The 87,272-nt window shown below is 55.1% G+C and carries 83 protein-coding genes (1 of these 83 running past the window's edge); 32 read left to right on the top strand and 51 right to left on the bottom strand.

Going from position 1 to position 87,272, the window contains the following annotated elements; all coding sequences use genetic code 11:
* Both cobA and AB1598_02995 read left to right on the top strand, forming a co-directional pair.
* Positions 1–134, top strand: the 3' portion of a protein-coding gene (cobA, locus tag AB1598_02990) for a uroporphyrinogen-III C-methyltransferase (protein MEW6143964.1). 1,444 nt of this gene lie to the left of the window's left edge; 134 of the gene's 1,578 nt are visible here — the last part of the coding sequence; its start codon lies off the left edge, out of view; its stop codon occupies positions 132–134.
* Positions 135–202: 68 nt separating this feature from the next.
* Positions 203–925: a 16S rRNA (uracil(1498)-N(3))-methyltransferase gene (locus AB1598_02995; GenBank protein MEW6143965.1), complete on the top strand. Its 723-nt coding sequence runs from the start codon at positions 203–205 to the stop codon at positions 923–925.
* Here the strand turns inward: AB1598_02995 and AB1598_03000 are convergent, their stop codons facing one another.
* From AB1598_03000 to AB1598_03050, 11 genes are all read right to left on the bottom strand, one after another.
* Positions 926–2,389: a carboxypeptidase regulatory-like domain-containing protein gene (locus AB1598_03000; protein MEW6143966.1), complete on the bottom strand. Its 1,464-nt coding sequence runs from the start codon at positions 2,387–2,389 to the stop codon at positions 926–928.
* On the bottom strand, positions 2,373–2,912 hold the full coding sequence (locus tag AB1598_03005) for a zinc ribbon domain-containing protein (protein MEW6143967.1): 540 nt from the start codon (positions 2,910–2,912) through the stop codon (positions 2,373–2,375). Before AB1598_03005 ends, AB1598_03000 begins: the two co-directional genes overlap by 17 nt.
* Positions 2,913–2,952: 40 nt before the next feature.
* Positions 2,953–4,962 (bottom strand): heme lyase CcmF/NrfE family subunit, encoded by a 2,010-nt coding sequence (locus AB1598_03010; protein ID MEW6143968.1) that lies wholly within the window; start codon positions 4,960–4,962, stop codon positions 2,953–2,955.
* Entirely contained in the window at positions 4,962–5,396 is a 435-nt protein-coding gene (locus AB1598_03015; GenBank protein ID MEW6143969.1) for a cytochrome c maturation protein CcmE, read from the bottom strand. The genes AB1598_03010 and AB1598_03015 overlap by 1 nt, the downstream gene beginning before the upstream one ends.
* A gap of 50 nt (positions 5,397–5,446) precedes the next feature.
* Complete coding sequence (locus AB1598_03020) at positions 5,447–6,106, bottom strand: hypothetical protein (GenBank protein ID MEW6143970.1); 660 nt, start codon at positions 6,104–6,106, stop codon at positions 5,447–5,449.
* Between the two features lie 174 nt (positions 6,107–6,280).
* Positions 6,281–6,949, bottom strand: coding sequence for a DUF4203 domain-containing protein (locus AB1598_03025; protein MEW6143971.1), 669 nt, complete (start codon positions 6,947–6,949; stop codon positions 6,281–6,283).
* Between the two features lie 139 nt (positions 6,950–7,088).
* Positions 7,089–7,748 (bottom strand): cytochrome c biogenesis protein, encoded by a 660-nt coding sequence (locus tag AB1598_03030; protein ID MEW6143972.1) that lies wholly within the window; start codon positions 7,746–7,748, stop codon positions 7,089–7,091.
* Positions 7,749–7,768: 20 nt separating this feature from the next.
* Positions 7,769–8,440, bottom strand: coding sequence for a heme exporter protein CcmB (locus AB1598_03035; protein ID MEW6143973.1), 672 nt, complete (start codon positions 8,438–8,440; stop codon positions 7,769–7,771).
* 242 nt (positions 8,441–8,682) lie between these two features.
* Positions 8,683–9,414 carry an ABC transporter ATP-binding protein gene (locus tag AB1598_03040; protein ID MEW6143974.1) on the bottom strand — a complete coding sequence of 244 codons (732 nt, stop codon included), beginning with the start codon at positions 9,412–9,414 and terminating at the stop codon, positions 8,683–8,685.
* A gap of 86 nt (positions 9,415–9,500) precedes the next feature.
* Positions 9,501–10,529, bottom strand: coding sequence for an NAD-dependent epimerase/dehydratase family protein (locus tag AB1598_03045; GenBank protein ID MEW6143975.1), 1,029 nt, complete (start codon positions 10,527–10,529; stop codon positions 9,501–9,503).
* Positions 10,530–11,083: 554 nt separating this feature from the next.
* Entirely contained in the window at positions 11,084–11,302 is a 219-nt protein-coding gene (locus AB1598_03050) for a hypothetical protein (GenBank protein ID MEW6143976.1), read from the bottom strand.
* Positions 11,303–11,622: 320 nt separating this feature from the next.
* Here AB1598_03050 and AB1598_03055 point away from each other — a divergent pair, with 320 nt between their 5' ends.
* The gene (locus tag AB1598_03055; protein MEW6143977.1) at positions 11,623–12,174 is read left to right on the top strand and encodes an arginine decarboxylase, pyruvoyl-dependent; all 552 of its coding nucleotides are present in this window, start codon (positions 11,623–11,625) and stop codon (positions 12,172–12,174) included.
* A gap of 88 nt (positions 12,175–12,262) precedes the next feature.
* On the opposite strand, the gene rfbC is transcribed toward AB1598_03055, so the two are convergent.
* The 12 genes from rfbC to AB1598_03115 all read right to left on the bottom strand — a co-directional run bounded on the left by rfbC (position 12,263) and on the right by AB1598_03115 (position 28,074).
* Entirely contained in the window at positions 12,263–12,820 is a 558-nt protein-coding gene (rfbC, locus tag AB1598_03060; protein MEW6143978.1) for a dTDP-4-dehydrorhamnose 3,5-epimerase, read from the bottom strand.
* A 609-nt stretch (positions 12,821–13,429) separates the two neighbouring features.
* Positions 13,430–14,701 (bottom strand): DNA recombination protein RmuC, encoded by a 1,272-nt coding sequence (locus tag AB1598_03065; GenBank protein ID MEW6143979.1) that lies wholly within the window; start codon positions 14,699–14,701, stop codon positions 13,430–13,432.
* A gap of 65 nt (positions 14,702–14,766) precedes the next feature.
* The gene (gene recN, locus AB1598_03070; GenBank protein ID MEW6143980.1) at positions 14,767–16,422 is read right to left on the bottom strand and encodes a DNA repair protein RecN; all 1,656 of its coding nucleotides are present in this window, start codon (positions 16,420–16,422) and stop codon (positions 14,767–14,769) included.
* Between the two features lie 5 nt (positions 16,423–16,427).
* Positions 16,428–17,768, bottom strand: coding sequence for a sigma-70 family RNA polymerase sigma factor (locus tag AB1598_03075; protein ID MEW6143981.1), 1,341 nt, complete (start codon positions 17,766–17,768; stop codon positions 16,428–16,430).
* A 28-nt stretch (positions 17,769–17,796) separates the two neighbouring features.
* Positions 17,797–19,026, bottom strand: a complete 1,230-nt coding sequence (locus tag AB1598_03080) for a glutamate-5-semialdehyde dehydrogenase (protein ID MEW6143982.1) — start codon at positions 19,024–19,026, stop codon at positions 17,797–17,799.
* Positions 19,027–19,267: 241 nt separating this feature from the next.
* On the bottom strand, positions 19,268–20,215 hold the full coding sequence (locus AB1598_03085; GenBank protein MEW6143983.1) for a UDP-glucuronic acid decarboxylase family protein: 948 nt from the start codon (positions 20,213–20,215) through the stop codon (positions 19,268–19,270).
* Between the two features lie 44 nt (positions 20,216–20,259).
* Positions 20,260–20,862: an adenylyl-sulfate kinase gene (gene cysC / locus AB1598_03090; protein MEW6143984.1), complete on the bottom strand. Its 603-nt coding sequence runs from the start codon at positions 20,860–20,862 to the stop codon at positions 20,260–20,262.
* 700 nt (positions 20,863–21,562) lie between these two features.
* On the bottom strand, positions 21,563–22,588 hold the full coding sequence (locus tag AB1598_03095; protein MEW6143985.1) for a GDP-mannose 4,6-dehydratase: 1,026 nt from the start codon (positions 22,586–22,588) through the stop codon (positions 21,563–21,565).
* A 768-nt stretch (positions 22,589–23,356) separates the two neighbouring features.
* Complete coding sequence (locus AB1598_03100; protein ID MEW6143986.1) at positions 23,357–23,536, bottom strand: DUF5989 family protein; 180 nt, start codon at positions 23,534–23,536, stop codon at positions 23,357–23,359.
* A gap of 69 nt (positions 23,537–23,605) precedes the next feature.
* The gene (locus AB1598_03105; protein ID MEW6143987.1) at positions 23,606–25,393 is read right to left on the bottom strand and encodes a carbamoyltransferase; all 1,788 of its coding nucleotides are present in this window, start codon (positions 25,391–25,393) and stop codon (positions 23,606–23,608) included.
* 39 nt (positions 25,394–25,432) lie between these two features.
* Positions 25,433–25,708, bottom strand: a complete 276-nt coding sequence (locus AB1598_03110; protein MEW6143988.1) for a hypothetical protein — start codon at positions 25,706–25,708, stop codon at positions 25,433–25,435.
* 176 nt (positions 25,709–25,884) lie between these two features.
* Positions 25,885–28,074 (bottom strand): DnaJ domain-containing protein, encoded by a 2,190-nt coding sequence (locus AB1598_03115; protein MEW6143989.1) that lies wholly within the window; start codon positions 28,072–28,074, stop codon positions 25,885–25,887.
* A gap of 561 nt (positions 28,075–28,635) precedes the next feature.
* On the opposite strand from AB1598_03115, the gene ndk reads away from it, so the two are divergent.
* Both ndk and AB1598_03125 read left to right on the top strand, forming a co-directional pair.
* A complete protein-coding gene (ndk, locus tag AB1598_03120; protein ID MEW6143990.1) occupies positions 28,636–29,061 on the top strand; it encodes a nucleoside-diphosphate kinase in 426 nt (141 codons plus the stop codon).
* Positions 29,062–29,461: 400 nt separating this feature from the next.
* Positions 29,462–29,836: a hypothetical protein gene (locus AB1598_03125; protein MEW6143991.1), complete on the top strand. Its 375-nt coding sequence runs from the start codon at positions 29,462–29,464 to the stop codon at positions 29,834–29,836.
* 114 nt (positions 29,837–29,950) lie between these two features.
* Here the strand turns inward: AB1598_03125 and lipB are convergent, their stop codons facing one another.
* On the bottom strand, positions 29,951–30,625 hold the full coding sequence (gene lipB / locus AB1598_03130; GenBank protein MEW6143992.1) for a lipoyl(octanoyl) transferase LipB: 675 nt from the start codon (positions 30,623–30,625) through the stop codon (positions 29,951–29,953).
* A 133-nt stretch (positions 30,626–30,758) separates the two neighbouring features.
* On the opposite strand from lipB, the gene holA reads away from it, so the two are divergent.
* Complete coding sequence (holA, locus tag AB1598_03135) at positions 30,759–31,763, top strand: DNA polymerase III subunit delta (GenBank protein MEW6143993.1); 1,005 nt, start codon at positions 30,759–30,761, stop codon at positions 31,761–31,763.
* 7 nt (positions 31,764–31,770) lie between these two features.
* Here the strand turns inward: holA and rpsT are convergent, their stop codons facing one another.
* A complete protein-coding gene (gene rpsT, locus AB1598_03140) occupies positions 31,771–32,061 on the bottom strand; it encodes a 30S ribosomal protein S20 (protein ID MEW6143994.1) in 291 nt (96 codons plus the stop codon).
* A gap of 147 nt (positions 32,062–32,208) precedes the next feature.
* Between rpsT and fsa the strand changes: the two genes are divergently transcribed.
* A complete protein-coding gene (gene fsa / locus AB1598_03145) occupies positions 32,209–32,856 on the top strand; it encodes a fructose-6-phosphate aldolase (GenBank protein ID MEW6143995.1) in 648 nt (215 codons plus the stop codon).
* 530 nt (positions 32,857–33,386) lie between these two features.
* On the opposite strand, the gene AB1598_03150 is transcribed toward fsa, so the two are convergent.
* The 7 genes from AB1598_03150 to AB1598_03180 form a co-directional block, all read right to left on the bottom strand.
* The gene (locus AB1598_03150; GenBank protein MEW6143996.1) at positions 33,387–34,151 is read right to left on the bottom strand and encodes a TlyA family RNA methyltransferase; all 765 of its coding nucleotides are present in this window, start codon (positions 34,149–34,151) and stop codon (positions 33,387–33,389) included.
* On the bottom strand, positions 34,151–35,047 hold the full coding sequence (locus tag AB1598_03155; protein ID MEW6143997.1) for a polyprenyl synthetase family protein: 897 nt from the start codon (positions 35,045–35,047) through the stop codon (positions 34,151–34,153). The genes AB1598_03150 and AB1598_03155 overlap by 1 nt, the downstream gene beginning before the upstream one ends.
* Before the next feature lie 6 nt (positions 35,048–35,053).
* Positions 35,054–35,281, bottom strand: a complete 228-nt coding sequence (gene xseB / locus AB1598_03160; protein ID MEW6143998.1) for an exodeoxyribonuclease VII small subunit — start codon at positions 35,279–35,281, stop codon at positions 35,054–35,056.
* A 101-nt stretch (positions 35,282–35,382) separates the two neighbouring features.
* Positions 35,383–36,777 (bottom strand): DUF1254 domain-containing protein, encoded by a 1,395-nt coding sequence (locus tag AB1598_03165; protein MEW6143999.1) that lies wholly within the window; start codon positions 36,775–36,777, stop codon positions 35,383–35,385.
* A gap of 287 nt (positions 36,778–37,064) precedes the next feature.
* Positions 37,065–38,021: a glycosyltransferase gene (locus AB1598_03170; protein ID MEW6144000.1), complete on the bottom strand. Its 957-nt coding sequence runs from the start codon at positions 38,019–38,021 to the stop codon at positions 37,065–37,067.
* A gap of 67 nt (positions 38,022–38,088) precedes the next feature.
* Positions 38,089–38,958 carry a glycosyltransferase gene (locus AB1598_03175; protein MEW6144001.1) on the bottom strand — a complete coding sequence of 290 codons (870 nt, stop codon included), beginning with the start codon at positions 38,956–38,958 and terminating at the stop codon, positions 38,089–38,091.
* 331 nt (positions 38,959–39,289) lie between these two features.
* Entirely contained in the window at positions 39,290–39,568 is a 279-nt protein-coding gene (locus tag AB1598_03180; protein MEW6144002.1) for a hypothetical protein, read from the bottom strand.
* Between the two features lie 587 nt (positions 39,569–40,155).
* On the opposite strand from AB1598_03180, the gene AB1598_03185 reads away from it, so the two are divergent.
* The gene (locus AB1598_03185; GenBank protein MEW6144003.1) at positions 40,156–41,868 is read left to right on the top strand and encodes an ABC-ATPase domain-containing protein; all 1,713 of its coding nucleotides are present in this window, start codon (positions 40,156–40,158) and stop codon (positions 41,866–41,868) included.
* Positions 41,869–42,295: 427 nt separating this feature from the next.
* On the opposite strand, the gene AB1598_03190 is transcribed toward AB1598_03185, so the two are convergent.
* Together AB1598_03190 and AB1598_03195 are read right to left on the bottom strand one after the other, a co-directional pair.
* Positions 42,296–43,234 carry an LLM class flavin-dependent oxidoreductase gene (locus AB1598_03190; protein MEW6144004.1) on the bottom strand — a complete coding sequence of 313 codons (939 nt, stop codon included), beginning with the start codon at positions 43,232–43,234 and terminating at the stop codon, positions 42,296–42,298.
* A 98-nt stretch (positions 43,235–43,332) separates the two neighbouring features.
* Positions 43,333–44,229, bottom strand: coding sequence for a radical SAM protein (locus AB1598_03195; GenBank protein ID MEW6144005.1), 897 nt, complete (start codon positions 44,227–44,229; stop codon positions 43,333–43,335).
* 239 nt (positions 44,230–44,468) lie between these two features.
* On the opposite strand from AB1598_03195, the gene AB1598_03200 reads away from it, so the two are divergent.
* From AB1598_03200 to AB1598_03220, 5 genes are all read left to right on the top strand, one after another.
* Positions 44,469–45,476, top strand: a complete 1,008-nt coding sequence (locus AB1598_03200) for a glycosyltransferase (protein ID MEW6144006.1) — start codon at positions 44,469–44,471, stop codon at positions 45,474–45,476.
* Positions 45,477–45,551: 75 nt separating this feature from the next.
* On the top strand, positions 45,552–47,360 hold the full coding sequence (locus AB1598_03205; GenBank protein ID MEW6144007.1) for a Na/Pi cotransporter family protein: 1,809 nt from the start codon (positions 45,552–45,554) through the stop codon (positions 47,358–47,360).
* A 147-nt stretch (positions 47,361–47,507) separates the two neighbouring features.
* Entirely contained in the window at positions 47,508–48,524 is a 1,017-nt protein-coding gene (locus AB1598_03210) for a glycosyltransferase family 2 protein (GenBank protein ID MEW6144008.1), read from the top strand.
* A 163-nt stretch (positions 48,525–48,687) separates the two neighbouring features.
* A complete protein-coding gene (locus AB1598_03215) occupies positions 48,688–49,620 on the top strand; it encodes a universal stress protein (GenBank protein ID MEW6144009.1) in 933 nt (310 codons plus the stop codon).
* Between the two features lie 72 nt (positions 49,621–49,692).
* Positions 49,693–49,845 (top strand): hypothetical protein, encoded by a 153-nt coding sequence (locus AB1598_03220; protein MEW6144010.1) that lies wholly within the window; start codon positions 49,693–49,695, stop codon positions 49,843–49,845.
* Positions 49,846–49,849: 4 nt separating this feature from the next.
* On the opposite strand, the gene AB1598_03225 is transcribed toward AB1598_03220, so the two are convergent.
* Positions 49,850–50,350, bottom strand: coding sequence for a hypothetical protein (locus tag AB1598_03225; GenBank protein MEW6144011.1), 501 nt, complete (start codon positions 50,348–50,350; stop codon positions 49,850–49,852).
* A 218-nt stretch (positions 50,351–50,568) separates the two neighbouring features.
* On the opposite strand from AB1598_03225, the gene AB1598_03230 reads away from it, so the two are divergent.
* The 4 genes from AB1598_03230 to hflX all read left to right on the top strand — a co-directional run bounded on the left by AB1598_03230 (position 50,569) and on the right by hflX (position 56,260).
* Positions 50,569–50,775 (top strand): hypothetical protein, encoded by a 207-nt coding sequence (locus AB1598_03230; GenBank protein MEW6144012.1) that lies wholly within the window; start codon positions 50,569–50,571, stop codon positions 50,773–50,775.
* Between the two features lie 303 nt (positions 50,776–51,078).
* Positions 51,079–53,028 (top strand): hypothetical protein, encoded by a 1,950-nt coding sequence (locus AB1598_03235; protein ID MEW6144013.1) that lies wholly within the window; start codon positions 51,079–51,081, stop codon positions 53,026–53,028.
* A gap of 133 nt (positions 53,029–53,161) precedes the next feature.
* Positions 53,162–53,992 carry a class I SAM-dependent methyltransferase gene (locus AB1598_03240; protein ID MEW6144014.1) on the top strand — a complete coding sequence of 277 codons (831 nt, stop codon included), beginning with the start codon at positions 53,162–53,164 and terminating at the stop codon, positions 53,990–53,992.
* 771 nt (positions 53,993–54,763) lie between these two features.
* The gene (gene hflX, locus AB1598_03245; GenBank protein MEW6144015.1) at positions 54,764–56,260 is read left to right on the top strand and encodes a GTPase HflX; all 1,497 of its coding nucleotides are present in this window, start codon (positions 54,764–54,766) and stop codon (positions 56,258–56,260) included.
* A gap of 66 nt (positions 56,261–56,326) precedes the next feature.
* Here hflX and AB1598_03250 read toward each other — a convergent pair whose 3' ends face one another.
* From AB1598_03250 to AB1598_03270, 5 genes are all read right to left on the bottom strand, one after another.
* Positions 56,327–57,241 carry a MaoC/PaaZ C-terminal domain-containing protein gene (locus AB1598_03250; protein MEW6144016.1) on the bottom strand — a complete coding sequence of 305 codons (915 nt, stop codon included), beginning with the start codon at positions 57,239–57,241 and terminating at the stop codon, positions 56,327–56,329.
* A gap of 1,140 nt (positions 57,242–58,381) precedes the next feature.
* Positions 58,382–59,374, bottom strand: a complete 993-nt coding sequence (locus AB1598_03255) for an MlaD family protein (GenBank protein ID MEW6144017.1) — start codon at positions 59,372–59,374, stop codon at positions 58,382–58,384.
* On the bottom strand, positions 59,371–60,210 hold the full coding sequence (locus AB1598_03260; GenBank protein ID MEW6144018.1) for an ATP-binding cassette domain-containing protein: 840 nt from the start codon (positions 60,208–60,210) through the stop codon (positions 59,371–59,373). The genes AB1598_03255 and AB1598_03260 overlap by 4 nt, the downstream gene beginning before the upstream one ends.
* Before the next feature lie 4 nt (positions 60,211–60,214).
* Positions 60,215–60,982 carry an ABC transporter permease gene (locus tag AB1598_03265; GenBank protein ID MEW6144019.1) on the bottom strand — a complete coding sequence of 256 codons (768 nt, stop codon included), beginning with the start codon at positions 60,980–60,982 and terminating at the stop codon, positions 60,215–60,217.
* A gap of 5 nt (positions 60,983–60,987) precedes the next feature.
* The gene (locus AB1598_03270; protein MEW6144020.1) at positions 60,988–62,481 is read right to left on the bottom strand and encodes a hypothetical protein; all 1,494 of its coding nucleotides are present in this window, start codon (positions 62,479–62,481) and stop codon (positions 60,988–60,990) included.
* 509 nt (positions 62,482–62,990) lie between these two features.
* Here AB1598_03270 and AB1598_03275 point away from each other — a divergent pair.
* Positions 62,991–64,187: a serine hydrolase domain-containing protein gene (locus AB1598_03275; GenBank protein ID MEW6144021.1), complete on the top strand. Its 1,197-nt coding sequence runs from the start codon at positions 62,991–62,993 to the stop codon at positions 64,185–64,187.
* A gap of 444 nt (positions 64,188–64,631) precedes the next feature.
* On the opposite strand, the gene alr is transcribed toward AB1598_03275, so the two are convergent.
* Positions 64,632–65,717, bottom strand: coding sequence for an alanine racemase (gene alr / locus AB1598_03280; GenBank protein ID MEW6144022.1), 1,086 nt, complete (start codon positions 65,715–65,717; stop codon positions 64,632–64,634).
* Between the two features lie 259 nt (positions 65,718–65,976).
* Between alr and AB1598_03285 the strand changes: the two genes are divergently transcribed.
* Positions 65,977–66,417 carry a hypothetical protein gene (locus AB1598_03285; GenBank protein ID MEW6144023.1) on the top strand — a complete coding sequence of 147 codons (441 nt, stop codon included), beginning with the start codon at positions 65,977–65,979 and terminating at the stop codon, positions 66,415–66,417.
* Between the two features lie 196 nt (positions 66,418–66,613).
* On the opposite strand, the gene AB1598_03290 is transcribed toward AB1598_03285, so the two are convergent.
* Both AB1598_03290 and AB1598_03295 read right to left on the bottom strand, forming a co-directional pair.
* Positions 66,614–66,856 carry a type II toxin-antitoxin system HicA family toxin gene (locus tag AB1598_03290; protein ID MEW6144024.1) on the bottom strand — a complete coding sequence of 81 codons (243 nt, stop codon included), beginning with the start codon at positions 66,854–66,856 and terminating at the stop codon, positions 66,614–66,616.
* A gap of 342 nt (positions 66,857–67,198) precedes the next feature.
* Positions 67,199–67,444 (bottom strand): hypothetical protein, encoded by a 246-nt coding sequence (locus AB1598_03295; protein ID MEW6144025.1) that lies wholly within the window; start codon positions 67,442–67,444, stop codon positions 67,199–67,201.
* A 401-nt stretch (positions 67,445–67,845) separates the two neighbouring features.
* On the opposite strand from AB1598_03295, the gene AB1598_03300 reads away from it, so the two are divergent.
* Positions 67,846–68,526, top strand: a complete 681-nt coding sequence (locus AB1598_03300; protein MEW6144026.1) for an IPTL-CTERM sorting domain-containing protein — start codon at positions 67,846–67,848, stop codon at positions 68,524–68,526.
* Positions 68,527–69,386: 860 nt separating this feature from the next.
* Here AB1598_03300 and AB1598_03305 read toward each other — a convergent pair.
* The gene (locus AB1598_03305) at positions 69,387–70,799 is read right to left on the bottom strand and encodes a DnaB-like helicase N-terminal domain-containing protein (protein ID MEW6144027.1); all 1,413 of its coding nucleotides are present in this window, start codon (positions 70,797–70,799) and stop codon (positions 69,387–69,389) included.
* Positions 70,800–71,314: 515 nt separating this feature from the next.
* Between AB1598_03305 and AB1598_03310 the strand changes: the two genes are divergently transcribed.
* The 8 genes from AB1598_03310 (at position 71,315) to AB1598_03345 (ending at position 78,898) form a co-directional block, all read left to right on the top strand.
* Positions 71,315–71,857, top strand: coding sequence for an IPTL-CTERM sorting domain-containing protein (locus tag AB1598_03310; GenBank protein MEW6144028.1), 543 nt, complete (start codon positions 71,315–71,317; stop codon positions 71,855–71,857).
* A 449-nt stretch (positions 71,858–72,306) separates the two neighbouring features.
* Complete coding sequence (locus AB1598_03315; protein ID MEW6144029.1) at positions 72,307–72,798, top strand: hypothetical protein; 492 nt, start codon at positions 72,307–72,309, stop codon at positions 72,796–72,798.
* A 36-nt stretch (positions 72,799–72,834) separates the two neighbouring features.
* Positions 72,835–73,119 carry a hypothetical protein gene (locus tag AB1598_03320; GenBank protein MEW6144030.1) on the top strand — a complete coding sequence of 95 codons (285 nt, stop codon included), beginning with the start codon at positions 72,835–72,837 and terminating at the stop codon, positions 73,117–73,119.
* A 381-nt stretch (positions 73,120–73,500) separates the two neighbouring features.
* Positions 73,501–74,757 carry a Glu/Leu/Phe/Val dehydrogenase gene (locus AB1598_03325; GenBank protein ID MEW6144031.1) on the top strand — a complete coding sequence of 419 codons (1,257 nt, stop codon included), beginning with the start codon at positions 73,501–73,503 and terminating at the stop codon, positions 74,755–74,757.
* Positions 74,758–75,024: 267 nt separating this feature from the next.
* Positions 75,025–76,098, top strand: a complete 1,074-nt coding sequence (locus AB1598_03330) for a Gfo/Idh/MocA family oxidoreductase (GenBank protein ID MEW6144032.1) — start codon at positions 75,025–75,027, stop codon at positions 76,096–76,098.
* 85 nt (positions 76,099–76,183) lie between these two features.
* Positions 76,184–77,116, top strand: coding sequence for a glycosyltransferase (locus AB1598_03335; GenBank protein MEW6144033.1), 933 nt, complete (start codon positions 76,184–76,186; stop codon positions 77,114–77,116).
* A 94-nt stretch (positions 77,117–77,210) separates the two neighbouring features.
* The gene (locus tag AB1598_03340; protein MEW6144034.1) at positions 77,211–78,140 is read left to right on the top strand and encodes an ABC transporter ATP-binding protein; all 930 of its coding nucleotides are present in this window, start codon (positions 77,211–77,213) and stop codon (positions 78,138–78,140) included.
* The gene (locus tag AB1598_03345) at positions 78,137–78,898 is read left to right on the top strand and encodes an ABC transporter permease (GenBank protein ID MEW6144035.1); all 762 of its coding nucleotides are present in this window, start codon (positions 78,137–78,139) and stop codon (positions 78,896–78,898) included. The genes AB1598_03340 and AB1598_03345 overlap by 4 nt, the downstream gene beginning before the upstream one ends.
* Before the next feature lie 297 nt (positions 78,899–79,195).
* Here the strand turns inward: AB1598_03345 and AB1598_03350 are convergent, their stop codons facing one another.
* Complete coding sequence (locus tag AB1598_03350) at positions 79,196–79,726, bottom strand: carboxymuconolactone decarboxylase family protein (GenBank protein MEW6144036.1); 531 nt, start codon at positions 79,724–79,726, stop codon at positions 79,196–79,198.
* A 287-nt stretch (positions 79,727–80,013) separates the two neighbouring features.
* Here AB1598_03350 and AB1598_03355 point away from each other — a divergent pair, with 287 nt between their 5' ends.
* The 3 genes from AB1598_03355 (at position 80,014) to AB1598_03365 (ending at position 81,416) form a co-directional block, all read left to right on the top strand.
* Positions 80,014–80,433: a hypothetical protein gene (locus AB1598_03355; protein ID MEW6144037.1), complete on the top strand. Its 420-nt coding sequence runs from the start codon at positions 80,014–80,016 to the stop codon at positions 80,431–80,433.
* 250 nt (positions 80,434–80,683) lie between these two features.
* The gene (locus AB1598_03360; protein MEW6144038.1) at positions 80,684–80,992 is read left to right on the top strand and encodes a hypothetical protein; all 309 of its coding nucleotides are present in this window, start codon (positions 80,684–80,686) and stop codon (positions 80,990–80,992) included.
* A gap of 115 nt (positions 80,993–81,107) precedes the next feature.
* A complete protein-coding gene (locus tag AB1598_03365; GenBank protein ID MEW6144039.1) occupies positions 81,108–81,416 on the top strand; it encodes a hypothetical protein in 309 nt (102 codons plus the stop codon).
* Positions 81,417–81,486: 70 nt separating this feature from the next.
* Here AB1598_03365 and ppk2 read toward each other — a convergent pair whose 3' ends face one another.
* The 6 genes from ppk2 to AB1598_03395 all read right to left on the bottom strand — a co-directional run bounded on the left by ppk2 (position 81,487) and on the right by AB1598_03395 (position 86,072).
* Positions 81,487–82,347, bottom strand: a complete 861-nt coding sequence (ppk2, locus tag AB1598_03370) for a polyphosphate kinase 2 (GenBank protein MEW6144040.1) — start codon at positions 82,345–82,347, stop codon at positions 81,487–81,489.
* 51 nt (positions 82,348–82,398) lie between these two features.
* Positions 82,399–83,418, bottom strand: coding sequence for an alpha/beta hydrolase-fold protein (locus AB1598_03375; GenBank protein MEW6144041.1), 1,020 nt, complete (start codon positions 83,416–83,418; stop codon positions 82,399–82,401).
* Positions 83,419–83,505: 87 nt separating this feature from the next.
* Positions 83,506–84,225 carry an MBL fold metallo-hydrolase gene (locus tag AB1598_03380; protein ID MEW6144042.1) on the bottom strand — a complete coding sequence of 240 codons (720 nt, stop codon included), beginning with the start codon at positions 84,223–84,225 and terminating at the stop codon, positions 83,506–83,508.
* A 133-nt stretch (positions 84,226–84,358) separates the two neighbouring features.
* Positions 84,359–84,991, bottom strand: coding sequence for a hypothetical protein (locus tag AB1598_03385; GenBank protein MEW6144043.1), 633 nt, complete (start codon positions 84,989–84,991; stop codon positions 84,359–84,361).
* 15 nt (positions 84,992–85,006) lie between these two features.
* Positions 85,007–85,306: an RNA-binding protein gene (locus AB1598_03390; GenBank protein ID MEW6144044.1), complete on the bottom strand. Its 300-nt coding sequence runs from the start codon at positions 85,304–85,306 to the stop codon at positions 85,007–85,009.
* A gap of 229 nt (positions 85,307–85,535) precedes the next feature.
* The gene (locus tag AB1598_03395) at positions 85,536–86,072 is read right to left on the bottom strand and encodes a hypothetical protein (GenBank protein ID MEW6144045.1); all 537 of its coding nucleotides are present in this window, start codon (positions 86,070–86,072) and stop codon (positions 85,536–85,538) included.
* Between the two features lie 260 nt (positions 86,073–86,332).
* Between AB1598_03395 and AB1598_03400 the strand changes: the two genes are divergently transcribed.
* Positions 86,333–86,758: a CBS domain-containing protein gene (locus tag AB1598_03400; GenBank protein ID MEW6144046.1), complete on the top strand. Its 426-nt coding sequence runs from the start codon at positions 86,333–86,335 to the stop codon at positions 86,756–86,758.
* Positions 86,759–87,272: the final 514 nt, after the last annotated feature.

Genomic DNA, 87,272 nt, shown 5'->3' on the forward strand with positions numbered 1-87,272 from the left:
CCCTCGCGTGCATAGGGCCCATTACAGCGAAGACACTCAATGACGCGGGCTTCAAGGCTCAGATAACACCGGTGGAGTATACGGTCGAAAAACTCGCCCTCGCGATCGCGGATTATTTCGGGAAGAGAAAATGAACCGTGGACGAGCATGAGGCTCGCGAACCCGCGACCCATGTAAATACATCCCTTATTCGGAACTGACGATGCCGAGATTTCCCGTGGACGAAAAAAACATAGAAGGCGGCAAAGCGACGATAAGCGGGGCCGACTACAGGCACATAGTGAAAGTGCTCCGCATGAAGGAGGGCGACGCGATTACGCTCTTCGACGTGAACGCCCTGGAATACGTGGGAAGGATCTCGCATGTGGGATCGAAAGAGATCGTGGTCGATATCGTCTCGTCGCGCAAGGTTGAAACGGATTCGCCGCTGCGCATAACTCTCATGCAAGGACTCCCCAAGGGGGACAAGATGGATTACATCGTGGAGAAGGCAACTGAGCTGGGCGTGCACGCGATAGTGCCCGTAATTACGGAGAGGTCGCAGGTCAGGTCTGCCGGCAAGAAAAAGAGATGGGAAAGGATCGCTGTTGAGGCGTCAAAGCAGTGCGGCAGGACAAAGCCCCCGGCCATAGAAAATACTTTAAATTTTAAAGAGGCTATAAAATATAGTATAAATAACGACTTAGCCATAATACTGCATGTCGGGAGTCAGGTTTCTTTGAAAGATTTTCTAAATAACACTTTACAACATCCCAAGAATATTATAGTATTGATTGGACCGGAAGGTGGATTTTCGGAAAATGAAGTCCTCCTTGCTAGTGAAATGGGTTTTACCTCCCTGGGTCTGGGTCCCAGGACTCTTAGAACGGAAACCGCAGGTCTTGCGGTCCTTTCTATAATCCAGTTTCATCATGGAGACTTGTGATCAAAATCGCAGTCTCCGTGTAACTTCCACAAGCTCGGCCTTCCTCGACTCCCTGATTTCCCTGTACGTGCCTTCGTCCACGCGCCCCGCCTCGTAGGCGTCGTCGAGCGCGGCGATCTCCTTTATGAGCGCGCTGCGCCTCTCCATGAGCGACTCTCTCTTCCCGTTCTTTTTCTCTTCCGCTGTGCCCGGGCCCTTTCCCCTCGCGAGCGATGAGTAGAGTATCCCTCCTCCTACCGCGAGCACGAGCACCCCTATGCCCGCATACAAGATATATTCCTTCCACGCGGCCGGGTTCACGAACCTTATCGTGATATTGTGTCCGGGAGAGAGGTTCTCGCCTGACCACCTTAAGAAATCTTCGTTCTCGATTTTGACTGTGTCCCCTCCGCTGAGCCCTTCGACAGTGACCTGCTCGTTCGACTTGGAGACCAGGAGGAGGAACTTTGCCGTCGGATATTCAATTGTCTTCTCCACGGACCCTCCGCTTGAGCCCAGGGGAAGCGTATATGCAAATACAACTCTTTTGGGGCCGGGAAGCACGCTTGCGGTGTCGGAGAAACCGGTCTCCGTCCTGACAATGCCTTCGGGGGCGAGCCCGTGAATGAAATTGAGATTGGCCGCGCCGGGGGGCACGCTGAACCTGAGCGTCTCCTTCTTGCCGTCGGCCGCTTGGGCGCTCCCCACGTACATCTTGTCGCCCTTATTCTCGAAGGCCGAGAGGTCGGCTATGGACAGCCCGCCCTCGACCGCCTGCACTATCATGTGCGCCTCGGCTATCGATATGTTAGAGGCGCTGTCCGTAGGCTCGTAGACAGGGAGATCGAGCGACTTGGTATCTTCATCGGGATAAAATACCATCTTGTCCGTCGAGTACTCGGCGCCCTCGTATTCGACGGTCACCATATAGCTCCTGTCCCAGGGGAGCGACGCGAACGAAAACGCGCCGTCACCTGATGTTTCAGATTCCGTGCTGCCTGTTTCCTTATCGCCCATGAATGAAGTGAGCTTCACTTTGACGCCCGGGACTGCGTTGTTGTTCGTCTTGTCGAATACCCTGCCCCCGATAGTCCCGCCCTGCCCCGTGTCGGGTTTTACCTTCACCGCAAGCAGGTAGTCGGCGATAGCCTGAGCGGCCATTGGGTGTATGTCTGTTGGCGGCATCGGCGGATAGCCCTCGTTTACGGGCATCTTGCCTGTAGCCTGATAGACCTTCTGCGGGTTCTCGATCCACGTTATCAGCTCGTCACGCGAATACCTGCCGCCCACGCCTTCGAGGTCGGGCCCCACGAACCTCCCCCTTCCGATCGTATGGCACCTCACGCAGCGGTTTTCTATAAACTGTTCTTTTCCCATCGTGTCCATATCGTGCGGGTTCTCCTGGCTCCGCGCGTACGAGCCGGGAAAGAAGATTTGCGCGAGCAGATACGCGAGCACTACTAATGCGCTAAAGCGGCCTTGCATTTCGGGTCTCCGTCGTCTGATTGAGCCTTGCGCCGCACTTGGAGCAGTAGAGGTCTTCCGCTCCCGCGCCGCTCCCGCACTTCGTGCAGAACCTTTCCGCGGCGTCGCTCCATGAAGCCTCCCTCGCGCGCAGTATCTCCTTCTCGATCTCGAGGTCGTCGTAGGGAGAGAGGAACTTGTTCCTTTCCGCCCGTATCTCCCTCTCTATGTCGTCGTATTCTTCCCCGGGGACGGCTACGCCTATCGAGTCGATCTCCTTCAGGATCGAAGCGGCTTCGGCCCTGTACTTCCCGTGGAGCTCCTCGAAGTCCTCCCGCGACAATTTCCCGAGCCCGTGATCGAACTCTATGTCCTTTATCGCCGTGAGAAGCGAGTCCTTCCTCGAATCGAGTTCTTTCACCCTCTCCGCCCGGGGGTCCGGGAAATACTCCTCGCCTTCCGCCTTCCGGCTCCTTAAAAAAAACGGCGCTGATATGAAAATAGCCGCGAGCAGGGCTATGGCTAATGCCAGTATGGTTTCCAAATTTATCCCTTTATTCACCGCGCTGAAAAGCTCAAGAGAATTATTGCACCCTGGCGGTGCTGTCGCCGCCGTGAAGAGTGTACCTGACGAATACCTCTTCGCGCTCCTTGCGCCCGCCCGGCCACATGGTCACTATTGCGCCTGCGAGGAGCACCACCCCGCCCGCCCATATCCAGCTCACCATCGGGTTCACCATGACGCGTATCGTCGCCGTCCCGTCCTGTCCGTAGCTCATCAGTATCACGTAGAGGTCGTCCGCGAAGGTCGATCTCAGGGCGACTTCCGTCTCCTGGTTTATCTCGCGGTTCCCCTCGTATTTGTATACGTTCTTTTCGGGCGAGACAGTCCCTATGGGCTTTCCGTTCTTGTAACCGTCCAGATTCGCAACTGTTGCGTTCTTTGCGGCGTTCGTGTACTGCTCGAGGCCCCGGTACGTGAGCGTATAGGCGCCCAGCTCGACCGATTGCCCCTCAGTCAGGGTCGCCTGCCGCTCGGTCACGAACACGGAGGACGACGTGATCCCTATCACTATCAGCACGACTCCTATGTGCACTATGTATCCGCCGTACCTCCTCTTGTTCCTCGAGACCAGGCGCACGAAGGCGAGCGCGGGGTTCTCGCCCCTCCCGCTCCTCACCGATACTCCGCGGAAGAACTCCGTGAACACGGTGGCCGCGACGAATGCGCACAGCGCATAAGAAAAGAGCGCGTAAACGTCCCTCACCCCTAGAGCGAAGAGGGCGCACGCCGTGACCGCTCCTATGATCACGGGGACGAGGAAATTCTTCATGAGGTTTTCTCTGGACGCCTTCCTCCACGAGATAAGCGGGCCCACGCCCATGAGGAATATGAGTACGAGCGCAATCGGCACGTTCACCCTGTTGAAATAGGGCGAGCCAACGAGGATCTTGTTGCCCGTTAAGGCTTCGGACATTATAGGGAATATCGTCCCGAGGAACACTGCGAACGCCGCGCCCAGGAAAAGCAGGTTATTGAATATGAAGGCGCTCTCCCTTGACAGTATCGAGTCGAACCTGTTCTCGGATTCGAGGTCCCTTATCCTGTAGAGGAACATCGCGAACGAGAAGAGAAGTATGAATGCGATGAAGCCTAAAAAGAGCGGGCCGATGTCGCTCTGCGCGAACGAGTGGACGGACGATATCACGCCCGACCTCGTAATGAACGTGCCGAATATAGCGAGGAAGAACGTGAGTATGATGAGGGCCATGTTCCATTTCTTGAGCATGCCCTTCTTCTCCTGGATCATGACCGAGTGGACGAATGCCGTCGCGGCGAGCCACGGCATGAACGCGGCGTTCTCGACCGGGTCCCACGCCCAGTACCCTCCCCATCCGAGCTCGAGGTACGCCCATCTCGCGCCGAGCAAGAGCCCCAGGCTCAGGAAAGTCCAGGCGAAGAGCGTCCATTTCCGCGAGTACTTTATCCACTCGTCCCCCAATTGCCCGCTCAGGAGCGCCCCCATGCCGAACGCGAATGGCACGCTCACTCCGACGTAGCCCAGGTAGAGGGTGACCGGGTGTATGGCCATGTATGCGTTCTGGAGTATGGGGTTGAGCCCCCTCCCCTCGGCGGGCGTTACCGGGAGCGTTTCGAACGGGTTCTCGACGAAACCTATTATGTATGTGAAAAAGACGGATATCGCCGCTAGCACCGCCACGACGTAAGGCATGAGGAGCCTCGACCTCCTGCGCGTATCGAGGACGACGAGCGCGGAGTATATAGAGAGTATGAGCGCCCAGAGCAGCAGCGACCCCGCCTGGCCCGCCCAGAGGGACGTTATCCTGTATATGACGGGGAGGTCGGTGCTCGTGTTGAGCGCTACGTATTTAAGGCTGAAATCGAGGTTTATGAGGGCATGAAGGAGGGCAGCAGTGGCGATTACCAGAAGAAAGCATATTGCTAGAATACCGTTCCGTGCGCTCCTTACGAAATCGCTCTTCCCCGTCCTCGCGCCGTAAACCGACGCAATGACGACGTAGATCGATATGGCGAACGCGAGGATTACGGATACCTTGCCGGTCTCGACCATCAGTAGGCGTTTACCCCTTTGCCCTCGGCCCCGGATTCGTACAACGCTTCCGTGGACTCGTATTTGGTCGGGCACTTGGCGAGGAGCACGTCGGCTACGAAGACGTTGTCTCTCGTGTATTCTCCTTCGACCACGGCCTCGACGTCGTCCTTGAATATGTCGGGCACGATCCCCGAATATGCGACGTCTATGTCGCCGCCCCCGTCCGTGATGCTGAACCTGAGAGACCCGTCGTCCCCGTGCTTTATCGAGCCCGGCACGACGTGGCCCGATACCCTTACCCTCTCTCCGTAAACGGAGGGGACCCTGCCCTTGAGCTCCTTTACGGTGAGGTAGTAGACCATCGTGTCCTTCACGCCGCCGTATACGAGGTAGCTCACGGCAAGCGCTATGACCGCGATCGCGATTATGAACTTTAATTTTCCCTTCAGCATTCCCTCACCCTTTCAGGGACGTGCGCAGCGAAGATTGTACGATCCGGGGCCTACGTCCCCTTTCCGAGCGCCGCGAGCTCGCCCCTGAGCCTCCTCTGTTTCCCGAGCAGGTAATAAATATATATAATGAGCACTATCCAGACAACCGCGTGTCCCCAGAAGAGGTAGTCGAGCCTGAGCGGCTGCGAGACGAGCATAACGTCGTCTATCCAGACCTTCCCCCTGCCGTCGACGACGAGCGAGAGCGTCACGCTTTCAGGCGCGTCGCCTTTATCCGAATAAATAACGGTCTCGGCCGGCGTCCACCCTGTCGTCCCCGTGGGCGGCACTGCGGGGCCCCGGGAAACTATGTCCTCGCCGCCCGGATACCGGAGCTTCATCTCGAGGTATGCGATGCCTCTCGACTCCCCTTCTCCGGTCAGTCCCTCGGTCCTCAGCATCGCTTTATACGCAGCGCGGGCATGCTCGAGCCCCGAGCCGTCGAGTGTGTAGAGCGCGACCTCGACCGGCGAGCCCGCGTCGACCAGGAGAGAGCCGTTCCCGTCGCTCGTCACGCTCCTGTCAATGACGGCGTTACTGAGTGCGCTGAATTCCCCCGCGTCCGAGACGGGGAATTTCTTGACGTTCATCTCCTTCTCCGCGGAGTCGTAGCATGATGCGGCGGCGAACGAGAACGCAATCATCAGTATCGGAAAAATTCTTTTTATCACGGCGTTTCGGACCTGCTCTCCCTGCTTAAAAGATACCCGCAGAGCGGACACATTGAAAATACAATTCCCCGGCCCTCTAGGCAGCGCGCTTCGTTAGTTAGCAATCCTAATTTTCACGGATGGAAGATACACGGTCAATGACTAATTTTAGTATTAAGTGCCGAACTATAAACGCTATTTAGGTTCGCCACCGCCCGTTTCCTCCGGGGTTTTATCCTCTCCCGGAGCTTCCTCCTGCTCAGGTGCCGCCTCCTCCTTCCTCGGCTCCGTCATGAGCTGGACTACGAGACCGAACACGCCCAGGCCGAACCATATTATAGCCATCCTGTATAGCTGGTCCTCGCCCAGCGTATCGAGGAACCCCGGATCGAGAGGGTCGAAGTTCCTGGATATCAGGTAAGCGACGCCCGTTACGGCAGCGTAAGCCCCTCCGAAGGCCGTGGCTATAATTATCATCGGCTTCTGAAGCACCGCCGCGAGTATGCCGCCCACGAGTGCAGATGCTATGAGCACCACGTGAATCGTATCCGTGTTCAGGATGCCGAACACGTAAGAGGCCGTCATGAACCCGAGCGCGGCCCCTATTGCGAACACGCCCACGATGTAGAGCGTGTACATTATGAACGCCCCGGCTATGCCGCCCGCTATTCCCGCTATTATGGAGACTATCTCGCTTCCGTCCGTGAGCTCGTACCCGAGGCTTCCGAAAATGACGGCCCCCGCTATAAAGCCGAGCACTCCGAGCAGGAACCTTAAAATCCTGTAGCCGAAGAAGCACTCAATCAGGCCTATGGCCGCTGCCGCCATGATGTAGTAATCGTACATTTCACCGTGGAGTTCCATAGACGTTCACCCGGGCGTGAAACGAGCCGCCGTCATGAGCAATTATCACATTACAAAAGCAAGTTACGGAACGATATTAACGTAATATTTCAGCAGACATAACCGCCCGGAAACGGCCGGGCGGAATGGAATCCGCCACTCAGCCTTCCCGGGTCTTGAGCACGAGGAGCTCGTCGCTCATGCGCTCGAGGTCTATCCTTTCGAGCAGGAGCAGTATGAATAAAAGTGAGCAGGCCGCGAGGTTGATGAGGAGCGCGTGCATCATCTCGGGGGCTATGCCGCCCCCGCCGGGGCCGAACACGACCGGCGATATGCCCCTCATGACCCTCACGGAAGCGTAGACGAGCGGGAGGTCCAGGAAAGCGATAATGCCGAACACCGCTGCGAACTTGGCCCTCTTCGTATCGCTCCCCGCAGCCGATCTCAACACGAGATAAACGATGTAGAGAATCCAGAGTATGAACGTCGTCGTAAGCTGCGGGTCCCATGTCCACCACGTGCCCCAGACGGGTTTTGCCCATACGGCTCCCGTGAGTATCGTGATCGTGAGGAAGAGGACTCCTATCTCGGCCGAGGAATATGCCAGTATGTCCCACTTCCTCGTACCCTTCCAGAGATACATGATGCTCGATACGAATACCAGTATGAACGCGACGGTCGCGACCCATACGGTCCCCATGTGTATGTAGAAAATCCTCTGTATGTGGCCCATCTTGGGCTCGGTCGGGGCGTAAACGAACGCCGCGTAGAGGGACGCCGTCATGCCGATGAACGTGAGTACCGCAAGTGCTTTTCTCATTCCGTGTTACCGTCGCCCGCTCAGGATTCCTCGATCACGTATTCGAACACGACCGCGCACGCGGCCAGAAAGATTATATCGAATGCGATTAGGAGTTGTAAAGCCGAGGTCCCTTCCGAAAAAGGCTTGCCCGCGAGCACTATCCCCGAGAGCTTCACCGCGCTCACTATGAGCGGGATTATGATGGGGAAGAGGAGTATGGGGAGGAGCACCTCGCGGAGCCTCGTGTTCACGGCCATGGCGGAGAAGAGCGTGCCCACGGCGACGAATCCCAGAGAGCCCAGGAAAACGACCGGAATGAGAGGCAGCATGGTTGAAAGGAGTCCCAGGTTGAAGAAGATGACGAACATCGGGACTATTATCATCCCGACTATGAATACGAAGATAGTGTTGCTCGCCATCTTTCCGAAATAGATGAGGCTCCTGTCCGTAGGGGTGAGGAGGAGGCCGAGCACCGCATTCCCCTCTTTCTCGAGCGCGAAGGAGCGGGAAAGGCCCAGGACGCCCGCGAACGAGAATGTTATCCAGAGCATGGCGGGGACGGCTTGCCTCACGATCTCGGCTGAGAAACCGAACGCGAAGCTGAATGTGACCGTTACGAGGAGCGAGAACGTGAGCATGGACGTGATCAGCTCCTTCGTCCTCAGCTCCGTGATTATGTCCTTCCTGATTATCGCCCAGACCTTTTTCAAGACCGGAAACCCCGTTCCAAGCTAATTAACGATCTATATCTGTAATCATCAGGGTGTAATAGAAACAATATTTCATGCTTTGACTTACCATATCGGAAGCACCCGGCGAATAACCGGAAATCATACCCGGACGCCGCTTTATGTCGTATATAGTATATTATAAAGTATGTCATGTAATTACCTGTACATTCATACTATTTAATAGAGCAAGTGCATGATACACTACTCCGCATCCGGGCATTTCAGGCGTCATCGACCTTCGAGAGATAGAGCCTCCTGAACTCCTCCCTGTCTATCCCGTCCGCCTCGCTTTCGTACACCATCCGCCCGCCGGCGAGTATGCCGACGCGGTCGCTCCTGTCGAGCCCTTCCTCTATATTGTGCGTGGTCATGAGGATAGTCCTGCCGTCCGATTTGAGGAGTGACAGCATTTCGCCGAAGACCCTGGACCCGTGCTGGTCGAGCCCCGTGTATGGCTCGTCCAGGAGAAGGATAGCGGGGTCGTGGACTATGGCCCTCGCTACGGCGAGCCGCTGCTTCATCCCCCTGCTGAACGTCCTCACGAGGTCGTGCATCCGCCTGCCGAGTCCGACGCGGTTTATCACTTCCCTGGACCTCATCTCGACGTCGCGGACGCCGTACATCGTCCCGAAGAACCTGATGTTCTCAAAGGCGCTCAGGTTCTCGTATAAAAACGGGTCGTGCGAAAGCACCCCCGTCACGCCCCTCACGCCGTCGGGGTTCTTCACGGCGTCGCGTCCCGCTACGGTCAGCTTGCCGGACGTAGGCTTGGCGAGAGTCGAGAGTATCTTGACGAACGTCGTTTTCCCCGCGCCGTTCGGGCCGAAGAGCGTATAGAACTCCCCCTTTTTTATGCTCAGGTCCACTCCGCGGAGCGCTTCCATGCCGCCGAAGGATTTGGTTATCCCCTCGGCCTTTATATCGTAACCCTTATCTGTGAGCGAGTCCCGCATGTCAGAGGCGTGAAGAAAACTACATCAATCGGGGGATTCTTTCAATCGGGAGGGAGGGCGGCAAGTGTCTGGGCTTCCCCGCGCCGCTATTTCAAGAGCGCGTCCGTTCCGCCTAAGAGTTTCACCCAGTCCTCCATCTCCCTCATGCCCTCGTCCATGTCGACGGTGGGCTTATACCCTAGCTCCCGCTTCGCCTTCTCTATAGAGTAGCTCCTGCTCCCCGCGAGCGCCGCGACGGCGAACCTCGTGAGCACGGGGGGCCTCTTAGACTTCTTCGCCTTGTATATGAACTCCATGAGCGCAGCGACGGCGTATGCGAGCTTATACGGAATCGAGAACCCCGGCTCCCAGTTTATGCCGGCCGCATTCAGCTGCTTCCGGAGAAATTCCATGTATCCGATCTTGACCCCGTCGTTGATGAAGTAGATGTTCCCCGGGGCTTTATCGTTCCCGGCTGCGAGGAGCATCGCGCGGGCAAGGTTATCGACGTGACAGGGGGTGACGGTCCGCTCCCCGCTCCCCATCGGGTGGAGTATCCCCTTCCTGGCGGCCGCGGCTATACGAGGGAGTATCACCGTGTCCCCCGCTCCCCAGACGTTAGACGGTCTCACCACCACGGTCTCGAGACCCTTCCCCCCGTAGAACCCGAGAACAAGACGCTCGGCGTCGGCCTTCGACTCGTTGTAATAGTCGTTGTACCTCTCCCTGTAAGGGTATGTCTCGTCTATGTCGATGAGGTTGTGGACGCTCCAGAAGTCGGACTTCCAGACGACCGTCGAAGAGCTCATGTGGACGAACCTCTTGACTCCCGCTTTAAGCGACGCTTCGAGGAGCGTCTTCGTCGCCTCTACATTATATTTTCGGAACTCCTCCCTCTCCCCCCAGTCGGAGACGAGCGCGGCCAGGTGGAATACTGCGTCCCCGTCCTCGGGGAGCCTCTTCAAGCTGTCCGGGTCTCCCAGGTCGCCGTGGCAGAGTTCTGCGCCGAGCTCCTTCAGCATCTTGACGTCGCTCGTATCCCTCACGAGGCACTTTACCCTGTGCCCGTTGGCCACGAGCTCTTCGACGAGCCTGCCCCCAATGAAACCCGTGCCGCCTGTCACAACAGCATTCATATGGATCGTCCTTTCCGGCGAATTTATCTTGTGGGACTAATATACTTCCAAATGGAGCCCCGAGTCAAAGTACCGCACCTTCGTCACGCTTGTCACGGAGTTTTGTATCCTGCACCCTGTATCCCGTCCGCAGCAGCAGCTTCAACCCGCGACAACCTATCATTTCCCTCCCCCTCATAGGAGGGGGGAGGGTCAGGGTGGGGGTGTACCTTGGTTTAATGAATCACACTAAGCCTGATCATCCTGCCGCGCCGACGTGGCCCTTTGATCCCCTGAAACTTTCGCGCAGGAGGACGCCGAAGCCGGAAGGAGTCGCGGCAATCTCATTTTTTCATCATTCATCCCGCATCCTGCATATCGCAACCCTTCCGTAGGAGCGGCTTCCAGCCGCGAATCTTTTCATTCCCTCCTTTCGTAAAAGAAGCCGGGAGAGATTTTACGGGAATGTCTAGGTATTAGCTCCTAAATCATATTCCAGAAAAAAAAGAGCCGCATTAACGCAGGAAACGCACTGCGCCAATGCGGCAGGCATGGGGTGTCGGATCTTTTTTTCGTTATTGAGGGCTTACGAGCCAGTTCTCCATCCAGGCCTTCGTCTTCTCGGCGAGCTCCCTGGACGAGGTAGTCGCAACCCTGCTCTCGTTCAGAAATACTCCCCAGTACGTAATGGGAGCGTGCGACCTCTGTATATGGAGGTTTCTGTCTGAACCCACGGCTTCAGGCGTGCAATCACATGACGGATCGAACGTATAAGGTACTATCTTTATGTCCATGAACCTCTACCTCCTTATTAAATTTGCAACGCTACTTCCAGTCATTACTGCATTCATTATACACTACATAATATAATATATGCAAGTAGCATGCCAAAAATTAAAATAATTACCAAGCGTGTGATTTCAAGGGCTTACGCCGGAATAATCTTCAGGTGTTTAAAATCATACAGTAACACTGGCGCAAATATCGTCACACCGGGCCTGAAATGCAGGCAGCCGGACGGATTCGCCCGGTATCATTGACTAATTCCGCAAGTGTTTGACAAGTCCCTACTTATAGTAGAAAATTCTCCACTTATTCCACGGAGGTAAGCAAATTGCTTCTACCAAAAAAGGCTTTCATCACCAAGGGCGTAGGCAGGCACAAAGAGAAGCTCACGAGCTTTGAAATGGCTCTCAGGGACGCAGGGATAGCGGCGTATAACCTCGTGAAGGTATCCAGCATATTCCCTCCCAACTGCAAGCTGATAACGCGCACGAACGGCCTAAAGTACCTGAGCCCCGGTCAGATAGTTCACGTCGTCATGAGCGAGAACGCGACCAACGAGCCTAACAGGCTCGTCGCCGCGGCTACCGGAATAGCGATACCGAAAGACCCCGACCGCCACGGCTATATCTCCGAGCACCACAGCTTCGGGCAGAACGACACGATAGCGGGGGAATACGCGGAAGACCTTGCCGCATACATGCTTGCGACCACGATCGGGGCCCCGTTTGACCCCGACAAGTCCTATGACGAGCAGAAGGACATCTGGAAGATAAGCGGACACACTGTGAAGACCATGAACAACACACAGACGGCCGTCGGAGACAAGAGCGGGCTCTGGACTACGGTGATCGCAGCGGTCGTATTCGCGGCCTACCAGTAATCTTACCTCTGCAATCCATATCAAGCGGGACTTAGGATATACGCGCCTCCCTTATAGCGCGCTCCCCGCACCGTTCCGCCGGCTTCTCTCAATAGGCAGGCAGAAGAGAGGGGGGTATCTCAAGGAGTCTCGGGTTTTTCCCGTCTTTTTCCGAAAGTTTCGGGTCCTTCAAGGGCCAGTCGATGTCGAGGTCGGGGTCCGACCATAGAATCCCGTAGTCGTCCCCCGCTTCGTAATAGCGCGTGCATTTATATATGACGTCGGCGGAATCGCTCAGCACGCAGAACCCGTGCGCGAACCCCTCCGGGATATAGAGCTGGCGGTTGTTGTGCGGAGAAAGATATACGCCCGTCCACTTGCCGAAATAAGGCGACCCGACCCTTATATCCACGGCAACGTCGTATATCTCCCCGGTCACGGCCATCACCAGTTTCCCGAGCGGCTCCTTCAGCTGGTAGTATATGCCCCGGAGCACGTTCTTAGCGGAATGCGAGTGGTTGTCCTGGACGAAGGTCATGCCGAGCCCCGAAGATACGTATTCGTCGAGGCGGTAGAGGTCCTTGTAGAAGCCGCGCGCGTCCGAATGCATCCCGGACTCTATCATCATCACGCCGGGGAGCTCCGTCTCTTTTATGGTCAGGGGCATATGAAATTATACACCAGGCAAACCTTCTCGAAGTGTGCGGCTTTAGCAAACCCTGGAAACCTAAAGCCCGTTGCTCATCTTGGCATAGCATAACAGAACCGGGAAAGATGATTTTTTCTTCCGACATGCACAGAATCGGCAGCGGGTGAGCACTCACAGGCATAAGACCTCCAGCTCTTACTCCGCTCAACCCCCGTTCGTCCTGAGCTCGTCGAAGGACGGTGTCTTTCCGACATTACAGAATTGGCGTAAAGAAAATCAGCTGTTAACGCGTCAAAATGTTTTTCGGGACGATTCCGAGCAAGTGAGGAATCGGACGCCCTATCTTATCAGCAACAATGTAGATTAGTCCAGGCACGTCAAATCTTCATCGTCCCTTATGCGGGTTGAATTAAAACATTTTAGCGTTAACTTGGGATTTTTAGCCAATTCTGTTCTGTCGAATGATTTTTGCTTCTTTTCATCAAGGAAAAGAAGGATAAAAATAGTTTTGCTCCTCAGGTATTCCGAACCCTTCAGCGTGAACAGGGCAAACATCGGTGCGGCTTTGCCTCAACTTTCATCCACTCCCCCTGCATCATCTTTTGTCCCCGAATCAGACGCGTGCCGCTACCTTCTCTCAAGCTCCTGTTTCTCATCACCGGCAACGCCGGTCTCATCGCCATTGTTCTCCGCAACATCGGAAATGTCCGCAATCGGCACGCTCTCCCGGCTCCTCAGCTGCTCGATCCTCCTCAACGCCGTCTCGACCTTGTTCGTCCTCGTCGTGGTCAGGTTCTCGTACTCGCTCTGCACGTCGGCTATCCTCTTGCCGAGCTTATCGAACGAGCCGACATAGCTCTCCCACTGCTTGTTGAACGCGCCGTAAAGGGACAGTATGTCGTTGGTCGTCCTTTGGAGGTTGAAATTATCGACCGCCTGCCTGATAACCGCGAGCACCGCGTAAAGGGTTATGGGCGAGCAGAGTATCACCTTCGTCCTGAGCGCCTCGTCCATGACGAGGCCGTCGTGCTCCTGTATGAACGAATATATCTGCTCGTTCGGGATGAACACTATCACGTAATCGATCGTATTCTCCTCCGGGTTGATGTAGTCCCTGCAAGTGACCTCCTTTATCCTGACCCTCACGTCTTTAAGGAACTGGTTCTTGTACGCGGTTTTTTCGCCGTCCGCCTCTGCTTCGAGGAACCTCAGATAGTTGTCGAGGGGGAACTTCACGTCCATGTTCACCTTGAGCCCCTGAGGAAGTATGAAGGTGTAATCGGGCCTCGTCGGGCCGGAATCGAGCATCCTCTGCTTGTGATAGTTGATGCCGTCCTTGAATCCGATGAACGCGAGGATGTCCTCGGCCATCCTCTCCCCCCACTGTCCTCGCTGCTTCGTGCTCGCTAACGCCTCCCTGAGCTTGTTCGTCGTGCCCTGGAGCTCGGCCGTCCTCTCGGCCGCGAACTTCAGCTGCGCCGCGAGCTCGCCGTATTTCTGCTCCCTGTCCTTCTCGAACCCGGCCACCTGGCTCTGCACCCTCGTCAGCTCCTCCTTGATCGCCGTGAGCGTCTGATCGATGAGCACTTTCTTGTTCTCGAGCTCCTTGCCCCCGAGCTCCGTCTGCCTGGAAAGGGACTCTTTCGCGAGCTTCAGGAACTCCTCGGTATTCCTCGAAAGCGCGTGATAAGACAGGTCACCGAACGATTCCTTTATACCGCTGATTATGGTGTTGAGATCCTGAAGCTTTTGAGTTTCAGTCTCGGACATAAGCTCGAGCGCTATGTCTTTGACCCTCCCCCTGATGATAAGGTTGATCAGTATGATGATGACGGCTCCGGCCAGGAGCCCCAGTCCGAAAACCGAAATATATTCGCGTGTCAGATAGCTCTCTATCAATACTCACTCCACGTATCAAAATCCCTCACGAAACCCCCATTTAGGCAGCCGGCCGCGTACTGCGGTCAAGCACCGAGCATCTCCCTCGCCGCTTCGATCGTCTTCTCTGTGATATCGATGCCTCCTATCATGCGCGCGAGCTCTTGAACCCTTTCCTCTTTTCCGAGGCTTTTAATACGGACCTGCGTCTTCTTGTCCTCAAGCGTCTTCGTCACGAGGAGGTGCGTGTCTGCGAACTTCGCCACCTGCGGCAGGTGCGTGATGCATATCACCTGGCACGACCTGGAGAGGTTCTTTATCTTCTTTCCCACGGTCTCCGCCACAGCGCCCCCTATGCCCGAATCGGCCTCGTCGAATATTATCACGGAGCCCCCCTCCTCCTTCGATATCAGCTCCTTCAGGACCAGCATGATGCGGGAGAGCTCCCCTCCCGAGGCCACCCTCGCGAGTGGCTTCGGCGCTTCGTCCGGGTTTGCCGAGAAAAGGAACGAGACGTCGTCCTTACCGTCGGAGGATATTTCCTTCTCCGCGATAACGACCTCGAACCGGGCGCCCTTTATCCCGACTTCCTTAAGCTCCTTCTCGAGAGACCTAGAGAGCTTCTTCGCGGATTCTTTTCTTAGAGCGGAAAGCTTGTCGGCCCCGGCGCGCATCTCGCTCTCTATCCTCAGGGACTCCTCGCCCAACCTCTCGAACTCACCTTCATAGCCTGCGATGTTGCGGAGCTCCCTCCCTATTTCCTCCCTCTTCCTGAGTATCGCTTCTATGGAATCGCCGAATTTTCTTTTCAGATCTTTTATCTCCTGAAGCCTCTCCTCTATCACCTCGAGCCTGCCGCTCTCGAAGCTTAGACCCGAAGCGTAATCCCGGAGCGCGAAAGCCGCGTCCTTGAGTTGTAAAGCCGAGTTCTCTATCGACTCCCCGGCCTCCCTGAGCAGCGGGTCTATCCCGGCCGCTTCCCTGACGTCGGACGAGAGCCTGCTGAGCGAGCCCAGGAGCGACGGCTCGCTTTCGTAAAGGGCCTCGTACGCTCCCCGCGCGGCCGAAAGGAGGCGCTCGCTATTGAGGAGCCTCTTCTTCTCCTCCTCGAGCTCGCTGTCCTCTCCTTCCCTTAGAAGCGCGTCGTCTATCTCCGAGCGCTGGAACTTGAGAAAGTCCTCCCTTTCGAAGAGGCTCTTCTGCTCGGCCTTGAGTCTTTCTATTTCTCTATTGATGTCCCTGAAGCGCGCGTGTATCCCGCGCTGCTCGTCCGCGAGGACCCCGTGTCCCCCGAATTCGTCGAGCACCCTTATGTGGTTTTCGGATTTGAGCAGGCTCTGGTGCTCGTGCTGGCTGAATATGTCTATTATCCCTTCGGAGGCCCGCTCGAGGATCGGGAGCGTCGCTATGCCCCCGTTCAAGAAGGCCCTGCTCCTCCCCTTCCTGTATATGATACGCTTTATGAGGAGCTCCCCGCCCGAAACGTCGAAACCGAGGGACTCGAGCCTCTCTTTGACCGCCGGTTTATCGGATATGTCGAAGAGCGCCTCGAGGTGCGCCTCTTCTCTCCCCGTCTTTACGTACTCCGGGGACACCCTGTCTCCCAGCATAACGTTTACGGCGTCTATTATTACGGACTTTCCCGCCCCGGTCTCTCCCGTGATGATGTTGAGGCCGGGACCGAACGATACGGCTATTTCGTCGATGACGGTAAAATTTCTCAGGTTGAGTCCGAGGAGCATCGGCTCTACTCTATGAAGCTTTTAAGAATCGCTCCCACGTCGGAATCCTCGAGCTTTTCGAGCGCCCTCTTTTCTATCTGCCTTATGCGCTCGCGGGTGAGCCTGAAGTGCTTCCCTATCTCGTCGAGCGTGAATGTGGTTTCGAACCCTATTCCGAACCTCATTTTCAGTATCTGCTCCTCGCGGGGTGTGAGCGTGGAAAGGGCGTCTTTTATCTTGGACGTGAGCGTGGCCTTTGCGACCGCGTAATCAGGCGATCCCGAAACGTCGTCCTGTATGAAGTCCAGCAGCGTAGTCTTCTCGCCGTCGAGAACGGGCGAGTCGAGCTGCACCACTTCCTTTGTCGCTTCGAGCACCCTCTTCACGCCTTCGACCGAGATGCCCGTCTTCCTCGATATCTCCTCGGGGAGCGGTTTTCTTCCCATCTCCTTGTTCATCGCGGAGCTTATCCTGTGCACCTTGGTCGCCTGCTCGAGCACGTACACGGGGACCCTGATCGTCCTCGTCTGGTCGAGAAGCGAGCGGGATATCGCCTGGTGTATCCACCACGACGCGTATGTCGAGAACTTGTAGCCCTTCGTGTGGTCGAACCTCTCGACCGCCCTCATTAGCCCTACGTTGCCTTCCTGTATGAGGTCGGGGAGCGGCAGCCCCCTGCTCATATACCTCTTCGCTATGCTCACGACGAGCCTCAGGTTCGCCTTTATGAAGCGCTCCTTGAACCTCCTCGCGCGCATCATGTAGACTTTCGAGAGAAGCGTCGAACGCCTTATGCTCTTCTTCGCGGCCTCTCTGTCCAATTTTCTGAGGGCCGTTTTCAGCCTTTTCGCTGTCTTGAGCCGCCTCGCTATGTGGCTGCGCTTGAGCCCTTCTACTTCCGAGATCGTATTTTCGAGCGCTTTGCCGAGCCGCTTCTGAAAGACGCTCTCGAGGAGCGACCTCATCTCGGCCGCCTTCGCTTCGCACCGCTTTATCTTCGCCGATACCTCTATCTCTTCCTTCGGCGTGAGTAGCGGCTCCATCCCCATCTCCTTAAAATAAACTTGAAGGAGCCTGAATTCCTCGTCAGGGGTAAACTGCTTCCCTCCCTCCTCGGACTCGTCCTCGGGGTTCTCGTCCTTAATGTCTATCTCCGTTTCCGAGAGCTCTACCAGCACCTTTTCGTCTATCTCTATAAGGAACTCTTCCTCCTGAGGCACGCTCTCAAGCTCCTCCCTGAAATTATCGTAGTCGGAGCCGGTGAAATTCTCTTTCTTCTTTTCTTTCTTCTTGGCAATCGACCCGCTTCTCGATGTCTTGCGTTCGGACGCAGGAAGGGTTTTGCTTTTCAGTCTTGCTTTTCTCACTTTCCATCCTCCTCTGATTTAGATGGCACTACTCTCTAATCTGCCCTTCTCCGAAGACGACGAACTTCGTCGTCGTCAGCTCGAGCGCGCCCATGGGGCCGAACGCGTGGAGCTTCGACGTGCTTATGCCGATCTCCGCGCCGAGCCCGAGCTCATAGCCGTCGCTGAAACGCGTGGACGCGTTCACCAGGACGGTCGATGAATTTACGCCGTTTATAAACTTTTGCGAATTCGTGTAATTTTCAGTGATTATGGACTCCGTGTGCATTGAGCCGTATTTCTCTATATGGCCGATCGCCTCGTCGATATTATCCACCACCTTCACGCTCAGTATAAGGTCGAGGTATTCCTCGTGCCAGTCGGCCTCCTGGGCCTTCTTTATTCCGGGCAGTATCTTCCTCGTCCTCTCGCAGCCCCTCAGCTCGACGCCTTCGTCTTCCATCTTCTTCGCGACGGACGGCAGGAATTTCTTCGCAATCTTTTCGTGCACGAGCATCGTCTCCATCGCGTTGCATACGCCCGGCCTCTGCACCTTGGCGTTCACGCATATCCTCCCGGCCATATCGAGGTCGGCGCTTTCGTCGACGAAGATATGGCATACGCCCTTGTAGTGCTTGAGCACCGGAATCCTCGAGTTCTCGGCGACGAACCTGATGAGCCCCTCGCCACCCCTCGGTATTATAAGATCGATGTATTCCTCGAGCTTGAGCATCTCGAGTACGGCTTCCCTGTCGGTGACGGGTATTACCTGCACCGCGTCCTCGGGCAGGCCGGCCGCGCTCAAGGATTCCCTCAGCACCTCCCCGATCGCTATATTCGACCTGAGCGTCTCGGACCCTCCCCTTAGAATGACCGCGTTCCCCGATTTGACCGAGAGACCGGCCGCGTCGGCCGTTACGTTGGGCCTCGATTCGTATATTATCCCGATCACGCCGAGCGGTATCCTCATCTTTCCCACGAGGAGCCCGTTGGGTCGCTTCCACATACGGACTATCTCCCCGACGGGATCTTCCAGGGCCGATACCTGGACAAGCCCGTCGGCAATTTTGCCGAGGCGGTCTTCGGTGAGCCTGAGACGGTCTATCATGGCCTCAGGGAGACCCTTCGCGCGGGCCTCTTCCACGTCCTTTTTATTCTCCCCGATTATGTACCCGGCGCGCTCCGTCATGCCCCTGGCCATACGGAGGAGCGCGTCGTTCTTGGGGGCTGTGCCGGCCTTGGCTAGTACTAGCGAAGCCCTCCTGGCCCTTTCTGCCATCTCCCCGGCGAGCTTCGATAATTGAGTGTGCTTTAACTTGTTTTTCGCTTTTATATCAGACATTTAGATAAATCAACAGTCCTAGGATCGGTATTTAAATGATAATACAACCGCTTGCAAAAAGTCAAGACTATTTTTGTCAGCATGAGGTGAAAACCGTCAATCGGCTCGGTTGTGACGGGACCGTCCGTATAAATCCGCCGGGTGAAGTCGCAGCCTGGCTGCGCTTCCGTAAGCGTCGTTACGTCCCGGGGCCGAGGCGCGACCTGAAATAATCGATCGTCCTCTCGAGCCCTGATTCTATATTGATCTCCGGATTCCAGCCGAGCGCGCTGCGCGCGAGCGATATGTCGGGCTTTCTTCTCCGGGGGTCGTCTTCCGGAAGGTCGCTGAAGACGACCTTCGACGGCGAGCCGGTTATCTCGACGATCTTTCGTGCGAGCCCGAGTATTGTCACTTCGTCCGGGTTCCCGGCGTTCACGGGGCCCGTGAACCCGTCAGGGCTCCCCATCATCCTTATTATCGCTTCCACCGTATCGTCCACGTAGCAGAACGACCTCGTGTGAGAGCCGTCGCCGTATACCGTTATGTCCTCGCCTCGGAGGGCCTGTATGATGAAGTTGCTCACGACCCTCCCGTCGTTAGGGTGCATTCTCGGGCCGTAGGTATTGAATATCCTGAGGACCTTTATCTGAATCCCGTGCTGGCGGTGGTAATCGAAAAAGAGTGTCTCCGCGCACCTCTTCCCCTCGTCGTAGCAGGCGCGGGGGCCTATGGGGTTCACGTTGCCCCAGTAGGATTCCTTCTGGGGGTGCTCGACGGGGTCTCCGTAGACCTCGCTCGTGGACGCCTGGAATATCTTGACCTTGAGCCTCTTCGCGAGGCCGAGCATGTTTATCGAACCCGAGACGTTCACTTTGGTCGTCTGCACAGGGTCGAACTGGTAATGCACGGGGGACGCGGGGCAGGCGAGGTTGTATATCTCATCGACCTCTACATAGAGCGGGAAGCAGATATCGTGCCTCAGCACCTCGAAATAGGGGTTCCGGAGGAGGTGCTTGATATTCTCTCTCGACCCCGTGAAGAAGTTATCGACGCACACGACCTCGTTCCCCTCCGCGAGCAGCCTTTCCGAGAGGTGGGACCCTATGAACCCCGCCCCGCCGGTTACGAGGATTCTTTTCCTCATTCCGCACCGTCCTTAACTGCGAGCATGCAACGCCGCCTGCCCGGCTAATTCGAATTCAGCACATGCCTGCCGGAGAGGTAGCCGAGTATCTGCTCGGCGCCCTCGGCGAGGCTCACCTTGTCGGTCTCTATGGTTATCTCGGGGTTTAGCGGCTCCTCATATGGGTCGTCGATCCCGGTGAACCCTTTTATAACGCCCTCTCTCGCCTTCTTGTAGAGCCCCTTGACGTCCCTCTGCTCGCATACCTCGAGAGGGGCCTTCACGTATATCTCGACGAACTCGCCGTCTTCGACGAGCGCCCTCACGGCGTCCCTGTCCCTCCTGTAGGGGCTGACGAACGCCGAAAGCACTATGCATCCTGCGTTTACGAAGAGCTTCGACACCTCCCCTATGCGCCTTATGTTCTCGGCCCTGTCGCCTTCCGAGAACCCCAGGTCCTTGCAAAGCCCCATCCTTACGTTGTCTCCGTCCAGTATGAACGTCCTCACGCCCGTTGAGATAAGCTTCTTCTCGACCTCGTTCGCGAGAGTGGATTTACCGGCGCTCGGGAGCCCCGTGAACCATAGTATCACGGAGCCGTGCCCGTTCAGCTTCCGCCTGTCCTCCTTCGTTATCTCGTGGTTGTGAGGTATAACAAATCTCTGCATTAAAGCCTCCTCTTTACCTCTCGGTAAGTATTCTCTGTAACAGATGAATTTTCGGACAAGAGTTTATGTGAAAATACGAAAAGGTCAAAATTTATCTATATCTCATGCACAGCCTTTCCTCATCTCTTCCGCTTAAACCGGCAACGAAACCCAACCCGTTCGTCCTGAGGCGCAGAATCTGCGCTCATATATAATTGCTCCGTCACTCCGGAGCTTTCGCCAAATAACGGAGCAAGGACAATATCGATCTGCGAGCCTGTCCTGAGCGAAGTCGAAGGACGGTGTCTTTCCGACATTCACAAACGATTTCGAGCAACAATTCCGAGCTAGCGAGAAATTGGTCACTCTTGGCTGAAGGCACGAACGTATTATCCAACATGCCAACGCTACTGAAGACAAATTAGAGGAATCGGTCGCTCTCTCCTACAAGCAACATTGCAATTTTCTCGCCTCCGATATTTTCTACCGGTAAATCCGGCGGCACACAATGTGCGCTCAAATATGATCCTTCCGTGCCATCTAAGCTCAATCCAAATTTGTTCGCCCTATCCTTTATTTCCCTTCCCCCTTTGAGGGGGGAAGGTTGGGATGGGGGTGACATTTTTCTGTAAGAGCGGCTTCCAGCCGCGATAACCGTCCTGTTCTTCCTGCATGCGGCATACTCAACGCATTACCCGACCTTCACACCCCTGACTGCCTCTTACTCGGTCTCCCACCAGACCTCCGGGAAACTCTCCCTGATCGCCCTGTCCCCCTCCCCCGGCGGCTCGAGTCCGAGCGCCCTCATGTCGGCGTCGACCATGATCCTCACGAGCTCCCTGAACCTTATCCGGGGCTCCCAGCCGAGCTCGTTTTTCGCCTTAGTATAGTCCGCCCGGAACCCCCTCGAGTCGGTAGGCCTGAAAAACCTGGGGTCTATCCTCACGTGCTCCTCCCAGTCGAGTCCCGCGTACGAGAACGCCTCCTCGACGAACTCGCCCACGGTGTGCGACTCGCCTGTGCCTATAACGTAGTCCCCAGGGGTGCCGTTCTCGAGTATCTTCCACATCATCTCAACGTACTCGGGCGCGTAGCCCCAGTCCCTCTCCGGCCTGAGGTCCCCGAGAATGAGATATTTCTGTTCGCAAGCCCTGATACGGGCGACCGCGCTCGTTATCTTCCTCGAAACGAATATCTCCCCCTTCCGGGGCGATTCGTGGTTGAACAGGATGCCGCTTGAGGCGAAGAGGCCGTGCGCCTCCCTGTAGTTCACAGCAGAGAGGTGGGACATAAGCTTGGCGCACGCGTAGGGGCTGTGCGGACGGAACGGGGAAGACTCGTTCTGGGGAGGTGGAGTAGAGCCGAAAATCTCGCCCGACGAGGACTGGCAGAACCTGCACCCGGCGCCGCTCTGCTTTATCGATTCCAGCACAGTGAGGGAGCTGAGCCCTGTGATGTCTCCTGAGAATTCGTGCATATCGTACTTCAGGGAAATCCTGCCGCGCGACTCGAAGTGATAGACCTCGTCCGGGCATATATCCTGGATGAGCCTGGTAAGCTGTTCAGGATCGGACGTGTCGCAGGGGTGGTGCCTGACCGGGGTCCCGCGTCCCTCCCGGTCTCCGTATCCGCCGTGCCTGCTCGAACCGTTTACAATGGCGTGCACCTCGTACCCGATCGACCGGAGAAATTCGGCCATATAAGACCCGTCCTGTCCCGCCGCACCGCTGATCAACGCTTTCTTCATATCTTCACGTTCCCGGTAAAGCTCCGCGCGCGGTTGTCCCGCATCCTCCCTCCGCCGCATATGACTGTAGCGGAGTAAATAATAACCCCTATTGTGTCGTCTGATTTAATGCGACCGACAGTTTCCCCTTTCCCTAATTCTATACCCTTATTCGCCGACCTGTATACTCAATCGAATAAGAATAATAAATCAGGCGAAGCAGTAAATAATAAATAATTTACAGCCGGAAATCTCCGGGACAGCATGAAATGAACGGGGTATTTATTTTTCCCGACATGCACAGAATCCGGCGGCGGGAGAGCACCCGCCGGCATACGATCCTATTCACCGACCCTGCTCGACCAAACCCGTTCGCACTGAGCGTGTCGAAGTGCGTAAATTCCGCAAGGATTCTGTGCGGGTGAGAACCCGCAGGCACACGATGCATAACCTCAGCTACCGCTCAATTTCTACGATTGTAATATTTACGCCTGTGGTTGCTTAACAATCATAAAACACACTATGTGTGTGCTTCTTTTCATCAAGGAAAAGAAGATAATATTTTATGTTTTTTTATGTATTCCAAGTCCTTAAGAAAGCTCAAAGAAGACAACGATCCGGAGCAGCCGCAACTTTCATCACATCCCCTGTGTCACAACTCCTGCCCCCGACTACTTGCCATGTACAGAAGTGTGTAAACGGACCCGGCAGGACGAAGCCGGCACGACACGCGCCGAGAGGAGGAAAGCCGGACCCCGCGCCCGTAAGCTTACGGGCGCGGGCCTGCTCCTAAAATAGCGTGTATATGAACGGAGCCACCGCCGAGCTCTGGGCGAATATGATAAGGAATGCAAACAGGATCAATATGATAATCATAGGCGTGATCCACCACCATTTGTTCTGTATGAAAAACTGGAGAAGCTCCCCCACTATCCCCATCCTGTCGGTCAAGCCCTTTAGGAACGACATATGAATATTCCCTCCGAAATGCCGGATAATTTAATCTCTATTCTATATGATCCGGCGAAGCCGCGCCAATCAGGGCAGCTTGTCCTTGTCGACGACGTAATTCCCGAGCACGAGCATGTCCATGCCGCTCTTGCTGAACGAATTGAATGCCTCCCCGGGAGTGTTCACTATCGGCTCGCCCTTGAGATTGAACGACGTGTTAAGCACGACGGGCACTCCGGTCGCCTGACCGAACGCCTCTATGAGCCCGTAATATTTCGGATTCAATTCCTTCCTCACGGTCTGTAGTCTCCCCGTCCCGTCCACGTGCGTTATCGCCGGCAGCACGTCGCGCTTGTTCTCATGGACGTCCGTCACGTAGAGCATGAAGCGGGCCGGGTAGTGCTTCTCCGGATGGTCGAGAGCGAAATAATCCCCCGCCCTTTCGACGAGCACGGAAGGAGCGAACGGTCGGAAGGGCTCCCTGAACTTTATCTTCACGTTCACTATGTCCTTCATGTCGGCCCTCCGGGGGTCTGCCAGTATGCTCCTGTTCCCGAGAGCGCGCGGCCCCCATTCGAACCTCCCCTGGTGCCATCCTATGACCTTCCCCTGAGTGAGCCCGTCTACGACGCGCGCTATGAGCTTCTCGTCGTCCTCGATCTTCTCGTAGGGGATGTTGTTCTCCTTGAGAAAATCCTCGGATACCGAAGCGCTGTGCTCCTCGCCCCAGTACGCGTGCTCCATGACGAACTTCCTGGGCTGACCGAGGAGCGCGTGGTATCCGTAGAGCGCGGCCCCCACTGCGCCGCCGCCGTCGCCTGCCGCGGGCTGTATGTATATCTCGTCGAACGGGGTGTCCGACAGTATCTTCCTGTTGGCGACGCTGTTGAGCGCGACCCCGCCCGCCATGCAGAGCTTGGGGAGGCCCGTCTCCCTGTAAGCGTACTTCGCCATCTTGAGCATTATCTGCTCGGTCACGACCTGTATGCTCGCTGCGATGTCGGCGTAGTACTGGTTCTGCGCACCGAGCTCGTCGTAATTGGAAGGCTTATCCCCGAAGTACGACGGATATCCCGTCGCCGGCGTAAAGAAGTGCGCCTTCTGGTCTCTGGGAGTACCGAAAAGTTTCTCGAATTTACTGTTGAAAGTTTTTTCCGAGGAGTAATGGAACGAGAAGTAGTCCATATCGAGCTCGAACCCGCCGTTCTCGTCCACGTGTACGAGCTCGTAGACCTTGTCCACGTGATTCGGCCTGCCGAAGGGAGCCATTCCCATGACCTTGTACTCCCCTTCGTTCACCTCGAAGCCGAGGAACGCCGTGAACGCGCTGTAGAGGAGCCCGAGCGAATGTGGGAACCTTATCTCTTTTATAAGCCTTATGTCGGTCCCCTTGCCGACCCCCAGAGCGGCCGTAGTCCATTCCCCGACGCCGTCCACCGTCAGAACCGCCGCCTCCTCGAAAGGAGAGCAGTAGAACGCGCTCGCGGCGTGGGATAAATGGTGCTCGCTGAAGAGGACTTTCGACGCCGGCACGCCGAGCTTCTTGAGCAGCAGGTGCTTTACCCAGAGCTTGTCTCCGAGCCACGTGACCATTGCCTCCCTGAAGAGCTTCATCGAGCGGGGGAACGTCTGCATAGAGCAGAGGAGCAGCCTCTCGAACTTGATGAACGGCTTCTCGAAGAACATCACGTAGTCGATGTCGCCCGTCTCTATGCCGCCTGTCCTCAGGCAGAAATCTATCGCGTTCTCGGGGAACTCGAAGTCGTGCTTTATGCGGCTGAACCTCTCTTCCTCGGCCGCCGCTACGAGAACGCCGTCCTTTATGAGCGCGGCCGCCGCATCGTGAAAGTAACATGAGATTCCAAGTATGTTCATAAAAGCTCCGTTTCGCGAATAACGCCGGAATACCGCACGTTAAAACTGCCTCACCGCCCTCTCCATAGGAGAAACGCCCGGTTTTTCCTCCCTCTGCAGCCAGCCCGTCTTTGCATTCTTTTTTATCTCCAGCGGGTCCGTAAACAATTTGACCAGTATGGCGAACGGCATGAGGAGGACGAGATAGAATATGGTGAGTATCACCCTCGCGTTAAAGTCCCCGATCTTCCTCGCGATCTTTTTCCAGCCTTCCCATATCCTCCTGGGAAGACTCATCTGCGACGTATCGGTCTTTTTTCGATCTATCGTACCCATAAGGAACTCAAACCTCCCTTTGCGGACCGCAAGCCCGCGCACCGTTTTTACTTTGAATCCGGCGATTTAAAGTTTTAAAGAAGTTAAAAGCTACCCGACAATCGGTCTTTTGAACAGTTAATCGGTTTGCAGGCATTGAGGGATTGATTTAATAAAAGGCCGGGCGCCTTCCGGGATCACCCGCCTACGGTGTCCGTGTGCTCTATCCTGTAGGTGAGCTCCTGTATCTTCCACCCGCCGTCCGACCAGAAGAGTCTCCAGTTTATATTCCCCCTCGAGCTCTTGAGCACGCCCGTGCGCTGGTCCTTGAACGTGATGTAGAAGTCCCCCCGCACTAGCCCGAGAGTATTCTGGAGCGAGACCCTGTTGACCTTTACCTCGTAGCTCACGATGTCGAGCTTGGAGAAATTCGAGCTGTACGTATTCAGCACCTTGGCGATGCCTACCCCGTTTTCGACGGCATCGGGCGCGAAAAGGGCCTTGACGCGGTCTATATCCCTGTTCTTGTACGCTGCAACGTAAGAGGACACGAATACGTAAACCGAATTCCTGTCGGGTGGTGCGACGGCAGGGGGTATGGGTTCAGGCGCGCTTCGCGACGTGTCTCTTATCGCTACCGCGGACGTCGCGATTTTCGGGTCGAAATCCTCCGTAATATCCGATTTCACCGGCTGCTTCGCAGGCTTTTCAACCTCTGTGATCAGAGGCTCGGGCAATTTCACTTTCCCGGCCGGGTCTACCGGGGCAGGCCCGGCTTTCTCCTGCTTTTTCTCCGCTGCGGCAATTTCGGGTTTCGGCTTGACGACGGGAACGCCTTCCCCGGATATAAGGAGCTTGTCCCCTATGTCTATCTTGTTGTTCCCGAGGCCGTTCAGCCTCGAAAGCTCGTCAGTCGTCGTATCGAACTTATGCGCTATAGACCAGAGAGAGTCGCCTTTCCTCACCGTGTAGTATTCCCCGTCGGCCGGCTTCTTTTCGGGTTCAGGCATGGTTATTTCCGTTACCTCGCCCTTTTTCTCCGCGGGTTCTTCCGTCTTTGCGGCTAAACCGGCTTCTGGCGCGGCTTCTTTTTCCGGAGACTCGATCTCCGCATCACCCTGAGAAGAGTCCTTGCCGGAAGAAACTTCTTTCGTCTCCTCGGCTGCAGGTTTCTCAAGCGACGCGTCGGCTACTTTGAGTGACTCTTGCTTTTCATCCTTATCTTTGATTTCTTCATCTTTGATTTCTTCCTTGGTTTCAGGCTCGGACGCCTCATCCCCGGTCTTTGCCTGGGTCTTATCCTTCGCGTTATCCGCTTGTGCGGATGCGGTTTTCTCCTCTTTCTCCTCTATGGTCACTTCCGTGATCTCTATAGCCTTGTCAGGCTCCTCCACAGGCGCGGTTATATCAGCATTATCGGCTGAGACAGCTTCGGCGCCCTCAGACGGAGCGATCCGGGCGGTATCGGTCCCGGCTTGTAGTGAAGCGTCTTCCGTCCCGGCCCCGGCAATCTCGGTCTTCGCCTCGCTTGACTGATCCGCTTCCGCCGACTTGCTCTCATCCGGTTTTTCAGGCGTCTCCGGCGCTGTCACTACCGGCTCGACGGAGGTTTTAGAGTCCTTCCCGTCTTCGGCGGCGTTAATCGCATCCCCGGCCGGTTTCCCGGGCTCTATGGGCTTTATTTCGGAAATCCTCTTGTCGACCTTTTCCGTATCGACGAGGTCGCCCTTGTAAACGGTGTTCGGGAGCTCGGGCGCCTCTATTTCCCGCGCTAGCCTCTCTTTTTCCTCCGTTGACTCGAATATAAGGCCCGAGCCCGAAGCGTACATGACCGCCAGGAACACGACGACCATGAGGGACGCCGCGTAATAATATTTCCTCATCTCGTTCTGAGGCACTATGACGGGCGTGGGAGGGAGGTGCTTGTTGTCGTACGCTTCCCTCTTGGCGCTGTTGCTGAGGACTTCATACGCTTCGTTTATCTTTTTCGAGGTATCGAGCCCCTCTGCCCCCGCTTTGTCGGGGTGATGGGACTTCATGAGCTCTATCCAGCTCCGCCTGATCTCCTCGTCGGATGCGTTGCGGGGGACGTTCAGCACCTTGTAGTAGTCGAGGGATTCCGGCTGGAAGCTCTGGTAATACGGGATGAAGAAGTTGAGGACCGACTTCGCCTGCTCTATAACGAAGTCCTCGCTGAGCTTCCGCCTGGCGGCTACGCTCTTGAGCAGCTTGTAATTCGGTGAGCGCTGACCAGAGGAAATATCTTTAAGTATGTGGTAGTAATAGACCCTGTCCAGGGAGAACCTCTCGGCGAGCTCCCTTATGTCCTTGGCGTCTATCAGCTCGGATACTATCCGCTCGTATTTCCTCTTATCCAGTATGATCATAATTCCCCTTCTCCGCTTCCGTCAGCGCCCGGTCATAGGGCCTTGCGGGTACTGCAATAACTTTATCATATTTATAGAGTTTGTCCTTCCCTGACGATGCGGATGACTCTTCGGCTGCGGACGGTATTGCGCCGCCGTTATCCGGCGCATAACGAAATACTAAGCCTTTTTCAGGGGGTGAGAATGATGATGAATTGATTCCGGCACCTCCGCGTCAGATTCCATCACCCTTTCCCGGACGGGCGCTAAAAACCGCTCTCCTACATAATTATCATGTATTAGAGACGATTGGGCAAGTTTTTTTGAAAAATCGCCGTAAATTGCAACAGTGCGGCCAGGCGAGAGGATTTTCTCCCTTCGAAGTCTGTCTTTGCGAGGCTCCGAAGGAGCCGCGGCAATCTCATGAAAAATGCAGGATCGCCACGTCGCTCTGCTCCTCAAAGGGCTGGATGTGTGGTATACCCCATCCGGATGGCCAAGGGAAGGCGCAGACCGCGCAGCTCATATTTGACAAAACCGGTTTTCCCGAAAGAATTATGGGGCTAAAAATCACCTGGAGGCATGAAATTGGAACGCACATTATCGATTATAAAACCCGACGGAGTAGAAAAAAACGTGATCGGAGAGGTCATCAGCAGGTTCGAGAAGAACGGTCTCAGGGTAGCGGCCCTCAAGATGGCGAAGCTCACCAAAAAGGACGCGGAAGGGTTCTACGCAGTGCATAAGGAAAGGCCCTTTTACGGGAGCCTCACCGATTTCATGTCGAGAGGCCCTGTCGTGCTCATGGTGCTCGAAGGCGAGAACGCTATCGCCAAAAACAGGGAGATAATGGGCGCTACCAACCCCGCCCAGGCGGCTGAAGGGACGATAAGGAAGGACTTCGCCACGAGCATCGAGGAGAACACCGTCCACGGGTCGGACTCCCCCGAATCGGCCGCCTTCGAGATCGGCTACTTCTTCAACGCGCTCGAGATTTGCGGGGGATGAGCCGCCGGATAGCCGGAAGACCGGCGTACTTGAACCTCCCTTCTGTAGGAGCGCCTTTCCTGAATCAAGCTTGCGCTGAACTTGATTCAGTATTCAGGACAGGCCAGCCGCGATATTAAACCCGTTCGTCCTGAGCTTGCTATTTATCTTCCCCCCTTAGAAAAAGGGGGATTAAGGGGGATTTAAAAAAAATCCTCCCTAACCCTCCCTATTCCAAAGGAGGGAATTAAGTACTCTTGCGTCAATCTCTTGTTTGATCCCCCATCCTCACACCTATATCCCCTCCAACGCCCCCTTACATCTTACAGGACCATATTACATTATTTACTGTACCCATTAATTATGATATACTCCAAATACGTGTAATTCATCAGACCGACTCGAACAGGAGGATGGGAATATGCCTAAAGCACTCGGCATTCTGTTTTTAACAATTCTTATAGCAGGCTGCGACGGCGATAACGAGCTCGATTGTTTCACGATTGAAGAAGTACGCGAATCCGATTGCCTCGCGGATGCCATGCTAAATTCGTGCGACAGGATAAGCTGCAGCTCCGCTAACGCGGACTTGTTTCCGCCGCTTACACCTAATTGCGAATTCGTCGATTGTGAATCGTTCGATTGCGAGGAAGTTCGTTACAACATAGACGACATGCTCATCATCGGACCGGGGACTTTTACAGATCTTCACCTCGGCGAAACCGGTGGATTTGACGGGATTATAAACGTTGAGGGAGAGGACGAGGTGGCCGAATGTTTCTTCGTCGTGCCGTGACGTAAAGGCTTTCCTCGAATAGCAACGGCGCCGTCTCTGATTTTAAACCCGTTCGTGCTGAGCTTGTCGAAGCACGCAGCTTTTCCCGACATGCACAGAACGGCAAAGCACCCCTCACACCCCCTCCCTCATCTCCGCCCCGAATACTTCTCCGAAATAGCGTACGAACGCCCGTGTGACCGCATCGAAATCCATCTCCTCGCCGAGTACGTCCTTTAGCGACGTGATCATCACCCCTTCGAGCCCGCACGGTATTATCATCGAAAACCAGCTCAAGTCCGTGTTCACGTTGAACGCGCAGCCGTGCATCGTTATGCCGTTACTCACCGAAACCCCTACGGAGGCGATCTTGCCTCCGTACGCCCAGACGCCCCGGAGCTTCTCCATGGTTATGCCCTTAATGTCGTAATCCTGAAGCAGCCGCACTATCGTCTCTTCGAGCGCGCGCACGTATGACTTCGCCCCCAGGCCTAACGCCCGTAGGTCTATTATCGGGTACGCGACCAGCTGCCCCGGCCCGTGGAACGTGACGTCCCCTCCCCTTTCGGTCTTGTACGTCTCGACCCCGCGCTTTTCCAGTTCCTCGGGCGGGAGGATAATATTCCCTCCCTTCCCGAACCTGCCGTCCGTTATGACCGGGTTATGCTCGAGCAGGAGCAGATACCCGCATGCCTCCGGACGCTCCCTCCGCAGCATCTCCCTGCGCTCGTTCTGGAGCCTGAGGCCGTCCGCATAGCCGACCCTCCCGAGGTATTCCCAATTAATTACGCACTTTATCTCCGAGTCCATAACATTATCATTCTAAACGATCCCGCGCCTCTTTCCAGCGCGCTTGCCTCGCCGCGAGTACTCGAATATACTCAAACTCTATCCGTAGAGCCGTGATTATGTCTAAACTTCCCCCTCCGCAGGCAATCCGAACATGAAGCAGAAATCCGGGACAAGATCAGGCGCGGAAGACTTCGCGGGCTACATCGCCTCGGGCGAGCCCGCCCCCGTCCTCGTATTCTCAGGCGATCAGTCATATCTCATCGACATGGCCGTCGCCGGGCTCAGGGAAAAGCTCCTCGGCCCCTCGGGAGACATCAATTACGTCGTATTCAGCGGCGAGAGCGCGTCAGGCAAGGAGATCGCCGACAATGCGAGCACATACCCCATGTTCTCGAAAAAAAAGCTCGTTGTCGTGAAGAACGCCGACAAGCTTTCGGCGAAGGAGCTTGCAGCGCTCGAGCCGTATCTAGCCTCCCCGTCTCCGTCAGCCTGCCTCGTGCTCATATTCGGGGAAGGCAAGAAGCCGAAGTTGGGCGGCGGGAAGAATGCGGCCTACTTCGACTTCTCCCTCGAGAAAGGTGGCGCCGTAACGGCCGTAAGGGAAGAGGCGCGGAAGCTAGGGTACGAGATCAACCGCGCCGGGGCGGACGCGCTCATCGGGCTCGTCGGGGAGGACCTCCAGGAAATACACAACGAGCTGGTCAAGATCTCCGTTTACAAAGGGGACAGGAAAACCATAGGCCCCGAAGATGTCGAGGCCCTCACGAAGAAGACGAAGTTCGCCGACATATACCAGCTCATAAACGCCATATCCCGGAGGGACAAGCGCACGGCTCACAGGGTGTTAGGGGAACTTGAAGCCGCCGGAGAGGAGCCCCTCTCGATACTCGGCCTCATAAGCTGGAGGTTCAGGCTCATCTGGAGGGCGAAGGAGCTCCAGGACAGGAGGCTCGGACAATCCGAGATACTGAAAGAGCTGAAAATCTCACCCGGGCAGCTCTACTACCTGAGCGAGGACCTCAAAAAATTCACGTACGAGGACATAGAGCGCATCATGGGCGCGCTCGCCGAGTGCGACAAGAAGCTCAAACTGAGCTACGTGCCCAAGAGCTTCGTCCTTACGAAGCTCGTAATCGAATTGTGCGCTAGGGGATGAAGGGATACTACTGGGCGGGGGCCTCGGCTGCCTTGGATAACCTGGAAATCCTCTTCGCGAGCCTGCCCGTTTTGCGCGACGCCGTCTTCTTGCTGATCACGCGCTTGGAAGCCGCTTTCTTCAGCTTGGATTCCGTTTCCCTGAAAAGGGCCTCGGCGGCTGCCTGGTCTCCGCTCTCGATCACGGCGCTGATCTTCTTAACCTGCGTCTTGAGGTCGGATTTTACGACCGTGTTCCTTTCTCTCTTCTTGAGGCTCTGACGGTGCTTCTTGATACCCGATTTAATTCTCTTTGCCATTAATAAACTTCCCTCCTGCGGATAATCCCGGATATTTTGCCGGGTTTCGGCCGTTTGTCAAATGATTGCGGGCATGTTGACTCCCGTCATTTCATTGCGCGGGCGAATTATGGTATATTCCTCGGCAATCCAATTCCGGAGGGAGTCATGAAATTCTTTCTCGATACCGCGAATCTCGACGAGATTAGGGACGCCGCGAGCTTCGGCGTCCTCGACGGCGTGACCACGAACCCGTCCCTCGTGTCAAAGGAAGGCGAGCAGAAGGGGTTCAAGGACCTCGTGCGCGAGATATGCGAGATCGTGAAGGGCCCTGTGAGCGCCGAAGTCTTATCCACTGACATAGAGCGCATGATCGACGAGGCTCGGGAATTAGCCGGGATACACGAGCACGTTGTCGTGAAGATGCCGCTCACCGAGGACGGCATTAAGGCGACCAAGATAGTGTCGGACGAGGGCATAAACGTGAACGTGACGCTTATATTCACCCCATCCCAGGCGCTCCTCGCCGCGAAAGCCGGAGCCGCCTACGTGAGCCCGTTCGTCGGCAGGCTCGACGACATATCCGAGTTCGGCATGGAGATGGTAGGCGACATAGTGCAGATATTCGCCAACTACAATATAAAGACGGAAGTGCTCGTCGCGAGCGTGAGGCACCCGCTCCACGTCGTAGAGGCCGCCAAGATGGGAGCGGACATTGCGACCATGCCCTACAAGGTGTTCAAGCAGCTCGTCAAGCACCCGCTCACCGACATAGGTCTAGAAAGGTTTTTAGCCGACTGGGGAAAGAGCAAGTAACCCCCTAGTCGTCTCTCCCTTTAACCGCTGCTCTAGATGTGAAACAATTCGTGGCTGGAATTTCTCTGGATGACCTGTAATGAGGGGTGTTTGTATTTCCCGGCATTCACAGAATCGGCGGCGCAGAATCTGCGCTCATATTCGATTCTTCCCAGGCTCATCTGCTTAGCTAACGCCGCACCCAACCCGTTCGCCCTGAGCGTGTCGAAGGGTTGAACGGGTATCACTTCTGTTGAACTGCGCGAGGAATTGATAGATTTTAGCCGTAATAAGATATTTTAGCCAGGATTCTGTGCGGGTGAGCACTCGCAGGCATACGATCTCTAATCTCCGCTTCTGCTCGATTTCTACGATTATAATATTTGCGCCAGTGGTTGCTTAACAATCATAAAACACACTATGTGTGTGCTTCTTTTCATCCCTGTCCTGAACCATGTCCTGAACTTGATTCAGGATCATTTCAGGAAAGGAAAAGAAGAAAAATATATTGCTTTTTGATTGATGCAGATGGAACAACCTGTGTCCACGAATTACTGGACATCTAAAGCCGCGATAAGAAATTCCTTATTCCCCTCAGCCCCTTCAATAGGCGACGGGATAACGCCAAGTACTCCCAATCCGAGTTCCTGGACGAGCTCCCTGATCTTACCTACGACTTCCCTGTGCTTAGCCTCGTCCCTCACGATGCCGCCCCTCCCCACCTCCCCCTTCCCGACCTCGAACTGCGGCTTTATGAGGGCGACGAGCACCCCACCCGGCTTGAGCAGCGCGAGCGCGGGAGGGATTATCATCGACAGTGAAATGAACGAGACGTCTATCGTTACAATGTCAGCAGGCTCGCCTATGTCCTCGGGCTTTATGTAGCGTGCGTTGAGCTTCTCTTTAACTATCACGCGCGGGTCCTGCCTGAGCCTCCAGTCGAGCTGGCCGTAGCCCACGTCAACCGCGTACACCTTCGCCGCACCCGATTTAAGCAGGCAGTCCGTGAACCCGCCGGTGGAAGCGCCAATATCGACGGCCGTCATCCCGCCCGGGTCTATGCCGAACTCCACGAGCGCCGCTTCGAGCTTTAGTCCGCCGCGGCTCACGTATTTGAGCGGAGCGCCCCTGACCTCGATACCGGAGCCTTCCTTTATGAGCGCGCCCGCCTTGTCTGTCCTCACGCCGTCCACGTAGACCGAGCCCGCCATGATAAGCGCGCGCGCCTTCGCCCTTGTATTCGCGAGTCCCCTCTCGACGAGCTCCGTGTCGAGCCTCTTTTTGAGAGGAGCGCCGGGGTTCCCATTCCTTTTCATCAGTGGTTTCTGTAGCCGAGATAGAGTGCTATCTGCCGGAGAGCCTCGGCCCTGTGGTCGAAACCTTCGAGCGCGCTTACGGCTTTCCGCGTAAGCTCGGAGGCCCTTTTCTTCGATTCCTCGATCCCTGCAATGCCTGGGTATGTCGACTTGCCGTGCCTCTCGTCGTTCCCCCTTTCCTTGCCGAGGTCCCCCTCCCCCTCTATGTCGAGCACGTCGTCTATAATCTGGAACGCGAGCCCGACCGACTCGGCGTATGACGCGAGGCTTTCGAGCTGATTCTCGTCGGCCCCTCCTATTCGCGCCCCCGAAGTGACGGACACCCTTATCATCGCCCCCGTCTTGAGGGCGTGCATGCGCTCCACCTGGGGGAGAGTCACGTCCTTCATGCCGGCGAGCGCGAGGTCCACGGCCTGCCCCTCTATCATTCCTTGAGAGCCGGCGGCGAGCGCGATATCCCTCACGACGTCGCAGATCACATAAGCGCTCACGCCTCTTCTCAACCCCTCCGTGACCAGCATCCCGAAAGCGTCAGTGAGCAAAGCGTCCCCGGCGAGTATCGCAGTCGATTCCCCGAACACCCTGTGGTTAGTCGGCACTCCTCTTCTTAACGCGTCGTCGTCCATGGAGGGCAGGTCGTCGTGGATGAGGGAATAGGTGTGTATCATCTCTATCGCGCAGGCGGCCGGTATGACCTTCCCGGGGTCTCCGCCAACAGCCTCGCCCGCGGCGAGCGCGAGTATGGGCCGGAGCCTCTTGCCCCCGGCGAGCGCGCTGTACCGCATGGATTCAAGCAGCTTCGTCCGGCTTTTCTGCACGTCCGCAAGGAGCGCATCGAGCTCCCTGTCCACGAGCTCCCTCCTTTCGCGGAGATAGTTTTTAATATCGAATGACATCCGGTATCAGCTCTCGGGCTCGAAATCCTCGAAAGCCGCCTCCCCGTCCTTCTCGACGAGTATCTCGACCTTCTTCCTGATTTCATTGAGCTTTTTATGTGAAAACGAGATAAGCTCGGTCCCTTCCTGAAATAATTTGATGGAATCTTCGAGCGGGAGGTTGCCGCTCTCGAGCTTCTTTATGATCTCCTTGAGCTCCCTGAGCGCTTCCTCGAACGACTTTTCGGATTTCATAGACTGGTAGTTTATCTTTGAAGCAGTCAACGCACAAGGAGGCGATGCAATCCGGCTCTCGACATTGGCCGATATGCCCGGTCTGGACTGCGGCGCGACCGCTACTCCGCCCGTACGACAGGCGGGAGCTTCCACTCTCCATCGAGTATGGCCTTCTCCGGCCAGTAGCATCGCAGCACCATATATATCGGCCCGTCCGGAGCCGGCAGCCAGTTGGGCTCCTTGTCCTTTCCCGGGGAGTCCTTCTGTATGTAGATTGTCAGGCTGCCGTCGTCGTTGAGCTTCAATTCAGGCAGCATAGGCGAGTTTATCAAATACCGGTTGATAGGATTCGCGACCAGGAGCTGGGTTTTTCCGTCATACATCGTTACCGACCAGAACGCCTTGACAGGAGGCAGCTCGCCTTTCCCGAAGGTCAGGGTGTAGCGGCTGTCCGCGCCGTTAAGCATGTTGCCTTCGGCGTCCTTCGTCCAGAGGAAATAGTATGCTTCACTCTTTGAGTTCCCGTATATGCCCATCTTCGCCCCGACCGCACGGTTGAGATAATTGTTCTTCATGAACTCGCGGGTGCCGAACAGATCGGCCGCCGATTTCGTAGCCGCTGCCTTCTCGTCTATGGCTTTCATGCCGTCGGCCATACCGGCTTCGAGGGCTTTTTTCATCTCAGGGGAGAGTCCGGCAGTATCGAAAGGCTTTCCGGGCACGATACCGATCCGGGCAAACTTCGCCCGTGCTGCCTCGTCCCCCGGCACGGTCGGGCAGAACTGCAAAAGGAAGCTCAGGTAGTCGTAAAACCCGGGCGACTCGACCTTATCGGGATTATAGACCGGGAAATCGATTTTCGGAGGCGCAGGCGGCGCAGCTTCGCCCAGGAACTCGCTCAGAGGCTCTACAGTGTAGCCCTCCTGTATCTTCTTGACGTTGTCTATGTCCGCCGGGTTGAAGAGCTGGGTGCGGTAGCCGACCAGGACGAAATCGGTATCCGACCGGATCACTCCCTTCACGCCTTCGGGCGCATCCCCCTTCCAGCCGGGCCCGGCCAAGAGGAACTTGCCTTCGCCGTTGCCCGTGGCTGCGGTGCCGACGTAGGCGAAATTGTAGGTATAGAGGTCGATGAACTGTAGGGAATAATAACGGTTTTTTTCGATTTCAGGCACCCCCAGCACGAGCGGCTCAGCCCGCAGGTCCGCCCAGAGGAACGAGTAAGGCGTGTCGCTGTTCGGGGTGACTACGGTCGTGTCCTCGGGGGTATACACGCGAGCTATGTTGTAAATCCGGTTGAACGGCGCCTTGTACTCAGGGTTATCTTTGTAGATGGCGTATGCGAACATGGTCTTGTAGTTCTCCACCATCGGGTAGCCGTATATGAAGGCTTCCTTCGCGACGGCTTCCGCTTCCGCAGGACTAATCTTATTAATATCCTGAGCGCGTGCCGTACTGCCGAGTATAGTCAGTATCAGCACAAGACCTGTGCGTAACATTAATTTTTGCATCATAGTAATCTCCCCCGCCTCTCGTTGAGCCTTCATCACTGATGCTGAAGTCAGAGAATTTCCGCATAGTGATTAAAAAATGCAGTATAACATAGCAAATGAAGTTTATACTGCGAAAAATATGTAATACCCTCCTCTATAACCGTAATGGTTCTTCAGCTTTAATGTCTTTTCGGATTTCTTAGAGGAGCAACGTATTTTTGAAGCGGTCTCCGCACAAGGAGCAGAGAGTCCTTGACCCGTTTTCTAGGGAGGTAAGAGGCAGCCATGCGGTCATATCAAAATCGTCATTAAATCCTCCACGAGGCCTTCGCATAGTCCGGCTTGAGCCTGGTAATGACGGCTCCCGCCAGCGCCATAGTGTAATATGTGAGCATAATGCCCATCGCGATCGGGGCCTGCCAAAAGGGCAGATTAACTTTTTTCCCGTTAATAATGATTTTGATGCAGCTTGAAATAATTTTCTTTACGTAGAAGTCCGTTAAAAATACTACGAGCATATTATTATTATCGTACAACAAAGTGTCGCGGCCCTGAGCGAGCGCCCTTATAAAGAAATGATTGATTCCGTTCGGGGCCGGATGCGAGACCTGCGCGGCGGTATTAATCCATATCGGTATCCCTTCGCGCTCCAGTTGTTTCGAGAGCATGACGCACGACTTCCGTGTCACGCCCTCCGGCAGCTCGGGGAAAGGATGTGTGATTATCATCTCTTTCCTGAACGCGACGTTGTTTGCATGGAACAGGTTACTCCTTACGAGGCCGTGGTTTTCCTGGACGCGAAGTTTATAAAACCAGGAGAGGGCGAAAGCCTTTGAGTATAAGCTATAGAAGTCTACGTACGTATTCCCTCCGACCAGTTTAATTAGTTCATATTCATATAAAGGTTTGATTATGTTCGCCAGCCAACCGTCGTCGGGTATTACGTCGCTGTCGAGAAGGACGACTATATCGCCCCCGGCGAGCCTGACGCCCTCGTTCTTTAAGTCATAATAGTGCTTGCCGCACGCCTCTTCGACCCTTAGTGAAAACGAAGAGTTATTCGCGTCGGGTTCGAGCCGCCCGAGCACTTCATTTTCCAGCAGGGACCTCTCTATCTGCTCGGGATTAAATAAAACTATGACTTCGACCTTCCTCCCCAGGGCGGGTATCTGTTTCCTCAGCTGTTCGAGCATGTTGATACTTCTTCCCATATCGGCAAGTATCACGTTTTCCCATTCGATTACGATGCTGACCTCAGTCTTCATAGCGTCGGTCCTATTCGTACATTCCCGAGGTATCATACCGATTGCTTCATGCCTTATCCGGGAGGAGTTAATCCCGGACATTTAATTGCTCGTTATAAACCCCGGCGCTCATGGCGCCCGCCTGCCAGAAGATAACACCCGCAAGGAGCAAAAGAAAGAGCATAGCGGACTTGGGGAACGAATAATGTTTCTTCTTTATTACGTTTTTGTATATCGATAATCTCTGCGAGTATGAGATGGGGGGAATATTTACAATGTGTTTGTACAGTTTCCTGCTCCTGCCGTAGGTGAAAACCTTCTTGTAGTAATCGAGCGGTTTCTCGATCTCCATATGCCTCACCTTCATCGATTCCCTGAACTCCACCGCACGAGAGGAATACTTTTTTACAACCCCGTTGACGAAAATAGTGTCGGCTCCCCTTTCTCTTTCGATGAACATACCCAGGTCGTCGAAAATCTCACGCCTGACCGCCATATTATTCGTATGGCCGAAGTATATGCTACCGTCACCGCTGCTGAATGTGTAGAGCTCCTTTTCGTTCTCGTAGTCTTGTATCATTGACAGGAGCAGTGAATCGTTCCCCATGAGATTTTGACCCAGAACCACTAAAACCTCGGTCTCGGACAGTGCCTTCTCGATCTCCGCAAGCCAGTCGGGAAAGGCGACACAATCAGGATCGGTAAAAGCGACAATCCGTCCTGAGGCTTCCTCTATCCCCTTGTTTCTTGCGGAATATGGACTCTGCCTGCTCTCCGAAACAAGCTTTATTCGCGGATAGCGCTTTACAATGTCAGACGACGGGTCCGTCGAGTTATTGTCGACGAATATTATCTCGTAATTCTCGGCGGGAAATCTTTGGGTGATGAGGCTTTCGATACAACCAGTTATATATTTTTCCGCGTTATAGAACGGAACAACTACCGTAATGATTATCATATTTGTTTATGATAATTAATATCCTCTTCATTTTATTGAAGATTATCATCCATTGGCTTGTTTCTGTCAATTTCCGGTCAGCAGCGTGCTGTATCGGGAGTCGGACTGAAATGTTTTTCTCGAGAGTTTTATAGACCGAATGTTCTTTTATTTTAACAGTAAGGCTGATTCGGTGCGGGAGAGTGCAAGGGATTACGGAAAGCACCCTATCGCATAAGAAATAAAAAAGGGGCGGCACGCGTATACGTTCCGCCCCTGAATATGTTTTGCAATTCAAAAGCAGCCTGAAAGCCGGTTAACAATGCTGTTGCCGATTGCTCTTGCGGGCAGGTTACTGCGCGGGGGACGCTTCGGGAGAAGCCGGGGCCGTTTCGTCGACCTCGACCTCTTCTACCTCTTCCTCAACCTCGACTTCCGTCCCTACAGTGCTCTGTACCGTAGGCTCGGCCATGCTGTCCGTCATGTCCGTGGCTGGAGCGGCCTCCTCAACCTCGACCTCTTCTACCTCTTCCACTTCTGCCGGCTCTTCGGCCTGCTTGCACGCGGCTAGCCCCAGAACGAACGCTCCGGCGCATAGAATGACAAAGAACTTGCTCAAAATCGACTTCATACTATACCTCCTTTCGTGAAATTGAATTCCGACCCGGGGTGTGTTATATCCCCCAGTAGTCAAACAACATACAACATTTATTCCGTTAAATCCATATCTTTTCACGGTTATTAATATCCGCACCCGGACGGAGGATTTTCCCCTGAAAAATAGACGACATCCGCCGGTTCCGAAGGTGTGTGAATACCCGAACATTTATTTCCCTCTCCCCCGGAGTGGAGAGGGTTAAGGGTGAGGGGGTACCTTAGAATAAAGCCTGTCATTCTGAACTACGGTTCTGAACAACGGTTCTGAGCAAGCGAAGAACTGGTCGCTAACGGTTGAGTGCACAAGCCTTATTTGCTCTCCGCACTATTGAATCAGAAGCCGAATTAGCAAGAACCGGACGACATAGGCAGAAAGCAAGAATGCTGCTGTTCCACGTTGATTTCCTGAAGAATCCAAAAATTCAGAATCTCATCTTTTATCTTTTCATTCCCTCCTTTCGTAAAGGAGGGTTAGGGTGGATTTTGTATTTGTTTTTCAAACAACGCATTCCCACTAATTTTCATAGACAGCCGCGGAAAATTATCATATCATTCGAATCGATGAAGACCGCGCAGGAGCTCAGGGAAGCGCTCAGGATAATAGACGGCAGGGGCTACGCCTCGTATAAGGACATCGAGGGGGAGTACGGCTTCGACGACTTCACGCTCTACATAGACCGCGTTCAGGGGGACCCCTTCGCGTCCCCCACCCGCGTGCGCGTCAGGGTGTACCAGGACGCGGCCGGGTTTCCGAAGGATACCTACGCAGGGAAGAGCAGGGAGACCGCGCTCAGGGACTTTCTGGCCCGCGCGTTCGATTCCGCCGTGGAGAGGTTCTCCATAGGAAACAGGGGGAGCGGCAAGAGCGGCATGATTTCGATCAGCAGGCCCGGACAGGAGATACTCGAACGCTCTTCCGTAGTCGTCACGCACCTCTACGCCGAAGCGAGGTTCGGCATGGGGCTGCCCGCCTTCGGGCGCACCGTGGCCGGCAAACATGCGGAGGCCATGTTCTTCGAAGAGCTTCCCCGGATTGTCAGGTTCTCGATGATATTCTCGAACCTCGACAAAGACGCGCTCTACGAGCACATCGAGACGGCGGAGGACGCGGACTTCCTGAGGAACGAGATAGAAGGCCTCGGCTGCGTATCGTTCATCGCCGACGGGAGCATACTCCCCAGGGCGAGCGGCGTAGACCCCGGGCCCATGAGCGCCGAGGAAGCCGTCCCCTTCGAGTCCCCGCCTTCGCTCAGGATGGACGTGGAGCTCCCGAACAGGGGGCAGATCACCGGGATGGGGATACTCAAGGGAGTCACTCTCATAGTCGGCGGCGGCTATCACGGAAAATCGACGCTGCTCAAGGCCGTATCGCAGGGCATTTACAACCACGTCCCCGGAGACGGGAGGGAGTTCGTCGTCACAAACCCGAACGCCGTCAGGATAAGGGCAGAGGACGGACGCAGGATAGAGAAGGTGGACATTTCCCCCTTCATATCGAACCTTCCGTACGGGAAAGACACCGAATCATTCTCGACGGACGACGCGAGCGGGAGCACGTCGCAGGCGGCGAACATACTCGAATCGCTCGAAGCGGGAGCTCACGTTCTCCTTATAGACGAGGACACCTCCGCGACCAACTTCATGATAAGAGATCACAGGATGCAGGAGCTGGTGTCGAAGGACAGGGAGCCCATCACGCCTTTCATCGACATGGTGAGGAGCCTCTACACGGACCAGAAGGTCTCGACCGTGCTCGTGATGGGCGGCTCCGGGGACTACTTCGACGTCGCAGACCATGTTATCTGCATGACGGAGTACAAGCCCTCGGACGTCACCAAGGAAGCTATAGAGATAGCCAGGAGGTTCGCTAGCGAGAGGAAGAAGGAGGCGGGCGGCCCGCTCCTTAGGGTAAAGGAGAGGATACCGCTTTCCGAAAGCTTCGACCCGAGGAAGGGGAAGAAAGACGTGAAGATATCCGCCAAGAGCCTCCGCTCCATATCGTTCGGCAGGCACAAGATCGACATCCACGCGCTCGAGCAGCTGGCCGACATATGCCAGACGGCGGCGATAGGAGACGCGATAGAATACGCGAGGCGCTACATGGATGGCAAAAGGACGCTCAGGGAAGTTGCGTCGCTCGTGATGATGGACATTGCGAGGGACGGCCTCGACGTTATTAACCCGAGGGTATGGGGCGGCTACGCCGAGTTTAGGAAGATCGAGCTCGCAGCCGCGATCAACCGCCTCCGCACTCTCGATGTCGAGCAGAAGTGACAGCATTTCTGTCATTCCCGACACAGATCGGGAATCTCGTTATTCAAATTTATTCCCCTCCCCCTATCGAGGGGGGAGGGTCAGGGTGGGGGTGTACCTTAAGATTTCTCTCATTTGAAAACATTTTATGGTAGTGGCGGTCTCTCTTTCGCTTCTCCCGGTCGTAAGAGTAGTATATGGATATATAATATATGTATGCTAGTAGATATATATGATCTCTCAGCCCAAAACCCGTAATCCGGTGAACTCCCGGTAATCTTTCGGACAACTTCCGGTGCACTCTGCCCCACCCCCACAATTCAGTGTCATTTCCCCCTTTCGTAAAGGGGGATTCAGGGGGATTTAAAAAATGAAAAATTCAAATCCTCCCTTCCCCTCCTTTTTCTAAGGAGGGAATCAATGAAAAGTAACAGATGAGATTCCGCGCTCAGCCCCCGTACGTGGCGACGGTGATCTTCATGACCTCGACGTTCGACTGCTTCCCGGCCGGGCTCGGCACTATGATCGGGAGCGCGACGCCTGCCTTCCTGTACTCCTCGAGCCTCGCCCTGCACCTGTCGGCGGGGCCGACTAGCGCGACCGAGTCTAGCATCTCGTCCGTGAATACCTCCACCGGGTCGGCGCCCGACTTTATCTTGTCTATCGCTTCGCCGTAGCCGTTGTTCTTCATCAGCCTCTGGTAGAACGGGAACCGCAGGTATCCCGAGAGACCGCGCTTCGCGGATTTCCTCGCGAGATCGAGGTCGTCCGATACGACGGACGGTATGCCGAGCGTTATGTCGATTTCGGAAGGGTCTCTCCCCGCGGCCTTCGCTCCCTCGGCTACGAATCCGGCGAGTGTCTTTATATACTCGGGGGTCGAGAGGTAAGGCATTATCCCGTCCGCTGCCTCTCCCGCGAGCCTGGCGGCGCCTTTGGTGAGTCCCGCTATGTACACGGGTATCCTCGGCACCTCGCGCTTGAGCGTAAGCGCGGGCGCAGTACCGTCAATGAAGGACCTCACGGCCTTCACGTACCCCCTCATCTTCTGAACAGGGTCCCCCATCTCAATGCCGTATCTGTCGTTCACGGGCTTGTGGCTCACGCCGAGGCCGAGCACCATTCTGCCTCCGGAGAGCTCCTGTATCGTCATAGCCGTGGCCGCGGTGATCATGGCCTCGCGCATATAGACGTTCGTTATCCACGTCCCCACCTTTATTTTCTTCGTCGCCTCGGCGAACACCTGCGCGTTCGATAAGCCGTTGTACGGCGGGACCTCAGGCGAGAATATCGCTTCGAAGCCCCCAGCCTCCGCCTCTTGCGCGAGAGCGCGGAGGTCGGCGACGCTGCAGCCCCATACCGGGGAAATGGTGGCGATCCTGGGCATAAGATATCTCCTTATCTCGGAATTTGGTTTTTCAGGCTCGATGGAATGCCGTCATGCTCCGAAATCTCATTATATTGGGAAACGGAATAAAGGCAAGCCTAGTACTGGTTGATTACGTCCCTGAAATAGTCTGGCCTGAGCAGCGACTCGTCCCCGCTCGCAAGCACTGCCCTTATCTTCATCAACACGTCTTCTTTGTCTTGAGGGAATTTGGCTTTCACAGGCAGGTAGTTCGATATGTGGTTAGAAAAGAAATAACCGTCGGTCAACTCCGTGTTCTCGACGAGTATTTCGAGCTCCTTTATCATCCGGAACTTCCCGGGAAGCTCGAACTCCCCCCTCTTCCATTCTTCATATATCGGAGCTCCCGGTCTCAGCTGGAGCGAAAGCGCGCCCACGTATTCCGGATCGCACGCCGTGAGCAGTTTTCCGGTGGCCTCCGCGTGCTCAGCGCTCCTCTCCACGCCTCCCATGCCGAGGAGCACCATGGCCGAGTTCATTATCCCGGCTTCCTTCAGCATCCGGGACGCCTTCACGGTCTCGTCGAAGTTAGCGCCTTTCTTTATCCTTTCGAGCACCACGTCGTCCCCGCTCTCGAAGCCTATGTACACCATGTCCAAGCCGAGCATCCTAAGCTCTTTCAGGTTCTGGACGCCCTTTCTCAATATGTCGCCCACGTTCGCGTACATCCTTATGCGCTCGATGCCGGGCGCTTTTTCGCGGAGGTACTCGATCATCTCGGCGAGCTTCTTCTGCGAGAGTACGAGCGCGTTGCCGTCGGCTATGAACACTCGGTCGTCTATGTACCCCGCTTCCGAGGCTTCGTCTATTATCCGCTTTATCTCCTCCATCGGGCGGACGCGGAACCTCTGCTCCTCCTGCCTGTACATGGCGCAGTATGTGCACTGGTTGTGCGAGCAGCCGATCGTCGCCTGGAGTATGAAGCTCTTCCCCTCGCTCGGCGGCCTGAAGTACGGTGTTACGTAATCTATCATACTTATAACACTAGCTAATTTATAGATTATTGCAAGTCCCGCACGTCCAGCTCGATCAGAATTGCCAAACGATCGGAACGCTCATCAATCTTCACGTTAGGCTTTTTATTTCATATCGTCCGGTAATTTAGACTGCTGCTCCTTTCGGTCAGTATCCGGCCCTCCAGTTGCTCAACCCGGATCCCTTAAGAAATGATATAATCTTGACGGCGCTTACGGATAGAGTAGAACAAACAATTATGATTAAACTGCGCCCCATAAGACCGGACGAAAAAATAGCGGTAGCGATTCCGACGAAAAACCGCCCTGGCTATCTCGCTATCCTGCTCACCTCCCTCCTTAATCAGACGTACACGAACTTTACGATCGTCATTAACGACCAGAGCGATTCGCCTGTCGAGCGCGACGACGCGGTCTCAAGCCTCCTTGCCGTAGCTAAAGACGCGGGTCATGAGATCGTAACCATCCATACCGAAGGCGGCTGGAAAAGGCACCAGCAGGCGATGGAAGCGGTGCCCGAGCCGATAGAGTTCATCATCAGGATAGACGACGATATGCTTCCGGATAAATCTTTTGTCGAAAGCATGCTTAAGTCGTTCCGCTTTTTCGCGGAGCGTAATCTGGCCGCCGTGGGCGGATGTTTTCCGTCCCCCGGATCAAGAATGGCAAACCTGGACGTGAAACTGACGGAAAAGTCGTATGCTTCGACTCTAGACGATCTGGTATGGAAGCTGCAGGGCTATTGCTATTATAACGACCCCGAGGTCATAGAGGTCGAGAGTCTTGCCGGGGGGGCGATATGCTACCGCCGGGGAGCGGTCGAGGATGCCGGGGGCTGGGCCGTCGAAGGGTACTCGGACATTGCTTACCGCGAGGAGAGCGACCTGTGCGCGAGGCTTGTACGCAAAAACTACGCCCTCATGGTGACTACTGAGGCAGTTGCTTGGCATCTTTTCGCCCTCGGCGGAGGCGCCAGAAAGTACGTAAAAACACCCTACGGAAGCATCATGGTAGAGGGCAAGAGCGATATGGAATCGGACGGCATGTTATTCGAGGAGAGAATGAAGGAGATGCAGGATAATTCCCGCGCGGCCGCATGCGAGCCCAAGCGTTACAAGGTGAGCGACCTTGAGAAAAACGTCTTCAAAGGCTCCCCACTGCGGACTCTCAGGGGGCGGACGCTTAAAGCAATAGAAAGCAATTTCCTGAGAAACTTGAGAGGACTATACTGGTATTTCAGGAAATGATCGGGAAGTTCCGGGAGCATTGTCTGCACAATCATGTTTAAGACATAATATCTTCAAAAACCGGGGGGTATGAAGATGATACCTGTAAGAAAATATATCGGACCCCGTTCCATTCTCCTTCTGATCATGACGGCCGCTCTTGTTGTCGCAGGCCGGGCGCTGGGAATTGAATCGGATATCACTGCCCCAAAATGGGGCATGATTCTGATGGGGCTCTTCGGTGGTCTGGCGATCTTTCTCTTCGGAATGGACCAGATGACGGACGGCTTAAAAGCAGTGATGGGCGAAGGCATGAGCAAGCTCCTCGCAAGGCTCACGAAGAACAGGTTCATGGCGACCATCACCGGAGCGATAACGACCGCGATCATTCAGTCATCGTCCGTAACTACGGTCATAGTCATCGGGTTCATCTCCGTAGGTCTCATGACGCTTCAGCAAGTAATAGGAGTCATCCTCGGAGCGAACATCGGCTCTACCATCACCGCCCAGATAATAGCGTTCAACGTGACGCAGTACGCTCTCCTCCCTATAGCCGTGGGTTTCGGGATGCAGTTCGTGTCGAAGACCGAAAAAATCAGGCTCTACGGCGGAATCCTCATGGGAATAGGTCTCGTATTCTTCGGGATGGGCGTTATGAGCGACGCTGCACACCCTCTCCGCTCTTACCAGCCGTTCATCGACGTGATGAAGGAGATGGGCAATCCGCTCCTCGGTATCAGCGCGGGCCTTATTTTTACCGGCATCGTGCAGAGCTCCGCTGCGACGATCGGCATTGTGATCGTCCTCGCCTCGCAGGGAGCGATCACGCTCGACGCGGGCATAGCTATTGTCCTTGGCGCGAACGTCGGCACCTGCGTAACGGCCATACTGGCGGCGATAGGCAAGCCAGCGCCGGCGAAACAGGCCGCCGCCGCACACATCCTGTTCAATATCGTTGGCGTGATAATCTGGCTCCCGTTTATCGGATACCTCGGATCGCTCTCGGAAGCGATCTCCCCAGTGAGCGCAGACCTGACCGGAACCGCGCAGCTTGCTGCCGACACGCCGCGTCAGATCGCGAACGCCCATACACTGTTCAACGTCGCTAATACGGTTATTTTTATCGGTTTTATAGGAACGTTCGCCAGTCTCATACAGCGCATCATCCCCGAAAAGCCGGAGGCGCTGCCCGAGTACGCCACTCCCAAATACCTGAACGACGCATTTTTGGAAACACCGTCGCTTGCACTCGAAAACATCCGCCTCGAAGCGGTGCGGCTTGGCGGTTATATCGAGGAGCTCATCGAATCGGCAAGGCCCGCCGTGCTGTCGGGCGGCAAGGAAGACCTCGACAAGATCGTATCCCGGGAAAAAGAGCTGCGCATCCTGCACGACGCTATTCTGGACTATGCAAGACGGTTGTACTCCGCGGAATTAACGGACGCGGAGACGAGGCGGCTCGAGGCCCTGGGTACTGTCATTGTCAACCTTGAGCACGTCGGAGAAACGTTAGGGGTAAATATGGTCTCGCTCGGCAGGGAGCGGCTTGAACGGCGTTTTTCTTATAGCGAGGAGACGATAAGGAGGTTCCAGCCCTATTCTGCTAAAGTCCGGGAGGCTTTTCATCTGGCTGTAAAAGCCCTTGAGACGAAGGATGCCGGTCTTGCGAAGAGCGTCATAGAGATGAAGCCTGAAATCGAAAGCCTGGCCGAAGGGATAGTCGAGCACCTCGGGCGGCGGCTGGTCAGCGGCGATCCCGACCGGGCGGTCCTGTACAGGGTGGAAAGTCAGCTCGTCGAGCTTATTCAGCGAATCTATTACTTCGCCGGAATGATAGCAGGCGAGATAATACAGGAATCCGAGAAGATGTACGGAGAGAGGAGCCCGTCTCCTGCGCGGGCTTAACGATTTGAAACGGCGGCGTATATTATTTGCAGGCAGACGGAAGACAGGGCCGTCCGTGTTTTGGTACTCCTTGACTGTAATTTGGCCCTTAGCGTATATTCTTTCCGAGGGTTGAAATACCAAAGCAATTCCCCGTATCCGTGAGATATGAAAGTCAGTGTGATAATACCGACTTATCAGCGTTGCGATTCCCTTAAGCGCGCATTGACCTCTCTTTCCGGCCAGACCTTCCCGAATGAGGATTACGAGGTAATCGTGTCGGTCGACGGATCGACCGATTCCACGATGGAAATGCTTGAGGGCTATCAAGCGCCTTACGAGCTCCGTACGATATGGAAGCCCAATGCCGGAAGGTCGGCCGCGCGCAACAGGGGCATAGAGGAAGCGAAAGGGGATGTCCTGATATTCCTCGACGACGATATGGAAGCGCTCCCCGGTCTTATAGAGAATCACTATAAACATCATAGAGATAACGGCCGGTTTTGCGTTTTGGGCAAAATCCCCGTGAACATAAGCGATCGTTCGACGCCGCTCGATATCTATCTCGCGGAAACCGTATATACCCCTTTCATGTCCAGGTTGTTCTCCCCGGATTACAGGTTCCAGGGTCTCGAGTTTTACAGCGGAAACTTTTCCATACGCAGGGATGTGTTACGGGAGATCGGCTTTTTTAATACCGGATACAGCGTTAGCGAAGACTGCGAGCTGGGTATCCGGATCGCCCGCGCCGGAGTAGAGATCGTATTCGAACCTGACGCCGGATCGAGGCAATATATCGAAAAAGATTTCGAGGAGCTGGCCGAGCTTACTATAGAGCGTGGGGTGACCGCCGTCCTTTTCACGCTCGATCACCCGGATACGTTTTGTTTCAGACGCATATGCGAATATAACACCGGGCCTGTAAGGTGGCGATTTGTCAGGAACAGACTCATCCGGGCGAGCCGTATGATCCCGCAAATCCCGGGCATTGTCGCCAGTTTCATCAGACTGCTGGAAAATATAATTCCCGATCGAATGGATAGATACTATAACCTGTCTCTGGATTATTATTTCTGGCTAGGCGTAACATCTGCGTTAGAGAACCTGAAAAACAGGAAAGAGCTGGAATCCAGAATAAAATCCCACAGGGAGCCGCGGCGTTACGATTTCATCTCCACTATTTGACTCACTCCCGACTCGAAACGCCTCTTTATATCGACGATTCGGGTTAATTCCCGCCTTCAGGAAAACTATTCTTTAATGTTGACAAGAAAATATACGTAGTAAGATAGTATTATATATAAGTGATACGAGCATAGCTGGCTAAAACGAGGGGGGTACGTCCGACATGAAAGAGATAAAAAAGATAATATGGGCGAGCGACGGCTCGGCCGAATCCGAGGAAGCGCTTAACTATGCGATCTTCCTCGCACGATGTTTCCGCTCCGAGATAACCGGTGTATATGTTATCGAAATGCATCCCAGGGTCTTATACGACTACGCAAGGGACCCTGACAGCGAGCTCTACAGCTGGGTGGAGCAAGTTGCGGAAAATCATAAGGAAAGACTCATTTCCGAAGCGGAGATATCAGGCATTCATGGGATCGCTTTCCGGACCGCCGTATTAATAGGTGACCCCAGCGAGGAAATCGTAAAGCTCGCTCGCCGGAAGAAAGCCGACCTGATTGTGCTCGGGGTGCGGGGACTCGGCCTTATAGATAAAATGCTGGTCGGGAGCACTACCCTGAAGGTTTTGAGAAAGTCGGGCACCCCCATCCTCTCCGTGAGGAAAAGGGGAAGCGGGAGCGCGGTCGAGATCCGTAACATTCTCGTTCCGCTCGACGTATACGAAAAGGAAGACTCCGCGCTCGACCTCGCAGTCGATCTGGGACAGGCACTCAACGCGAATATATCCGTCTTGTACGCCTACAAGCTTTATTCCTACCCGGCGGGCGTACCGGGAGGAACTCCGGGCCTTATTAACGATCTGACCGAGGACACGTTGAAATTTGCCTCTACCGAGCTCTCGGCGCGGGTCGAAATGCAGAGACAGAGGCTCAAGTCAGGCGTCGTGCAGACGGGTGAGCCGGAGATTTCCACGGCTCTGATCGAGGGAACGAATCCGGCTCTCGGCATAGTCGAGTACGCGAAAAATAAAAACACGGATTTAATCGTAATAAACACTCACGGAAGAAAGGGGATTAAAAAAATCATGATGGGCAGCGTTACGGAGAAGGTCGTTCAGGAGTCCCCCTGCCCGGTGCTGGCGCTAAAGCCATAAGCCGCATTCGATTTTTTCTTCCGGCAGTATCTATCTTTACAAAGATGCGTCAGCCGTTATAATGTTGCGGTCATGAGCGAACACGGAAAAAACGAAGGGCACAAGAAGATGTTCGAGCTAACGGAGCGCGAGAAGTCGGGCGCTCTCTACATAGCGGGAGTGGTCATACTGATATTCTCGATCATATTCCTCGCGACGCTCACACACGTAGTGCTCCGTCCCTGAGCTTTCAGGAAGCCGAAACCCATTTTATGAGAAGCGTTATGAGGGCGTGAAGCTCGAGCGTCCCCCCCGCGTTGTCCCTGTAAGCTATAGTATTATCTTCCTTCCTGAAATTAATCTTGATGAGCTGTATGGCGGCCGAGAGCTTGCCTTCTCCGTCTTCCTCGGTCCTCCTCTTTTTCCCTATGACCGTGAGCACGTCGGGGTCCTCGTCGAAGAGGATTATAATCCTGGAAGGGGAGAATACGGAGAAGCCGCCCCTCCTGCCCGGTATCGATAGAAATAGGTCGAGGAAATCGGGGGTGAGCCTCTGGAGCGACAGCTTCATTCCCGGCGATGCTTCGTTGAAGACGGTTATAGCCCGGCGGAAGTGCACGTAAAAATCCTCTATCGCAGCGAGGAACCCCTTATCGGTATCCGATAGCTCGTATGAGCTGACTCGCGAGCCCTTTCCGCTCAGGACGCTCCGGGCGATTTCCCTTATATCGTTATCGAACTCTTCAGCCATTGACAGCACCTTTGAATTTTGAATTCCGCATGTAAGCGCAGTCAAGCCTTCTCAGGGCCCGCGCTCCCCGTTTACGGATAACAAATTATAATCGGGTTGGACGGGACGTAAAGCGCTGCGGACATTCAATCTACGTTCATCAACGAGGAGCCGCTGATTTTTTTGTCTGTTATCGCCCCGCATAGTGTGCTAGGATAATTAACAGAGGAGCAGAGATTATGGCTAACGAATCCACGAGAATTTCTTTCATGATTGACTCGGACAAGCGTGATTCGCTCGACAAGATCGCCTCTGCATACGGCAAGAACCTGAGCACGGTGATAAACGAGGCGATAATCCACTACATCGACATCCACGAGCGGCACGCAAGCCTGGCGCATCTGGAAGCGGACGCCTCCGAAGACGGGGACTTCGCGACCGACTGAGGGGAGGGGAATCGCATAGTTAACCGGAGAAGACGGAGATAAACTTCAACGGCGAAAGCGTGTCCGGGTTTCTAGCTGAGGGCGAGTGCATTACGATTAAATCCTCCCTACCCCTCCTTCAGATCCTGAATAGATCCTGAAACCAGTTCGGGACATGGTTCAGGACAGGCGGAGGGAATGAATAGGGTACAGATTTTTGGAGAAGCAGCTAGGACGTCCCGCCTTTGCATCAGCCAATTGAAATCGGCTGCTAATCGTGTAGTGTATTGCTCTGCTCATGTGCTCTAGGGGGGTACATTCCAGTTGAAAATCAGACCGCTTTACCTGAATGCCGCGGGGATCGTTCTGCTCGCGGCGGCGGTCGCCGGGTGTGAGACAGGCGGCTCCGACCTGACCCTCAAAGGGAGGGTTATTGCAGGGGAAGAGCCCGTATCGGGGTCTAGCGTCACCATTTACGCCGCAGGCACTATTATCGCCGAGAGTCTCGGCGGGGACACGACCGACAGCGAAGGCAATTTCAGCATTAAATTCAGACGGCCTGCGGAGAGCGGCATCATTTACGCTGTCGCCCGGGGAGGGACGCCGCGGGGGAATACGTCGCCCAACGACGCGCTCGTGTTCCTCACCGTGATAGGCGAAGTCGGCGGCAGGCCGGATTCCGTGACGCTCAACGAGCTCACGACCATCGCCTCCGTGTGGACGAACGCGCAGCTCCTTAAAGGCTCAGCGATCATAGGGAACGGGACCGGCATATATAACGCCGCCGGCAACGTGGAGAACCTCGTCAATATCGAGACGGGACGGCTGGGCGCGGTGATCGAAAACGAGGTCAACGGCTCGCGCACCGGGGCGTCGGCCTCGGTCAACGCGCTCGGGAATATCGTCCATTCATGCGCCGTGCTTTCGGCCGCCGATTCGTGCGAGCGACTCTTCACGTCGGCGACCCCGCCCGGATGGGACGCTCCCTCGAACACCCTCGCCGCGCTCCATAACATAGCGCTCAACCCGTCTGTGAACGTCAATGAAATATTTTCTCTCCTTCCCGGAAGCGAACCCTATTTCCCCGTGCCCGACTCCCCGCCCCGGGCCTGGACGATCGCGCTCAAATACACGGACGGGGGTCTGGATGCGCCCGGAGCCGTAGCCGTCGACGCCGACGGGAACGTTTGGGCGACGAACGGCCTGATGCTCGGCCCCGAATACTGCCCCGGAGAAAGCTCGGGCGTGACCAAGCTCTCCCCCGACGGCTTTCCGCTCTCGCCCCCGTACGGGTTCACCGGGGGTGGCATAGACGGCTCGGTCTCCGGCATAGCCGTTGACCAGACGGGTAACGTATGGATAGGGAACAGCCGCGGCGGGAGCGTTTCGCTCCTCACCCCGGACGGCACTCCGCTGTCCCCCGAAGGGACGGGATTCAGGGCTAACGGCAATACGGGCCGCGTGGAGGGTACGGCAGTCGATTACGACGGCAACGTCTGGCTCGTCAATAACGCTCCGTCGGCAGAGTGCCCCGGATGCGGAAATTCGCTGATATTGTTCCCGGGCGGATACCCGGAGAACGCCGTCACGTTCGCATACCCCGGCACGGACACGCTCGACGGGCCTTTCGACATTGCGCTCGACCTCGAAGGGGATTTATGGGTCACGAACAGCGCCGGGAACACGGTAACGAGCATAGACCCCCTAGGGAACGTGGTGTATCAGTCTTTACCGGGCCTGGGCGGGATCGGCGAGCCGAGGGGTATCGCGATAGACAGCATAGGCAACGTGTGGATAGCGAACCACTCCGGCATCGAAGGCTCGGGGACCGGAAGCGTCACTCTACTCGACCCCTACGGGGAGAACGCTCCGGGGTCGGCGTTCGCGGGAGGGGGATTGCAGGGCCCGTGGGGCATAGCGGTAGACGGCCGGGATAACGTATGGGTCGCCGACTTTAACGGTGGCGCGCTCGTGAATCTGTGCGGTGCGAGGGACGAGAACTGCCCTCAGGGACTCTCTACAGGGGACGCGATCTCTCCGCCGGGCGGTTACGACGGCGGCGGGGCGCTCCAGCACATAACTTCCGTGGCCATAGACCAGGCGGGTAACGTGTGGGTCGCCAACAACGTGAACGACCTCGAAGCCTGCGCGAAGACGTCGGAGTCCGGGTGCAGGCAGGCGTCAACCGAATGCGGAGGGGACGGCGTCGTGGTCTTCTTCGGCCTCGCGGCTCCCGTGGAAGCGCCGCTTATAGGCCCTCCAAGACAGCCGTAGGGACCCCTCGAAAGACTTCCATGTCAGCATCTCTAAATACAATTCAGAATTATAAACCAGTTGATATGCCATTCCCTATCCAATAGACTTAAAATAAATTCCCCCATACAAACCAAACTCCGAGGTACGAGCTATGAATAAACACGATACTGCGATACAAAACCATTACGGACAAAAAGGCCTCGGCGACAGAATACTATCGGCGCTTGCAAGCGCAGGTAAAGAAATCAGAACCCCTGCCGATACGTCCACATTCGACGAGTTTCATATAAGGGGGCACGAAGCGACCCTCGAGATCGCGCTTCTTGCGGAGCTCGGACGCGGGATGACGGTGCTCGACCTGGGCTCCGGCATCGGAGGGCCGGCACGCACGATAGCAGCCGAGTTCGGCTGCCGCGTCACGGGAATCGACCTCGTCGACGAGTACCTACGGACGGCGGAGATGCTGACCGGGATGGTGGGGCTGGGAGACAAAGTGACGTTCAGAATGGGCGACATGACGGACCTCCCTTTCGACGAAGGCTCTTTCGACAGGGCGTTAACGATACATACTCAGATGAACGTGCGGGACAAGGCGAAGCTGTTCGGAGAGGTCTCGCGGGTCCTCTCTCACGGGGGCCGGTTCGCGCTCTATGAAATATGCGCGGGGCCCAACTCTCCCGTGCGCTTCCCGGTACCGTGGGCTGACGACCCGTCGATAAGCTTTTTAATCCCGCCCGCGGGGATGAGGGACATGCTCGACCGGGCCGGTTTCAGAGAGCTCGAATGGAGGGACGTGAGCGAGAAGTCTCTCGACTGGTTCCGGTCGGAGATGGAATTGCATGCTTCGGCGCCAGAACACGCCCCGCCCCCTCTGGGCCTTAACCTGATCATGGGGCCGTCCTTCAAGGAGAAGCTCGGCAACGTATTCAGAAACCTTAAGGAAGACAGGATACGGGTGGTGATGGGTGTTTTTCAAAAATAAAATTTGAATTCCTGGACCGCCATATCCCGTCGTCCCGCCAAGAAGTCATAGAAAATGGTTTAAGAGTTATTTGTATCCTTCTTTATTTCTTATGCGTTTTATGTGTTTTGAAAAAATTGGATTCCCGATTTGTTTTGGCTTGTGATAATTGTGCGTCGGAATATTGAGGCTAACTTGCAATCAATCGTGAGTGACCGGTTCTTGCACACGTTCAGAACCGTTATTCGGAAAATGACAAAAGAAAAATCCCCCTTAATCCCCCTTTTTCTAAGGAGGGAAATAAAGGCAAAAGACTAGATTGCCGTTCATCCTTCGACAAGCTCAGGACGAACGGTATTTCCTGACTACGTATAAGGAGACACCCTCACCCTACCCTTCTCCCCTCAAGGGAGAGGGGATCAAGAGAAATGATGAGATTGCCACGCTTCGTTTCACTACGCTCGCAATGACATTCCAAGGGGGAGATTGATGCGGCTCGTTCCGAGTCTCGCAATGACAGGAAAATTAAGCGGATATTAATCACCTTGACTGATCCGGGCGAATGTTTATCATAATAGTAGCAGTAAATGACGCTAAGGGGGCGGGCATATAAGCAGAATATACGGAAAAACGTCAGGACTCACGAGAAGTGAAACAGGCAGCCTTGAAAGGCTTTACAGAAGGAAAATCCCCCCGAAAGAAATAATAACGCTTGAACTTGCAAGAACGCTCACGAGGCTCACGCACGAGCTCAGGAAGGGCATCTCCGTCCTCATAGACAGGAAGGGGAAGGTGTCCGCCATATTCCTGGGCGACTCCCACGAGGTCCCGTACGACGAGATACTGGGGAGGTCGAGGGAGGCGAAATTCAGGCTTAGAGGCTCCCGGCTCGTCCACACGCACATTAAAAACTCCGGGTTCAGCGAGCCCGACCTCGTCACGCTCGTGAACGAGAGGCTCGACATGATGGGGCTACTTGAAGTGAGGCCCGACGGAGACCCGGGAAGGTTTTATCTGGCGCACGTTCTCCCGCCAAATAACGGCGGGGCCAAATGGCAGGTGGAGGAGTGGAGGGACCTCGGCCAGGTGGACATCGCCTGCGACGAGCTCATCAGGGACGTCGAGCAGAGTCTCGAGAAGTCTTACTACGAGCAGGGGGGAGCGAAGGGCCGTGAAGGCGTGCTCCTGGTCGGGTTCTCGACGAAATTCCGCTCCGAGGCCGAGGAATCGCTTGAAGAATTGAAATCCCTCGCCAAGTCCGCGAACAAGGCCGTCCTCGGCTCAGTCATACAGATAAGAAGGGAGATAGACCCCAGGTACCTCATCGGAAAGGGAAAGTTAGGCGAAGCCATACTCACCGCGAAACAGGTAGGCGCCGAGAAGATAATATTCGACGTAGAGCTCACGCCTGCGCAGGTGAAGTCGATCACTGACGAGACGAACCTCGTCGTCATGGACAGGACCCAGCTCATACTGGAAATATTCGCGAGGCACGCGACCACTGCCGAAGGTAAATTACAGGTCAAGCTCGCACAGCTCAAGTACAATCTCCCGCGCCTGGTAGGCCGGGGCGTGGAGCTCTCGCAGCTGGGGGGCGGTATCGGGACGAGGGGGCCGGGTGAAAAGAAGCTCGAAGAGGAGAGGCGCAGGATAAGGAAGCAGATCGAAAATCTGGAGAACGAAATAAATCAGCTGAGCAGACGCCGCGAGAGGACGAGGGAAAAGAGGAAGGAGACGGGCATACCGACCGTAACGTTCATAGGCTATACGAACGTGGGGAAATCCACCCTCTTCAACGCGCTTACGAACAGCGGGGTCACGGTCGAGAACAAGCTATTCTCCACCCTCGTGCCCACGACGAGGAAGATAATGCTCCCCGGAGGGCGGGAGATACTCATAACGGACACAGTGGGATTCATCAGCGACCTGCCCAGGGAGCTCGTGAACGCGTTCAGGGCGACGCTCGAGGAATTGGGGAGCTCGTCGCTCCTGCTCCACGTGGCCGACGCGAGCGACCCTATGGTCGACGATAAGATCGAGTCCGTCGAGAAGATACTCGCCCAGACGGGCTACGAATCAGTCCCGCAGATGATAGTGCTGAACAAGGCCGACATGACGCCGCCCGAAGTCGCGAGGAGGCTCGGCAGGGCGTACGGCGCTCCGCTCATATCGGCGCGCGAAAAGAACGCCATACCCGAGATGCTCGGGCTCATGGAGGAAAGGATTTTCGGAAGGGGCCCCGAGGACGAGGCCCGAGGGCACGTGGCGCTCAGCCTTCACACCGCATAAAAAAAAGCGGCGGCTCCTGGCAAGCCGCCGCAATTCACTTATCATCCATCAAAGCAAGTTAAGGTACTACTCGACTTCTACTTCTGCAGTACCGCCCTTTATTACTTTAACGTTGTCGCTTTTCCTGGTTACGTCGAACCCCAGAACCACGTGCCCGTTATCCCTCCCCTTCTCCCATCCGTCGACGACTATCGTGTCGCCGGGATAGACAGGAGCCGTGAAGCGGACGCCGAGCGATTTGAGCCTGGACGGGTCGCTGTCGAGGTAGCTCTCGATTATAGCCCTCATCGTCATGGACATCGTGCAGAGGCCGTGGACTATGATGCCGCTGAGACCGGCTTCTTTCGCCACCTTCTCGTCTATGTGGATGGGGTTCATGTCGTTTGACGCCTTCGAGTATCTGTACGTTATGTCTTCGGGTATGCGTATTATGTCCCTGAACGCGAGGGGCGGCTCTGCGGGGGTTTCCTTGGGCTTGCCGTTCGAGGCTGCGGTCTTCGGCTTTTCTCCGCTGCCGATGCCCCTTATGAAGAGGCCCCAGTCCGACTCGACCACCTTTTCGCCCTTCCCGTTAGTCGTGAGCACGTTTATCTTGAGCAGCTCGCCCGATCCCTTGTCCTCTATATCGACTATCTTGGTCCTGAACGTGAGCTTGTCCCCCGGCCTGATGGGCTTGTAGAACTTCATCGACTGGTCGCCGTGGACGAGCATGAGCACGTTCTTCCTCGCCTCTTCCACACCGCCGTGGAGCTCCGGGTCGCTCCATACCTTTTCCAGTATGGGGAGCTCGTACGTCACCGCGTAGCTCGGCGGCGCCATGCCGGCCGGGCTCTCGTGGCTGAAGTTAAAAGCGCCGTTGTAATTGAAATAACTCAGGTTCCTCGCCCCGATGGCCCATGCGTAGTCCACCACTTCCTCGGTGCTTACCACGTGCACGGACGGCTCGTACTCCTTGCCTATAAAGCTCCTGTTGAGTCCCATTGGTCTTCTCCTTGCCCTTCTCTGTAGCCTGCCGCCTGCCGCATGACGTATTTCGCTATTTTACAGCATTTATGACCGCGTTAGCTTACAGTATTGCAAATTGCGAAAGATTTCTGAAAAAACGAAATGTATAAATAGGCCGGTACTGCGAGGAACAGGCAAACCGCCTGTTATCATTGTTTTATCCTCAAACACCCGATAAGGACCGCATTGAGGCGCGTTCATTCTAGATATATAAATTAATCAGGGAAACGGGGTTTTGTCAAGAGGATTATTCGCATTTGCAAATAGTTTTTTGGGATTTTTGACGCTAGTGCGAGGGGGAGGCGGGGGTAGTAGCGGGAGCCAAGTGACAATGTGACAGGTGTCCGGGGTATATCCCCTTGCACGACTGTCACAATGTCGCAAACCTCATTTTTAATTCCCTCCGCTCAGTCTTCGCGGCTGGCCTGTCCTGAACCATGTCCTGGACTGTGATCCGGGATCTATTCAGGAAAGCCGCTCCTACAACAGGATGCAGGATTCAGGATGCAGGATTAAAGAAGAGATTCTGAAACAAGTTCGGAATGACAGAATTTTTTGGATTCCCGATCGGTGCCGGGATTGACTCCTCTTTTTCTGTCTTCGCGAGGACTGCTCCGATGAATAAGAGGAGCAGGTCGCCGTTGGCTAATTCCTGTGAGCTAATATCTTATGGCAATTGGGTACTTAATCTAAAACAAAGCGACGTGGCGATCTCGCTTTTATCATGAGATTGCTTCGCTATTAGAATTCTTTTGTATGGATTGCCATAGTGAATCAACTTTTTGCAATGTAAGCGAGGGCGTCCGGTTCTTGCACCAATTCAGAACCGTTGGCTCGCAAAGACAGGAAGGGGTGAGATTGCCGCGGAGATGCGGTAGTGTAGCCCGTTCGATCCTTCGACCCTTCGTCCTTCGACAGGCTCAGGATGAATAGAGCTCAGGACAGGCTCGCAGATTAGTATTATCTGGGCTCCATTGTCTGGCGAAAGCTGAGGAGTAACAGAGTAATCATATATGAGCGCAGATTATGCGCCTCAGGGCGAACGGGTGTGGTTCACTCGTAGGTTGGGCAGAGGAGAATCGGAAGAATCGTATATGAGCACACATTGTGTGCCGCCTAGAATAGCGTCACTACGCCTAAGGCTGTGCCGAATACGCCGAGGGGCGCGAGGTCGTCGAGGGTGTCTATGCTCTTGTCCACCTTAAGCAGCGTGTCCTGGGCGTCCCTGTAGAGCTTGTCGTCGTTGACTAACTGACCGAGGGTGCCCTTGCCCGTGTTTATCTTCTCGAGTATCTGGTTGAGGTTCGTGGCCGCTCCGGTCGCCTCGTTATAGAGAGTGTCGTCGTTAAGGAGCTTGCCTATTGTGCCTTTCGGGTTATTGAGCTTCTCCGATATGTTGCCGAGACCCGAGAGCGCGACCTTCGCGTCGTTGTAGAGCGTCTCGTCCGTGAGCAGCTTACCGAGCGTGCCCTTCCCCGCCTTGAGACCTGAGGTGATGTCGTTCACGTTCGAGAAAACGCCCTTTGCCTCCGTGTAAAGCTCGTCGTCTTTGAGCAGCTTGCCGAACGTGCCCTCCCCTTTTTCCAATCCGGCGAGGACCGAGTTGAGGTTGTTCACTATGCTCGTCAGCTGCTCTTTATTCTCCCCGAGCACGTCGAAAGCGCCTAGGGCTGATTCGACAGAGCTTACGGCGGCGTCGACCTTTACCAATATCTCGTTTATATCCGTAGGCTCCTTGCTGGGGAGGACCGAGCCCGGGGGAGCGATAGGGCTGCCGGGGCTTCCGAAGGTGAGGTTGATGTAGCTCGTCCCGAGCAGGCTCGTTAGCTTTATCGTAGCGAGGGAGTCGGTCTTTATGCCGCTGTCCTTCTTCACTATCATTTCGACCTCTATTTTCCTGTCGGCGAGCCTTATCTTGTGTATCTTCCCGACCTCGAAGCCTTCGAGCTTTACGGGATTACCTTCACGGAGCTCGTCGACCGACTCGAAATAGGTCTTGAGCTTGTAATCCCTGCCGAAGAACGGTATGTCGCCCACGAAATCGAAGACGGCGAGCAGTATCAGGAGTCCCACAACGAAGAATATTCCGACTTTAACGTGCTTGTTCACCTGCCGTTACCTCCCCGCTCGAACTGCGGCGTTATGAATTCCTGGACTGCGTCGTCACTGCTGCGTCTTATCTCTTGAGGGGTGCCGAATTCTATTATCCTGCCCTCGCTCAAAATAGCCAGCCTGTCGGCGACGTAGAAGGCGAGGTCTATGTCGTGCGTCACGACTATCTGGGTAATCTCTATCTTGTGCTTGAGGTCGAGAATGAGGTCGCCTATAGTGCGGGTCATCATCGGGTCGAGCCCCGAAGTGGGCTCGTCGAACAGTATCAGGTCCGGGTTCATGACCAGCGCGCGCGCCGTGGCGACCCTCCTCTTCATCCCGCCCGACAGCATCGACGGCATGATCTTCTCCTTCCCTTCGAGCCCCACTATTTCGAGCGCGCTCGACACCAGCTTGTGTATCTTCGCGTCGTCGAACACCTTGTGCTCCTTGAGGTATAACCCCACGTTATCCTCGACGGTGAGCGAGTTGAAAAGCGCCGAGCTCTGGAACACCATCGACACCACGTGGTTCTTTTTGAATTCCGGGTCGTTTATGTCCTCTCCGCCTATGAGTATCCTGCCCGCGTCGGGCTTTTCGAGCCCTATCACGTGGCGGAGCAGCACGCTCTTGCCCGTGCCGCTCTTCCCGAGTATCACGACCGTTTCGCCGGGGGACACCTCGAGGTCTACCCCCCTCAGCACCTGGTTCGAGCCGAAGGACTTCCTTAGCCCCTTGATGGAGACCCCGACGCGCGCGGCCTTGAGATAATTGAGAAGCACGCCGCCCATGCCCCTGCCGTTCCCGGAAGCTTCCTCTCTCACTTTCTTTTCAGCGCTTTCCTGCATGTCCATTATTCTAATCCAAATCGAGGAATAACAAAATCCTCGTAGCGTAATAATCGAAGACGAGCACGAGCACGAACGACAGCACGACGGCCTTGGTCACCGAGGCCCCTATCTCCCTCGGCCCGCCCTTTGTCTTGAGCCCGACGTAGCAGCAGACTATGGATATTATCACGCCGAAGAGCGCAGCCTTGATGAGGCCGTTGCAGAAGGCCGTGAAATCGACGAGGTCGGCGAGGTTCCTGTAGTAGACGCTGAACGAGAGGTGCACCTCGGGGTTGATGTAGGAGACCACGGCGCCGCCGAACCACCCTATGACGTCCATGTATATGACGAGGACGGGGAGCGCGAGCACGGTAGCTATGAACCTCGGCATTACGAGGTACCTCACCGGGTTGATGTCCATGGTCTTGAGCGCGTCGATCTCCTCGTAAACGCTCATGGACGCGAGCTCTGCAGTCATCGCCGAGCCTACCCTCCCCGCGATCAGTATGGAGGCCATGACTGGGCCGAGCTCCTTCACGAGAGAGAGCCCGACGAGACCGCCCACGTTCTCCTCGACTCCGAACCCGGCGAGAGTCGGGCCCGCCTGGAGCGCCAGCACGCCTCCGGAAAAGAGGGCGATGAGCGCCCCCACCGGGAGCGTCTGGTACCCGATGACGAGGAGCTGGTCCGCTATCTTGTCCGTGTTCTTGAGCGCGGATTTGCACCAGTAGAGAGTCTCGACAAGCAGGCTTACGAGACCGCCCGTCACCTTCAAGAACGACATAACACCGTTCACTGCTTTTATCCTCCGCTTCCCTTGCCCGTTTCTTCCACGGACTTTTTCGTAGAAATAGTAACAGGAATAAATAGAATCCGCAGGGTCTTTTTTTCGGGCGTGGACTTCCAGCCGAGGAGCCCGCCCACGAGGTAGAACTTCGACGTCTCCTCGGACTTCTCGAACGATATGACGGGTATTATGGGCCTGAGCTCGAACTTCACTTTATCTTTCGTGCGCTCGGTCCTGATCGTGTTCCAGAGTATGGAGGACATCTGGTTGCCTTCCGCGTCCATGCGCCATACTGCCAACTGCCAGAACGGCGACCAGTTCCTCTCTCTCGGCGGGTTGTCGGGGAGGAAGGTCTCGATGAGCGAGAAGAGGTGGAAAGTCGATACGCCATCGGGCGTCGTCCTGTAGCTGAAGAGGGGCCAGAAATGGACGGCCTTGCTCGATTTCCCGCGCCCGTTCGTCGGCGTCTCGGTTATATCTTTCAGAATGAAGAGCCCGAACGTGCGCTTCGTCCTCACGTAGTCCTTGAATACGTATTTCTTGTACCCGATCGCGGGCCACATGACGAACCCCGCTTCGTAATCTTTCTCTTTCCTGAGCGAATAGAAAGGGAATATCCTGTTCGTATCCACGGTCCCTCTCGAGAACGTGACGAGCGGCCAGGGTATGTCCCACCTCCTCACGTCCGTGTTCGCGTCATCTATCACGTTGACGAAGGGCCAGAGATAGGTCCTCTGCTTCCTGCCGGGGGCGTCCGTCCCGTAGTAAAATGGAAGAAGAGCAGTGGAGGTGAGCTTCTCTCCGTAGAAATCGCGCTCCCTGTGCATGTATATCGGCCAGAGAGCGAACTCGTCCTCGAAATCGCCCTCCTTCCCTCTCCAGCCGTATATCGGCCAGAACCTCCCGCCCGAGACCCCGCCGCCCGAGTACGCCCCTATGAAGGGCCAGAGAAAGTTGTTGTTTGTAGCGCCGCCCTCCCTCGTCTGGAGGAAGAGAGGGAATAGGACGAAATTAACCTCGTCCTTTCCGAACTTGTGCCGCATCCTGCCGTAGAGAGGAAAGAGCGCGAAGTAGCTCTCGCGCGGGTCCTCGTCCTTCCGCCCGAAGACCAGGGGGAAGAGCATGTAGCTGTATTCCCTGAACCCGCTCGGGCGGAGATCGGAGCTGTAATAGAAAAGGTATTCGAGGAGCTGGAACTTGGTGTCCCCTTCGAAGGTGCGGTGGGTCATGAGGGGATAGAGGAAATCGAACGCAGTCCTGTCCTTCGCGTAATCTCGGTAGTTGTAGAAGACGGGGCGGAACCCGTACTCGACAGTATCCGGGGTCTTCTTGTAAGAGACGAAGGGGCCTAACGCGTCTATGGACTTAGTGCCCGACTGCTCGTCCCTGTCGATGTAGAGGAGCGGGCCCAGGTTGAGCACCTCCTCGGCCTCCGCCGTTAGGGGGGAGAGGAGGGTGAGGATGAGGACGATCGTGTTTACCAGAGCTCTATTCCCAGGCAGAGGCATTCACATAAATGTAACCCATCCCTATTTAATATCTATGAATCATTTTAGGTTTTGCGATAATTGGGGAAAGGCACACAATGTGTGGCGCAGAACATGCCCTCGTATACGATTCGCCCCGACGTTGTTGGGGAAGATTTGTCATTTTTATTTTAAATCCCCCTGAATCCCCCTTTTCCAAAGGGGGGAATATTATCCCCTCGCATTTAAGCCTTTAATTCCCTCCTTAGAAAAAGGAGGGTGAGGGAGGATTTATAAAAAGAAAAAGACGAGATTCCCGCTTCCGCGGGAATGACAACCTTGTTTGTATCCTGCATCTCGTATCCTGCATCCCGCAGTTACACATACCTCCGCGGGACCCCTAACCGTTCGCCCCGAGGCGCATTATATTGTTTACATTCGGACCGCTTTCCGGGGTCTTGACAAGTTCGGTCAGCAGTATTACTGTTGCATATCGCACTGCATATTTGCGGCCTGATCGGCAGTCCGGCTGCAGAAGGGGGGTATTACATATGGATTACTACGTAATGAAGGCACATCCGGCACGAAATACAAAAGACATGAGACGCGGTCCCGGCAACCGGCGGGAGGCGCCAAGCCGACGCCTGGCCGCGCGCCTATGTGCAGCCGTGCTGGTCTTAGCAGCGGCGGCCGCACCGCTCGCGGGGTGCAACGACGACAAAACGCTCACGGAGACCATCAACAGGGCCTTGCGGGAGTCTTCCATCCCTGGGGTCATTGTCGGCGTGTGGCGCGAGGGGGAGCCGCCCTACGTGCGTGCGTTCGGCGTCCAGGATACCGCGACCGGCGAACCGATGTCGACAGACCTCTACATGCGCATCGGCAGCAACACCAAGGCGTTCGTGGTAACCAGCATCCTTATCCTGGCGGACCAGGACCAACTTGACCTCGGAGATCCGATCGGCCTCTACGTCGAGGGCGTGCCGAACGGCGACAAGATCACGCTCCGTCAGCTCGCGCAGATGCGAAGCGGCCTCTTCAGCTATTCCGACGTCACCATTCCGGACATATGGAAGGAGCCCTTCCGGGAATGGACGCCGCAAGAATTGCTCGAGATTTCATTCAGCCATCCGCCCTTGTTTCCGCCGGGCAGCGAGTTCGACTACTCCAACACCAACACCGTCCTGCTCGGCCTTGTGGTCGAGAAGGTTTCCGGCCAGACGCTCGCTTCCTTCATCGGGGAGAACATCCTGGAGCCGTTGGGATTGACCCGCACGGTTTTCCCGTCAGGAGCCGAGATACCGTCTCCGCATTCACAAGGCTACTTTAAATTGCCGGACGGAGAGTTCGTCGATGCAACTGACTGGAATCCGTCCTGGGGATGGGCTGCGGGCAACATGATCTCGACGCTCGACGACATGGGCGTGTGGGCGCGCGCCCTCGCAACAGGCAAGCTGATCTCGCCCGCCATGAAGAAGGAGCAGCACCGGTTCCTGCCGGCGCCCGAGGAAGGCGACGGCGCGCTTTACGGGCTTGCGCTCGAAAACCAGAACGGCTGGCTCGGCCACAACGGCAACATCCTGAGCTACTTGGTCTACCCCTACTATCTGCCGTCCGAGCGAATAACGCTTGTGGTGATGGCGAACACGGGCGATATCCTGGGCTCGTGGCGGATGATGCAGGAAATCACCCGGATCATAAGCCCCGATCACCCCTGGCCCGGCCTGCCGCTGCCGCCGAATGAGTAGGCGGCCGGGAAGTTCCCGAGCCTGCGGCATCACCGCAGGTCCTGCGTTCTTCGACAGGCTCCAGGCTTCGTCAAGACTTCGCCGGGTCACCCGACGGCTCATAGCCTTTGGGCGACGTGCCGCAGGCAGGACGAACGGGATTTGTCGGATAGATGAATGAAAGGTGACACCCCCATCCATTCCTTCCCACCTTGGAGGGGGAAGGGATTAAAAGGAAAAGACGAGTTCCACGCTGCTTAGTCTTCTTTTGCTAAAGTGCTGGTGGAAGTGGATTATCTGCAATCAGCCTAGGGCGTCCGATTGCTCGCTAGTTCGCAATCGTTGCGGGAATGACAGTAAAAAGAGAGATTGCCGCGGTCACAAAAAGCGTTCCCTCGCAATGACAGGAAAGGGGGAGATTGTCTCGGGAACGACAATGCATCTTGAATCCTGTATCGTGTAAGGTCACACGTATCTCCGCGGGACACGCTTGCCGGTGATCGACAGTATCTCGTAGGAGATCGTGTCCGCCCAGCGGGCGACGTCGTCGACCGAGACGAGCGAGTCGCCGAACAGCACCACCTCGTCGCCGACCGACGTACCCGGCACGTCCGTAACGTCTATCATTATCAAGTCCATGCACACCGTGCCGACGACGGGCGCGAGATTCCCCCTTACCGACACCATGGCGCGGTTGGAGAGACGCCTCATGTACCCGTCGGCGTAGCCTATCGGGAGGGTCGCTATGACCGAAGGGCGCTTCGTGACGAATGTGCCCCCGTAGCTCACGGGCGTGCCCGCGGGGACCCTGCTCACCTGTATAACGACCGATTTAAGCCTCATCACGGGCTTTAACGGAAGACCGCCGCCGTCTGCGCCGTAAAGCATTATGCCCGGGCGGACGAGGTCCATGTGGGACTCCGGGAAGCGCTGTATGCCCGGGCTGTTGGCCGCATGCACGTAGCGGGGGCGGAAACCCCTCTCGCGTATCACGGCTACGAGCCTCGAGAACTCCCCGAGCTGCGAGCGGGTGCTTTCGGGGGATTCCGAGAACGCGGAGGCCAGGTGCGTGAGCGCCCCCTCCATGACGATGTGCCTCAACCCGGCGAGCTCCGTCAAGAATGCGTCCATGTCCTCGGGCCTTACGCCGAGCCTCGTCATCCCGGTGTCTATCTTCAGGTGATACGGGGACTTGCTGCGGGCCTTTGCAGATTCCATGTCGAGGGCCTTCGCTGAGTCGAGCGAAAAGAGGCAGGGCGTGAGCGAATGCTCGACAACTACAGACGCTTCGTCGGGCCTCATTCCGCCGAGGAGGACTATCGGTATCTCTATCCCGTAGTCGCGGAGCTCGACCGCCTCCTCGACCGTGGCGACGCCCAGCATCTCCGTGCCGGCTTCTTCCAATTTCCTTCCGACCTCGACCGCGCCGTGCCCGTAGGCGTCCGCCTTGACGACGGAGAGCACCCCCACCCCCTCCCCGAGGAGGCCTTTGATCACGTTGAAATTGTGGATTAGCGAGTCGAGATCGATCTCAGCCCAGGTAGGTCTCATGAATATATGTAATTATCCGAATATTGAGGATGGGGTCAATAAAAATGGCTAAACATAATTGTCTGTTCCGGAAAACATTAGGAATATCCAAATTCCGTCCTAGATTAAGACACACGCGTAAAGCCATGCAGCCGATGGTCAAAAGAAAAAGAATTATATAAACAGGTTCCACGATCCTTCTTATGGCAAGAAAGATGCAACAAATGTGCATGTGAATACATTTATAGATATACGAGGGGATGTTAGTTCGGAGAATAAGATGAGAACCAAGCGGATATTGATCGCGGCGGTAGTGACGGCGCTGACCGTTTTCGCGCTCGCCGGATGCTATGCGGGCCCGGCTTATTACCCGGGGATGTACGATTCGTATTACGACGGCCCGTACGCTTACGGCGGAGCGTACTACCGGTACGGGTATCCGTTATATCCGGGATACGGGTTCGGCTATTACGGATTTCCGCTGCCGGGGTTCAGCTTCTATTACAGAAATTATCACGGCGGGCATAACTACTGGCACGGATACAATTATTGGCACGGCGGTCATTACTATGGACACGGACCCGGCTATTACCACAGACCGGGCTATCACCATACACCAGGGTATCATCACGGGCCCGGACGCCCCGGCGGGCCGGGATATCATGGTCCGGGCGGAGGGTATCACGGGGGCGGGTACCATGGCGGCGGCATGCACAGGTGAACGCATGCCGGAGGATGCCTAGTTGTAATTGCGAGCCGCAGGCGAAGCAATCTCATGAATAAAGCGAGATCGCCACGGTCGCGTAATGCGCTCCCTCGCGAAGACAAAAAAAGAGGAATCCGCCAATCCGCCAACCTTCCCGCATTATACCCCTGCTGAGGTTGGCGGATGGCGGAAAGTTTGGGTTCTTGGCATATCATTCCCAAAAATCGTCAGGATCTATGTTTAACACGCGTAATAACGCCTTTATAATCGGCATCTTAATCTCGTCCCCTTCACCATGAGGAGCTACGGGATATTGCGGCCCCTGATTTCCTCCGGGCACATTCGGGCGTATCAATATTAGATGGCTGCCCTTACCGCGGCGTCTCTCTTCAACACCATATTTCTTCAAACGCTTTCTTAACTCTCTATAGGTGAGGGGTCTCGGATTACCCATAATCGCTTCCTAATTCATACTATGCAACATTGAATAAACTAATTTTTGTCAATATCAAGTACACTTCTTTCCCCCATTACCAACAAAATTCTCAAAAAAAAGGGACGAAATAAACAAAACTCGGCTGGACGTACACCCGAGAAATGCTTATTCCGTCCCCTTATTTGTGATTAACCTTGGCTCGTTTCTCAACAGGCCAAGTAAGTTAACAATCCCGGATACAGATGCCTTTATCCCACACAAATTGGGATGTCCTCCACACATCCATCTCCGTATTACCTAAATTAAACTATTAGAAGATTAGTGTCAAGTCCGGTACATATGTGAGCAGCTATATTGAAATCAAGCACACAATCTCTGAACCTGATAAATCTGTTCGGCGGGCAGGATCGATAATTTTAAGGTCTCAATTTGATCGTCGTTGACCGGCTTCGCTTTTACCAGCCTGCGCCATATCTCGCGCGGCGCAGGTTTAAAGATATTCTCTAGATTATTGTTCTCGGCTGCGAACTCGATCTGCGTCATAATCAACTCTTTCATGTCGAGGAAGGCTTGATCTACGGTGTCCGCTGTCGTTACAATATCCATCTGAAGACAGTGAGCCACATAATAATCATCGTCTTTATAACATAGAATATCGAGATGTATAATCCTTGGATTCCCCCGAGACATTCATTGCTCCAGTTAGCTTCTGTTTATATGACTAAACATATATTACCATACCATATATAGCAATATGATCCGCCACACCGCCGACCTTCCAGCCGTATGCCCCTGCTGAGGCCGGGGGCGGGTAGGCTATAGCCGTCGGTGAAGAACGAGTGACATTGTGACAGCCGTGCGGAGTATATACTCCGGACACCTGTCACATTGTCACAAAGTCCGGTTCCCCTCTTTCACAAGGCAGATTTCACGAAGATTATACCTATACAAGATACTCGTAATATTATATAATCCTCGCAACACTTCATTATTTAAAGGAGGAAAAAATGCCGAGGATCGGAATTACTTTACCGTTACTCATTTTTCTGACGCTTTCTTTCCTGCAGATAGAAGCAAACGCTCAAACCTATCTGCCTGTCGGACCGCAGACGAATGTGCCTGAAAACACTGTAACCGACGGCGGATGGGTCGAGTGTTACCGTGACCGCTATAGTATCCATATGAATGCAGACGAAGTGCTTGAGAGCTGTCCGGGAGACCGGTTGATGCTGTCCTGCCGGGAGACCGGAAGCCCTGTCCTGACGCTTCTCGCCCAGGGCGAGCGAAGCGACGTCACTTTTGATACGGGTGAGAACATCGACGTTACTCATATCGCAAATGGCGTCGGCTGGTATTTCAACGTATCAGGTTTCGGCAATGAGGGAGTAGGGCAGAACGCATGGGGATTCGTAAGAGCAGGGGACAGCGTATTAAAGGCCAATTGCGACGTCGATACCAGCGGCGCAAACGATGAAAGGCTGTGTTGGCATCTGCAAGGGATTGTCGGCGGATACCGATGCGGCGCGACGGAGGATCTGAATGATTCGGCAGCGTTCGAGCGCATTGTCTATACGAATTCATTGAATAGGACCATCCCCACTCTTTCGGAGTGGGGACTCGTCTCGCTCGCTGTCGTTATGGGCATAGCCGCGGTCGTTCTCATGAGAAGAAGGAAAGCGGCGGCTTAAGAGATATCGAATAGCACACATGAAGGGGGCTTCGGCCCCCTTTTTTGTTTAGCGGACATCCTCCTTTTTTTCATACTGTCGTTCCCGACGCCGATCGGGAATCCATATCTTTGCCTTATTTAAATCCTCCCTATCCCTCCTTTGCTAAAGGAGGGAATCTAAAGAAAAACCGCTATGTAAGCTAACCCTTCATGTCATTGCTGTAGATGTTAAATAATTCGCGGCTGGAATTTTTTAATTTTCTTGTCATGCTGAACCATGTCCTGAACCCTGAATCAAGTTCAGGGCAGGCACCGATCGGGAATCTCATCTTTTCTTTTCGTGCCTTGATATCCGTAGGAGCGGCTTCCAGCCGCGATTCCTTTCATACCCTCCTTTCGTAAAGGAGGGTGAGGGAGGATTTGTTTTATTCTGTCGTTGCGAGGAGCGAAGCGACGCGGCAATCTCATTCTTTGCCTTCAATTCCTCCCTTTAGCAAAGGGAACAATTCCGAGCAAGTGAGGAATTGGTCAGTGGTGATAAACGGCAAACAAAAGTCATAATTGAAGTGACTCGGAAAGTAAAGCCAAATTCAGAGGGATTTTCATTTTGTCATTCCCAACCTTGTCCTGAACTTGTTTCAGGATATGAAAAGAAGAACAATATATCGCTTACTTATGTATTCCGATGGGATAACTTTTGTCCACGAATTACATGACATCTACAATTGCGAGGAACGGTGTGACGAAGCAATCTCATGATAAAAGCGAGATGCTGAAATAAATTCAGCATGACAACAAAGATGAGATCGCCACGTCCAAAATACGGTCTCGCGAAGACAGAAAGAGAGAGTTGTGACATTGTGACAGCTGTGCGGGGGTCTATACCCCGAGAGCTGTCACATTGTCACAATCTTGTTCCCGTCCGTATTCGTAATACCCCTGTTTCGGTTTGTAAATCTTCCCCGCTTGCGCCAGTCTCCCGAGCGACCGGAAGACTGTCCTCCGGTCCGTGTTAATCACCCTCTGTACGGCCTCTACTATCTCCCCCGCGCGCAGCGGCCCGGCCGACGAAGCGAGGAGCTCGCAAATGATGTTCTGCACGCGGTAGATAATAAACCCCGTCTCCTCCTCCCCCTCCCGGCTCTCGCACTGCTCGAACCTGTCCTCGCCGGCCTTTCTGATGGTGAGCGTCGGGTTAGAGCCCTGTATCCTGTGCTTTACGACCGAGAGCTTCAGTACGTCTTCGCTGAGCGACTGGACATTCACCACCACGTCAACCGCCCCGGCTATGGCGGACGCCCCTCTCCCCCGGTACACCGCCTTCCCCTCGTCCCCTTTCGTCGAGTGGTGTATGAGGAGTATCGCGCACCCCGCCTCGTTCGCAATGCGCCTCAAGAGACCGGCGAGATAATTCGCCTCGGCGTTGTCGTTCTCTTTCTCCATGGCGAGCACGCGGCTCTGCGTGTCGAGCACGACGAGGTCGTATCTCTCCCGCCTGCAGAGGCTGAGCAGGTCGGGGAAATCGTTCCTCAGGTCGGCGCATTCGAGTATGTGGAAATCCCCGGGCAGCTCGCCGCATATGAGCTCTATCTTGTTTCTTCTGAGAAAGCGCGGAGTCTCGAGATCGATGTAGAGCGACTTCAGCTTCTTCGAGAACGGGATGCCGAGGAATGGCCGTCCCGCCGCGCCTAAGGCGCATATGTTGTATGCGAGCGTGCTCTTCCCTACCCCCGGCTCGGAGTTGAGCTGTATTATGCACTCGGGGTAGATGATGTCCGCCCAGAGGCTTTCGGGCGGCTTTACGTTTTCGAGGTCCTTCGCGGACACGGGCGCGATCCGCCTGCCCGGAGCGCCTCGCTCCATGCCGCGGAGCCCGGCTATCATGTCCTCTATGACCGCCTTGTCCTCGTCCCTCTCGATCGCCCGAGCGCATTCGTGGAGCGCCCGCCAGAGATTCCTCCTGAGCGCGTCGTCCTTGACGGCGTCGACGTAATAATCGAGGTTCTCGTCGAGAAACGCCATGTCCGAGAGATAAGCGAGATAGCTCGACCCGCCCGCGTCCTCGAATTCGGAGCTCCCTCTCATGCGCTCCCAGAGCGTGACCAGATGTATCGGGACGCCTTCATCCCTCATCTCCCCCATGGCGCGGAATATCATCCGGTGCCGCCCGGAGTAAAAATCCGCGTGCTCGAGCGTCATGCAGACGTCGTCGTAGAGAGCCGGGTCGTTTATGACAGCGCCGAGTATCCCCTCCTCGTACTCTGTGTGATGCGGTAAAATCCCTTCGTTCATTCCATTCCCCTCCGGTTGGTGTTTGTTTCCCTGGTTCTCAAAAGGCTGTCTTTGCGAGCAACGTTTCCGAGCGAGCGTAAGAAACGGTCGCTGATGGCTGATCCTAAATTAGGGGGATCATCCGACTAAGCGTCGCCAAATTTTACGTTGCGAAGCAATCTCCTGCTTATCTTGAGATTGCCGCGGTCGCATACCGCGCTCCCTCGCAATGACAGAATAAAAAATAGAAAAAAGGAGAAAACACGGGGCAGGACGCGTATGAACTGCCCTGTATTTTCTCCTTTACATTTAGTTCGTGGTGGAAAACCGGCCCTGCGGACGCAGGAGCTCCGTTAATATATAAACTATATCATTTATATACATTCCGCAAGAGACTATTTTGCCGAAATCGAATTTAGCCCCCTTTCCGGCCGATTTTCTTCATTTCAGCATATATATATTAGGGGAAATTTCCTATTTGTGATAGAATGTGTGCATATAAACGGCACGGAGTGTGCCTGAAGGAGGAAGGAAAAATGAGACACGTATTAAATTCGATTAGTTTCTTGATACTTACAATGATTATAGGTGCGGGTTTTCTCGCGTTCGGAACGGGCCGGGCAATGGCCGGCACCGCCCCTTGCGCTGTCGGAATTGAAAAGGTAGCGATCCCGGATGATGACACTCCGTTCGAGTTTATTGTATCCGGGGATCAATCCGCCGAATTCACGTTACAGGACCCAAGCAACCCTACATCATCTGGCGGAATGGGCATAGGTCAAACTGTGACCATAACGGAAGAAGTCCCTCCGGGGTGGGTGCTCGAAAGCATAGAGTGCATAGAGGGGGTAACCAACTGCGGTAGCGACGGATTCGAGCCCTGCCTCACCGCCACCGTGGACGGTAACAGCGTCACGTTTTTCTGTGAAGATAATGATACGGCATCCTGTGTTTTTACCAACGTTAGAGAAATAGTCGAGAACATACCGACCCTGTCCGAGTGGGGGCTCATATCCCTCGCAGTCGTAATCGGCATAGCCGCAGTCGTTCTCATGCGAAAAAGGAAAGCGGCGGCTTAAGAGATACTCTGCTCCGTTCTTTATTTAACCAAAGTAAAAGCAAAAACCCGTTCGCCCTGAGCTCGTCGAAGGGTTGAACGGGTTTTATTTATTATAGAATCGAGGCACCAGCTCCCCCTACTACTTTGGCTCAAGCATTGTCGAGCAAAAGTCAAGCACCCATTCTGCCTTTATTGTAACAGCGACAAATTCCTCACTTGCTCGCAATCGTTGCTCCCTCGCGAAGACAAAGTGTGTACACAAAAAGGGGGCCGAAGCCCCCTTTTTTGTTTCTCCGACACCACAGCATAGTCAACGGACGCACTCCCCTGTCAGCTGTCCTGTAATCTGACATCGAATAACACCGCGTCTGAGCTGTATCCCCTTTGATCATTGAATAATCCGTTCCGGCACTACTTTTGCATTATCTATCCGCAAGCAAAGATTCCATTTTGAAAACGGAGGTCAAAATGAATGCCGCGCACTGGCATCTCATATTAAATCATATACCTCTCATAGGCATAGGGTTCGTGATTCTGCTCTTTATCATAGCCCTGCTGAGAAAGTCATCCGAGCTCAAGAACGTGGCCCTCGTATTCACGGTCATAGTCGCTCTCTGGGCGGTCCCAGCGTACCTCACGGGCGAGCCCGCGGAGGAGATAGTCGAGGATATGCCCGGCATATCGGAGGACCTGATCCACGAGCACGAGGAGATGGCCGAGAAGGCGTTCATATTCATAGAAGCAGTCGGAGGCATAGCGCTCATTGGCCTCGTCGGGGGACGTTTCAACAGGAAGCTCGGGGACACGCTCGCGGTGATAACTCTCTTAGGTCTCCTCGCCGGGGGCGGGCTCATCGCATATACGGCCAACCTAGGCGGCAAGATACACCACCAGGAGATAAGGGGCGATACTCAGGCAGTGACTTCGCCCGCGGGCAAAACGAACGAAGACAGGGAGTGAAAAAATCGGAAAGAAAATACCAAAGGGAGCAAGACTATGAACGAGGGTTATAAGCAGAGCAGCACGGCGAATATCAACTATTTTGTGATAGCGGCCATGACGGCCGCGTGGATATCGGCCGCATGGACGGGGTTCATGCTGGGCGTTGTCCCCTATTCCACGGGCGGGAATGAGGTCATCCTCGGGCTCACGAGGGCGGAATGGGGCATTATACATTCATGGCTGAGCGTGATCGCCGTCGGCATAACGGCCGTCGAGATAATCATAAGCCGGAAGTCTCTCAGGGAAGGGCTTATTTATCTGACCGAGCCTGAAAGGTAAGGGCGTTGTCGTAATGTCCGATTTCAGAATCTTTCTCTGTAGGAGCACCATCCCTTCGACTTCGCTCAGGACAGGCCTGGTGCGATACAGCGATCGCGGCTGGAAGCCGCTCCTACAGATAAATGACCAGCTTCCCGTTCGTGTCGGGAATGACAATTCTTTTTTCTGTCTTCGCGAGGCTGTCTTATAGCCGTGGCGATCTCGCTTTACCCATGAGATTGCCGCGGTCACAAAAAGCGTTCCCTCGCAATGACAGAATAACAACAATAGAATAACAAAAATCCCGGCACTCCCCTATCGCTATTACCCCGAATATCTATATAATTCTCATAGTCAGTCTAATGGCAGGTATTATTCCGAAAGATAAACGGGAGGGCATATATGTACGAGCTTTTTAATTCGGCCGCGTTCAGGGAATCGTTAGTCCAGTTCGAGAGGGCGAGCAAGCTGCTCACGGAGGACGACGGGCTCGAGGAGAGGTTCAAGCTCCCGCAGAGGACTCTGGTGGTGAGCTGCCCCGTGAGGATGGACAACGGCGAGATAAAGGTATTCGGCGGATACAGGGTGCAGCACAACCAGACCCTCGGGCCTTACAAGGGCGGCATACGCTACCACCCGGAGGTGGACATGGGCGAGGTCGCCGCTCTCGCGATGAACATGACGTGGAAATGCGGCCTCGCCGAGCTCCCGTTCGGAGGGGCGAAGGGCGGAGTCGCCGTCGACCCGAGGAAGCTGTCGGAGGGCGAGCTCGAGAGGCTCACGAGGAGGTACACGGCCGAGATACTCCCCATCATCGGCCCCACCAAGGACATACCCGCGCCCGATCTGGGGACGAGCCCACAGGTGATGGCGTGGATAATGGACACATACAGCATGTCTCAGGGCTACACGGTCCCCACCGTCGTCACGGGAAAACCCGTCATCATAGGCGGCTCCCTCGGCAGGGAAGAGGCCACGGGCTTCGGCGTCGCGTACGTGACAGAGGACGCGCTCAGGAAATTCAAGAGATATTCCGACCCGGTGAAGGTCGTCATACAGGGGTTCGGGAACGTCGGCAGCTACACGGCGCACAAGCTCGCCGACATGGGGATAACGGTCGTGGCGGTGAACGACGTCTACGGCGGGGTGTATAATCCGAACGGCCTCTCCGTCGAGGCCCTCATCCATGCCGTGAGGGAGAAGGGGAAGGTGAGCGACTACGCCGACGGGGACAAGGTAACTAACGAGGAGCTGCTCACGCTCGAATGCGACGTGCTCATACCGGCCGCGCTCGGAAGGGCGATAACGAAGGAGAACGCGCCCAGGTTGAGATGCGGCATGGTCGTCGAAGGTGCGAACGGCCCGACGACCGCCGAGGCCGACGACATACTGAGAGAAAGGAACATACCGGTCATTCCCGACATACTCGCAAACGCCGGAGGGCTGATCGTGTCGTACTTCGAGTGGGTGCAGGGACTCCAGGAATACTACTGGTCGAGGGAGGCGGTGCACGACGAGCTCAAGAAGCGGATGAAAAACACGTTCATAAGGGTGGCCGAGTACGCGGAGAAAGAGGAAGTGCCCATGCGCCTCGCGGCTCTCATGCTCGGCATAAGGCAGGTGTCGCGCGCGAAGAAGCTCCGGGGGCTTTATCCGTGAGGGAGGAGTGCAGGACGCGGTAAGCTTGCCTCCTCATCCTTTGGTGTCATTGCGAGCGGAACGAGCGAATGCGAGCGCAGCGCGGCAATCTCATGAATATAGCGAGATGCTGAAACAAGCCTGCCCTGAACCATGTCACGTACTCGATACGGGATCAATTCAAGGTTCAGTATGACAAAAAAAGAAGAGATTGCCGCGCTGCGCTCGCAATGACGACTTTAAAAACAGCACCTTCAAAATTCTTCTGAAATAAGTCACAATCTCTACATGCCAAGCAAGCCCGGCACCATAACTTTAGGCATAATCGGCTGCGGGGAAGTGACCGAGACATTCCACCTCCCCTCGCTCAAGCTGCTCCCGAACATCGAAGTCGCGGCGCTCTCGGACATCGATAAGAGGAAATTAGACAGGGCGGCTGAAACGTTCGGAATCAATAACCGGTATGAAGACCCGTACGAGCTCATAAACAGTAAGGAAATCGACGCGGTAGCGGTATGCACGCCCTCCGGAAATCACTATGCCCTGGGGATGGCCGTGCTGGATTCGGGAAAGAACCTTTTCATGGAGAAGCCCCCGGCCCTGAGCATGGTAGAGTGCGCCGGGCTGGTAAATAAAGCACGAGGATCGCCGCTCAGGGCGCAGGTCGGCTTCAACCTCCGCTGGCACCGGAACGTGAGCAAAGCTAAAGAGATAATCGGAAAAGGCCTGCTCGGAAAGATAGAATCCGCAAGGAGCGTTATGAGCGTGAACGACCCGGAGCTCGCGGAATGGAGAAAGAAGCGCGCGCTCGGCGGCGGATCCTTACTCGATCTGGGGATTCACCATTTCGATCTGCTGAGGCACCTTCTCAATGCTGAGGCCGAGCTGGTGCACGCGGCCGGCGTTTCGGGCGAGGTCGAGGACGAAACAACCGCCGTATCGGTGAAACTGACGAACGGAATACTGTGTTCCTCAATCTTCTCATACGGCTCCGGTCACGCGAACGAGATCGAGATTTTCGGCAGCAATGGGATCATGAAAATATCGCTATACGACATCGCCGGCCTTGAATTAAGACCCTGCGACGCACCTCCCGGCGGATTGTTTACGGGGGTCAGGCGGGCGATCGATAGATTTGCGCAGACGGCCGCTAACGCCGGGACTCTCAGACACGGCGGAATTTTCAAAGAGTCTTACTACAGTGAGTGGAGGAGCTTCGCGGATTCCGTGATACATGGTAAAGACACAGAATGCGGCCTCGAAGACGGGATGCGCGCACTCGAAATCGCTCTCGCCGCCGTCGAATCCGCATCCACAGGAATTCCGGTAAAATTATCCGGTGTAGGCGGCGAAGCAGAATAACCGGGCCGTACATGATATTTTATAATTCACTCGAAGAAGAGTTATCAACATTCATATGAATATGACTGCCTCTGACAGCCCCGAAATGTCCGTGGTGTTAATTACTCCCGACACCTTCGCAACAATAAGAAGAACCGTCGATTGCCTGAAATCGCAGACCGTCAACAGCAAGCTCGAATTAGTGATAGTCGCGCTGTCCGCGGGTGAGGTCGGAGTAAGCCCAGAGGAGCTCGCAGTTTTTCACGGGTTTCAGGTAGTGAAGCCGGGCGAGATAACTTCTTACGGACAGGCACTGGCGGCGGGCGTAAGAGCCGCATCCGCGCTCGTCGTCGCCTTCTCTGAGGACCACGTATTCCCGGACCCCTTCTGGGCCGAGGCATTGATCGGATCGCATAAGAAAGGCTGGGCCGCGGTCGGGCCGGTGATATACATTGCGAACCCGGAGAGCCCGATCGCATGGGCGGATATCCTGATGGGCTACTCTCCGTGGATGTATCCGAACGCCGGGGGAGAAATGAATCATATTCCCGGACACAACAGCAGCTACAAGCGCGATATCCTGCTCGAATACGGCCCTGAGCTCGACAGGTTCCTCGAATCGGAGAGCGTTTTGCACTGGGACCTCGTCTCGAAAGGACACAAGCTCTATCTCGAGCCCGCGGCTAAAATCTATCACCTTAACTTCGACTTTTTCTCAACGTTCCTGAGCGTCAACCTTCAGATGGGACGGATGTTCGCAGCAACCAGGTGTCAGACGTGGCCGAAAGCCAAACGGATCCTCTTCGCATTAGGCTCGCTGCTCATCCCCTTCGTGCGTTTTTACAGGATCGCGCGGAATTATTCGGGCAGCCTCGGTCTCCTCAAATCGAAGCCGCAGGTCTATCCGATACTATTCGCGGGGCTCTTCGTGAGCGCGTTAGGCGAGATGGCGGGCTACATCTCAGGCCCCGGCGACTCCTTACAAAAAACGTTCGAATACCATTTCCACCGTGACCGGCACATGAAGAAGGATATGTAGCGGGATGAATCTTCCAGACGGCAAAGGAATCTTATATCTGTATATAGCCGTATAACCGGATAAAATATAAATCTTCATTATTCCAGGTGCTTCAGTGAACTCGATAATATCTGTCAGGAACCTGAGCAAGACATACGCATCAGGCCTTCAGGCGCTCAAGAACATCGACCTCGAGATCAGAAGAGGAGAGATATTCGCGCTGCTGGGCCCTAACGGCGCGGGGAAGACGACACTCATAAGCATTATCTGCGGGATTGTGAACCCGGGCGCGGGTGCGAGGGTTATCGCCGACGGGCACGACATAGTGCGCGACTACAGGGCGGCGCGCTCGAGCATCGGGCTCGTCCCCCAGGAGCTTACGACGGACGTGTTCGAGACGGTGCGGGACACGATGAACTTCAGCAGGGGACTCTTCGGGAAGCCGCCCGACCCTGCATATATCGAGAAAGTGCTCAGGGACCTCTCGCTCTGGGATAAGAAGGATACGAAGATACTCGCACTCTCGGGAGGGATGAAGCGGAGGGTGCTAATAGCAAAGGCCCTCGCGCACGAGCCGAGGATACTGTTCCTCGACGAGCCAACGGCAGGCGTGGACGTAGAGCTGAGAAGAGACATGTGGGAGATGGTGAGGGGGCTGCGCGAGAGCGGAGTAACGATCATTCTGACTACTCATTATATAGAAGAAGCGGAGCTCATGGCCGACCGCATCGGGATAATCAACAAGGGCGAGATAATACTGGTGGAGGAAAAGGAAGCCTTGATGCGGAAATTGGGCAAGAGACAATTGACGCTCTTCCTCCAGAGCCCCATAAGCGAGATCCCCGAGGGTCTGAACGGCTATACGCTCGAGCTCTCGCCCGACGGCAGCGAGCTCGTCTACACGTTCGACGCGCACGGAGATCATACGGGCATAGCCGGGCTCCTCAGGCTCCTAAACGAGCACGGGATCGACTACAGGGACATTCATTCGAGCGAGAGCTCTTTAGAGGAGATATTCGTGAGCCTCGTGAGGGAGAAGGGATGAACTACCACGCTGTAAGATCCATATACATATTCGAGCTCGCGCGCACGTGGCGGACGCTCATGCAGAGCATCGCGTCCCCGATACTCTCGACGTCGCTCTATTTCGTCGTGTTCGGTGCGGCCATAGGCTCGAAAGTGGGTGACATTGAAGGGGTGACCTACGGCGCGTTCATCGTGCCCGGCCTCGCCATGCTGACGATAATGAGCGAGAGCATCTCGAACGCCTCGTTCGGGATATTCCTGCCCAAGTTCACAGGCACGATATACGAAGTGCTTTCTGCTCCCGTCTCGTACATAGAGATAATAATCGGATACGTGGGAGCGGCCGCTACGAAATCCGTAATACTCGGCGCGCTCATACTCGCGACCGCGCGCCTCTTCGTTCCCTATCACATCGAGCACCCGCTCGTGATGCTGGGGTTCCTCCTCCTTACTGCGGTCTCGTTCAGCCTGTTCGGGTTCATTATCGGATTGTGGGCCGACAGCTTCCAGAAGCTCCAGACGGTGCCGCTCATGATAATCACGCCGCTCACGTTCCTGGGAGGGAGCTTCTATTCGATATACATGCTGCCGCCCTTCTGGCAGAAGGTCACGCTCCTTAACCCGGTCGTCTATCTTATAAGCGGGTTCAGGTGGAGCTTCTACGGCGTCTCCGACGTGAACGTGACGATAAGCCTCGGCATGACGCTCCTCTTCCTCGCTATTTGCGTCGCGATAGTATGGTGGATATTCAGGACGGGGTATAAGCTCAAGAATTGAGGCGGGTGAGCACCCGGTCCAGGCGGTTGTGCGTATGACTCGGAAATACTCCGTCCTTCGACCCTTCGTCCTTCGACAGGCTCAGGATGAACGGAGCTCAGGACAGGCTCGCAGATTAGTATTATCAGGGCTCCATTGTCTGGCGAAAGCTGAGGAGTAACAGAGTAATCATATATGAGCGCAGATTCTGCGCCTCAGGACGAACGGGTTTTCTAAATTTATAGATGAAGGAGACACCCCCATCCTACCCTTCCCCCCTCTAGGGGGAAGGAATTATAAGGAGGAGTGAGCTGGAATTCAATACTCCTCGGGATCTAACTTCAGCGCCTCGTTGAACCTGTTTATCATGTTGTAAAGCGCGGCGATCATCGTGATCTCGACCACCTGCGAATCGCTGTAATACTTCCTCAGCTCGGCGAACACCGCGTCGGGGATGCTCCCCGGATTGAGAGTCAGCGCCTCGGCGTAATTGAGCGCCGCCTTCTCTGCGTCGTTAATATGCGCGCTCGCAGGCTCGTTCATCTCCGTAATCTCCGCGGGAGTGAACCCCATCTTGGCGCTTATCTGCTCGTGGGCGTGGCAGCAGTAGGCCGAGCGGTTGAGCTTCGACACCCTGAGTATGATCCTCTCCTTGAGCTTGGGGTCGAGCTCCTCCGGCTGCTGGACGGCGGCAACGAACGGGCCGATAGTGCTCAGGATGGAGGGCTTGTGTGCGAGCGCCTTGTAGATGTTAGTGACCTTTCCCCTTTTCTTCCGCATACGCTCGAACGCTTCCTTGATGACCGGATTGTCGGTCGTTTCTTCCTCTATGTATTTGACCCTTGCCATGGCATGCCTCCTCAGTCCATTATATAACAATATTAATCAGGGTGAGTCGTACAGGGCAAGAGGTAATATTCGGGTTATGAGAGCGGCGTTGCAGTTGTCGGAGTATCGGATTCCTTTTGCGAAAGATGATTTCAGGCAAATCCCCCTTAGTCCCCCTTTTCCAAAGGGGGAAAATGTTTTTTAATTCCCTCCTTAGAAAAAGGAGGGTTAGGGAGGATTTAAAAAACAAAAGACTGGATTCCCGATAAAAACACTCGGGAATGATATGAATATTGAGGAGGAGCAATATGAATATAAGTGACACGTTGAAATTATCCGAAAACATAAAGGAGGAGATAGCGAGGGACGTCGTAGCGCTTGGCGGGCTCCCGTTCTATCTACTCGTCCTCGTGAGGGCCGCGATCGGGGATTATGTTTCTTTTCTTGTCGAAGTAGCGGCAGCGCTGCCATTGCTCTATTTGCTCGCATATTTCGTCAGGGGCTCGAACCTGCACATCGCGAGGGCGCTCGTGCTCGTCGTATTCACCTCTCTATTCTACAAGGCCGTGCCCTTCACGATATTTTCGACGCTCGTATGGTGCGGGATGATATATTCGCTCGCATATCTGAAGTCGGGCGCGAGGGAGATACTGAAAGGCATAGCGATAGGCGCCGTGAGCGTGATAATAAGCTATTCTCTCACTCTCTTCATCGTTACAATGAAATAAACCCGTGTAAATCGTCTGTCCGTATAAAAACAAGCTCAATTGTTCCAATCCCGACAATACCGGCTTTTTTAATTTGACATTCAAATTCAACCCAACAACTAAACCGCTGCGGTCATTGCGTATAAACAGGAATCAATGCGGGCTGGCACGGCTATTGCCCGAATTAGCGTATGAAGCCCTGTATCAGGGCCGATTGATATACGGCGGGAATAAATAATACGCCGATCAATATATTCAGGAGGTGATTGACGTGAAGAAGTCAATTATTTTCGGTATAGCGGCTCTGTCACTGGCCTTCCTGGTATCCGCGGACAATTCGTACGCGGACAGGGACGCGACTCCTTACGAGGCCGCAGCGGTCTACGGCGCTTTACAAACGCAGGGATGCACGGTGGTGGACGACATAGAGGTTGAGCGTTTCGCGGCCGTTTACAGGTACGGCGAGCCTCGCGGCATAATGCCGGGTATCTATAAAACGGAAGCGGTCTGCAGTGACGGAGAGCGGTACGACATCAAGCTGGATTCTCAGATGAATATACTGTCGATGACGCCTGATTAACCGGCTAACCCTCTCCCGGGCGAGAGGGGAATCTTGGAGAAGCATCGGGAATGTCCGGACCCCGTTCCGGGCGTTCCCGTATTAAAAAGAGGAATTACAACAGGAGGTGATTGACATGAAGAAGACAATTATTCTGGCAGTTGCGGCTCTGTCTTTAGCCTTCTTTACCACGGCGAGCAATTCGTATGCGGACAGGGACGCAACCCCTTATGAAGCGGCCATGATCTACGGCGCTTTAGAAGCGCAGGGATGCACGGTGACAGACGATATAGAGGTCGAACCCTTCAAAGGTTACTACGGATACCGCAAGCCTAACGGCCTCCTGCCGGGAATATACAAGACGGAAGCCGTTTGCTACGACGGTGAAAAGTACGATATCAAGATGGATTCGAACCTGAATATAATATCCAAAGAGGAAGATTAACCCGCTCTACACGAGGGGCGGTCCCATACCGGGGCCGCTCCTCTCTTTTTACCCGGCCACGGCCGGGCTTTCAGAATTTCTCCGGTATGACTTCCGCTCGAGGGACGCGGGGAGGCTCGTAGCCCTTGCTTTTCTGGAGCGGCGGTATCTCGAATTTTTCCCTCGGCACCTTCTTGTACGGAATCCTGCTCAGCATGTGCGTTATGCAGTTGAGCCTCGCCCGCTTTTTGTCGTCGGCGGGGACTATGTACCAGGGGGAGATGTCCGTGTCCGTGTATCTGATCATATCGTCCCTCGCCCGCGAGTAATCGTACCAGCGCCTCCGCGCCTCCATGTCCATCGGGCTTATCTTCCACTGCTTGCGTGGGTTGTCTATGCGTTCCCGGAACCTCTTCTCCTGCTCCTCGGCTGAAATCTCGAGCCAGTATTTAAGCAGTATCGCGCCTGAATTTATTACCGCTTTCTCGAATTCAGGGCACGCGCGCATGAATTCCTTGTATTCCGCATCGGTGCAGAAGCCCATGACCCTCTCGACGCCCGCCCTGTTGTACCAGCTCCTGTCGAAGAGCACTATCTCGCCAGCCGAAGGCAGGCAGTGCACGTAGCGCTGGAAATACCACTCCGTCTTCTCCCTCTCGGTCGGCACACCGAGGGCGCACACCCTGCACACGCGGTGGTTGAGCGGCTCCACTACGCGCTTTATCATGCCGCCCTTCCCGGCAGCGTCCCTGCCCTCGAAAAGGACGATTATCTTTTTGCCTGCGCGCTGGACCCAGTCCTGGAGCTTCACGAGCTCCGTCTCGAGCTTTTTAAGCTCTTCGTCGTACGTATCGTCGTCTATTTCCCTCCCGGCCTTCGGGTCCCGGCTTCCGGGCGGTAGCTCAGTCCCGTTTACGCTTTTCTTCCCGGCATCCTTCTTCCTGTCTCCCATCTTATACGCTCCCGAAAAATATTTGGACAGATGTCTAATTATAAACCGCGCTCAATCCCCCGCGATGAATCCGGCGAACTTGCCCGGATCGAAATAGAGATGGTTGGGCACCTTCCAGAACGGCCCCCCTTTCACCCCGTGCACTATGTATTCGACGGACACCCCCTTTTCAGCCGCTATTTTCCGGAACTCGTCCGCGCCGGGATAGAAGCCGAATTCGTCCGCGATCCCGATCTCTATCAACAGGGGCGGATATTCCGGGTTGAGGAGCCGGGGGCCGGCTTTAAGGGGGTCGGCGTCGCTCCACGACTCAGAATCCGGATAGAATTCCCTCACGAGCTTGAGCGACTCGTTCGTCAGGAAACCTATCTGCGGTGTATCTATTCCGAGAATGCACGCTGCCCCGCCGTCCCCGGCATAAGGGTCGCAGACAGGTATCATCGGGGAATTGAGCGCCGCCCTGTCCCACAACTCCGGATGGTTCATATAGAGCTCGAGCGCGTTTAATCCGCCCATGGACGTCCCCCAGATGATATAATCCCCCTCCTTCGGGCCGAGCTTTTTCCTGATTTCAGGCAAGACCGATTCGACGAACCAGGAGACGGAGTACCGTCCCCCGCCGGGGGTTAGTAGAAACCTCCGCCCGGCGCTGAATACGACAATGGTCGGGGCGTCCACGCCGTTATCCCTCCACCATTCGGCAACCCCGGCACGGAATTCCGAGCCGGGCCTCGGGGCGGCCAGCCATGCGCACTGGTCATTCGAATAGCCGTGGAAATAGAATAAAACGTCTTTCGACGCCGACCCCTTCGTCCGTGTTATGCAGACGCGCCAGGGAGCGACAGGGCCGTCATGATCGGCGCACTCCTGAATATAACCGGACGCCGAATCGGGAGGAATCATGGCGGCGCAATCGGCGCCCGATGAAACGGGACGCCTGCAGGACGGAAGCGCCATGAGAGCAGCCGCAGCAAGGAGCATACAGAGGCCCCTCAACCGAATCGCTCCCGACAGTAGCATATACGGATAATCTGCGCCGGATGCCCTCCTGCATTCCACAGGCTGGCTCATAACTCCCTCCCCGTAGACCGCCCTCGGAAAGAATACGGGTCTTTGCGATCCCCGCGGCGAGCCCCCCTTAACTACGCGCTCAACTGCCTAACCGAGCTCTTCCTCGATCACAGAAGAGAGGTCGAGGAGCGCCTTTGCGCAGTCCCCGGTGAAGGACGAGCCGTGCATTATGGCGAGCGTCTTCGCATCGAGAGCCGCGAGCCTCTCGAAGATGCCCTTCATCTGTGGCGTGCAGGGTATGTAATACGCGAACGGGCTTGACTGCATGTGGCGTATAGACTCGGCCGCGCGCCCTACGACGTCCGACTCGGTGAGCGGCTCGACCTCGCCGAAGTGCGTGAAGAGATCCGAGCATAAGAGCGTCCTGTCCGTCTCCTCGAACAAGACGCCCGCGTCCCAGCCGTGGGGCAGGTGCGCCGTCGAGCAGAACCTGAACGTCTTGCTGCCAGTAACGAGCGTCTCGCCGTCCTTCATGCCCTTTGCGGGCCTGCTCGCGAAGTCGTTCACGCTCACCAGCGCGCCGACCTCAGAACATACCGCCTCCGCGCGCGGAGCCGCTTCGAACCACCTGTTGAGAGAGCCGCACTCGTCCGACTCGAAGTGGCTGAACCCGACCCAGCGCAATTGGGAGGGCTTTATCAGCTTCGACACGCCTTCATATATGTCGCTGAACATCGAGTTGAGGCCCGAATGAAAGAGCAGGGGCTCGTCGTCCTTTACGAGGAAGTGGTTGAATTGCAGCCCTATCTCCTTGTACATTACGCAGATTCTGTATACGTCAGGGGCGATCTCGTCTATCCTGGGCATAACATTTCCCTCTCCGTAAGTGAATTTTTTTCCGAACGAAGATAATAGGATAAATCACGGGAGTGAGTTTTTAAACACGGGGACGGTATAAAAAATAACGGCGAGGGGACAAGATGCCGGCTGAACGGGTCGATCAATCGGGCGACGAGCACTGGGGAACGAAGCTTAGGACGCCCCCGGCGCGGTCTCCCGCGGTCGACCATATAGACGAGCAGTTATCGGGGCTGCACAGCCCGCCAAGCGTCGCCATCGCTCCCTCGGTCTCGAGCCTGCACGCACAGATAGCCGTAGGCACCTCGTGCGTAAATCCGTCCTTGTCCTCAAGCTCGACCGTCTCTCCCGTAAGCCTGCACTCCGCGTCCATGCAGTCGGCCTGGAAGCCGGGGCCGGACTCGCACTCAAGCACGTCGAAGCCGAACTCGTAGCTCAATTCCTCGGAGTATGTCGAGTAGACGATGTCGGCTGAGGGCTCTATGTCGGAGCAGGGGGCGTCATAGGAGCACGATTTCCCATCGAACACGTAGCAGTATCCGCAGCTCCCGTCGGTTCTATCGCAGCGCCCGCACTCTATCGTGCCGTCGTTTATCGTGTCCGGGTCGCAGCTCGCCGCTATGCAGAGAGCGTACCTCTGGTCGCAGACCTCGGCGCCAGGCGCGCTCCGGCAGCGCTTCTCGAACTGCTCGAGCCTGCCGCCGCCCGAATCGCAGCCGCTTGTAACCCCTAACGCCAGTACGATGAAGAGAGAGACTCTGTATAACGGTCGCATGGCCCGAGACGGCGTTTATCTTCTCCTGCCGTATCCGCCGCCGCCGCCACCGCCGCCGGGACGTCCGCCCGAGGGCTTGCCCGTGGACTTGCGCGCCTCGCTCACCCTGAGAGGGCGGCCCTTGAAATCCGAGCCGTCGAGCTCGTCCTTGGCCTTCTCGGCCTCCTGCTGCGTCGCCATTTCGGCGAAACCGAACCCCTTGTCGCCTATTACGCGGACGTCCGAGGGAGTACCGTATTTGGACAGGAGCTCGGTCAGCTCCTCCGCCGTCGTATTGTACGGGAGGTTGCCTATATAAAGTTTTTTACCTTGCATTCATTTCTCCTTTGCGAAGATTCGATTTATTTCAGCAAGCCTTACAGAGGCGGATGCAGGACACCCGTTTAACCTTCCCCCACAATAACTTGTGAACGATTATTATACACTACAGAAACCGATAAAAACACGGTGCCCGGCTCCCGCTTCCATTCATTGCCCGCCGGGACGGCTGAACGAAAAGGACCGGGGTTGTTCCGTCAAGATACGGACTCCCCCGCCCTCACCTTCAGACGAGCAGCCTTTCAGTCAAATCTTCCACCAGGGAGTCGAAGCTGACCATCGCGTGAGGGACGTCCTTCCATCCGGTCACCGTCAATGTGTTCCCGTAGGAAAAGGCCGCAGACCCGGCGCGCCACCCTATCGTAAGCTTTCTGGTCGTTTTATCCTCTCCGACCGTGCGTATGGAGCAGGACCTGTTGAACCTGTTGATCTGATTGAAACCGCGCTTGTTTACGAACGTGTCTATCGCCCATCCCCTCTTCGAGGCCTTGCGCTTCATCTCGTCGAGAGCGGGCTCGACCACGTCTTTCCACAGCTTGTTTACCCTGATAAAGGCGCTCCGGTCGAACGTCAGGACGGCCGCCCTGTGTATATAATTCCTGACCGTATCGTTGACGAGCCTCTCCGTCTCTTTGAGCGTATCGCCCGTTATCCTGAGGTTCGGAAGCTCCGGGCAGGAAACTGTATAACCGGTTTCTGTTTTCGTGAAGATCGCTAGATATTTACCGCAGATTAGTTTGGCTTTGATTGTAATAGGGTACACTGATCCGGGACCGATAGCAAAGGCTCGGCCGAAATAACGGACGTGACAGCCGAGTCCCGGACCGCTTAGCCTGGGTCGGAATCATAATATGTACTACAATCTGACACCGGCCGGGTGGCGCGTCCAGGCCGTATAAACATTCTCCAGTATTTACCGCTTAGTTGGAACGCCGCCGGGACTGGCATAACGCTTGCTTTCTAATTATCATTATCGAGCGGAAAAGCCGTTCGTAATACGAATTCCAAGGGGAGGTGACCAAGATGAGTCTCGGGCATATTTGCAGGAAAGACGTCGTGACGGTGAAGCCGGGCACGACCGTGAGCGAGGTGACGAGGATAATGGAAGACAAGAACATAGGGAGCGTCATCGTCGTCGGAGAGAACGACAAGTTCGGCATCGTGACCGACAGGGACATTGCGCTCCGTGTAGTCAACAGGTGTCTCGACCCCGCGAGGACGCCCGTCGACGACATAATGACGCAGGACCTCGTGCTCACTCTGAGAGAGGACATGGGACTCCTAGAAGCGCTCGAACAGATAAGGAAGAGCGCGGTGAGGAGGTTCCCTGTCGTGGACGTGGACGGCAGGCTCAAGGGCATCATAACGCTCGACGATATAATAAGGCTCCTAGGAAGGGAGATTGCAGATGTCGCCGAAGTGATAGAGAACGAAGGGCCCGTATTCTGAGTTTTCTTGTTGTCATTGCAGTGGATGCCAAGGAATCCGGTGGACTAAAGTCGTCCTGTCGGAATATATTAAGAAAGCTATATATTATTCTTCTTTTCCTTGATGAAAAAAAGCAAAAATCAACCGACAGAACATAATTTGCTAAAAATCTCGCATTAAGGCGAAAATGTTTTAATTCCACCGCAACCCTAAAACATTTTTCACGCCTTAATACTCTATTTTCTTAACGCAAATTCTGTAATGTCGGGAAATACAAACAACCGCATTACATATCATCCAGAAAAATCCAGCCTCGAATTATTTACATTTACAGCAATGACACGAAAATCAATGTACACCCCCCATCACCCGACGGCTGGAAGCCGCTCCTACTTCTTTTTTGTCATTCTTGTATCTTGTATCTTAAAAACAACGGATTAAATTGTATAAAATATCAAGAAGCTATAATACGGGAGCGGAGAGATACTCGTGTCATCCTAAGGTTTTAAAACCGGGAGTTCAGATTAGTACCTTC

Source organism: Thermodesulfobacteriota bacterium, from assembly GCA_040754335.1.
In the GTDB taxonomy this organism is placed as follows: Bacteria; Desulfobacterota_D; UBA1144; order Nemesobacterales; family UBA2774; genus 2-12-FULL-53-21.

Excerpts from the sequence above, each read along its gene's own strand:
- AB1598_03310 (MEW6144028.1), top strand. The coding sequence starts at position 71,315 with ATGAGACACGTATTAAATTCGATTAGTTTCTTGATACTTACAATGATT.
- AB1598_03380 (MEW6144042.1), bottom strand. The coding sequence starts at position 84,225 with ATGCCCAGGATAGACGAGATCGCCCCTGACGTATACAGAATCTGCGTA.
- AB1598_03330 (MEW6144032.1), top strand. The coding sequence starts at position 75,025 with ATGCCAAGCAAGCCCGGCACCATAACTTTAGGCATAATCGGCTGCGGG.
- AB1598_03045 (MEW6143975.1), bottom strand. The coding sequence starts at position 10,529 with ATGAATGCTGTTGTGACAGGCGGCACGGGTTTCATTGGGGGCAGGCTC.
- AB1598_03080 (MEW6143982.1), bottom strand. The coding sequence starts at position 19,026 with ATGGCAGAAAGGGCCAGGAGGGCTTCGCTAGTACTAGCCAAGGCCGGC.
- rfbC (MEW6143978.1), bottom strand. The coding sequence starts at position 12,820 with ATGCCCCTGACCATAAAAGAGACGGAGCTCCCCGGCGTGATGATGATA.
- fsa (MEW6143995.1), top strand. The coding sequence starts at position 32,209 with ATGAAATTCTTTCTCGATACCGCGAATCTCGACGAGATTAGGGACGCC.
- AB1598_03295 (MEW6144025.1), bottom strand. The coding sequence starts at position 67,444 with ATGGATATTGTAACGACAGCGGACACCGTAGATCAAGCCTTCCTCGAC.
- AB1598_03345 (MEW6144035.1), top strand. The coding sequence starts at position 78,137 with ATGAACTACCACGCTGTAAGATCCATATACATATTCGAGCTCGCGCGC.
- AB1598_03185 (MEW6144003.1), top strand. The coding sequence starts at position 40,156 with ATGAAGACCGCGCAGGAGCTCAGGGAAGCGCTCAGGATAATAGACGGC.
- AB1598_03100 (MEW6143986.1), bottom strand. The coding sequence starts at position 23,536 with ATGTCGTTCCTAAAGGGCTTGACCGACAGGATGGGGATAGTGGGGGAG.
- AB1598_03230 (MEW6144012.1), top strand. The coding sequence starts at position 50,569 with ATGGCTAACGAATCCACGAGAATTTCTTTCATGATTGACTCGGACAAG.
- AB1598_03030 (MEW6143972.1), bottom strand. The coding sequence starts at position 7,748 with ATGAGAAAAGCACTTGCGGTACTCACGTTCATCGGCATGACGGCGTCC.
- AB1598_03110 (MEW6143988.1), bottom strand. The coding sequence starts at position 25,708 with ATGGGTACGATAGATCGAAAAAAGACCGATACGTCGCAGATGAGTCTT.
- AB1598_03400 (MEW6144046.1), top strand. The coding sequence starts at position 86,333 with ATGAGTCTCGGGCATATTTGCAGGAAAGACGTCGTGACGGTGAAGCCG.
- AB1598_03305 (MEW6144027.1), bottom strand. The coding sequence starts at position 70,799 with ATGAACGAAGGGATTTTACCGCATCACACAGAGTACGAGGAGGGGATA.
- AB1598_03105 (MEW6143987.1), bottom strand. The coding sequence starts at position 25,393 with ATGAACATACTTGGAATCTCATGTTACTTTCACGATGCGGCGGCCGCG.
- AB1598_03050 (MEW6143976.1), bottom strand. The coding sequence starts at position 11,302 with ATGGACATAAAGATAGTACCTTATACGTTCGATCCGTCATGTGATTGC.
- AB1598_03015 (MEW6143969.1), bottom strand. The coding sequence starts at position 5,396 with ATGCTGAAGGGAAAATTAAAGTTCATAATCGCGATCGCGGTCATAGCG.
- xseB (MEW6143998.1), bottom strand. The coding sequence starts at position 35,281 with ATGAAATCCGAAAAGTCGTTCGAGGAAGCGCTCAGGGAGCTCAAGGAG.
- AB1598_02995 (MEW6143965.1), top strand. The coding sequence starts at position 203 with ATGCCGAGATTTCCCGTGGACGAAAAAAACATAGAAGGCGGCAAAGCG.
- AB1598_03315 (MEW6144029.1), top strand. The coding sequence starts at position 72,307 with ATGAATGCCGCGCACTGGCATCTCATATTAAATCATATACCTCTCATA.
- AB1598_03155 (MEW6143997.1), bottom strand. The coding sequence starts at position 35,047 with ATGTCATTCGATATTAAAAACTATCTCCGCGAAAGGAGGGAGCTCGTG.
- AB1598_03205 (MEW6144007.1), top strand. The coding sequence starts at position 45,552 with ATGATACCTGTAAGAAAATATATCGGACCCCGTTCCATTCTCCTTCTG.
- AB1598_03190 (MEW6144004.1), bottom strand. The coding sequence starts at position 43,234 with ATGCCCAGGATCGCCACCATTTCCCCGGTATGGGGCTGCAGCGTCGCC.
- holA (MEW6143993.1), top strand. The coding sequence starts at position 30,759 with ATGAAGCAGAAATCCGGGACAAGATCAGGCGCGGAAGACTTCGCGGGC.
- rpsT (MEW6143994.1), bottom strand. The coding sequence starts at position 32,061 with ATGGCAAAGAGAATTAAATCGGGTATCAAGAAGCACCGTCAGAGCCTC.
- AB1598_03385 (MEW6144043.1), bottom strand. The coding sequence starts at position 84,991 with ATGCGACCGTTATACAGAGTCTCTCTCTTCATCGTACTGGCGTTAGGG.
- AB1598_03355 (MEW6144037.1), top strand. The coding sequence starts at position 80,014 with ATGAATATAAGTGACACGTTGAAATTATCCGAAAACATAAAGGAGGAG.
- AB1598_03300 (MEW6144026.1), top strand. The coding sequence starts at position 67,846 with ATGCCGAGGATCGGAATTACTTTACCGTTACTCATTTTTCTGACGCTT.
- AB1598_03250 (MEW6144016.1), bottom strand. The coding sequence starts at position 57,241 with ATGGGACTCAACAGGAGCTTTATAGGCAAGGAGTACGAGCCGTCCGTG.
- AB1598_03285 (MEW6144023.1), top strand. The coding sequence starts at position 65,977 with ATGAGAACCAAGCGGATATTGATCGCGGCGGTAGTGACGGCGCTGACC.
- AB1598_03175 (MEW6144001.1), bottom strand. The coding sequence starts at position 38,958 with ATGATAATCATTACGGTAGTTGTTCCGTTCTATAACGCGGAAAAATAT.
- AB1598_03220 (MEW6144010.1), top strand. The coding sequence starts at position 49,693 with ATGAGCGAACACGGAAAAAACGAAGGGCACAAGAAGATGTTCGAGCTA.
- AB1598_03325 (MEW6144031.1), top strand. The coding sequence starts at position 73,501 with ATGTACGAGCTTTTTAATTCGGCCGCGTTCAGGGAATCGTTAGTCCAG.
- ndk (MEW6143990.1), top strand. The coding sequence starts at position 28,636 with ATGAAATTGGAACGCACATTATCGATTATAAAACCCGACGGAGTAGAA.
- AB1598_03225 (MEW6144011.1), bottom strand. The coding sequence starts at position 50,350 with ATGGCTGAAGAGTTCGATAACGATATAAGGGAAATCGCCCGGAGCGTC.
- AB1598_03010 (MEW6143968.1), bottom strand. The coding sequence starts at position 4,962 with ATGGTCGAGACCGGCAAGGTATCCGTAATCCTCGCGTTCGCCATATCG.
- AB1598_03335 (MEW6144033.1), top strand. The coding sequence starts at position 76,184 with ATGTCCGTGGTGTTAATTACTCCCGACACCTTCGCAACAATAAGAAGA.
- cysC (MEW6143984.1), bottom strand. The coding sequence starts at position 20,862 with ATGCAGAGATTTGTTATACCTCACAACCACGAGATAACGAAGGAGGAC.
- AB1598_03195 (MEW6144005.1), bottom strand. The coding sequence starts at position 44,229 with ATGATAGATTACGTAACACCGTACTTCAGGCCGCCGAGCGAGGGGAAG.
- recN (MEW6143980.1), bottom strand. The coding sequence starts at position 16,422 with ATGCTCCTCGGACTCAACCTGAGAAATTTTACCGTCATCGACGAAATA.
- AB1598_03210 (MEW6144008.1), top strand. The coding sequence starts at position 47,508 with ATGAAAGTCAGTGTGATAATACCGACTTATCAGCGTTGCGATTCCCTT.
- lipB (MEW6143992.1), bottom strand. The coding sequence starts at position 30,625 with ATGGACTCGGAGATAAAGTGCGTAATTAATTGGGAATACCTCGGGAGG.
- AB1598_03260 (MEW6144018.1), bottom strand. The coding sequence starts at position 60,210 with ATGGACATGCAGGAAAGCGCTGAAAAGAAAGTGAGAGAGGAAGCTTCC.
- AB1598_03390 (MEW6144044.1), bottom strand. The coding sequence starts at position 85,306 with ATGCAAGGTAAAAAACTTTATATAGGCAACCTCCCGTACAATACGACG.
- ppk2 (MEW6144040.1), bottom strand. The coding sequence starts at position 82,347 with ATGGGAGACAGGAAGAAGGATGCCGGGAAGAAAAGCGTAAACGGGACT.
- AB1598_03170 (MEW6144000.1), bottom strand. The coding sequence starts at position 38,021 with ATGAAGACTGAGGTCAGCATCGTAATCGAATGGGAAAACGTGATACTT.
- AB1598_03085 (MEW6143983.1), bottom strand. The coding sequence starts at position 20,215 with ATGAGGAAAAGAATCCTCGTAACCGGCGGGGCGGGGTTCATAGGGTCC.
- AB1598_03150 (MEW6143996.1), bottom strand. The coding sequence starts at position 34,151 with ATGAAAAGGAATGGGAACCCCGGCGCTCCTCTCAAAAAGAGGCTCGAC.
- AB1598_03350 (MEW6144036.1), bottom strand. The coding sequence starts at position 79,726 with ATGGCAAGGGTCAAATACATAGAGGAAGAAACGACCGACAATCCGGTC.
- alr (MEW6144022.1), bottom strand. The coding sequence starts at position 65,717 with ATGAGACCTACCTGGGCTGAGATCGATCTCGACTCGCTAATCCACAAT.
- AB1598_03215 (MEW6144009.1), top strand. The coding sequence starts at position 48,688 with ATGAAAGAGATAAAAAAGATAATATGGGCGAGCGACGGCTCGGCCGAA.
- AB1598_03040 (MEW6143974.1), bottom strand. The coding sequence starts at position 9,414 with ATGCGGGACTCGCTCACAGATAAGGGTTACGATATAAAGGCCGAGGGG.
- AB1598_03115 (MEW6143989.1), bottom strand. The coding sequence starts at position 28,074 with ATGATCATACTGGATAAGAGGAAATACGAGCGGATAGTATCCGAGCTG.
- AB1598_03025 (MEW6143971.1), bottom strand. The coding sequence starts at position 6,949 with ATGGAACTCCACGGTGAAATGTACGATTACTACATCATGGCGGCAGCG.
- AB1598_03365 (MEW6144039.1), top strand. The coding sequence starts at position 81,108 with ATGAAGAAGACAATTATTCTGGCAGTTGCGGCTCTGTCTTTAGCCTTC.
- AB1598_03180 (MEW6144002.1), bottom strand. The coding sequence starts at position 39,568 with ATGAAGTCGATTTTGAGCAAGTTCTTTGTCATTCTATGCGCCGGAGCG.
- AB1598_03125 (MEW6143991.1), top strand. The coding sequence starts at position 29,462 with ATGCCTAAAGCACTCGGCATTCTGTTTTTAACAATTCTTATAGCAGGC.
- AB1598_03275 (MEW6144021.1), top strand. The coding sequence starts at position 62,991 with ATGGATTACTACGTAATGAAGGCACATCCGGCACGAAATACAAAAGAC.
- AB1598_03270 (MEW6144020.1), bottom strand. The coding sequence starts at position 62,481 with ATGCCTCTGCCTGGGAATAGAGCTCTGGTAAACACGATCGTCCTCATC.
- AB1598_03320 (MEW6144030.1), top strand. The coding sequence starts at position 72,835 with ATGAACGAGGGTTATAAGCAGAGCAGCACGGCGAATATCAACTATTTT.
- AB1598_03240 (MEW6144014.1), top strand. The coding sequence starts at position 53,162 with ATGAATAAACACGATACTGCGATACAAAACCATTACGGACAAAAAGGC.
- AB1598_03200 (MEW6144006.1), top strand. The coding sequence starts at position 44,469 with ATGATTAAACTGCGCCCCATAAGACCGGACGAAAAAATAGCGGTAGCG.
- AB1598_03375 (MEW6144041.1), bottom strand. The coding sequence starts at position 83,418 with ATGAGCCAGCCTGTGGAATGCAGGAGGGCATCCGGCGCAGATTATCCG.
- AB1598_03165 (MEW6143999.1), bottom strand. The coding sequence starts at position 36,777 with ATGATGCAAAAATTAATGTTACGCACAGGTCTTGTGCTGATACTGACT.
- AB1598_03290 (MEW6144024.1), bottom strand. The coding sequence starts at position 66,856 with ATGGGTAATCCGAGACCCCTCACCTATAGAGAGTTAAGAAAGCGTTTG.
- AB1598_03095 (MEW6143985.1), bottom strand. The coding sequence starts at position 22,588 with ATGAAGAAAGCGTTGATCAGCGGTGCGGCGGGACAGGACGGGTCTTAT.
- AB1598_03000 (MEW6143966.1), bottom strand. The coding sequence starts at position 2,389 with ATGCAAGGCCGCTTTAGCGCATTAGTAGTGCTCGCGTATCTGCTCGCG.